Here is a 112,774-nt window from a genome sequence, read left to right as displayed (position 1 = left end):
GGCTCCTACGGCGCCTCCGGCGGTCTCCACGGCGTGGGCGCCTCCGTGGTCAACGCCCTGTCCTCGCGGCTCGACGTCCAGGTCGACCGTGACGGGCGCGTTCACGAGATCAGCTTCCGGCGCGGCGTGGCCGGCGTGTTCGACGGCGAGGAGCCGACGGCCAAGTTCAAGAAGAAGTCGGGCCTGCGGCTCGGCGCCGAGCTCCCCGGCAACCTCACCGGCACCCGCGTCCGCTTCTGGGCCGACAAACAGATCTTCCTCCCTGACGCCGAGGTCTCCCTCGACGAGATCCACGTGCGCCTGCGGCAGACCGCGTTCCTGGTGCCCGGCCTGACCCTGGTGGTCTACGACAGCCGGCACGAGGAGCGCACCGAAGAGGTGTTCCGCTTCGAGGGCGGCATCTCCGAGTTCACCGAGTTCCTGGCCCGCGACGAGCCGCTGTGCGAGGTGCTGCGCCTGCAGGGCGTCGGCCACTTCCACGAGACCGTGCCGGTCCTCGACGACCAGGGCCACATGACCTCCACCGAGGTGCAGCGCGAGCTGAGCGTCGACGTGGCGATCCGCTGGGGCAAGGGTTACGAGTCGACCGTGCGGTCGTTCGTCAACGTCATCGCCACCCCCAAGGGCGGCACCCACCTCACCGGTTTCGAGCGCGGCCTGGTGCGCACCATCAACGAGGTGCTGCGCGAGACCCGCCTGCTGAAGAACGGCGACGACCCCGTCACCAAGGACGACATCTCCGAGGGCCTGACCGGGGTCGTGACGGTGAGGGTGCCGGAGCCGCAGTTCGAGGGCCAGACCAAGGAAGTGCTCGGCACGTCCGCGGCCACCCGCATCGTCTCCCACGTGGTCTCCCGCGAGCTCAAGGAGATCTTCACCAACCCGCCGCGCGGCTACAAGCAGCCGCTGCGGTCCGTGCTGGAGAAGATCGTCGCCGCCGCCAAGGCCCGCATCGCGGCCCGCGAACACCGCGACAACCAGCGGCGCAAGAGCGCCCTGGAAAACTCCGCGCTCCCGGCGAAGCTGGTCGACTGCCGTAGCGACGACGTCGACCGCAGTGAGTTGTTCATCGTCGAGGGTGACTCGGCCCTCGGCACGGCCAAGCTGGCGCGCGACTCGGAGTTCCAGGCGCTGCTGCCGATCCGCGGCAAGATCCTCAACGTCCAGAAGGCGTCCGTGAGCGACATGCTCAAGAACGCCGAGTGCGCGGCCATCATCCAGGTGGTGGGGGCCGGTTCGGGGCGCTCGTTCGACATCGAGGCGGCCCGATACGGCAAGGTCATCCTCATGGCCGACGCCGACGTCGACGGCGCTCACATCCGCTGCCTGCTGCTGACCCTCTTCCACCGCTACATGCGACCCATGGTGGAGGCCGGGCGGGTGTTCGCCGCCGTGCCGCCGCTGCACCGGATCGAGCTGACCAACCCGGGCCGGGGGAAGGAGAAGTACATCTACTGCTACTCCGACGCCGAGCTGCAGAAGGTGCTGCGCGACCTGGAGCGGCGGGGCAAGCGCTGGAAGGACCCGGTGCAGCGTTACAAGGGCCTGGGCGAGATGGACGCCGACCAGCTGGCCGAGACGACGATGGACCCGCGCCACCGCATCCTGCGACGGGTGCGCATCGAGGACGCCGAAGGCGCCGAGCAGATCTTCAGCCTGCTGATGGGCAGCGAGGTGGCGCCTCGACGAGAGTTCATCGTCAACAGCGCGGCCGAGGTCGACCGCGACGCCATCGACGCCTGACGATCTGCGTGATTGGCGCATAGCGGGCTGCGCGGGAGGCACGCCACTGGTCGCGTGATCGGCGCGTAGCGGGCGGTATGCCACTGGTTGGGTGGTTGGCGCGTAGCGGGTGGAGCGGGCGGGATGCCACTGGTTGCGTGATCGGCGCGTAGCGGGCCGAGCGGGCGACACGTCGCGGGTTGCGCATCGGCGCATCGCATACGTGAGTGCACGTTTCATGGCACATGTCTCATGGCGCGGCCATGTGACGGTGGGCGCCTCGAGGGCTCGGATGCACGATGCGGGAGGATCTGGCCACCGTATCCGCGCCGGGGTGAACGCACTCGGCCAGATCGCCCCGGTCTGTGGGCGCGCATCAGCCGGTTCGACAATGCCACCGGCGATCCACGTCACCGGCCCGACCGTCTGAAGCAGGTCGACTGCGCCGACGGCGATCTGGCCGATTGGTCGCGGGCGTGCCGCCGGCGCGCCGTGCTGGGCGGCGCGTCGCCCGGCCGTCAGCGGTCGACCGCTCCGGTTCATCGTGCGGAGCCTTGATGAGCAGGAACTCAAGGAGCTTCTACGACCTCATCGGAGCCTTCGAGACCGGCGTCATGCTCTTCTCCAGCGCCGGCTCCTGCAACATCGAACGCGCTCCGGACACCCTGCTCGCGCGGGAGTTCATCGAGATCGCCGACGTCGAAGCCGGTGGCGGAAGGTGTACCGCGTGACCGGCGCCGGCCGTGCGGAGTTCCGCGCGTGGATGGCAGGCGAGCCGGCCGGGCCCGATCCGGAGACCGCGGCGCTGTCCAGGCTCTCCTTCCTCGGTCTGCCGGCGCCGGCCGAACGCCCACCGGTGCTTCACCGCACAGCGGCGCGCATCGGGACCGGCCTCGCCGCGCTCCCGGCCCTCGGCGAGCACCTCGATGCGCTGGACATCCCCGAGAAGCATCGCGACCTCGCCGCCCATCGGCGCGCGACGCTCCACCACGGCATCGCCTCACAGCGCTTCGTGCTCGACCGGTTCCGCGATCACATCGAGCGGTACGAGCCGCCGGACCACGGACATCGCACGACCCGGTGCCCGGCCGAAACTGTGGCGTGCCGGTCTCGGACAGCGAACAGCGAGCGGTCATGCGCCACAGGTGCTCAGGATCCGCATGGCCTCTGTTTCCCTGCGGGCGAGGTCGTGGAGCAGGCCACTGGCCTGCTCGAGATAGGTGGTCTCGGTGGTCTCGCCGGCTCGGGTGATCAAGGCGGCCACCTCCGTCCACAGGGTGGCGGCCTCGGCGTACAAGTCACGACCGGCGCGCAGGCCGCTGTCGTCGAGCAGCTCGGCGCACTCGCCGAGGAAGTCCCGGTAGAGGTTGCGGAACAGGGCGCCGCCGGTGCCGCCCTTCTCCATGAGCAGGGCGGCCTGGGGCAGCTCTTCGTGCGGCCGGTCCGTGCGGGTCAGCCACGTGCGCACCCGCTCGGCGGCCGTCTCGATGCCTCTGCGGCCCAGGTTCGCGATGGGAGGGGCGAGGAACGCGTCGGCGCAGGCCTTGACCGCCGTGAGGATCGTGTCCCGGGACACGGACGGAGGTTCGGGCGCCGTGATGGTGAAGGACCGGTTCCTGGCCGTCATCGGCCCGCGTTCGGCCCTGGCCAAGGCCAGACTCGTCAGGCTGGTGGACACCGCGCCTCCCTGCTGGGCGGTGTCCACCAGGTAGGCGCGCTGGTCGTCGTAGCCGTACAGGGCCACGACGTGCCCGCCGAAGTGAACCTTGGTGGTGAAGTACTCCAGCTGGTGGCAGTCGAGTTGCAGGCCGACGGGGCGCCCCGCGTCGATGGCGGCGACCACGTTCTGCCACGCCTTGCGCGCGGAGGTGGTCTCCTCGACCTGTAACGTCACACCCAGTCTCGTGGCCAGGTTCCTGGTGAGCTCGAAAGGCTTGACCCGGCCACCGACGAACGGGAAGGTCATGCGCTTGCTGTCCCAGTAGATGAAGGACAGGCCTGAGCCGAGGCCGAACACCATCGGCTCGGACAGATCGAGGCCCTCATGGCGCAGCAGCACCCCCAAGGCCGTTGTCTCGCAGTGCTCCGTACCGCGGGCGTCGACGCCCTTCACCATGGCCATGCCGTTCCCTCCGCTCGTCGGTGACGAGCTTAGAGGCCGATCTTGGCGGAGAGGGACTCCAGGAGGCCGACCTGGTCGTCCGGGTCGACGGGGACCAGGTTGAGGGTGAGGTGCAGCTCGTCGGCCCCGATGGCGGCGGCGCGGTGGAGGTCGTTCAGCACGGTCTCCGTGAAGGCGGCAGGGGTGACGTGGTCGCCGGGGCCGGCCGGGATCGTGTTCACGATGACGGTGCCGGTGCCGCCGGCCTCCCGGTACCAGCGCACCTGCTCCCGTGTGTCGTCCCAGTCGACGGCGGTGGTGATGAAGCCGTCCCCGATGACGGCCGCCCGCTCGATCGTGCGGCGAGTGATCGCGCCGATGTAGAGGGGGATGCGCGCTCCGTACGGCTTGGGCCCGATCTTGGCGAGCGGAATGCGGTAGTGCTCCCCGCGGAACTCCACCGGATCCGGCCCCCAGCAGGCCCGTAGCGCGGCCGTGTGCTCCACGAACCCGGCGCCCCGGCGCCCGGCGGGCACCCCAGCCGCCTCGAACTCCTCCGGGATGTAGTACGGCGCCAGCCGCGTGCCGCCGCCCTGCCCGATGCCGACCTCCAGCCGCCCCTCCGACAGCCGGTCCAGCGTGGCCAGCCGGCGGGCCAGGACAACGGGGGACTCGAAGATCGAGTTCAGGATGCCCGTGGTGATGCGGACCCGGCGGGTGTGCGCGGCCGCCCAGGAGAGGATCTCCAGCGAGCCCCAGACGTGGGACTCGGGCAGCCCCGCGTCGTTGTCCCAGCCCGGTGTGGCGGGGATGAGGAGCCGGTCGGAGGTCGACACGGCGTGGAAGCCGAGCCGTTCGGCCGCCGTGGCCACGGTGACGACGGCGTCGGGCCCTGCGTACGGGCCGAAGTGCGGCAGGCTGACGCCGATGCGCGGGACGTTCATGCGTATCCTCCGGAGAGTCGCTGGGCGGCATGCCCAGGTCACGGTGCTTACGCCAGGTGGTCGGAGCGGCCGGAGGATTCTTGCCGTCTTGATCCCGAGAAGACGTCGAGAACGCCGGGGCGGCTCCGACCCCCTGTCACACGAGACCCGAAGGAGACAGACGTGAAGTTCCTGTTGATCATGCACATGAACCCGCAGGTCTGGGACGCGCTCAGCCAGGAGCAGCGCGAGGAGGTGATGAACGGCCACGGCGCGTTCATGGAGACGATCAAGAAGTCGGGCGAGATGCTCGGCACGACCGCGTTGGCCGACCCGTCGCAGAGCGCCGTGGTTCGCCTCCGGCGCGGCATGCCGGCGGTGACCGACGGGCCGTACCTGGAGGCGAAGGAGTACCTCGGCGGCTACTACCTGGTCGAGTGCGACAGCAGGGAGCGCGCTCTGGAGCTGGCCGCGCTCATCCCCGACGCGTCCGTGCCGGGCCTCGGCATCGAGGTGCGGCCGGTGGTCTTCGCCGGCTGAGCGGCGGTGAAGTTCCTGCTGAGCCTCTACCCGGGCGCGGGAACGGGCCATGAGGAGTTCCTGGCCATGGCGGGGCGGGCGGGCGAGCTGATCGGCGGGCACGAACTCGCCGATCCGTCCCTCGCCGTCGTCGTACGGCTCCGCGACGGCGTGGCGACCGTCACCGAGGGTCCGTACCCGCCGGACGCCGAGCACGTCGCCCGGCAGTACCTCGTCGACTGCGAGAGCCGGGACCGCGCGGTGGAGCTGGCCGGCCTGCTCCGGGGCCGCGTCGAAGTGCGGCCGCTCATGGAGCCGGCCGGGCTGGAGATGTGAGCCGTCAGTGCGGCGACGGCTGCAGGCGTCCCGTGCTGACGTCGTAGATGGCCCCCGCCACCGGCATGCCCTGCGGCAGGAACGGCGTCGTCCTGATCCGGGTGAGGTCGTGGCGGAGGGCCTCGTCCTGGTCCAGGATCGTGTGGAAGTCAAGGCTGCGCGTGTCGACGCCGCGCGCGGCGGCCAGCCCGTGGACGTCGGCGTCGCTCACCTTCGCCATGCCGCAGTCGGTGTGCGGCATGAGGAGCACCCGTTCGACGCCGAGCACGTAGACGGCCAGCACCAGCGTACGGAGCACGTCGTCGGTCACGCGGGCGCCGGCGTTGCGCAGGATCTTGGCGTCGCCCGGCCGCAGGCCGAGCAGCCCGAGCGGGTCGATGCGGGAGTCCATGCAGGTCACGACAGCCAGCCCGCGGGCGGCGCGCCCGGTGAGTCCCGAGCTGCCGAACGACGCGGCGAACTTCTCGTTGGCCTCATACAGGTCGTCGAACGCACTCATGTCGCAAATAATCCCTCATGTCGCAGAGCAGCCGCCCGCCGGGGTGGCGACTGGCGGGATACGGGCTGGACTTGGTAAACGTGCCACGATGGTCCCTCACTATGCGTGATGATGTCGTAGCCGTTTGTACGTGATCGAAGAAGGTTGTCATGAGTAGGTCTGAATCGCTCGCCGCGTATCTCCGTGCTCAAGCCTGGCGCCGCCTCGACCGCGTGGAGGCCGACGACGACGGCCGTAACGCCAGGTGCGCCTTGGCCCTCCTCGACACCGCCGCCTACGCGGCCGACCTCCCCGAGGACGACCCGCTCATCCTCATGCTGGAGGAGGCGGGCTGCTTCGGCCCGCTCGGCCGCGAGGGCTTCGACCCCGGCGAGGCGGGCACCAAGCTGATCCGGCACTGGGAGGGCGGCGAGCCGCACGAGCTGCTGCTCGCGCTGCCGCACGCCATCACCGCCGCCACCTGAGGTCAGCCGGGCGCGTTGCCCGGCTTCCACTTGATGCCGCAGCCGAGCGACGGCCGCTGCTCCTCCGGCACCGGCCGGCCCTGCAGGAGAGCGTCGATCGCCGCCCGCAGCGAGGCGCCGGTCACGGGCACGTCGTTGCCCGGCCGCGCCCGGTCGAACTCACCTCGGTAGGCGAGCCGCAGGTCGGCGTCGTAGAGGAAGAAATCGGGCGTGCAGGCAGCCTTGTACGCCTTGGCGACCTCCTGGGTGTCGTCGAGCAGGTAGGGGAACGTGAACCCGGCCCGCGCGGCCTGTTCCGCGAGGTGTGTGGGGTCGTCGTCCGGGTAGTGGACGCTGTCGTTGCTGCAGATGGCGACGATCGACAGCCTGGCGCCGTAGTCCTCGGCCAGCGCGCCGAGGCCTGCTTCGATGTGCCGTACGTACGGGCAGTGGTTGGACAGGAAGACCACGAGAGTGGCGGGTGAGTCCTTGAGGTCGTCGAGTGACAAGCTCCCGCCGTCGATCGCGGTCAGGTCGAAGGCGGGCGCCGGGGTGCCGATCGGCACCATGGACGAATTGACAGCCATGACACCCATTGTCTCTGAGAAAGGTCGACTTCGATGGGCGGCATCGCCGAGTTCCGGAGCGTCGTGCTGGATTGTCCGGATCCCAGGGGATTGGCGGAGTTCTACTCCCAGCTCCTCGGCTGGCCGATCACCTCGGCCGAGGACGACTGGGTCGTCGTCAGCGACGGAGGGCCGCCCAGGCGGCTGGCCTTCCAGCTCGCTCCCGACCACCGGGCTCCGACGTGGCCGGCGCCGGAACGCCCCCAGCAGATCCACCTCGACCTGAAGGCCGACGACATGGACGAGGCCGAGGCGCGGGCCCTGAAGATCGGCGCGCGCAAGCACGAGCACCAGCCGAGCGAGGACGACAGCTTCCGGGTGTTCCTCGACCCGGCCGGGCATACCTTCTGCCTCTGCCGGGTTTGACCGGCTGAAGGACTCCCGCCTCGGTTCTCCCGGTCCGGGTCATGGGGACTGCTCCCCGGACCGGTCACCGGGTCGGGACGGGGCCGGCCCCCGCGATGGCACGGGGACCGGCCCCGGCACAGCTCAGCCGTCTCCAGGATCGGCGGGTTCCGGCGCGCCCCCGGGCAGCGCCTCAGGGGTCGAGGCCAGCGCCCCGCCGACCGCGCCGATGGTGTGCGTCAGGCGTACGCCCGAGCCGTCGCGCCGCCCGAGCTCCTCCGGCAGCGGCACCGGCTTGCCGACCGCCGAGACCGCCTTCGCGGGCGCCGGGCCCGCCCAGGCCAGCAGCAGCTCGTCCTCGCCCTTCAGGAAACGCTGGGCGCGCACGCCGCCCGTGGCACGGCCCTTGGCCGGGAAGTCGGCGTAGTCGGACACCTTGCCGCCGCCCACCTGCGTGCCGGGCAGCGCCGTGGAGGAGCCGGCGACCGTGACCACCTGGGCCGGGCTCTCAGGATCGACCACGCCGAACCAGATGGCCCTGGCCCCGTCGTCGAGGCGGATGCCCGCCATGCCGCCCGCGGGACGGCCCTGGGGCCGTACGAGTGAGGCCGGGAACCGCAGCAACTGGGCGTTGGACGAGATGAAGACCAGGTCGTGGGACTCCGAGACCAGCTCGACCGCGCCCACCACGGTGTCGCCGTCCTTCAGGGTGATCACTTCGAAGTCGTCGCGGTTGGCCGGATAGTCGGGGACCACCCGTTTGACCACGCCCTGCGCCGTGCCGAGGGCCAGGCCGGGGCCGTCGGGGTCGAGGGAGCCGAGGCCGACCACCTTCTCGTCGGGCTCCAGCTGCACGTATTCGGACACCGGGTGGCCGCCCGACAACGACGGCGGGATGGCCGTGGGCGGCAGCGTCGGCAGGTCGACGACCTGGACCCGGATCAGCCGGCCCAGCGACGTGACGACGCCGACCTCGCCGCGTACGGACGTCTTGACGACCGAGACGAGCACGTCGTGCGCCGAGCGCTCGCCCTCGCCGGGCAGCGGCGAGGCGTCGGACGTGCGGGCCAGCAGGCCGGTCGAGGACAGCAGCGCCAGGCACGGGTCGTCGGCCACCTGCAGCGACACCACCGGCGTGCGGGTCACGCCCGGCGACTCCAGCAGGACGGTGCGGCGTGGCGTGCCGTACTTCTTGGCCACGTCGGCCAGCTCGCCCGAGACGACCTGACGCAGCTTCGTCTCCGACGACAGGATCTCGGTGAGCTGCGCGATCTCGTCGCTCAGCGTCTCCTTCTCGCGGTCGAGCTCCAGCTTGTCGTAGCGGGTCAGGCGGCGCAGCGGCGTGTCGAGGATGTAGGAGGCCTGGATCTCGGTCAGGTCGAACACGTCCATCAACCGCGTGCGCGCCTGCGCCGAGTCGTCGGAGGCACGGATGACCTGGATGACCTCGTCGATGTTGAGCAGCGCGATGATGAGGCCGTCGACCAGGTGGAGCCGCTCCTCGCGCCGGCGCCGCCGGTATTCGGAGCGGCGGCGCACGACCTCGAGCCGGTGGTCGACGTAGACCTGCAGCATCTCGCGCAGCCCCAGCGTGCGGGGCTCGCCGTCGACCAGGGCGACGTTGTTGATGCCGAACGTCTCCTCCATCGGCGTCAGCCGGTAGAGCTCCTCGAGGACCGCCTCGGGGATGAAACCGTTCTTGATCTCGATGACCAGCCGCAGGCCCTTGTGCCGGTCGGTGAGGTCTTTGAGGTCGGCGATGCCCTGCAGCCTCTTGCTGGTCACCAGCTCCTTGATCTTGGTGACCACGCGCTCGGGGCCGACGTTGTAGGGCAGCTCGGTGACGATGATGCCCTTGCGGCGCGGGGTGATCTGCTCGACCGTGCACGTGGCGCGCATGCGGAACGTGCCGCGCCCCGTCTCGTACGCGTCGCGCACGCCCTGCAGCCCGATGACCGAGCCGCCCGTCGGCAGGTCGGGACCCGGCACGAACCTCATCAGCTCGTCGAGCGTCGCGTCGGGCTTCTTGATCAGGTGGCGGGCGGCGGCCACGACCTCGGTGAGGTTGTGCGGCGCCATATTGGTGGCCATGCCGACCGCGATGCCGCTGGCGCCGTTGACCAGCAGGTTGGGGAACGCCGACGGCATGACCGCGGGCTCGGTCTCCTGGCCGTCGTAGTTGGGCTTGAAGTCGACGGTGTCCTCGTCGATCGACTCGACCATGAGCATCGCCGCCGGGGCCAGCCTGGCCTCGGTGTACCGCATCGCGGCGGGCATGTCGTCGGGGGAGCCGAAGTTGCCGTGCCCGTCGACCAGCGGCAACCGCATCGAGAACGGCTGCGCCAGGCGCACGAGGGCGTCGTAGATGGCGCTGTCGCCATGGGGGTGCAGCTTGCCCATGACGTCGCCGACGACGCGGGAGCACTTGACGTGGCCGCGGTCGGGGCGCAGGCCCATCTCGCTCATCGAGTACAGGATGCGCCGCTGCACCGGCTTGAGGCCGTCACGAGCGTCGGGCAACGCCCGCTGGTAGATCACCGAGTAGGCGTACTCGAGAAAGCTCGTGCGCATTTCGGAGGAGACGTCGATGTCGACGATCCGCTCCTCGAAGTCCTCGGGCGGGGGTGCAGTCGTGCGTCGGGCCATGTCGAACATTGTGCCGAAGCATGAGGGTGCCCGCGACACGTTGCCCCCGTCACCGCCGCGGGAATGCGCCGATGGGCGCAAAACGTCGGGGGAAGCTGGTAACAAGGGAGGCATGATTGACGCCCCCGATGCCGCGATGCTGCGGGAAGAGGCCGAAGAGCGGTTGCGCGCCCTGGCCGGCGAGCACGCCGTGCTCCGCGAAGACCAGTGGGCCGCCATCGAGGCCCTCGTGCTCGGCCGCCGCAGGGTCCTCGTCGTGCAGCGCACCGGCTGGGGCAAGTCGGCCGTCTACTTCGTGGCCACCGCGCTCCTGCGCGAGCTCGGCGAGGGGCCCACGGTCATCGTCTCGCCGCTGCTGGCCCTCATGCGCAACCAGATCGCCGCCGCCGAGCGGGCCGGCATCACCGCCGTCACGATCAACTCCGCCAACCCCGAGGCGTGGGAGGAGATCTACGGCCAGGTCGCCGAGGGCATGGTCGACGTGCTGCTGGTCAGCCCCGAGCGGCTCAACAACCCCGACTTCCGCGACAATGTCCTGCCCGAGCTGGCCGAGAGCGCCGGGCTCGTGGTCGTCGACGAGGCCCACTGCATCTCCGACTGGGGCCACGACTTCCGGCCCGACTACCGCAGGCTGTCGACGCTGTTCGCCGACCTGCCGCCGGGCATCCCCGTCCTCGCCACCACGGCGACCGCCAACGCGCGCGTCACCCGCGACGTGGCCGAGCAGCTGCGCCTGCCGCCCGAGCTGCGTCCCGACGGCGACGACACGCTCGTGCTGCGCGGGCCGCTGGAGCGCGAGAGCCTCCACCTGAGCGTCGTCCGCCTGCCCACGGCCGAGCAGCGCCTGGCCTGGCTGGCCCAGACGCTGCGCGAGCTGCCCGGCTCCGGCATCGTCTACACCCTCACCGTCGCCGCCGCCCACGAGATCGCCGGCTACCTGCGCGAGCAGGGCCTGGAGGTGGCCGCCTACTCAGGGCAGACCGACCCGGCCGAGCGGCAGGCCGCCGAGGACGCGCTGCTCGGCAACCGGATCAAGGCGCTGGTGGCCACGAGCGCGCTCGGCATGGGCTTCGACAAGCCCGACCTGGGCTTCGTCGTCCACGTGGGCGCGCCGCAGTCGCCCGTCGCCTACTACCAGCAGGTCGGCCGGGCAGGGCGCGGCGTCGAGCGGGCCGAGGTGATCCTGCTGCCCGGCACCGAAGACCGCGACATCTGGGCCTATTTCGCCTCGCTGGCGTTCCCGCCGGAGCCGGTCGTCCGCTCCACGCTGCAGGCCCTCGAAGAGGGCGGCATCCTGTCCACCCCGGCCCTGGAGACCGCCGTCGACCTGAGTCGCAGCCGGCTGGAGATGATGCTCAAGGTCCTCGACGTCGACGGCGCCGTACGCCGGGTCAAGGGCGGCTGGGAGGCCACGGGCGAGCCGTGGGCGTACGACGCCGAGCGCTACGCTCGCATCGCCGCCGAGCGCCGCGCCGAGCAGGAGGCCATGCTCGCCTACCTGACGACGACCGAGTGCCGCGAGCAGTTCCTGCGCCGCCATCTCGACGACGACACGGCCACGCCGTGCGGGCGCTGCGACAACTGCACCGGCCGCCACCGCTCCACCGAGATCGGCGAGCAGGCCGTCGAGACCGCCCGCGCCCGGCTGAGCCGCCCCGGCGTCGAGATCGAGGCCCGCAGACAGTGGCCGACCGGGCTGTCCGACCTGAGCGGGCGCATCAAGCCGGAGCTGGGCGCCGAGCCCGGCAGGGCGCTGGGGCGGCTGACCGACATCGGCTGGGGCAACCGGCTGCGCGAGCTGTTCGCCGGCGACGACGGGCCGATGGCCGACGACATGTTCGCGGCCGTGGTGAAGGTGCTGTCCGCGTGGGAGTGGCGGGAACGTCCCATCGCCGTGGTCAACGTGCCGTCCGCGTCGAAGCCCAAGCTCGTACGCACCTTCGCCGAGCGGCTGGCGCAGGTCGGTCGGCTGGCGTATCTGGGGGAGCTGGGCTACCGGGCGGGCTCGCCGGGGCAGCAGTTCAACAGCGCCAAGCGGGTGCAGGCGATCAGGGGCACACTCGCCATGCCGAAGGACGTGAGCGCCGCGATCGCGCAGTGCGGCGGGCCGGTGCTGCTGGTGGACGACCGCGTCGACACGGGCTGGACGATGACCCTCGCGGCGGCTTTGGTGCGCCATGCCGGCGCACCGGCCGTGCTGCCCCTGGCCCTGGCCGTCACGAGCTAGCGTTCACGCTGCACACACCGGGCTGAGCTGCAGGTCGGCCGCCCTGGTGCCGCAGCACCGCCTCGCCGGCACTTCTCCGCCCACGGACATGCTCTGGCGGGCGAACTCGCGGCGCAGGTGGACGGCCGAGAACCCGTCCGGCCGCAACTCGCCGGCGCCTGCCGGGCGGCGGAGACGTCGCCGCACGGCGTGCCGCCGGGCACCACGGGCGGCACCAGTGACGTGGGCACCTGATCCGCCGCGGACGGTCGGCCGCCCGCACGGCGTCCAGGGCGATGGCGCGCACCACGGCCGGGCGGCAGTTCACGTCGTCGAACGGCCCTCCTCCGGCGTCCCCGTCAGGCCGGGATCCCCGTTCACGATCCGATGCGTCACCGGCAGCGCCCGGGCGACGCCGAAGCCGATCGCCCGCGGGCCGTGCGGCCCGAGCAGCCCGTTGCCCGGATTGAGGTCGCGGTGGAGCGCGGCCGGCGCGGTGACGGGTCGCCACGGCCGGCCGTACCAGCGCCGATCCGCGCATTCTGGCGTGCAGCAGCGTGACGGCGACCTGTTCGCCCGACGGTGCGAGCCCCAGGTGGACACTGCCCTGACCGCCTTCGCCGAGGAAGCGCGTACGGGCTGATGGAGGACGGATCGCCGGAACGTGACGGGCGCACGCGGGACGTCGGGCTCCGCACCTGGGCGCGGCTCGGGATCTTTCCCGCCATGGCGCCGGAGAGGTGGCTAGAACGGAGGTCGCGCGCCCAGGTGCATGATCGCCTTGGTCGCCAGCCGGCAGCCCGAGGCCAGCGACTCGGCGGGGGGCTTGCCGTCCAGCCACTCCGGCAGGAACCCGGCGCAGAACGCGTCACCCGCGCCCGTGCCGTCGACGATCTTGTCGACCGGGTCGGCCGCCACGTGGACGGGCTCGGGACGGCCGTTGCCGTACCACAGCGCGCCCTCGGCGTTCATCTTGATGACGACCTCGGGGAACCACGCGGTGAGCACCTTCGCGGCGGCCTCGGCGTCGTCGCGGCCGGTCAGCACCCTGGCCTGGTCGGTGTTGGCGAACAGCAGCTTGGCGCCGTTGGTCCACTCGAGGAACGGCTCGGCGCCCGTGCGGTCCAGCGGCGCGGCCGAGGCGCAGTCGACCGAGATCGACATCCCGCTGCGCCGGGCCATGTCGAGCGCCGCGAGGCCGGCGTCGCGCGAGCCCTCGTTGATCAGCGTGTAGCCCGACAGGTGGAGGTGGGTGCCCGAGGTGAACAGGTCACGCGGCAGGTCCTCCGGCGACAGGGCCGCGTTGGCCCCGGGGTCGGAGAGCATCGTGCGCTCGCCCTTGTGGGTGACGAGCACCACGCACGTGCCGGTCGGGCGCTCAGGATCCATGACGAGTCGGGCGTCGACGCCGTAACCCATCAGCTCCATGTCACGGTTACGGCCCGTGATGTCGGCGCCCCTGCGGCCGATGAAGGCCACCTCGGAGCCCTCGACGGCCAGCCACGAGGCGATGTTCGCCCCTGAGCCGCCGCCGTGCATGGTCACGATCGCCGGGGTGTCGCTCGCCCTGGCAAGCGCATAACGGGCGCGAGCGACCGCGTCGGTCATGAGATCGCCCACCACGACGACCCGCGTCATGATGTCACCACCTTGCTGCCTTCAGAACGAGCCTGGCCACGGCTTGACGCCACCGCAAAACTAACAGCTTCCGGCCTGCTCGTGGGGCGGACCACGGAGACCGGGCGTCAGTCGATGCACAAGCGTTGCCCAACCGCACCTTTGGTCTTGGCATGTGGGACGGGGGTTACGCTCGACACTGTGGAGGCACAGTATCCGGCCCACTGGGAGGCCGATGTCGTCCTGGCCGACGGTGGCACCGCACACGTACGGCCGATCAAGCCGGCAGACGCGGACCGCCTCCGTTCCTTCTACTCCCGGCTGTCCGACGAGTCGATCTATTTCCGGTTCTTCGGCCCGCGGCCCCGGCTGTCCGACAAAGAGGTCGAGCGGTTCACCAACGTCGACTACGTCAGCAGGGTCGCCTTGATCGCCACGATCGGCGCCGAGATGGTGGCGGTCATCCGCTACGACCGCACCGACCCCGGCGAGGCCGAGGTAGCCTTCCTCGTCGAGGACGCCCACCAGGGCAGGGGAGTGGCCTCCGTCCTGCTCGAACATCTGGCCGCCACCGCCCGCGAACGCGGCATCGAGCGCTTCGTCGCCGACGTCCTGCCCGCCAACATGCGCATGATGGGCGTGCTGCGCCAGGCCGGCTACACCGCGCAGAGCCAGTTCGCCGACGGAGTCGTCCGCATGACGCTCGACCTCACGCCGACCGAGACCTCCGCCGAGGTCATGGCGGCGCGCGAGCACCGGGCCGAGGCCAGGTCCATCGCCAGGCTGCTCGCCCCCGGCTCGGTCGCCGTCGTCGGCGTCTCGCGCGAGCCCCGCGGCGTGGGCCAGACGGTGCTGCGCAACCTGCTGGCCGCCGACTTCACCGGCCCCGTCTACCCGGTGCACCGCGAGGTGCGCGCGGTGGCGGGCGTGCGGGCGTACCCGAGTGTGGGGGCCATCGAGGACGACGTCGACCTGGCCGTCGTGGCCGTGCCCGCCGAGGGCGTGATCGACGTGGTCAAGGAGTGCGCGGAGAAGGGCGTGCACGGCCTGGTCGTGGTCTCCTCCGGGTTCGGCGAGAAGGGGGAGGAGGGCCGTGCCCGGCAGGACGAGCTCGCCCGCATCGCCCGTTCGTACGGCCTGCGTGTCGTGGGCCCCAACTGCCTCGGCATCGCCAACACCGACCCCGCCGTCAGGCTCAACGCCACGCTCGCCGCCACCGTGCCGGGCCGGGGCGAGGTCGGCTTCTTCAGCCAGTCGGGCGCCCTCGGCACCGCGCTGCTGCAGCGGGTGGCGCAGCGCGGCATGGGCATCTCGTCGTTCGTCTCCGCGGGCAACCGGGCCGACGTCTCGGGCAACGACCTGCTGCAGTACTGGGAGGAGGACGCCTCGACCGAGGTCATCCTGCTCTACCTGGAGTCGCTGGGAAACCCGCGCAAGTTCACCCGGCTGGCCCGGCGCATCGCGCGCAGCAAGCCGATCGTGGTGGTCAAGTCCGGCGGCACCCCGGCCGGTCACTCCGCCGAGGAGCTGGGCCTGCCCGACTCGGCGATCAGTTCGTTGTTCGAGCAGGCGGGCCTGATCAGGGTCGACGACCTCATCCAGCTCTTCGACGTGGGTCAGTTGCTGGCCTACCAGCCGCTGCCCGCCGGGCCGCGGGTCGCGCTCGTGACCAACTCCGACGCGCTCGGCCTGCTCGCCGTACACGCCTGCCGGGCGGCCGGGCTGGAGCCCCGCCCGCCGGTCAACCTCGGGCCGTCGGCGGGCGCGGCCGAATACGGCGCCGCGCTGGCCGGGGAGCTGGCCGCTCCCGACGTCGACGCTGCCGTCGCGATCTACACGCCGCCGATCCCCGGCGACACCGACGCCGTGGCGGCCGAGCTGCTGCGGGTCTCCGAAGGCGCCGGCAAACCGGTGCTGGCCACGTTCGAGGGGCATCTGGGCATGCACCCGGCGCTGCGCGTCGGATCGGGCGCGACGCCCGCGCGCGGCTCCATCCCGTCGTACGCCGCTCCCGAAGAGGCCGTGCGGGCGCTGGCGCACGTGGTGCGGTACGCGAGGTGGCGGGCGCACCCGGCGGTGCCGCCGCCCGAGCTCGAGGGCGTCGACACCCCCCGTGCCAAGGCCCTCGTGCGCGAGACGCTCGGCGCGGCGGGGGAGGTCGCCGACGTCGCGCCCGGCGGGTTCGCCCAGGCCGGGCCGCCGGTCGAGACCGACGCCGCCCAGCTGCTGTCCTGCTACGGGCTGACGGTCTGGCCGGCCGAGGTCGTCCACTCGCCCGACGAGGCTGCCGCCGCGGCCGAGCGCCTCGGCTGGCCCGCCGTGATCAAGGTGGCCGACCCCGGGGCCACGCGCCGGGCCGGCACCGTGCGTCTGGGCCTGACGGGGCCGGAGACCGTACGCCATGCCTACACCGAGTTCGCCGAGCAGTTCGGGCCGGGCGTGGAGCTGGCCGTGCAGCGCATGGCGCCGCAGCCGGCCGTGCCGACGGTGGTGGGGGTCGTCGATGACGCCGCGTTCGGGCCCGTCGTGTCGTTCGGGCTGGGGGAGGTGACCGCGCGGCTCCTGCTCGACCAGGGTTTCCGCCTCGCGCCGCTGACCGGCGAGGACGCCGCCGCCCTGGTGCGGTCCGTACGCGGGGCGCCGCTGCTGTTCGGCGAGTACGGCTATCCTCCCGTCGCCGTCGGCGCCCTGGAGGAGCTCCTCGTACGCGTCGGGCGGCTGGCCAACGACCTGCCGGAGCTGGCCAGGCTCGACCTCGACCAGGTGCTCGTGGGCGAGTCGGACGTCATGATCCTCGGGGCCAGGGCCACGCTGCGCACGCCGGCGGGGCCGCGTCGCGACGGAGGACCGCGCCGCCTGTCCTGATCAGCGCTCGGCGAAATCGGCTGAACCATGTGCCCGGTGATGCCCGGGTAAAAGACGTTATAGAGCGTTATATGGGGCGGGTGAGTGCACTGCCCGGCCCTGGCAGGATGGACCCATGAGGGAAACCCGAGTCTCCGCCGCGGGCCTGCGCGAAGCGATCGAGCGCAGCGGCTACTACCCCGACCTCGTCACCGACGCGGTCGAATCCGCCCTGGGCAAGGAGGCCGTGACCGCGTTCGTGGTCCATCACGAGGCGACGTTCGATCCCGCGATGGAGGTCCGCCGGCACGTCACCGTCCTGGTGCTGTCGACGACGCGGCTGCTGGTCTGCCACACCGACGAGCATCCCGCGGTGGAGGGCGTCTCGGCGTCCCACGCCTCCACCACCACCGAGGCCGTACGCCTGAGCCGCATCCAGTCGGTGGCCGTCACACGCGTGGTGCCCGACCCCGCCTCGTACGTCCCCGGAGTCCCTCCCACGGAGGTGACGCTCACGATCGGCTGGGGCGCCATCTCCCACGTCGACCTCGAGCCGGCCACCTGCGGAGACGAAAACTGCGAGGCCGACCACGGCTACACCGGCGCGATCACCGCCGACGACCTGTCGCTGCGGGTCAGCGAGGCCGCCGACGGGCCGGAGGCGGTCACCCACGTCCTGTCGTTCGCCAAGGCCCTCTCCGAGGCCACCGCCCGCACCGCCTCCTGACCCCGGCCGGGGCATCACACCGCATGACCGGGCCCCGCCACGACGACCCCTGCCCGGCTCCACCCCGAGACGCGCGCTTCCCCTCCACCCCCTGACCACGAGCCTCACCCCGGCCGCGCCCCTACCCGGGCCACCTGCCGGCGTCCCTGGACAGGGCCGACCCCTTGGCCTCGCATCCACTCCCCGCTCCCAGGAGGACGGCGGCCGGCGGTTGAGGTCCTCAGGAAGACGAGCCGTCATCCCCGGCATGTCCGCCGTATGCGCCGGTCTCCCGCCGCGACGGCTCCTGCGCGGCTCTGTCCCAGGACGGGCATTCCCCTCATCCCCGACCGCCGGTTTCACGCCAGCTGCGCGCCTCACCTGCCGTCGAATGACATGGCCTCCCTCTCCACCGCTTCCAGGAGGACGACGGTCGGGAGGTGAGGGCCTTGGGAGCCGGCATTCGCGGGGGACGGCCGGCGTGGGTTCGTCACCGTACCGGTGAGGAGGTCGGGCGGCGTTCTGGCGTGGTGTTCGTCGGTCTCCCTTGGGCCGCGTTCACTCGCTGCCCCTCTTTCGGCGCAGGTGGGGGCGATGGCGCGGGAATCGGGAGAGTTAGACTGTGGGGCATGATCGTGCCGGGATACGGTGGCGGGTCGCTGGCGGATCTGCCCGGCTCGCTGCTCGCCGCACTGGGCCTCCGTGAGCCCAACACGCTCGCCCTGGAGCCCGCCGACCGCGTCTGCCTGTTCCTCGTCGACGGACTCGGCGCCGAGTTGTTGCGTGCCCATCCCGGTCACGCGCCCTTCCTGGCGGAGCTGGCCGGCCGTACGCTCACCGCCGGGTTCCCCTCCACCACCGTCACGAGCCTGTCCTCCCTGGGCACCGGCCTGACCCCCGGCGAACACGGCATGGTCGGCCTGATGCTCGCCGTGCCCGGCACGGGCCACCTGTTCAACTGCCTGCGCTGGACCGCCCCCGACGGTCTCGTGGTGCAGCCCGAGCAGTGGCAGCCCGCCGCGACCGTCTACGAGCGCGCCGCCCAGGCCGGGGTCCAGCCCGTCTACGTCGGCCCCGCCGCGTTCGAGGGCACCGGGCTGACCAGGGCCGTCTACCGTGGCGTCCGCTACGCGGCCGCCGAATCCGCGGACGAGCGGGTCGCCCGCGCGCACGGGGCGCTGCGCGAGAGCCGTCCCGCGCACGTCACCGTCTACTACGGCGACCTCGACGCCGTCGGCCACATGACCGGCTGGGGCAGCGACGAGTGGCTGCAGCAGCTGTCCATCGTCGACGGCATGGCCCGGCGGCTCGCCGAGGGGCTTCCGCCCGGCTCCGCTCTTTACGTCACCGCCGACCACGGCATGGTCAACGCCACCGAGAAGATCGACGCCGAGAGCAGCCCCGAGCTGATGGAAGGGGTGGCGCTGCTCGGCGGCGAGGCGCGGGCGAGACACGTGTACGCCCGCCCGGGAGCCGCCAAGCAGGTGCTGGAGGCCTGGCGCGAGACCCTGCGCGACAAGGCGTGGGTCGTCTCCCGACAGGAGGCAGTCGATTCGGGCTGGTTCGGCCCGCGCGTCCATGACGCGTGGTTGGAGCGCATCGGCGACGTCGTGGCCGTTCCGTACGGCGGCGTGGCCATCACCACTCCCTCCCGGCACCCGATCGAGGCCCGCTTCGTCGGCTACCACGGCTCGCTGACCGCGGCCGAGCAGCACGTCCCACTTCTGGAGGTACGCACGTGACCAGCCCGTTGATCACTCCTGAGCAGCTCGCCGCCCTCGACGGCGCGACCGTGCTGGACGTGCGGTGGCGGCTCGGCGGGCCGCCCGGGCTGGAGTCGTACCGCGAGGGCCACATCCAGGGCGCCGTCTTCTGCGACCTCGACGCCGATCTCGCGGCCCCTCCCGGCGAGGCCGGGCGGCATCCGCTGCCGGAGGCGCAGGCCTTCCAGAGCGCGATGCGCCGCCTGGGCGTGTCGGGCGACCGGCCGGTGGTGGTCTACGACGACGCCGCCTCCACCGCCGCCGCCCGTGCCTGGTGGGTGTTGCGCTACTTCGGCCACCGCGACGTACGCGTGCTCGACGGCGGGCTGCCCGCCTGGATCGCGGCCGGCCTGCCGACCACCAAGGAGGTCCCGCAGCCGGTCGAGGGCGACTTCACCGCCCGGCCGGGCGGCATGCCGGTGCTGACCGCCGACGAGGCGGCGGCGCTGGCGGGCGAGGGCGTGCTGCTCGACGCCCGGGCCGCAGAACGCTACCGGGGCGAGGTGGAGCCGATCGATCCGGTGGCCGGGCACGTGCCCGGGGCCGTCTCCGCTCCCACGACCGACAACGTCGGCCCGGACGGCAGGTTCCTTGCTCCCGAGAGGCTGCGGGCCCGTTTCGCCGACCTGGGCGTCACTGAGGGAGTGCCGGCGGGCGCGTACTGCGGGTCCGGCGTGACGGCCGCCCACGAGGTGCTCGCACTGGAGGTGGCCGGCCGGCCCGCCGCCCTCTACGTCGGCTCCTGGTCCAACTGGGTCGCCGACCCGTCGAGGCCCGTCGCCACCGGCTGACCTGTCCCACCCCCACTCCTCACCGCCTCCAGCGTGACGGTGGTCACGGGCTGAGGTCCTTTGAGGTCTTCGGTGTGGCGGTGGTCACGGGCTGAGGTTCTTTGAGGTCTTCGGCGTGACGGGGGTTGCGGTTGGAGTCCTTCGCGTGAGGGCCTTCGGCGTGACGGGTTGCGGGTTGCGGGTCGGGGGCCGGGAGAGCCTTCAGCTGACGGCGGTCCAGGGCTGAGGTCCTCCAACGAAGGGCCCGGCGAGGAAGTCCGGGGCCTTCGGGGCGGGGCGACGGGTCCGGGGCGAAGGAACACCGCGGAGTGGGGGAGAGAGCGGCTGGGCAGCGGGGTTCGAGGGGGTTGTCAGTAGAGGGGGAGATCGCCGGCGCCGAAGCAGACGAAGCCCACCTCCTCCGTCTTGGCCGCCGCGTACGCCAGTGCCGCGTCCGGCGGCTGACCAGCCGCCACGAGCTCGTGGAAGATGCCCATGAGCGCCCGTGCCGTCTCGTCACGTACCGGCACCATTCCGGCGATCACGCAGGACGACCCCTTGGCGAGGAACGTCCCCGGCAGGCCGAGTGGCGCGCCCTCCATCGGTGTACGCGACATTCCGGAGTTGCACGCCGACAACACCACGAGCCCGGCCGAACGCGGCGCCTCCAGCAGGTCGTACGCCATCAGCGAGCCGTCCTCCAGCGTGATGCCCGACACCAGCGGGCTGCGCGCGTGGAACACCCCGTGGGCCGCCAGGTGCAACACGTCGGCCGTCTCCAGGGCCTCCAGCACCGCCTTGGTGCGCGCGGGCACCCGCCGCCCGCCCCGGTGGCAGGCGAGCACGTGCTCCACCTCCGCTTCGGCGTGCGCCAGCGCGGGCCCGGCCGCCGCCACCACGACCGGCGTCCCATCAGGGCGAGGCAGCTCCCGTGCCCGGACCCAGCCGGCGGCGCTGGCCGCCACGCTCACCGGGCGTTCCCGCAGGCACGGCAGCGCGCCCCAGGGCAGCGTGTGCAGCGCGCCCACCGGCACCACCACCAGCGGCCGGTCACCCAGCAGGTCCGCCAGCGGCCGCAGCAGCAGCCGTTCGACCTCCTCCGCGGCGGCCTCCACGCCGGCCTCGTGCCGGCGGCGCAGCGCGTACCGGAGCCGGACGATCGCCTCCTTGACCTCGCGCACGTCGGCCAGCCGCCGCAGCAGCGTCCGCTCCCCGCTGATCAGCACGGCCAGCAACGTGTCCTGGTCGGCGACGTACTCCACGAGGACGCCTTCCCCCAGCTCCGCCCGCACCCGCTCGGGGTCGGCGAGCGCGCACGCGTGGGCGGGCGCCGCCACGGCCCGCCACCGCTCGGCCCAGGCGAACACCTCCACGACGTCGCCGCTCTGCACCGCCAGCCCCAGCCCGAACGCCGCCAGCCGCTCCCCGGACCTGGCCACGTGGGCGCGTACCGACGGGTCGTCGAACGTCTCCACCTGCCCGCTCACCTCCGCCAGTCCCTCGCGCAGCGCGTGGAAGGCCGCCGGGACGTCCTCCTGCAGCGCCGCCTGCAACGCGAGCGCGTGCTGGCGCACCGGCGCCGGGATCGGAGGAGCGGACGTCGGCACGGCGGACAACGCGGTCAGCCGGGTGCCGGCCGGCACCCACCGCTCGCGCCGCTCGGCGTGCCGGGTGAGCCGGGTCAGCTGCGCCGAGGCCGTCGGGTGGTCGTCCACGGCGAGCGCCGCCACGGCGGCCTCCAGCCGCAGCGCCGCCGCGTCCGCCGGGTGGGCGCCGTCCTCCAGCGCGTCGGCGCACGCGACCAGCTCGGCCACCAGCTCCGGTGTGACCGGTCCGAGGGCCAGCCGGGAGCGCAGCACCACCTCCGTGGCCAGCGGCAGCCACGACGTGCGCTCCTGCGCGGCCAGCTCCGCCGCCGCCTGCTCGGCCACCTGCACGGCCCGGTGCGGGTCGCCGGTGAGCAGCTCGACCTGTGCCAGCTTCAGCCGGGCCTCGGCCAGCGCGACGTGCGCGCCCGCCGCCTCCAGATCGGGTACGGCCAGGTTCAGCATCGCCCTGGCCTCCCCCGGCAGGTGCGCGGCCAGCAACGCGCCGGCGAAGTCGGCCCGCATCGTGGCCAGCCGCTCGGGGAAGCCGAACAGGGTCTCCTCGGCCTCCTGGTAGTGCTTGAACGCCTCCGCGATGTCGCCCCGGCGTACGGACAGGAAGGGCAGGTTGGCCGCGGACAGGCGGGCCAGGTGGCGCAGCCCGGCCTGCTCGGCGATCTGCAGGCAGGCGGACAGGTCGCGCATGGCGGCGTCCCAGTCGCCCCGGTAGGCGTGGATGAGGCCCCGGTTGAGCAGCCCACCGGCCAGGAAACGGCGGTCGTCGAGGGTGCCGGGCGCGTTCGCCAGGGCGCGGAGCGCGCGGTCGCAGGCGGCGGTGGCCTCCTGGTGGCGTCCGAGATGGGCGAGGGCGACCGCGCGCTGGGTGTCGAGCTTGGCGCGGTCGAGCGGCGACAGATAGACCCAGGCCAGCGCCGCCACGCGCAGCGCCTGCAGGGGATGCCCCCGCTCGGTGCGTACGGTGACCAGCGACAGCCGCGCCTGCGCGACCCGCGCGGCCGGTGCTCCCGTGGTGGCGATGGCCCGGCGCAGGTGGTGTTCGGCGCCCTCCAGGTCGCCCAGCTCGCGGGCGGCCAGCGCCATCGCCCGCAACGCCACGACCTCGGCCTCCGTGTGGCCGGCCCGACCGGCGGCATCGAGGATGACGCGCCCCGCCCGCATCGCGTCCTCGGGGTCGACCAGGGAACGCAGCATGGCGGTCTCGGCCGCGGCGACGAGCCGGTCGAGGCCGCCCGGTTCGTCCGCTGGTGTGCTCATGGTCGCGGCGGAGTCAGGGGCGGATGCGCACCCACGTGGTCTGGACGGGCGCCTGGCCCGGCCGGTGGCACACCACGCTGATCCAGCCCGGAGGCAGGCCGGTGGCCGCGAAATGACCGGTGTGCGCGATGCGCCGGGTGAGAGTGAGGTGTGGGGTCCTGACGTCGACCAGGGCGCCCTCGCCCGGATAGGGGGAGATGAGCCCGGCGACGTCGATGAGCCCGTCGCCCTCGCTCACCTCCAGGTCGAAGGTCAGCCCGGCGGCGACGAAGCGCACCAGGTGGGAGCCGTCGTCGTCGCGGACGCCCCGGACGGCTGAGCACTCCGCCGGCCCGGCGGTCACCGAATGGGGGACCCTGAGCCCGAAGGCGTCACGTGCGGCGGCGGACACATGACCGGGGATCGGGTCGTTTCCGGTGGCCAGCCGCAGGGCGGCCAGGAAATACTCGTCGTTGATCATTGCGCCGTCTCCTGTGTCGAGATCAGAGTGCGCAGTTTGTCGAGACAGCGGGCCTTCGTCGGGCCGACGCTGCCGACGGGAAGCCCGAGCCGGAAGGCCACCTGCTGGTTGCCGAGGTCGTTGGCGACGAGCTGGAGCAGGCTGCGGCAGGGCTCCTGCAGGGCGGAGACCGTCTTCCAGAGCAGGCGCCGGTCGTCGGCCTCCAGGACGGCCGCGGCCGGGTCGGCCTCTTCGACCACCTCGACGGAGGAGATCAGCGCGCGCTCCTTGCGCAGGAGCTGCAGGGCCTCCCGGCGTACGGTCGTCATGAGCCAGGCGCCCACCCCCGCCGGCTCTCTGATCGTGTGCAGGTGCTGGAGCAGTCGTAGCCAGGCCCCCTGGACGGCGTCCGCCGCGTCGGCGGGCCCGAGGCCGCAGGCGCGGGCCACGGCCCACATGCGCGGCCCGAAGCGCGACTCCAGCTCCTCCCAGGCCGACCGGTCGCCCCCCGCCGCGGCCGGGAGCAGCTCCGCTGGTTCGCGTGCGTCGCGCATGCGGCCTCCTTCCGTCCGGCACCAAGAGGCGGTCACGCCTCCTCGTGGTTGTCTGGGGACTGAGCGTAAACTCTACAGATTCCCCCGGACGAGAACTCCCAGATCGGGAATTTGCTCGGCCTCCTCCGACTCGAGCAGCCGCGCGGCGACGTCGCGGGCCGGCTCGTCCGCGGCTCCCTCGGCGATGACGCCCGCCACCAGCGCGGTGGCGAACGACGTGCCGCTCCACGTGGCGTAGCCGCTGAACCCCGCGGTGTCGAGATAGCTGCTCGTCAGCCAGTCGCCCGGAGCGCACGCGTCCACCCAGGTGCCGTGACCGGAGTAGGGCGCCCGCCGCCGCAGGGTCGCGTCCACGGCCGCCACGCCGACCACGTACGGCAGCGCGGCGGGCCAGAACGGCCGGTCGGAGGCGGTGTTGCCGGCGCAGGCCACGGTCACCGTGTCGTCGAGCGCGCGGATGGCGTCGGTCAGCAGGGGCGGCGGCCGGTCGTCGAAGGTGTGGCAGCCGAAGGAGAGGTTGAGCACGTGCGGCGGCCGCTCGCGCATGCGGTGCAGGGCGCGGACGACGGTCGCCTCATCGGTGAGGCCGTCGCCGTCGAGCACCCGCTCCACGCACAGCGCGGCGCCCGGGGCCCCGCGCGCCAGCAGGCCCGCGAGGAACGTGCCGTGGCCGGCCTGCGAGCCCTCGGCGGCGTCGGCCTGCTCGGGGGCGAGGCGGGCGTACCAGTCGCTGCCGGACCACCACGGATGCTTGGCCACGCCGGTGTCGAGCAGGCCGATGACGACGCCGGAACGCGAGCGGCGGTGCTTGAAGGGAACGGGCTCGGCGGGGAAGGGACGGGAGGCCGGGCCGCCGAAGAACAGCGGCTGGCCGCGCAGCACGTGGTTGGGCGAGGCCCGCAGGCCACGGTCGCGCAGCTCGGCCGTGACCTCGCACGGGTCGGCGCCGGGCGCCAGGTGCACCACGCAGACGCCGTCGGCCTCCGACACCGCCTGGGTCCAGCGCGCCGCGGCGGACATCGCGCTGCGGTCGATCAGCACCTGACCCGGGCGGATGAGCGCCGCGCCGACAGATTCCAGTTCCATGAGCCGGTATCTTTCCTCGCTCGGCGGCCTGTCACCCGCCACATCAGCACCAACTTGGTATGGCCCCCCTCTGGTGCCGGATGGCGACCGACGGTAGTCTCTCCCTAGTCACTTGTGATCATCCTGGGGCGAGGCCGTTGGGGAAGGCGCACCTCGTACCGAAACGGGAGGTCCGGTGTCTGCTCGTGGCGTCCTTTACGTCCACTCGGCTCAGCCCGCGCTGTGCCCTCACATCGAATGGGCAGTCGCGGGTGTTCTTGGCGTGCCCGTAGACCTGACGTGGACGCCGCAACCCGCCGCGCCCAACGTGGTCCGCGCGCAGGCGGAATGGGAGGGCCGGCCCGGCATCGCGGCGGCCATCGCGTCGTCCCTCATGGGTTGGCAGCGCCTCAGGTTCGAGATCACCGAGGACGCCTCACCCGGTGTGGACGGCTCCCGCCATGCCTATACGCCGACTCTTGGCGCCTTCACGGCGGCCATCGGCGCCTCCGGCGACATCATGATCCCCGAGGACCGGCTCCGCGCCGCGATGATGATGGCCGCGCAGGGGCGGTGCGTGCTGGAGGAGGAGCTGGACAAGCTGCTCGGCAAGCCGTGGGACGAGGAGCTGGAGCCGTTCAGGTACGCCGGCGACGGCGCCCCCGTCCGCTGGCTGCACGCCGCCGTCTGACAGGGAGGGCCGGCCCCGGGCCGTCGCCGCGGCGAGCCCGTCACCCGGCTCCGTCCAGGTGCGCCATGACAGCGGAACGGCGAGGGCCCCGCACGACGTCGTGCGGGGCCCTCGCCGTTGCCGGAAGGGTTACAGCGGGATGTTGCCGTGGGCGCCGCGGGCCGGGGTGGCCTGGGCGAGGACCTTGGCGATGGCGCCGCGGGTCTCCTCGGGCTTGATCACCTCGTCGATGACGCCGACCTCCTGGGCCCTGGACAGGCCGCCGACGAGCTTCTCGTGCTCCTCGGCCAGGCGCTGCTCCAGCTCGGCCCGCTCCTCCTCGGGGGCGGCGGCGATGTCGCGCCGCTTGAGGATGCGCACCGCGGCCACCGAGCCCATGACCGCGACCTCGGCCGTCGGCCAGGCGAAGACCTTGGTGGCGCCCAGCGCGCGGGAGTTCATCGCGATGTACGCCCCGCCGTACGCCTTGCGGGTCATCAGCGTGACGCGCGGCACGGACGCCTCGGCGAAGGCGTGCAGCAGCTTGGCGCCGCGCCGCACGACCCCGTCGTGCTCCTGGCCGACGCCCGGCAGGTAACCGGGCACGTCCACGATGACAACCAACGGCACACCGAAGGCGTCACACATACGTACGAACCTGGCGGCCTTCTCGGCGGACGTGGCGTCGAGGCAGCCGCCGAGCCGCATCGGGTTGTTGGCGATCACACCGACCGTCCGGCCGCCGAGGCGGCCCAGCGACGTGACGATGTTGGGCGCCCACTTGGGGTGCAGCTCGATGCCCGGCTCGTCGAGCAGGCCGTTGACCAGCGGCTTGACGTCGTAGGCACGGCGCGCGGAGTCGGGCAGCAGCGCGGAGAAGTCGACCTCGTCGATCTCGCCGTTGCGCACCCGGCCCTGGTGGCCGAGCAGTGTGGTGAGCTGGCGCGCCTTGACGAACGCGTCGGTCTCGGTCTTGGTCACGACGTGGACGACGCCGCTGCGCTTGCTGTGCGGCTCGGGGCCGCCCAGGGCGGCGCTGTCGACGTTCTCGCCGGTGACGCTGCGCACGACGTCGGGGCCGGTGACGAAGATGCGGCCGGAGTCGGCCAGGATGACCAGGTCGGTGAGGGCGGGCCCGTAGGCGGCGCCGCCGGCGGCCGGTCCGACCACCACGGAGATCTGCGGCACGACGCCGGAGGCCTTCGTCATGGCGGCGAACACCCGGCCCACGCCGTGCAGCGACTCCACGCCCTCGGGGATCCGCGCGCCGCCGGAGTGCCAGATGCCGATGACCGGCACCCGCTCGCGTACGGCCACGTCGTAGGCGTGCACGATGTGCTCGCAACCCTCGCTGCCCATGGCGCCGCCCTGGGAGCGGGCGTCGCTGCAGAAGGCGACGACGGGGACGCCTTCGACGCGGCCCATGGCGGCCAGCACGCCGCTCTTGTCCTCGGGAGTGATCAGTCGTACCGAGCCCTCGTCGAGCAGCGCGGCCAGGCGGACGGCCGGGTCGCGGGGATCGGCGGGCTCCTGATCGGAGCCGTCGGTCACCACCCGGTTGTCGAGCACGGTCATTTAAGCCCCCTTAAAGACGACGGAAACGTTGTGGCCTCCGAAGCCGAACGAGTTGTTGATCGCGGCGATGTCGCCGTCCGGCAGTGTGCGGTTCTTGCCGTGGACGAGGTCGACATCGATGCCGTCGTCGAGGTCGTCGAGGTTGATGGTGGCGGGGACGATCCGCTCCTGCAGGGCCTTGATGGTGAAGACGGACTCGATGCCGCCCGCACCGCCGAGCAGGTGACCCGTCATCGACTTGGTCGAGGTCACCAGCGGGTGGGTACCGACGGCCTTGGCCACCGCCTGCACCTCACCGACGTCGCCCGCGGGCGTCGAGGTGGCGTGCGCGTTGACGTGCTTGATGTCGAGGCCGGTGATGCCGGCGTCGGTGAGCGACTGGGTCATCGCCATGATGATGCCGCGGCCCTCGGGCTCCGGCTGGGTGATGTGGTGGGCGTCGGCGGAGTAGCCCACGCCCGCGCAGTACGCGTAGATGCGCGCGCCGCGGGCCTTGGCGTACTCTTCGGACTCCAGCACCACGATGCCGGCGCCCTCGCCGAGGACGAAGCCGTCGCGGGCGCGGTCCCACGGCCGGGACGCGGCCGCCGGGTCGTCGTTGCGGGTGGACATGGCCCGCGCGGCGGCGAAGGCCGCCATGTTGAGGCCGTGGATCGCGGCCTCGGTGCCGCCGGCGACCACCACGTCGGCGCGGCCGACCCTGATCATGTCCATCGCGTGGCCGATGGCCTCCGCTCCGGAGGCGCAGGCCGACACCGTGGCGTGCACGCCGGCCTGTGCCTTCAGGTCGAGCCCGATCCAGGCGGCCGGGCCGTTGGGCATGAGCATCGGCACGGTGAACGGCGAAAGCCGGTTCCAGCCCTTCTCACGCCACGTGTCGTACGCGCTCAGCGTCGTCGAGATGCCGCCGATGCCGCTGGAGACCACGACGCCGAGCCGCTCGGGCGCCACCTCGGGGGCGCCGGCGTCCTGCCAGGCCTCCCTGGCGGCGACCAGCGCGAACTGCTCGCTGCGGTCGAGGCGGCGGGCCTCGGGCCGCGGCAGCACCTCGGCCGGATCGACCGCCGCCGTGCCCGCGAACTTCACGGGGACGGCGTCGATCCAGTCCGTGGTGAGCGTCTCGACACCCGACTGACCGGCGAGGAGCGCCGTCCAGGACGAGGTGACGTCTCCACCGACGGGCGTCGTCGCGCCTAGCCCGGTAACGACGACACGTACCCGGTTCGCACTCACGTTTCGCGCTCCTTACTGATCAGATGGGTGTGCTTCGGTCAGCCCTGGATGAAGGTGAGGACGTCCTTGACCGTCTTCAGGTTCTTGAGCTGGTCGTCGGGGATCTCGACGCCGAACTCGTCCTGGGCGGCCACGGCGATCTCGACCATGGACAGGGAGTCGATGTCGAGGTCGTCCACGAAGCTCTTCTCGGGGGTCACCTCGGACGCCGGAATGCCGGTGATCTCGTTGATGATCTTGCCGAGGCCCGCGAGGATTTCCTGCTCGGTGGCAGCCATGTCGCTAGTTCTCCTTTGGTTTCCTGGTGTCTGTGCGGGCATGGCCGCACAAGCTCATGAAATGGACCGCGAACCCCGTCAGGGGATCTCGATCACTTGCCCCGCGTACGTCAGGCCCGCGCCGAAGCCGAGCACGAGAGCGAGGCCGCCCGAGCGGACCTCGCCGCGCTCCAGCATGCGCGAGAGCGCGAGCGGGATCGAGGCGGCCGAGGTGTTGCCCGCGTGGACGATGTCACGCGCGACCACGGCCTTCTCTGCGCCCAGCTTGCGGGCGATGGCCTCGACGATGCGCAGGTTTGCCTGGTGGGGTACGAACGCCGACAGCTCGGACGGGTCGACGCCCGCACGGGCGCACGCCTCCAGCGCCACGGGGTGCAGGGCGGTGGTGGCCCACCGGAAGACCGTCTGACCCTCCTGGTGCAGGAAGCCGGCGCGGCCCTTGATCTCGATGGCGTCGAACTTGTCGCCGGAACTGCCCCACACCACGGGGCCGATGCCGGGCGTCTCGGCCGGGCCGACGACCGCGGCGCCGGCGCCGTCGGCGAAGATCACGGCCGTGGACCTGTCGGTCCAGTCGACCCACTGCGACAGCTTCTCGGAGCCGATGACGAGCACGTTCCTGGCCGCCCCGCCGCGCACGGCGGCGCTGGCGGTGGCGAGCGCGTAGCAGAACCCGGCGCAGGCGGCGTTGACGTCGAACGCGCCCGGCGACTTGATGCCGAGGCGGTTGGCCACGATCGCGGAGGCGTTGGGGATCTGCGTCTCCAGCGTGCAGGTGGCCACGATGACGAGGTCGATGTCCTCGGGGGACAGGCCGCCGGCGGCCAGCGCCTTGCCGCCGGCGATGGTCGCCATGTCCTCGACGGACTCCTCCTTGGCGACCCTGCGCTCCTTGATGCCGACCCGCGACTGGATCCACTCGTCGTTGGTCTCCATGGTCTTGGCCAGGTCGTCGTTGGTCACCACGTGGGCCGGCTGGTAGTGGCCCAGGGCCAGCACCTTTGCGCCCGGGGCGATGTCGGGGATCCTCACTTGATCAGCTCCCTGGCCGCGTCGAGGTCGTCTGGGGTCTTGAGCGCCGCCGTCCGCACGCCGCGCAGCCCGCGTTTGGCGAGGCCGGTCAGCGTGCCGCCGGGCAGCAGCTCGATCATCGCGGTGACACCGAGGCCCGCCATGGTCTCCATGCAGGAGCCCCACCGGACGGGGTTGCTCACCTGCTTGACGAGCCGGTCGAGGAACTCGGCGCCGCTCGCGACCGCCTGCCCGTCGGCGTTGGAGAGCAGCGTGACCCGCGGGTCGGCGGGGGTGACCTGCTGGGCGGCCTCGCGCAGGCTCTCCACGGCCGGGGCCATGTGACGGGTGTGGAACGCGCCCGCCACGGACAGCGGGATGAGCCGGGCGCGGGCCGGCGCGTCGTCCTTGAACGCGGCCAGCTGCTCCAGCGTGCCGCCGGCCACGATCTGGCCGGCGCCGTTGATGTTGGCGGCCGTCAGCCCGTGACGGTCGATGGCGGCGAGCATGTCGTCCTCGGCGCCGCCGAGCACGGCCGTCATGCCGGTCTCGGTGACGGCGGCGGCTTTGGCCATGGCCTGGGCACGGTCGCGGACGAGGGAGAGCGCCTGCTCCGGGGTGAGCACCCCGGCCAGGGCCGCGGCGGCGAACTCGCCGACGCTGTGGCCCGCGAGCACGTCGGGTGTCACGCCGAGCGCCTCGGCGGAGGCCAGCGCGGCGGCCACGAGCAGCGGCTGGGCGACGGCGGTGTCGCGGATCTCGTCGGCGCCGGCGGTCGTGCCGTAGGCCACCAGATCGAGCCCGACCACCTCGGACCAGGCGCCGAGCCGGTCGGCGAGTCCGGGCAGCTCGAGCCACGGAGTCAGGAAGCCTGGTGTTTGGGCGCCTTGGCCCGGAGCGACGAGTACAAGCACAAAACCCACCATGCCCTGTAGAACTCCGACACGAGGATGGAGATCCGTACGAACTTTGTCCGGGGTCTTTTGTAGGAAGGCCACAGTGGGGATTTCAGCGGCATTACGTTAGAGCGCGCCAGGTTTCGGCACTCTCCGAGAGCCTGCCGAGGATGAGCCCCACCTGAAGAGTGAAGGCCGACCTGCCCTCGGTCGGCTGGTAGCCGGTCAGCTCGGTGATCTTCTTCAGGCGGTAGCGGACGGTGTTGGGATGGACGAACAGCAGCCGTGCCGTCGCCTCCAGCGAGGTGCCCTGCTCCAGGTACGTCGCCAGCGTGTCGAGCAGCGGCGTGCCGGCGAGCGGCAGGTAGACGTTCTCGATGAGCTGCCGGCGGGCATCGGCGTCGCCGTCGAGCGCGCGCTCGGCCAGCAGGTCCTCGGCGTGCACCGGCCGCGGCGCGTCCGGCCAGCCGCAGGACGCCTTCAGCCCGGCCAGCGCCGCCCTGGCCGAGCGGGCGGCGGCGTGCAGGTCGGGCACCTCGGGGCCGATGACGACGGGCCCGACGCCGAAGCGCGAGACCACCTGCCTGGCCGCGTCGTCCACGCTGCCGGCGCCGCCCACGATGACGATGAGCCGGTCGGCCTGCACCCCGGCCAGCAGGTCCATGCCGATGCGGCGGCCCTTCTCGCGCAGGCCGTCGATGACCGCCCGCGGGTCGTCGTCGGGGGCGTGGCCGGCGATGACCACGACGGGGGAGGACGTCCAGCCGAGTGCGGCGGCCCAGGAGTGCAGCCCGTCGTCCACCTCGCCGCGGACGAGGGCGTCCACGATCAGCGCCTCCAGCCTGGCGTCCCACGAACCCCTGGCCTCGGCCTCCCGGGCGTAGACCTGCGCGGCGGCGAAGGCGACGTCGCGGGTGTAGCGCAGCATGGCCTGCTGGAGCTGGTCCTCCCCGCCGGGGGCGGCCAGCTCGTCGGTCTGGGCCTCGACGACCTCCACCACGACCCGGACGATGTCGACGGTCTGCTGGAGCGAGATCGACCGCTTCAGCTCGCGCGGAGCCGTGCCGAAGAACTCGATGCTGGGCGTGGGACGGTCATTGCCCGCGTGCTGGAACCACTCGACGAACGCGGCGATCCCCGCCTGCGCCACCAGCCCCACCCAGGAACGGTCCTCGGCGCTCAGCGCGCGGAACCACGGCAGCTGCTCGTCCATGCGCGCCATCGCCGCGGTGCCGAGCGCGCCCATGGCGCGCTCGAGCCTGCGTGTGGTGTCCTCCCTGGTCCGGTCTGTCACGCCTCTAGAGTGCCAGGTCCCGCAGGATGTCCGGAACGGGCGTTCGCGCCTGTCTGGATCACCCGCCTAGATGACGGCGACCGCGGTGATCAGGCCGAGTGCCACGTGCGTCACCGCCAGCACGCGTGCGCCGGGCTGCAGCTCGGGCTCCTTGACGAGCTCGCGTACGGAGATGCCGACGACCTTGTCGAACAGCAGCATCGCGACCGTCTGCACCACGATGCCGACCAGGCCGAACACGGCCGTGCCCGCCAGGCCCTCCGCCAGCCGGCCGCCGGAGGCCCAGATGGAGGCGGCCACGATGAGCCCGACGGCGGCCAGGGCGGAGGAGGCGAGCAGGGTGGCGTTCGGGTTGCGCTCGCGGCGGATGATCTCGCTGAGCTTGCCGGGCGTGGCCCAGTCGATCACGTAGAAACCGACGATCATCAGGATCACGCCGACGGCGGCGTATGCGGCGATGGCGCCCGCGCCGCGGGCGAGGGTTTCGAGAAGGGTCACGTCAGTTCCTATCACGTGGTGCGGTGGGAAAGGGGGGTCAGGCAGCGATGCGGTGCGGGACGAACGAGGAGGTGTCGTCGGTGATCAGGCCGGTGGTCTCCCTGATGCCGAGGCCGGCCGCCTCGTCGGCGACCACCCAGGCGCCGAGCACCGGCCGCTGCCCCTCGAAGACGGGCAGGGCCTCGAAGCCCTGGAAGACGTAGCCCTCGCGGCCGTAGACCCCCGTCGTCTCCTGGGTGCCCTCGGGGGTGACGATGCGCATGGAGGCGCCCTCCCGGCCGAGCAGCGGCTTGGCGATGTACGAGGTCAGCTCGCGCGGGCCGTCGAGGTAGGCGGGCAGCAGGTTGGGGTGGCCGGGGTTGAGCTCCCACAGCACGGCCAGCAGCGCCTTGTTCGACAGCAGCGCCTTCCACAGCGGCTCGATCCAGGTGGCGTGGCGTACGGCGTGGCGTCCGAAGTCGTCCGCCAACATCCACTCCCACGGATAGAGCTTGAACGCCGAACGGATCATCCGGTTCTCGACGTCGACGAAGCGGCGGTTGAGCGCGTCCCAGCCGATGTCCTCCATGGCGACGGCGACCGTCTGCAGGCCCGCCTGGTCGGCGGTCTCCTGCAGGTAGGCCACCGTCATGGCCTCCTCGCCGGTCTCGTCGGCGTTGGTGAAGGCGAAGTGGGTGGGGCCGGGCGGCAGCCGCAGCCCGCGCCAGCGGTCGATGAGCCGCTCGTGCACGGAGTTCCACTGGTCGTCGCCGGGGAAGACGTCCTGGAGCCAGAACCACTGCACGACCGACGTCTCGACCAGCGACGTCGGCGTGTCGGCGTTGTACTCCAGCAGCTTGGCCGGGCCGGTGCCGTCGTAGCGCAGGTCGAAGCGGCCGTACAGGTGGCCGTCGCGCCGCTCCCACGAGCGCGCGACCTCCTCCCACGCCCACTCGGGGATGGCGAAGTCGGCGAAGCGGCCGGTGGAGACCACGTGGTCGGCGGTCCGCAGGCACATGGCGTGCAGCTCCTCGACCTGCTCCTCCAGCGCCTCGACCTCCTCCAGCGAGAAGACGTAGTGGACGGACTCGTCCCAGTAGGGCCTGCTCAGGCCCGCCGGGTGGGCGGCCCGGTGGTAGGCCAGGCCGTGGCTCTCGATCTTCTTCTCCCAGTCGTCCCTGGGAGGGTGGTGCTCGCGCCGCACGTCAGCTCCCGCCGCTCCAGCTGCGGCCGAAGCCGCCGCGCTGGATCTCCTTGCCGCCCCGGCTGCTGATGTTCACGTCGGAGGGGCGCAGGGTGGTGCCGCCCTGGACCACGTTGCCGACCCGCCGTCCGCCGTAGTACCACATGTACGCCCCCCGCGATCCGCCGTAGTAGGTGCTGCTGTGGCCGTCGTCGTCCTCGCAGTAGTCGTCGTCCACGACCTGGTACGAGCCCGCGGGCGGGAGCGAGGCGGTGGGGCTCGGCGACGGGGACGCGGCGGCGTCGTCCGACTCGGAGTCGTTGCCCAGCGTGGACCCGTAGTAGTCGCTCATGGCCTGCTCGGCGGCCTGGGAGTCGTCGTCCACGTACATGACGCAGTCGGCGACGACCTCCTCGTCGTCCGATACGGCCGCGCAGTATCCGACCACCATCACGGACAGCACCCCGAGGACGGCCAGTGGGACGACCTTCGAGGACTTGCGCGGCGGATCCGTGGGCGGCTGCGGCGGTTTTGCCATCAAACTCCTGCTTTCCTGGGCCGCTCAGCCTAGTGGCGGCCGGTCTCCCCGTTCAACGTGTTGATTCGCGGTCATGAAGGCCTTGTCATGAATGCCGGGGTATGACGGAACGCATGGAACCGGTTGAGGCGCTGCGCGAGATCGCCTTCCTGCTCGAACGCGCCGGCGAGCCGACGTATCGCGTGCGGGCCTTCCGCCGTGCGGCGTCCGTCGTCGCCGACCTCCCCCGCGACGAGCTCGTACGGCTCTCGGACACCGGCGGGCTCGCCGATCTCCCCGGCATCGGCAAGGTGACCACACTCGTCATCAACGAGAGTCTCGGCGGCCAGGTTCCTACATATCTGCGGAGAATGCGGGCGACCGCCGAGATCGAGCTCGACACGGAGACGGCCGCGCTGCGCACGGCGCTGAAAGGCGACCTGCACAGCCACTCCGACTGGTCCGACGGCGGCTCCCCGATCGAGGAGATGGCCGAGGCCGCCATCGCGCTCGGACACGACTACGTGGCGCTGACCGATCACTCGCCGCGCCTGACCGTGGCCAAGGGCCTGTCGGCCGAGCGGCTGGAGCGGCAGCTCGACGCCGTGGCCGAGCTGAACGGGCGGCTCGCGCCGTTCCGGGTGCTCACCGGGATCGAGGTGGACGTCAACCCCGACGGCTCGCTCGACCAGGACCCGGCCCTGCTGGGACGGCTCGACGTGGTGGTGGCCAGCGTGCACTCCAAGCTGCGGATGGACGGTGAGGAGATGACCCGCCGCATGGTCACCGCGGTGGCCGACCCGCTGGTGGACGTGCTCGGCCACTGCACCGGGCGCGTGGTGCAGGCGGGCGGGAAGCGGGGGGTGAAGCGGCCGGAGTCGGAGTTCGACGCGGAGCTGGTCTTCGAGGCCTGCCGGCGGTTCGGGGTGGCGGTCGAGATCAACTCCCGCCCCGACCGGCTCGACCCGCCGAAGCGGCTGATGCGGCTGGCGTACGAGATGGGGTGCGTGTTCGCGATCGACTCCGACGCGCACGCGCCGGGCCAGCTCGACTGGCAGCGGTTCGGATGCGAGCGGGCCGCCCGGTGCGGCATCGAGGCCGGGCGGATCGTCAACACCTGGCCCCTCGACCGGCTCCTGGACTGGACGCGCGCCGCGTGAGAACTTTACGGAACGTGAAAATGGCGGCCTCTCCGCCCGAGGTCGCCGGAGCGTGAGACCCCTGTATCCACGGGGTTACGCGAGTGTCGAGGGCTCGGCCGGCGCGCCGCGATTGTCGGTCCCGCCGCGTAGCGTCACCGCTGTGAATCGTACGGACCGGCTCTACGCACTCGTCGAAGACCTGCGCGCCATCGCGCCCCGCCGCCGCTCGGCCCGCGAGCTGGCCGAGCGGTTCGAGGTCAGCGTGCGCACGATCGAGCGCGACATCACCGCGCTGCAGGAGTCGGGCGTGCCGATCTACGCCGAGCCGGGGCGCAAGGGCGGCTACGCCATCGACAAGAAGATGTCGCTGCCGCCGCTCAACTTCACCCCCGCCGAGGCCGTGGCCATCGCCGTGGCCCTCAGCCGGGCCGGCGACCAGCCGTTCGGCCGCCAGGCGCGCAGCGCGTTACGCAAGGTCGTGGCCGCCATGCCGGGCTCCGAGGGCGAGCTCGCCCGCGAGCTGGCCCGCCGGGTGCAGCTGATGGAGCCCGAGGCCGGCGGCGACATCCGGCCGCTCGGCGCCGAGGGCGTCTCGCGGGCGATCGAGGAGGCCCTGCTGCGCCGGCGGGTGCTGCGGCTCGACTACGCCGACGCCAAGGGCGCGCTGACCTCGCGCGACGTCGAGCCGGGGGTGTTCCTGGGCGGGCGCGGCGGGTTCTGGTATCTCGTGGCGTGGTGCCGGCTGCGCGACGACGTGCGGGTCTTCCGCCTCGACCGCATCGCCGCCGCCACCGTCACCGCCGAGCGCTGCCCCGACCGGCCGCTCGAAGGCTTCGCGACCGAGGTGCCGGAAATGGTGGTGCACGGCACCGTTCTCGATTAGATGCTCGAAAAGTCGTTCCGAAACACCGACATAGGGTTGTCGCTTACCCGGGTGATCGTTGTCCTGTTCGAGAAGACGATGAGGAGACGGCGATGGACAACACAGTGACCTGGTTCGAGGTCGCGTCCGACGACCCCGAGGGCGCCCAGCGCTTCTACGGCGGGCTGTTCGGCTGGACGTTCGAGCGTGCCGAGGGCCCGATCGACTATCGGCTGGTCGGCCGGCCGGGCGTCGGGCATCCGGTCGGCGGCCTCTACAACACCGAGGGCGCGTTCCCGAGCCATGCGATCTTCCACGTGCAGGTGGCCGACGTCGAGGAGACCTGCGCCCAGAGCGAGGCGCTGGGCGGCAAGGTGCTCACCAAGGTGATCGACGACGGCGCCGGCACCGACTTCGCCTACCTGCGCGACTTGTCCGGCAGCGTCTTCGGCGTCTTCCACCGCAGGTGATCGCCCGGCCCGGGCACCGCCTTCCCCGCGACACCCCGGGCCCGAGCGGTTCACCCTCGCCCTGGACACGCCGCCGATCGCCGAGCGGCGGCGCGTCCAGGGCTTCATCAGAACGCGGTCGTCGACAACCAGCGCTCCAGGAAGTCGCGGTCGCCGAAGACCTCGGCCGCGTCCGGGGAGCGGCGGCCGTAGAGCATGAGCAGCAGGCCGGCGACCGGGCCGCGCACGGCAGCATCGCCCTTGGCGTGCCCGCGTTCCCACGTGATCTTCCCGGCGGGGCCCTGCGTGATGGTCCACTCGCCGTCGACGTCGGTGGCGTGGAGGTGGATCGTGGCCCCCTCCGCGCCCAGCTCGGCCAGCGGCCGGGTGACCCAGGCGGCGTACGGCAGGTTGTGCAGGTATTCCTCGATGCCGTCGGCCGCCGTCGCCGCGTCGATCTCCGGCTCGATGCCGAGCGCGAGCTCGGCGTCGGCCCGGTGCACGACCAGCTCGAAGAGCATCCGGCGCGGCCACCAGGACGCCCGCCGGTCCGGCCCCCACGTCCACACCTGCGTCGCCGGGTCGGTGGCGCGCAGGGTGTCGAGCAGCTCGGCGGCCCCGGCCCTGAGCCAGTCCGCGTCACCGCTCGCGCCCTCGGGCAGCCCGCCGGCCACCTGCTTCGACCAGATGCGCTCCTGCACCCGGTCGCGCAGCACGTGCACGGCCCAGCGGTGGGTCTGCCCGACATGTGTGACCAGCTCGGCGAGCGTCCATCCCGGGCACGTCGGCACCGGGACGGACAGATCACCGGCCAGTGCCGCCAGCCGCGCGGTCTCCCTGTCGATCTGCGATGTGTAGTCCGTCACAGCGCAAGACTAGGCGGCCGGGCAGGTGGCGCCCTTCTGGGGGACCGTGCCGTTGATCAGGTAGCCGTCCACGAGCCCTTGGACGCACTTGCTGCCCGACAGGTACGCCCCGTGGCCCTCGCCCTCGTACGTGACCAGCGTGGCGGTCTTGAGCTGGGCCGTCAGCTTCGGCGCCCACTCGTACGGCGTGGCCGGGTCGCCCTTGCCGCCCACCACCACGATCGGCGCCGAGCCGGTGGCGTCGACGTGCCGCGCCTCGTCGCTGCCCTTGGCCGGCCACACCCGGCACAGCCCGCCCGAGCCCTCGCTGCCGAACAGCGGCGAGATCTTCAGCGCGGCCGTCTCGGTGCGCCGCAGCGTGGCCTGGCTGGGCCGCTCGGCCGTGTCGACGCAGGTGATGGCCGGGAAGCTGGTCATCTGGGTGGAGTAGGCGCCGTCGGGGGAGCGGCCGGTGTAGGTGTCGGCGAGGTACATCAGCGCCTCGCCCCGGCCCTTGAGCGCCTCGCCGAGCGCCTGCTCCAGGAACGGCCAGGTGAGCTCGGAGTAGAGCGCGGCGGCCACGCCGGTCGAGGCCAGGCCCTGCGTCAGCGCCCGCCCGCCGACCTGCAGCGGCCGCTCGGTGAGCTGGGTCAACAGCTTCTCGACGTTGGCGTCGGCGGTGGCCTCGTCACGGCCGACCTCGCACGAGCCGCTCTTCACGCACGAGCGCAGGAAGCTCTCGTACGCCTGCTGGAAGCCGCGCGTCTGGGCCAGCGTGCGCTCCTCGAACGAGACCGTGGGGTCGAGCGGCGCGTCGAGGACCATGCGGCCGACGTTCTTGGGGAACAGGGTGGCGTAGACGCCGCCGAGCTGCGTGCCGTACGACATGCCGACGTAGTTGAGCTTGGGGTCGCCGACGGCGGTGCGGATGCGGTCCATGTCGCGGGCGGCGTTGACGGTGCCGATGTACGGGAGGATCTTGCCGGAGTGCCGCTGGCACAGGGCGGCGAACTCCTTGTTGGCCGCCTCGGCCGCCCGGTGCGTCTCGTCGTCGGGCGGCAGCGTGTTGAGCGAGGTGAACCTGTCCATCTCGGCGGTGCCGCCGCAGCGTACGCCGGAGCTGCGCTCGACGCCGCGCGGGTCGAAACTGACCAGGTCATAACGGGTGCGCAGCGACGTCAGAGCCTTGGCGGCCTGGTCGAGCGTGTCGACGCCCGAGGCCCCAGGCCCGCCGAAGTTGAACACCATCGAGCCCAGCCGCTTGCCCGGACCGGTGGCCGGCAGCTTGATCAGCGCAAGTTCCAGCTTCTCCCCGTCGGGCTTGGCATAGTCAAGGGGCACCGCGAGCCTGCCGCACCGTACAGAGGTGTCCTGGCGGGCCGGTGGCTCGCCGTCGGGGCGCTTGATGTCGGTGCACGGCCCCCAAGCGATCGTGCCAGGGCCGCCGGGAGGCTGGGCGGCCGACTGCGCGGCCGGCTGGGTGGCGGGCTGGGCCGGCACGTTGGAGCAGCCGGCGGTCAGAAGCAGAGCGGCGGCTAGGACGCGACGCATAATGAAACTTCCCCTCACATCTCTCAGGGGGAGGTAGTGCCCACAATACGTGACGATGCACCAAACCTGGGTGAGGCGGCACGTACCCCTCCTGAACGTGCCGCCTCACCCGCGCCGGCGGCGGAACACGACGGCGCTCCCACGAACAGCTCGCGGGAGCGCCGCCTGCAGAGCGGGCTCAGACGCCCATGGACTGGGTGTCGTTGCTCTCGGCGCCGCCGGCCTCGGTGACGCCGTTCTTCAGGTGGTAGCGGGCGATCGCCTCGCGCAGCACCTCGCCGTCGAGCTCGCCCCGCTTGACCAGGCTGGTCAGCACGGCCAGCGTGATCGACGCGGCGTCGACGTGGAAGTGGCGGCGCAGCGCCGAGCGGGTGTCGGACAGGCCGAACCCGTCGGTGCCCAGCGAGGACCAGTCACCCGGCACCCACTGCGCGATCTGGTCCTGGACGGCCTTCATGTAGTCGCTGACGCCCACGAACGGCCCCTGCGCCTGTGACAGCGCCTGGGTGACGTAGGGGACGCGGCGCTCGGCGTCGGGGTTGAGCAGGTTGTGCTCCTCGCACGCCAGCGCCTCGCGCCGCAGCTCGGTCCACGACGTGGCCGACCAGACGTCGGCCGACACGCCCCAGTCCTCGGCCAGCAGCCGCTGCGCCTCCATGGCCCACGGGCCCGCCACGCCCGAGGCCAGGATGTTGGCCTTGGGACCCTGCGTCCGCGGGGCGTCGGCGAACTTGTACAGGCCCTTGAGCAGGCCGTCCACGTCGATCCCGGCCGGCTGGGCCGGCTGCAGGTAGGGCTCGTTGTAGACGGTCAGGTAGTAGAAGACGTCCTCCGGCTGGTCGCCGTACATCCTCCGCAGGCCGTCCTTGACGATGTGGGCCACCTCGAACGCCCACGACGGGTCGTAGGCGACCACGGCCGGGTTGGTCGAGGCGATGAGCGGCGTGTGGCCGTCCTCGTGCTGCAGGCCCTCGCCGTTGAGCGTGGTGCGGCCCGCGGTGGCGCCCAGCAGGAAGCCGCGGGCCATCTGGTCGCCCATCTGCCACATCTGGTCGGCGGTGCGCTGGAACCCGAACATCGAGTAGAAGATGTAGACCGGGATCATGTGCTCGCCGTGCGTGGCGTAGGCGGTGCCGGCCGCGATGGCCGAGGCCATCGAGCCCGACTCGCTGATGCCCTCGTGCAGGATCTGCCCCTGCACGGCCTCCTTGTACGACAGCAGCAGATCCCTGTCGACGGCCTCGTACGTCTGGCCGTGCGGCGAGTAGATCTTGGCCGTCGGGAACATCGCGTCGAGACCGAACGTACGGGCCTCGTCGGGGATGATCGGCACGAACCGGTGGCCGATCTCCTTGTCGCGCATGAGGTCCTTCAGCAGCCGCACGAACGCCATCGTGGTGGCCACCTGCTGCTTGCCCGAGCCCTTGCGGAAGGAGCTGTAGACCTCGTCGCCGGGCAGCTTGACCGGCTTGGCGCGCATGACCCGCTTGGGCAGCACGCCGCCGAGCGCCGCGCGGCGCTCCTTCATGTACTGGATCTCGGGGTCGTTCTCGCCCGGGTGGAAGTAGGGCGGCAGCTCGCCTTCCAGGGCGGAGTCGGGGATCGGCAGGTAGAGCCGGTCGCGGAACTCCTTCAGCTCGGCCTTGGTGAGCTTCTTCATCTGGTGGGTGGCGTTGCGCGCCTCGAAGTCCTTGCCCAGCGTCCAGCCCTTGATGGTCTGGGCGAGGATGACCGTCGGCTGGCCGACGTGCTCGCGGGCCGCCTTGAACGCCGCGTACACCTTGCGGTAGTCGTGGCCGCCGCGCGACAGCTTGCGGATGTCGTCGTCGGTGAGGTGCTCGACCATCTTGCGCAGGCGCGGGTCGGAGCCGAAGAAGTGGTCGCGGATGTAGGAGCCCGACTCGACCGAGTACGTCTGGAACTGGCCGTCGGGCGTGGTGTTCATCTGGTTGACCAGCACGCCGTCGACGTCGGCCGCCAGCAGCGAATCCCAGTCGCGGCCCCAGACGACCTTGATGACGTTCCAGCCGGCGCCGCGGAAGTAGGACTCCAGCTCCTGGATGATCTTGCCGTTGCCGCGTACCGGGCCGTCGAGCCGCTGCAGGTTGCAGTTGATCACGAACGTGAGGTTGTCGAGCTCCTCGCGCGCGGCCAGGCCGATGGCGCCGAGCGACTCGGGCTCGTCCATCTCGCCGTCGCCGAGGAACGCCCACACGTGGCTGCGGCTGGTGTCCTTGAGCTCGCGGTTGAGCAGGTAGCGGTTGAACCGCGCCTGGTAGATCGCGCCGATCGGCCCCAGGCCCATGGAGACCGTGGGGAACTCCCAGAAATCGGGCATGAGCCGCGGGTGCGGGTAGGACGGCAGGCCGCGGAAGCCGTGCGACAGCTCCTGACGGAACGCGTCGAGCTGGGCCTCGTTGAGGCGGCCCTCGAGGAAGGCGCGGGCGTAGATGCCGGGCGCCGCGTGCCCCTGGAAGAAGACCTGGTCGCCCGACTCGCCGTGGTCCTTGCCGCGGAAGAAGTGGTTGAAGCCCACCTCGTAGAGCGAGGCCGCGGAGGCGTACGTGGCGATGTGGCCGCCGACGTTGGTGCGGGCGTTGGCCCGGGACACCATGATGGCCGCGTTCCAGCGGATGTAGGCGCGGATGCGGCGTTCGACGTGCTCATCGCCCGGGAACCAGGGCTCGCGTTCCGGCGGGATCGTGTTGATGTAGTCGGTGCTGCGCAGGCCCGGCACGCCGACCTGGTGTTCGCGCGCCCGCTCGAGCATGCGCAGCATCAGGTAGCGCGCTCTGGTGCGGCCCTCGGTCTTCACGACGTTGTCGAGAGACTCGAGCCACTCGTTGGTCTCGCTGGGGTCGACATCAGGCAGCTGGCTGGGTAGGCCGTCGCTGATGATCGAGAAACGCTGGCGTCCGGAAGCCACTGGGTCTCGCCTTCCGAGATGGACTGATGTCTGGTCTGGGTCGCCCTTCCATCCTGGTAGCTAGCCGTAGAAAACGCATCTCTACTGGCTGGTAACCAGAGTGTCCCTGCTGGCAGGGCCATCTTCGATGGCCTAGACCACCGATGGTAGGACGAATCGCCACCAAAGGTTACATCCCGGGACCAATTTAACAAGACAGGAAAACGGGCGAAATTTCGCTCAGATGCCTGTGCTGGGCCCGGGCCTCAGGGGCGTACTCTGTCCCATCCCCCGATCGGGGGAGGTTCATCCGCGACGGCGCGGATGCGAGCCGCGAGTCTAGCCGCCGCCAACAGCGGGGGACCGGCGAGGGTGACGACGCCTGGCCGGCGGAGACGTTCCGTAGCCGTCCGGTCTCCCGGTGTGGCGAGCCGCCCTGGAAGAGTCGTCACCGGGGCGCGCAACGCGACCTCAGCGCCGCGTAACATTTCCATCAAATTTCCCCCTGCCCCTAGAGAAGGGGCAAAACTTGCGAATCTCGCTTTTCGTCCGGCATTCCGCGTACCAATCTGGAGGTATGAAGGCGACGGTAGGAGACCGGCTCCTGGTACACGGGAATACCGTTGGCGAAAGGGACCGGACAGGAGTAATCACAGAGGTCATGGGGCCTGACGGCGAGCCTCCGTACACCGTGAGGTTCGACGACGGACACACCGTCGTGGTGTTTCCCGGGCCGGATGCCCTCGTCGTACATACGTAAGATTTCCGCGTGAGATCCGAAATCATCAGTGTGGCCACGGGTTCCCGTGAGAGGGTGCACGACATCACGTCCGAATGCGCCGCATTCGTACGTGCGGAAGGAGACGGACTGCTGCACGTTTTCGTGCCGCATGCCACGGCGGGCGTGGCGCTGCTGGAGCTGGGCTCGGGCAGCGACGACGACCTGCTCGCGGCCCTGGGCGACCTGTTGCCGGCCGACGACCGCTGGCGTCACGCCCACGGGTCGCCCGGCCACGGCAGGTCGCACGTGATGCCCGCGATCATCCCGCCGTACGCCACCATCCCCGTGCTGGACGGGCGAATGGCGTTGGGCACGTGGCAGTCGGTCGCACTCGTGGACCTGAACGTCGACAACCCGCAACGTCAGGTTCGCCTGTCGTTTTTGTCTGATTGATTCTGGCCGAGTACGGCCGTACCCGTGGCGACCGTTGACGACTGAGGGTCACAGCGTGTGGACTGTGCCGAAGCGATAAACCGCATAAGCGGGGCCACTCAAGCAGGAGGGATAAACGTGAGCGCGACCGCGGGTCAGGCGCAGGGCGAGCGCGGCCTGGCCGAACGACTCGGCCTCAAGCCGGGTCAGGTGGTGCAGGAGATCGGTTGGGACGAGGATGTCGACGATGAGCTGCGCGACTCCATCGAGGACCTGACCGGCAACGAGCTGCTGGACGAGGACAGTGACGACGTCGTCGACGTGGTGCTGCTGTGGTGGCGCGACGGAGACGGGGACCTGTTCGACGCTCTGACCAACGCCATGCGAGCACTCGCCGACGGCGGCCAGATCTGGCTGCTCACTCCCAAGGCCGGGCGCGAGGGCCACGTGGAGCCGAGCGACATCGGGGAGGATGCGGCGACCGCGGGTCTCTCACAGACCAGCACCATCTCCGCCGCACCCGATTGGTCGGGGACGAGGCTGGTCACACCGAAGGGCCGCCGGTAGGGAGCCCGAGCGCCTGCCGTACGGCAGGATGGTGACCGTGAACGCGCATCCTGCCGAGGTCGGCGCCCCGGCTCCGGATTTCGAGCTGCAGGACCAGCACGGCACCCCGGTGAGACTGTCCCGGTTCCGGGGGCGGAAGGTCGTGCTGGTCTTCTACCCGCTGGCGTTCAGCGGGGTCTGTCATGGTGAGCTGTCCGCGCTGCGCGACCATCCGATCGAGGACGCGCAGGTGCTGACGGTGTCCGTCGACTCCCTGTTCACCCAGCGGGCGTGGGCCGATCGCGAGGGCTTCAGGTTTCCGCTGCTCTCCGATTTCTGGCCGCACGGACAGGTCGCCCGGGCGTACGGTGTCTTCGATGAGACGAAGGGGTTCGCCCTGCGGGGGACCTTCATCATCGACGGCGAAGGCGTGATCCGGTGGTCGGTGGTCAACCCGGTCTCCTCGGCGCGCGACGTCGCCGACTACGTCAAGGCACTCGCCGTCATCTCTTGACCCTCTCGGAGGAAGCGATGCCCTGCTACCGCTGCGGGGCCCGGCAGACGGACCCGGTGCGCGGGGCGAGCCCGTGGCAGCGCGGGGTGCGCCAGGAGTCGCAGGTGCTGATCTGCCCGGGCTGCCAACGGCTGCACGACCTCGACCTCGACTCCTGCGCCACGTGCGGGTCCACGGCGCTCATCTGCCGGCTGGGCGAGGTGGAGTGCCGGTCCTGCGGGGCCGTGCGGATGGCCCGCGCGACGCTCGGCAAGCCCGCCGGCGCGGCGCCGCCCGGCCTGTCGGCTGAGGTGGAGGCGGCTCTCAACCGCGTCCTGGGGCGCGCCTGAGCCCCCGGCGTGCCTCCGGGCCTCACGGGGCCGGGGTACCGCGCCGTGCGTCCCTCCCGGGCGGTCTGAGGGCTTTGTGATGGTGTCGTACGGCGGCCGGCCACGGCTGCGATGGACAACCGACGGCCTTTCCGGACATTTGATGAGCTGCGATATCGTCTCCTTCCGTGTCCGCTAATTCGTTCGTCGTCGCGCTCGACGTCGGTGGCACGTCCATGAAGGGCGGCCTGGTCAGCGATTCCGGTGCGGTGCTGCTGAGCGAGCGGCGGCCCACACCCCGGGCGGACGGCCCGGACGCGGTCGTGGCCGCCATCTCCACCTTCATCAGCGACCTGGCCGGCTCGGGCGACGGCGCCCCGGCCGGCGTCGGCCTGGCCGTGCCCGGGCTGGTGTCGGAGCACTCGGCCATCTACGCGACGAACCTCGGCTGGCGCGACGTCCCCGCCACCGCCTTCACCACCCTCGACGTCCCGGTCATGCTGGGGCACGACGTACGCACCGGGGGCCTGGCGGAGAGCACCCTCGGCGCCGGCCGCGGGCTTTCCGACTTCCTCTTCCTGCCCATCGGCACGGGCATCGCCGGCGCTCTGATCATCCGCGGGGAACCGTACGGCGGCTCCTCCGGCTGGGCCGGCGAGATCGGGCACACCCCCGTGTTCCCGGACGGCGAACAGTGCGCGTGCGGCCAGTTCGGCTGCCTGGAGACGTACGCGTCGGCGGCCTCGGTGGGCCGGCGCTACAGCCAGCGGGCGGGCCTCGAGGGCATCCGGGCCGAGCAGGTGGTCTCCTCCGACGACCCGATCGCCATCGAGGTCTGGGACGAGGCCGTGGAGGCCCTGTCGCTGGCCCTGGCCACGTACACGCTGCTGCTCGACCCCTCGGTGATCGTCCTCGGCGGTGGGCTGGCCGAGGCGGGTCCCGCCCTTTTCGACCCCGTGCGCACGCGGCTCGTCAAGCGCCTGGCCTTCCGCGAGGCGCCCCCGCTGATCCCGGCGGCGCTCGGGGTCGACGCGGGCATGCTGGGAGCGGCCCTCCTGGGCTGGCGCGCGGCCGGCCGCCCCGAGCTGGGGCCGGGCTGGGCCGTGGATGTGCGATCGGAGCCCTTGGTGTCGTAAGGTGTAGTGCCGATCAGGGGCGGTTAGCTCAGCGGTAGAGCACTCGCCTTACAAGCGAGGGGTCACTGGTTCGAACCCAGTACCGCCCACCCAGGTCAGACCACCTTTTTGGGTCGCGGACGAAGATCCGAAACAGGCGCGTGGGAGGCTGCTCCTCCGTCGCCACCGCCGGAATGTCGTCCTCGTCCAGCCACAGCTTGTGACCGTGCCGCAGCCCGTGCACCTTCAACCCCGCCAGGACCGGCAGCCATGACACCACCTGATGCTGGTCGGGGTCGTACGACCAGAACCCTCGCTGCCGCGGAGGGGCCAACTCCTCCCCAGGAATGGCCGACGGCCACGACCGACGGACCCGACCTTGCCACGGAGCTTCCGCCACGTCGGCCAGCAACGGATAACCGGGCCGGTCCTTCGCATCGGGCGTGCCGGCCATCCGCGGCCGGTCGCCACCGCCTGCGCCCGAAGTTGGAACGCCGCTCGTGCGTGCCGTCCTCCGGCGGGAACACGTACTGGCCGCTACCGCACCCGGCCGGCCCCCGGCACGCGCACCGGCCCGTCTCGTGGTTCTGCAACTGCTGAGACAGCAGGTCCGACAGGAACGGCGGCAGATGGATCGTCCGCCTCAACACCGACCCGTCCACCGGCCCCGAGGCGGCCAGCGGCTGGCCGGCATCGTGCAGGGCGTGATGCTGTCCCTCACCGCTGGCTCCGACGCCGACCAGGCCGGCGCCGTCACCGACGAGCTGCTGTCGAAGATGCCCGCCTTGCACGGGCTCGCCGAGGCGATGCGCGAGGCCGAGTACCGGCGCGCCGTGACCACCTGACCTTCCCTGGCCCCGGTTCTCCATCACTGGGCCCTCCCTCTCCCCGTCCTCAGAGACGCGCGACCGAGCCATGAACGGAGAGCCCGACATGCGCGACGACAACCTCCCCACCTTCGAGCAGATGCGCTGCAACGCCCACCACCTGCTCAGCGACGCCGAGGACGAACTCCGCTCCGACTGGAGGCGCGGCGCCGGCCCCACTGACGACCAGGCTGACGCGCTCACGGAGGCGCGCGAGTACATCGCCAAGGCCAATGCTGCGCTCGACAGGGCGGCCCTTTGACCTTCTGCCTGCGTCCCGTTTCCTCGGGCCTGCCGCCCGTGCTCGGGACGCAGGGCGCAACTCCCAAGACCATCAACGAACAGACCGTCTCGCCGCAGCCATAGCCGCGAACCGCGCGGGATGACAGGAGCTCACCGGGGCGAGCGCTGACCTCCTCGCTGCTCTCGATCTCTCCCAGGAGACCGGCCCTGAAGGCTAGCCTGCCCCTGAGGCCGTCAACCCGAGGAGAGGCACATGATCACCGCCGACTGGGAGACCGTCTCCGAGGCCGAACCCCGTGGTGCCGCCCTCGACCGACTCGTTGCGCAGGCTGTCAAGGGCGTCGCAGACGACGACGCCCAATGGTGCGCCAACAGCTTCTTCCACAGATCTATCAAGCCATTCGTCCGCGACTACGTCGGCTGGCTTCGCGGTTATCCGAGAAGCGAAGCCCGGCCGCTGTCTGAGCGGGGATGGGCTCCTGTTTCACTCGACGACTACTTCAACGGCGATGAGAAAAAACTACGCCGCCCCGCCACCAACGAGTTCGAGGAGATGCTGCGAACCTCGGAGGCTTACCACGTCGTCTACCAGCTCATGTATCGGCAGTTGCCCGACTGTCGTGACTGCATGTGCGTGCGCATGTAGCCGGCGCTCGGATGGACGAACTCCCTCTCGACCTCTCGACGGCCCTGACGCCCGCGAGCATGTGTCTCGGTGCGCGGCCTGCAAACACCGGCTGCGCACCCCGGAGTCCCAGCTGCTGGGTTTAGGCCCGGACTGCGCGTCCAAGCTCGGCATCACCGCACGCCGGCCAGTTCGGATCACAGGCGTGGAGAAGTGGCGAGACTGCGAAGGGCAGATCGACCTGTTGGAGGAGACCAATGGATGACCTCGTGGTGTTCGTACGCGCCCGACTTGACGAGGAGGAAGCCATCGCGCTGACGGCGGGCGCCGATCCCGAATGTGGAGTGTGGGCAGCCACCAGGGATGGCGTCGACTTCGACCAGTACGAAGTGGACGGCATCCACCCGGCGACCGCGGCTCACATCGTGCGCCATGACCCTGCCCGCGTCCTGCGCGAAGTCGCAGCTAAGCGCAGCATCCTGGACCGACACAAGAGCTGCGGCACGGGCGTCGGCTACTGCGATGACGGCGGCCACGGGCCGAGCGTTGAAGACAGCGAGGCGTTCACGGGGTGCAGCGACCTTAAGGACCTAGCGACGCCGTACGCCGATCATCGCGACTACCGCCGTGAGTGGGCTCCCGACGAAGCTGACAACTAAGTAGCGCAAAGCGGCGTCCCACATACCGTTCGTGTCCACGCGGAGCCGGAGGGACGCCATGCCCAGCAAATCCACATCAGGTAACCAGGGTGGAGCATGGGGTTGCCTGATCGTCATCGCCCTCGTCATAGGCGGCTGCAACGCCCTCTTCGGAGGCAGCGACGAAGAAACCACAGCCGCGGCCAGCCCGACCCCGATCGCGTCCTACACGCCGTGGACGCCGGCGCCCACAACATCGGAGCCCTGGACGCCCGAACCCGCGCCTGACCTCGACGACGACGGCATGGAAGACCGCTACGACAACGACAAAGACGGCGACGGCGTGACGAAAACCCGCGACCGCGACGACCGGGACCCCGACAAGGGACAACGCCCACCGAAGCGCACCCGCACCCCCAAGCCCAAGCCTGTAGCCGAGCCTGAGCCGGCGCCGCTCGCCAAAGCACATCCGGGCGGCTTCTGTGGCAGCCCCGGAGCGGTTGGCGTCGCATCGAACGGGCGCACCTACGTGTGCCGCGGCGGACACTGGCGGCGCTGAGACGTCTCGTACGACGACCAGCATGATGCTTCAGGAAGGAACCGCCGATGACCCGCTGGACGATCAACCCCGAAACCCTCTCCCTCGACCCTGAGGTAGGGGACGCCTCGATCTCCCGCCTCTTCGCCGGGGAGGAGTGGCGCGCCCAGGAGTGGCCGCCCTGCCCGGCCTGCGGGAGGACGATCCACGTGACCACGATCGATGCCCAGACCTCTCAGGACCCGCACCCCATGTAGGTGATGGGTCGCTGGAAGTGCCCCAACGGGTGCGATCCACGCCCTGCCCTTCGGGCTCCCGATGGGACGACACCATGAGTGAGCACTTCCGGTTGCCACCGTTGACCCCAGCAGGATCATGACTCTCGGATCGCTGCCGCGACTTCCGTGAGGGCAGTCGCTATTGCCAACTGCGCCCGCGTATGGGCTTGTATGGCTCTGATAAGAGCTAGGTTCGTTCCTCCCTCTTTCTGGGCCTCCTCTGTGGCCCAACTCAGCGTATTCTCGGCGGCGAGGATGTGGGCCTGGGTGTGGTCGTCCATGTACGCGACACTACGAAGACCCCTGCGACGCAAGAAGAGGCTTGTATGAACTCAAGCTTCGAGGCCATCACTGTCTGTCGCGAGGGCAGGTGCAGCGCTCGGTGGCATTTGAGATTGAACACCAACTCGATCTCCGTGACGGAACCCCTTCAGGAGATCCGCCAGGTGGTGATCTCTACGGAGCCTTCTCGACACTAGTCTTGAAATGAAAGCGGTCCCCGCTGCCCACGGGAGACCGCCTCGACCCCACTACGGTCATGACCGCTATCGACGAGTTGGATGCGCTGGCCCGTAGGGGAGTTCCACGAAGTCTTGAGACACCTCTGGATCATGGACGCTCGTCCGGCTAATGTCGAACATACGTTCCCCTCCAGAGGTCCGGAGCCCCTTGTGTCCTTATCTCGACGATCAACAAGTAACAGCCCACACCAGCGTGGACTTGCGGGAATTGCCCAGCGGCTCATCGTTTTGTGCGGGGCTATCGCCCTGATGGCCGGCCTGACGGTCTTCCAGGCAAGCACCGCCACCGCAGCCGACTCACTGACCGATCTAGGCGGCGACATCCCCTTCGCGTGGGGGGACACCGCGGTCGCAGCCGGCAAGGTCTTCATCGGCGCGGAAGACCGGATCATCGTCGCAGACACCCAAGGTGCCGTTACCGGCGCCATCACGGGCGTGTCCGACGTAACGTCGCTGGTCGCCACACCTGACGGCAGCCACGTGTACGCGGCTCTCCGATATGAGCACCAGGTGGTCGAAATCAACCCCGCCGACCTGGCCATCGTGCGACGGTTCGACTTGGCCGCATACGCATGCCCAACCCGGCTGGCACTGTCCGAGCAATGGCTCTGGGTCTCCTACAGTTGCGCGCACTATCCGTCAGACGGCGTTATCAGCTTGGACCTAGCGGCACCCATGCCGCAGCCTGTCCGCTTGCCGCTCGACACCTTCGAAGATGTCCGGCTATCCGTGGCCGGGAACACGCTCTTGGTGGGCGGCGACGAAATTCTGCAGATCTACGACGTTCAGGGCGGCATCGGCACCTTACGGGGCACCATCAACGCAGACGATTACAACGTCTCCCAATGGGAGGATGTCGCTCTCACCCCAGACGGGTCGGCAGCTCTCGTTTCCCCTGGTTACTCCGACGATGGGTTTGACGCATGGGATCTGACCACACTGACACGGATCCGTTCCTACGGCTCGGCTGGATATCAGCACATTGCCGTCAGCCCGGACGGGACACGGGTTGCCGCCTCCACGGGATACTCCCCATCTGGTCCCGGGCCGATCGCGGTGTTCGACTTTGCCACGGGAGCGCAGACAGAGACTATCGAGCAGATGTACGACCTGCAGGTGCTCCCGGAGAGCCTTTCCTTCTCGGGGACGGATCTGTTCGCCGTGGCCGAGGGGTATCCCAACGTTCGCCACTACTACCTGTGGCGGCTGCACGGCGCCAAACTCCTGCCATGTGAGATCACCCTCAGCGGGCCCGACACGTCAGGCCGGTTCAAGCCGGCCACCTTCACCGGCCGACTCACCCAACCGGACGGTACCGCTCCTGGCGCACAGACGGTCACAGTCACCCGGCGCCCGTGGGGGGAGAACGATTTCCAGCCGCTGCTGGAGGTCACCACGAACGTCGACGGCACCTTCACGTTCGCCAACGTCCCCGGAGTAGAGACTCAGTGGACCTATAAGGCCTACTACGACAACACGGCAGACAGCCGAAGCTGCAGCGCAACCAAGGTGGTGGAAGTTTCCGGCTGGTGAACAATGGCCGTTGGTTAACCTGAGAAGCGAAAAGCGGCTCTCCGCCGTGAACGGAGAGCCGTCCCCGCCCCCACCATCCCTCGCCAGACCCACCCGCTCGCAATACCTCAGGTCTCCCAAAAGCGTACTTCCACTTCGGGGGACAACACGGCTCTGGACTGCCCGGTCGCCACCTGCGACCGATGCCCGGCTCGGCCCGCATCTGCGGCGCCTGCACTGCCGAACTCGCGTCATGGCAGCGGACCCCGTCCCTGGTCAGCACCAGCCGGCATCGCTCACCTCGGACTGGTTTCGCCAGCCGGGCTTCACCAGATCGTTGAGTATGGCGGGGAGATCGGCGTCGGTCATGGCAGGTCACCCGTCCGAGCCACCGCTCGCACCTCCACCGTGCGATAGGGCCCGCAGCGTTCCCGCGCTGTCGGGCCCGTTTTTGTGGTGCTCAGAGTGGGCCACGTCAAGGTGTCTTAAACCATCACCACGTGTATTACAGGGGCGTCTAGGTGTACCTATGTTTGCCCTGGTACATCCCACAATTCTTGATCGCATGCATCCGAAGCGATCGAGGTGGAGGCAGGCCTACGCCGCCATCTGCGAACGGATCCGTACCGGCGACCTCCAGCCGGGCGATCGGGTGCCCACCGTGTACGAGCTGATGGAAGAGTTCGGCATGTCGAACACCGTCGCGCAGAAGGTGCACAAGGCGCTGAGGGAAGCCGGCCTCGTAGGGACCGAGCCAGGCACCGGAAGCTATGTGTTTGAGGGCGCCGCTGAGGAACTCGGGGGCGAGGGGGAGAACTAGAAGCGGCCCCGCCCCTCTGAGAGAGACAGGGCCGTGCCGCTGTGCAAGAGCTACTAGCGGGCGATGCTCCAACCCCCGTCTGCTTCGATGGTGGCGTAGCGGGTGCCGGCCGGGAGGAGCACGCGCCCCCGGTAGTCGCCGATCTTGTTGGCGAGCAGCTTGCTGTATCGGCCGCGGTTGTCGAGCGCCCAGACGATGAAGTTCGACTCCCCGCTGTGGCGGATGGTGATCCGGCGCGGGGCCTTGGCGGGCGCGGTGAGCCGCAGTACGTCGGCACCGGTTCCCTTGGCGTTGATCGCCCAGTAGCGGGCTTTCGTGATGGGGAGGACCTGAAGTGTCCAGGGGCCGTCGGCGGAAACTTCCAGCGAGCGCACCTTCTGGGCGCGGATGACGTTGAACGCTCTTGTGCCCTTGTAGTCGCCGACCGCGTTGGCGACCAGAGCCGATTGCTTGCCGCTGCTGTTGAGCGCCCACACGATGAAGTTGGACTCGCCTTGGTGGGTGGCTTTGACGATGCTCGGCTGAGACGTGGCCGGGATGCTGATCACGTCGTCGCCTTCGCCGCGGTATGTGGTCGCGGCATGAGCGGAGGCCGGCGCGGAGACGAGGAACGCTCCAACGAGAGCGGTTAGAGCGGCATAGATGCGTAAGCGCATGGTGGGTCTCCAGAGACGGTGGAAAGGGACGGAACGATAGACGCTTCGATGGGCTCGGTGGTGTACCGCCATGACCTGAAGGGTTGCTGTAAGTAGATTGCCGCGCCGGCGTATGCGCGTCGGCGCTGCGGCGTCCGTGGGGTTGGGGGATGGATGGGAGACGCGAACTCCCATCCAGCGGTTCCAGGAGCTCGTGAACGTTGCCCAAAGCCATGCCTGACCAGCACTGTTTCAGATCGCTCCAGGTGGTGATTTTGTTCGGACGGTCCTTCAAGCGAGGGGTCACTGGTTCGAACCCAGTACCGCCCACCAGCAGAAAGAGCCCCGTCTCCGATCAAGGAAACGGGGCTTCGTGCCTTCAGCTGGTCTTGGCGACCTTTTTTGATGATTTTCCGGCGATCTTAGTGATCTTGATGTTCATCGAGTCGAGATCTTTCGGTCGGCTTCCGCTGTGCTGGTGGATCAGCGCAGCGCGTAACCACCCCGGGCAATCTGGCTCCCCGAACGTCAGCTCCTGCCCTTGGTGAACCATGACCGCCGGCGCCGTCGAGATTCTCACCACTGCCATCCCGATAGGCTCATGCCGTGCGCAAACGGGGCAAGAAGCCGAGGAAGAGCAAAGCTGATTGGTACGCGGTGCGGTGTGTCTTCCGCTGGCGGGAGCCGTACGACAGTTATGAGGAGCGCATCACGGTCTGGCGGGCCACTTCCCTGGAGGAAGCGGTCGAGTTGGCCGAGCAGGAGGCCGCCGAGTATGGCGAGGCGGGCCCGTACGAGTACCTGAACCTGGCGCAGGCCTACCACCTGGCGGACGAGGCGATCCAGACCGGAGCGGAGGTCTTCTCCCTGCTACGAGACAGCGACCTCGCGCCGCGGGACTACCTGGACGCATTCTTCGACACCGGCACCGAGCGCCAGGCCCCCTGGGCCGAGGACGAGCCCCACGCACAGCGGAAGTGACGATTCGAGAGACGCCCCATCGTCGGCATGTCGATCGCAAGCGGTCTCGGCCACGGCCGCGGGTGCCGCAGGCCGAGGAGCGTCGGTGACGGCGGTTCGGACAGCGTCCACCAGTTCATGAGCGCGGGGTGGGCAGGCGCTCTGACGATCCCGCCGGCCTGAGGACAAGCCCCGTCTCCGAGTACGGAAAACGGGGCTTCGTGTCGTCAGCCGGTGCGGGTCGCGCGCGCGGTCGGGTCAGACGGCTTCCAGGTTCTGGATCTGGAACTGGAAACCGGTGGGGAGGGGTTCGCCGCTGCGGCGCCAGCCGGAGGCGGCGTAGAGGGCGTCGAACTCCGCGAGGTCGCGTTCCTGGCCGGGGAGCATGGCGAGCATGTGCATGTCGGCGAGCGGTTCGAAGCCGGGTGTCCCGAGGGGGCCGATCACGTTCTCCACCACCAGTGCGCGGGCGCCGGGGCGGGCCGATACGCGGCAGTTGCGGAGGATTGTGACGCAGTCCTCGTCGTTCCAGTCGTGCAGGATCATTTTGAGCAGGTAGAGGTCGGCGGCGGCGACGTTGTCGAAGAAGTCTCCGGTGACGGCGGTGAAGCGGTCGCCGAGCCCGTCGTTGTCGCCCGCTTCCTGAGCGCCCGCTGTGGCGTGCGCCAGGTCGAGGCTGATGCCGCGCAGGTCCGGGTGGGCCGCCAGGAGCCCGCGGACCAGTGCGCCGCTGCCTCCGCCGACGTCCACCACGACCTCGACGCCGGTGGTGTCGATGGCGGTGAGCAGGTCCTGGTTCAACTGCGCCGACATCCCGGCCATGGCGACGGAGAACAGTTGGCCTTCCTCGGGATGCTGCCCCAGGTACGTGAAGAAGTCCGTGCCGAGGGCGCTCTCGATCTGGGTGCCGCCCTTCCTGACGGCCTCCGGCATGCGCTCCCAGGCCCGCCAGTGCGACGGGCCCGTCCAGGTCAGAGCCAGCTCCCGGACCGTGTTCGGCACCCCCTCGCGCAACAGTTCACTCATCGGCGTGCCGGTGAACCGGTGGTCGCCGACATGGGACACAAGCCCGAGCGAGGCGCAGGCGCGCAACAGCCGGTAGGTGGCTCGGGGATCGCTCGACTCCCGCGTCGCGATCTCCTCCGCGGTCAATGAGGCCCCGGCGAGGTGGTCCGGGATCGAGAGGTCCACAGCGGTACGGACGATCTGGCTCACCCAATAACCGCTCAACATGCCCAGCAAGGTCACCGCGGTCGGGGTTGCAGGGGCTGGAGTGCCCGCAGTCTCCGTCATGAGAAAACACCGTTCTATGTGGATCGTTCCTGAAAGTGCGCCCATGTGAGGGCTGTCGATCCTGGCGCCGCTGAACCGCCGCCAGGATCACAGCGTCATCTTCCTCGGGCAAGGTGAGGCCGGATACGGCGGGGGCTCCGATGCCCAGGCGGTGTGAGCTTCAGGCGGCGGTGGGGGCCACAAGAAAGCGGTCGAGCTCCCAGGCCGCTCCCGTGGGTGGGGAACGGCGAACGGCATGGCCTGGGCGAACCCGGGCCATGCCGTTCAGCTGGTGACGGTGGGTCAGGAGGCGGTGGGGCGGTAGGGGGAGTCGATGAAGACGAGGGCGTCGCCGACGGCGCGTTCGGCGGAGCCGCTGGGCTTGTTGACGAGGGCGCCCCGGACCGACATGGCGGTGGAGCCGCCGCCGTCGAGGTTGATGGCGTCGTGCAGGCCGAGCGCGTCCGCCACGGCGGCGGTCTCGTCCATCGTGGTGCCGACGCTGCTGGTCATGCGGCCGTCGATGGTGGCGAGCACGATCTTCTTGTCCTCGGTCGTGCCGGCGATGGTGCGGGGGTTGCGGTCGAAGAAGCTGCCCGAGCCGGGCGGGACGACGACCTGGCCGTCGGCGACGAGGCGGTAGCGGCCGGTCACGCCGTACAGGGCCTTGCGCAGCGGGAGCTTGTCGCCCTGCTCGTCGACCAGGGTGGAGGTCTCCTTGAGGCAGCCGTCCGCGGCCACCTGGAGCAGGGAGGCGGCGTCCTGGCCGGTGGCCTGCAGCGACGTCTGGTCCGGCGCGAGCGTCGTGCCTCGGGTGGTCAGGGTGTCGACCACGCAGCCGCGGGAGTCGAGGACGACCTCCACGCCTGGGCCGGACGGGGTAGCGGCGGCGAACTCGGGGGTGAACGTGGCGACGTCGCCGGGGACCGCGCACTGGGTCTGGTCGGCGAGGGCGGCGCACTCGGCCGGGACCACCGGCGGATGGTTGACGAACTCGAGCGGCAGCGTGGCGTCGGTCTGCTTGTTGCGGACACTGCCGGACCAGCTCAGCTTGCCCATGATGACGCGGTTGCTCCTGGCGTCCACCACGAAGTTCGCCTCGGCGGGGTCGGCGATGGGCTCGCTGAGCAGCTTCCCGCCGAACAGGCCCAGGCCGACCTGCTCGCCCGGGTACTGCTGGCTGGCGGTGAAGGTGAAGAACGAGGCGTTCACCCCGGCCAGCGCGCCGGACAGGCGTACGAGGTCGGTGGTCTTCTCGGTGCGGGCCAGGTCGGGGCCGTAGGTGGCCTCCAGGTGGCCGCGGGTCTTACGGGGGTCGATCGTCAGCACGTTGACCACCCAGGGGCCGCGGGTGGTGGTGTTGATCTGGTCGGCCGGGGCGGGGTCGGTGCCGCGGACGATGCGGGTCAGCGTGACGCCGTCGGCCAGGGTCTGCGTGGTGCGGGTCTCTGCCAGGTCGGCGTCGCCCAGGGGGAGGGCGGTGTCGGCGTGGGCGGTCGGGACGCCGGGCAGCAGGCCCAGCAGAGCCGTTGCGGCCATCGTCGTGGCCGCCGCGGCGCGCTTCACGCCGCCCAGGAAGAGGGTGTCGATCATGCCCCGAGCTTGATCGGCTCGGGCGAACGGCGACTGGTGTGACGATCGTGCTCAGAGTGACATACGGGTGAATTTACTGATCCACCGGACGGCTGTTCAGACGGAGGTCAGGGGCGGGAGTTCACGAAGACGAGGGCGTCGCCGACGGCGCGTTCGCGTGATCCGCAGGGCTTGTTGACCAGCTCGCCCTTGACCGACATGGTGGCCGAGCCGCCCCCGTCGAGGTTGATCGCGTCGTGCATGCCGAGCGCCCGGGCGACGGCGGCCGTCTCGGCCAGCGTGGTGCCGACGCTGGTGGCCATCCGGCCGTCGATGGTGGCCAGCATGATCCGGCCGTCCTCGGCCGCGCCGACGATGGTGCGAGGGTTTCGGCCGTAGAGGCCGCCGGACCCGGGCGGGACCGCGCTCTCGCCGTCCGCCAGGAGCCGGTAGCGGCCGGTCACGCCGAACAGCGCGCCGTCCACGGGCACCTCGTCGCCGTCCTCGTCGACCAGGGCCGAGGTCTCCTCGAGGCAGCCGTCCGCGGCCACCCGCAGCAGGGCCGCCGCGTCGCGGCCGGTGGCCTGCAAGGACGTCTGGTCGTCCGCCAGCTTCCTGCCACGGGTGGTGAACGTGTCCACCACGCAGCCGCGCTTGTCGAGCACGACCTCCACGCCCGGCCCCGACGGCGTGGCGGCGGCGAACTCGGGGTTGAACCGGACCACGTCGCCCGCCGCCGTGCACGCGGTCTGGTCGGTGCACCCGGCCGGGACCACCGGCGGGTGGTTGAGATACTCCAGCGGCAGTGTGGCGCCGGTCCGCTCGTTCCTGACGCTGCCCGACCAGCTCAGCCGGCCCACGAGGACGCGGTTGGTGTCGGCGTCCACGACGAAGTCGGCCTCGTCGGGGTTGGTGGTGGGCTCGCTGAGCAGCTTCCCGTCGTACAGGCCGAGGCCGACCGGCTCGCCGCGGTACTCGGGGTTCGCGGAGAAGGTGAAGAACGAGGCGTTGATCCCGGCCAGCGCGCCGGACGAGCGGACGAGGTCGGTGGTCGTCTCCGTCCCGGCCAGGTCGGGGCCGTAGGTGGCCCTCAGGTGGCCGCGGGTCTCGGCGGGGTCGATCGTCAGTACGTTGATCACCCAGGGGCCGCGGGTGGTGGTGTTGATCTCGTCGGTCGACGCGCGGCCGGCGCCCCGGACGATGCGGGTCAGCGTGACGCCGTCGGCCAGGGCCCGGGTGGTGCGGGTCTCCGCCAGGCCTTCGGCGCCCAAGGGGACGGCGGCCTCGGCGCTCGCGGCCGGGCCGGTCGGGAGGAGGGCGACGGCCAGCAAGGCCGCTGTGGCGCGGGTCAGCGACCTACGCACGGGGGGCGTCCTGTTCCAGCCAGGCGACGATGTGCTCCACGTAGTTGTCCACGTGGATCAGCGGCCTGCCGCCGAGCTCCAGGACGGCGACCAGGTGGTTGACGCCGAACGCGGCGTCCCACACGCGGGCGCGGCGGTAGGTCGCGCCGTCGACGCCGCGGCGGAGGGTGTCCCAGCCGTGCCAGGCCATGAAGGCGGCGTCGATCGCGGGATCGAACAGGTGGGCGCGGTCCCAGTCGAGCACGCCGACCAGCTTGCCGTCCTCGCTCCACCGCACGTTCGCCCCGCAGAGATCGCCGTGGACCAGCGCGTCGGGGACCGGCTCCAGCGCCAGGGCGGCCTCCAGCCGGCGCAGGCCCTCGGCCCGCCATTCGGCGGGGAAGCGGGGGATGACCTCTTCGGCCAGGATCCGCGCCCAGTCGTGCTCGCGGGTAACAGGCAGCACGGCGCGCAGCTCCGGAGTGACGGGCAGCTCGCGCAGAGTCTGGAGCAGCTCGCCGATCCGCGCCGGATCGCCCTGGCCTTCGGGCAGCCCGGCGCCGTCGATCCACGACACGGCGACGGCCGCGCGATCCCCGAACGTCCGCACCGGCGTCAGCGGCTCCGGGACGGCGAACGGCAGCCCGGCCGCCCCGATCACCCGCAGCATCTCCGTACGGCGGGGCAGGGCCTCGGCCCCTGAAGGGCGTCGGCTGACGCGCACGGCCGCCACCCCGGGCAGCAGGACGACGTCGTGCATCCCGCCCTTCGCGAGCCGCGCCGTGCCGAGGGCGGCTCCGGGCACGAGTGCGTCGGCAATCTCCAGCAGGTCGCCGGGGACCTGGTCACTCATACGTCGGGCACTCTCTCTGCGAACGTGAACGCGGCCGGTCGTCACCGGGGCGATGTGAGCCAGGCAGATGATAGACGCATCGGGAACGTACCGTGACCGTCCGTTGGCGCTCTCGTGGCCCGGTCGGCCGGCAGCCGCGTAAGGTCGGGAATGTGGGAGATCACGACATGCCGCAGCTCGCCCGGGCCCGAGCCGCCGCCGGGGCGTTGTTCTTCGACGACGAAGGCCGGGTGATGCTGGTGCAGCCCGTCTACAAACCGGAGCGCGACATCCCCGGCGGCTGTGTCGAGCCCGGTGAGACGCCCTACGAGGCGTGTGTGCGGGAAGTGCGCGAGGAGCTGGGCATCGAACCGTCCATCGGCCGCCTGCTCGTGGCCGACTGGGCGCCCCACCCCGACCACGGCGACAACATCCTCTTCGTGTTCGACGGCGGTGAGCTCGACGGTGAGACACTCGGGCGGATCAGGTTCGCCGACGGCGAGTTGAGCGCGTACGCCTTCCATCCGGCCGACGAGCTGGAGGAACTCCTGATCGAGCGGATGGCCCGCCGGGTCAAGGCCGCCGTGACCGCTCGGGAGCTGGGCGAGACGGTCTACCTGGAGCACGGGCGGGCCATCGCGTCCGGCTAAATGAATTGCGGATCAGCGGGTCGATCACTGTAGCTTTGCCGTGTTCCACTCGAATCCCTCATGAACGGACCTCGCCCGTGGCGAAGCTGAACCAGATCCTCGCCGTGGAGAAGGGCGTCAAGGCCGGCGGCCAGCGCGCGGTCACCGACGCCTACCACGCCATCCAGAAGGCGCCCCTGCTGTCGGGCCTGTCGCGCACCTACCAGCCGATCGACGACGAGGGCGAGCAGCTTCCGCCGGAGTCCACCCGCGTGCAGGTGAAGGCGGAGGACGTCCTCGCCGACGTGGCCAAGGCCCTGACCAGGCTGTTCGACGTGACCGCGGCCAAGGACTGGACGAACACGGTCGCCAGGTCCGACGTGGTGGTGGACGGGCAGACCCTGCTGCGCGACGTGCCGGTGACGTACCTGCTGTTCCTGGAGAAGCAGCTCGTCGACCTGCACACGTTCGTGGCGAAGCTGCCGACGCTGGACCCGGCGGAGACGTGGACGTTCGACGACAACGCGGAGACGTGGCGGACCGAGCCGGTCAAGACCACCCGGACGAAGAAGGTCCCGCGCAACCACGTGCTGGCCGAGGCGACCGACAAGCACCCGGCGCAGGTCCAGGTCTTCACCGAGGACGTCGTCGTCGGCTACTGGACGAAGACGGCGTTCTCCGGAGCGCTGCCGGCCCGGCGCGTCAACGAGCTGCTCGCCCGGGTGCAGAAGCTGCAGGACGCGGTGAAGTACGCCCGCGAGGAGGCCAACGGCACGGAGGCCGAGGAGCGCGAGATCGGCGCGGCGGTATTCCGTTACCTGTTCGCCTGATTTCGCCTAGCATGGGACTCCCCGTTTGAGCGACGGGGTGCGCGAAAGCGCGAAGCTGAAGCTCAGGCTGAAGCTGACGAACGGTGACAGTGGAGGTTCGAATCCTCCCCCGGGCACACGCGCCCGGGTGGCCCAAGGGGTAGAGGCAGCCGATCAGACTCAGATTCTCGCTCTAGCCTCAGCATCGACCGTCGAGCGCCAGATCGACCGAGGGTGGGCTGTGATCGTTGAGATGCCGGTTCGAATCCGGCCCGGGGCTCCACGTGCCCCGGTGGCCCAATGGTAGAGCGCACGTCGTCATGACTGACCTGCCCTCTTAAACGCCGCTGGCGCCGTACATGGCGGCACCATTCAGGCCCCCCGGCTTGGGTAGTCCGGGGGGCCGCTGCCGTCTTTCCGGGGTTACTTGACCTCGTAGGCGCGGATCACCGTCGAGGTGACCTCGTTGCCGGAGGCGTCCACGGCGTGGCCGCGCAGCGAGACGTAGCCCGGGGCGGAGGGGTTCTTGACGCGGGCGGTCCACGTGCCGGCGTGTGCCGTGACCGGAGCCTCGTGCCAGGTGGCGCCGTCGTCGTACGAGAACTCGGCCTCGGCCGCGCGGACGTCTCCGGCGGGGCCCTGACGGGTGAACGTGAGCGGGATGCGCATGCTCCGGTGCGGCTTGGCGGAGTTGCCGAGGCTCAGCTCCGGGGCGAAGCCGACGGCGGTGAGCGGCGGGGTCACGCTCGCGTCGGAGTGCTCCGAGATGAACTCCAGCACCGTCTCGCGCCGCGTGGACAGCCGCAGCGACGGGGCCGTCACGCTGTACTCGACGCGGTACCGGCCCGGCGACGGGTCGACGTCGATGCCGACCAGCGCGTCGTCGCGCTCCTCGACCAGCTTGCCGTCCCGCAGGACCGCCAGGTGCTGGCCGCCGTAGTCGACGTCCGCGGAGCCGACGTGGCCCGCGCCGTCCGCGTACCCGCCGAGCCGGAGCACCAGCTCGTCGCCCCGCCGTTCCACGGTCGGGTACGGGGGCAGCGCCGGCGTCATCGGCAGGCCGAACACGGCGCCGTTCCAGCGCTCGGTGGACTGGCTGCCGGCCGGGTAGGCGGTCGCCTGCTTGGCGAGCCGGGTCAGCGGCGTGGGCCAGCTCTCCGTCTCCACGCCCTCGGTGAAGGACGACTGCCAGGAGACGTCGCCCGCGTAGTACTCCGTGCGTGTCGAGGGGAGCGAGACCGGCGGCAGGTCGTACCCGGTCGGGTACGACATGCCGGGGACGACCGGGGTGTTGTTCCGCCATCCCATGGCGCCGGGGACGTTGGCCGCGTACTCGGTCGTGACCGTCGCCAGGTCCTCGGTCGTCAGGTGGCGGGTGAAGCCGGTGGTGTACGACCCGGCGAGGCGCCAGCCGGACTGGTAGACGGCGCCGGTGGAGCCGCCGTCACCGTCCGGCCGGGCGAACAGCGCGCTCACGACGGTGGACAGCTCCGGCGTCGCCTGCGACGACTGGTCGGCGGTGTAGATCGAGCCGGGCGAGCCGCCGGTGATGGTGGCCAGCATGCTGCGCACGGCGCCGGGCTGCTCGGTCTCCACGGAGACGGCCACGGGGGTCGCGTCCGGGTCGGGCATGGTGATGTCCACCGGGCGGGCCTCGCGGCCGTCCAGCACGAGGTCGGTGTCCTGCTCGACGCTGAGGACGGGGTCGGTGACCACGGTGGCGGTGCCGTCGTCGCCGGTCATCACCGTGCCGACGAAGTACGTGCCGTACGGCAGCCGGAAGGTGCCCTCGGGCTCCATCAGGTAGAACGCGTCGTAGTCGGAGTGGTCGGCGATCATGGTGACCGACTGCGCGGCGGGCGCGCCCGTGCGGTCCAGCGTGGTCACCTTGACTTCCGCGCTCGGCTGCTCGCGGAAGACGCTGAACGGAGTCTGCACGCTGACCCCTTCGGCGCTCGCCACCAGGCGGCCGGAGAAGACGCCGTACGCGCTGCCGGCGGCGCCGACCGCGGTGCGCAGATCGACGGAGACCTCCCCACGGGCCGGCACGGTCACCGACTCCGCGCTCAGGGAGAACAGGCCGGAGGGCGCGGCGGTGTCCAGCGCGAGCTTGAGGGTGACCGGGGTGTCGGAGGCGTTGCGGTACGTCACGGCGCGCACGAGGGTCTCGTCGCTCTGCGGGTACTTCCGGAAGCCGACGTTGACCGCGGCCGGCGCGGCGCTGACCGGCTGCCTCAGCGCGCGGACGATGTCGAGCTCACCGGCGCCCTGGTCGAACACGCCGAAGTCCGGGTTCGGCCGGGCGGCGCCCACGAGCGCCGACTTGCGCTGCTGGGCCGTCCAGTCGGGGTGTGCCTGGGCGAGGATGGCCGCGGCGCCCGCCACGTGCGGGGTGGCCATCGACGTGCCGGTGAACGAGACGTACGGGTCGCCGGGGGACCCGGCTTCGCTGGTGGAGCTGCGGGCGGCGACGATGTCGGTGCCCGGAGCGGTGATCTCCGGCTTGACGCCGTAGTCGTCGAGGCGGGGGCCGCGGCTGGAGTAGCTGTCGACCACGCCGGCCTTGGTGACGGCGCCGACCGCGAGCGCCGCGTCGGCGGAGGCCGGCGAGCCGATCGACTGCTCGGCGCCGACGTTGCCGGCCGCGACCACGAAGAGGGTGCCGTACTCGGCGCTGAGGTCGCCCACCGCGGCCTCCAGCGGGTCGACACCGGGGGTGTCGTCGGCGCCGAGGCTCATGTTGACCACCTGGGCGCCGGACTGGGCCGCCCACTGCATGCCTTCGAGGATCGACGACTCGGGGCAGGCGCCGCGGCCGAGGTAGTTGAAGCAGACCTTGCCGTCCAGCAGGGCAGCGCCGGGCGCGACGCCCTTGTACTTCCCGCCGGAGGCCGCGCCGCTGCCGGCGACCGTCGAGGCGACGTGGGTGCCGTGGCCGTTCAGGTCGTTGTCGCCCTCGTAGTCCTGGACGAAGTTCCGGCGCGCGGTCACCTTGCCGGCGAGGTCGGGGTGGGTGTCGTCGACGCCGCTGTCCAGGACCGCGACCGTCACGCCGGTGCCGTCGAGGCCCTGCGCCCACGCGGTGGGGGCGCCCGTACGCGGCACGCTGACGTCGAGGGAGAGGCTGCGCTGCCCGTCCAGCCAGATCTTCCCGCTGGTGAGTGACGTCTTCAGGGTCGCCCAGCGCTGGGCGAGGTCGTCGGTCGCGACCTTGGCGGAGAAACCGTCGACCGCGGGGAGCCTGCGGTCGGCGGACAGGCCGCGGGTGACGGAGGAGTCCGACACGATGAGCGGGAGCCGGGGGAGCCGGTCGTAGTCGCCGGCGAACAGCTCCGCCACGTCGAACAGCCGCCGGTCGAGCCGGTCGGCGCGCAACAGGGGGATCGCGTCGGTGGGCATGACGTACTGGTGCTCGCCGTCACCGAAGCGGACGAACTGCACGCCCTTGCGGGGCTGGACGGTGATCCGGCCGCCGGCGGAGGTGACCCGGTCTCCGGTGATGAGGGTGAGCGTCCTGGGTTGCGCCTCGGCGGCCTGGTCCGCCCGCGCGGGCGGCGGTCCCGGTTCGGCGGTGGCGATGCCCGGGGTGGCGGCGACGAGTGAGGCGGCGACCAGTGAGGCGGTGACGAGGACGAGCGCGCCGTGAAGAGTACGGCGTTGTCGCATGGGGGCTCCGTGGGGGATACAGGACGGGACGGCACACCGCCCCGGATCCCCGGACGGCAGCTGGACCCGTCTGAGGGGGCTGCACAGAGGACCTCTTCGCAGCTTTGGCGCTAATGGGTCTTTCTGTCGCTTTGGGAAGCAAGTGAAATTTACTGTGATATGTGACAGTTGATGTATCGATCACACCAAGATCAGATAACAGTCACCCCTGGCTCCTGGCGAGGAGCAGATGCGCCCGAAGCGAGCGCGGGATCCCCGGAAGGGCCGGGCGCACGGCGTGGGGAAGATGGGCGGCCATGAAGGGAGCCCCGGTGCTGGGATCGCACTCGATCGGTTCGCCGACGCGACTCACGGGCGTTGTGTCGGCGGGCGCTGCCCACAAGCGGGCGCGGCACGGAATCGTGACGGGGAGTGTGGCGGCCATCGGCGGGCGAGCGGGCGGACGGCGACAGCGCTACGAAGGGGGTCGGGTGCGGGCCGCGCCCGAAGGGAGGGGCGGCCCGCGTCGCGCCCGAGGGGTTACCAGCGGTGGTGGACCTGGGGGCGGATCAGGTCGTCGTAGATCGTACGGATGGCGGCGTGGGTGGCCGGGTCCAGGGGCGCGAGGGCGGCGGCGGTGGCGTTGGCGGTGGCCTGGGCCGGGTTGCGGGCGCCGGGGATCACCACCGAGACGCCCTCCTGGTCGAGGATCCAGCGGAGGGCGAACTGGGCCATGGTCGCGCCCTCGGGCACGTGGGGGGCCAGGCGGCGGACCGCTTCCAGGCCGGTGGCGAAGTCGACGCCCGAGAACGTCTCACCGACGTCGAACGCCTCCCCGTGCCGGTTGAACGCCCGGTGGTCGTCGGCGGCGAACGTCGTGTGCTCGTCGTACCTGCCGGACAGCAGGCCGCTGGCCAGCGGGACGCGCGCGATGATGCCGACCCCGGCGGCGCGGGCGGCCGGCAGCACCTGCTCCAGCGGCTTGAGGCGGAACGCGTTCAGGATGATCTGCACGGTCGCCACCCCCGGCCGGGCGATCGCGGTCAGGGCCTCCTCGCACGTCTCCACGCTGACGCCGTACGCGGCGATCTTCTTCTCCGACACCAGGGTGTCGAGCGCGTCGTACACGGCGTCGGTCGAGTAGACCGGCGTCGGCGGGCAGTGCAGCTGGACCAGGTCGATGGTGTCGACGCCGAGGTTGCGGCGGGAGCGCTCGTTCCAGGCGCGGAAGTTGGACATCACGTAGTTGGCCGGGATCTGCTCCAGCCTGCGGCCCATCTTGCTGGCCACGGTCAGCTCGGGGCGGCTCTTGGCGAAGCGGCCGACGATCTGCTCGCTGCGCCCGTCGCCGTACACGTCGGCGGTGTCGATGAAGGTGACGCCCGCGTCCACCGCCGCCTGAAGCGTGGCGAACGCGTCGTCCTCGGAAACCTGGCCCCAGTCGGCGCCCAGCTGCCAGGCGCCGAGCCCGACCACGCCCACCTCACGCCCGGTGCGTCCCAACACGCGGTGTTCCATGGCAGTCAACCTTTCTCACATGCGAAGACGGCAAGCAGCACCAGTGTCCCGGAAGAGGGGAGAGGAGTCGCGCCGGGGTGTCAGGGTCGCCGGACGTACGGCGTGGTCGTGGTGACGGCGTGGAAGCCGAGACGCTGCAGGATCGGCCGGCTGTCCTCCGAGGCGTCCACCTGGAGATGCACCACCCCCGCCGCCACGGCGAGGCGGGCGCGGCGGGCGACGAGGGCGCGGTAGAGGCCGCGGCCCCGCCATTCCTCCAGCGTCGAGCCGCCCCACAGGCCGGCGAAGCCGGTGCCGGGCTTGTGCACGAGCCAGGCGGCCGACACCACCCGGTCCCCGGCCTCGGCCACCAGGACGGCGATCGCGTCCGGGCCCTCGCCGACGCGCCGGATCAGGTCGTCGGCCAGCCACCCGTGGTCGTCGCCCCAGACGGCCGACTCCATCGCGGCGATCGCCCGCAGGTCGGCGGGCGCGGTGACCCGGCGGATCGTCACGCCGTCCGGCAGCGGCGGCTCCCCGGTCATCTCCTTCGCCGCGCCGATCAGCACCGTCTCCGGCGGCTCGGGGACGAAGCCGGCGCGCGTGAGCCGCTCCGGCAGGTCGGCGGGCAGGTCGTGGCCGCGGGTCTTCCACTCGAAGCTCTCGCCGCGCGCCGCGAAGTACGCGCACTGCCGGGCGATCAGCTCGTCGAGCCCCTCCTTCTCCAGCACCGGCGGCCCCTCCACGAAGCCCCTGGCCATGCCGGTGACCCGCAGCAGCGGCCCGTCCAGCTCGTACGCCAGCCCGTCCGGGATCGTGCCGGGGATCCACCGGCGGGTCCGGTCGTACGCCTGGAGGAGGGATTCATGCACGAACGCGTACTTTAACGGACAGTACGCTGATGGTCATGATTCGCACCGCCAAGCCCGCCGACGTGCCCGAAATCCTGAGCATGATCCACGAGCTCGCCGACTACGAGAAGGCCGCCCACGAGGTGCGCGTGACCGAGGAGCAACTGCGCGACACGCTCTTCCGCGACCACCCGGCGGCCTTCGCGCACATCGCCGAGCAGGACGGCGAGGTGGTCGGGTTCGCGCTGTGGTTCCTGACGTTCTCGACCTGGCGCGGCGTGCACGGCGTCTACTTGGAGGACCTGTACGTACGCCCGCAGCACCGCGGCGGCGGTCACGGTGTCGCGCTGATGAGGCGGTTGGCGGAGATCTGCGCCGAACGCGGCTACCAGCGGCTGGAATGGTCGGTCCTCGACTGGAACGAGCCGTCGATCCGGTTCTACGAGAAACTCGGTGCGGTCGACCAGGACGACTGGCGCCGGTACCGGCTGACCGACGAGCCCCTGCTGCGCCTGGCGGGCCGGCGCGACTGACGCCGTCGGGACGACCGGCCCCGGACAAGCGTCACGCAGGTCACGTACGGTGACGTGGCCTGCGTGACCTGGACGTTAGATGCCGGCGCGGGTCGTGGCGCGGCCCGCTTCGGCCTGCTCGAACACGCCCATGCCGGGCTCTTCGAGGTCGCGGTGGGTCTCCTCCATGCGCAGCGCGAGGCCCATCGCCATGAACGTGGGCGCCCACTCGCCGATGAAGATCCCCCACCGGTCGGCGCGGTCCAGGCCCGCCTGCTCGGTGTTCTTGGACATGAGCCAGGTCGCGAACGACAGTCCGATCGACGCGACGCCGGCCATATACATGTGGGTGGACTTCACACCCATCTGGTGCAGCTTCTTGATCATGTTCCCCCCCTTGCTCTGACACCTGTTACCCGAGGGGGCATGGGCTAACCGATCATTTCCGGCATGTTTCCTGCGTGACGGTTGTGCGCGGCTTGTTACCGCGGTGAATCACCCGTAACCAACGCACGGCCACGCACGGTCGGAGTGCGTAACGAGCGCTTCCTAGCTTGGGGATTCCGGACGCCGAGCGTAGGAGAGGTCGATGGCGCGCTGGATCGCCGACTGGCACCCCGATGACCCAGCCTTCTGGGAGAGTTCAGGCAAGTGCGTGGCCCGCCGCAACCTGATCTTCTCGATCGTGGCCGAGCACCTCGGCTTCACCGTGTGGACGCTGTGGAGCATCGTGGCGACCAGGCTGGGATCGTACGAGTTCGCCACCGACCAGCTCTTCTGGCTCGTCGCGCTGCCGAACCTGATCGGGTCGGTGCTGCGGGTGCCGTACACGTTCGGGCCGGCGCGGTTCGGCGGGCGCAACTTCACCGTGGTGAGCGCGCTGTTGCTGCTGATCCCGGCGGTATTGCTCGGGGTGGCGGTGAACCAGCCGGGGACGCCGTACTGGATGTTCCTGGTGATCGCGGCGCTGGCCGGGGTCGGCGGCGGGAACTTCGCCTCCAGCATGGCGAACATCACCTACTTCTACCCCCGCCACAAGCAGGGCGTCGCGCTGGGGCTGAACGCGGCGGGCGGCAACATCGGCGTCAGCTCCGTCCAGCTCGTCATGCCGCTGGTGATCGGCTCGCTCGGACTGGCCGCCGCCGGGTGGTTCTGGATCCCGTTCATCGTCGTGGCGGCCGGGTGCGCCTGGTTGTTCATGGACAATCTCACCAGCGCCAAGGCCGACCCGCGTGAACAGCTCGCGGTGGCGGGCAAGGCCCAGACCTGGATCATGTCGTTCCTCTACATCGGCACGTTCGGGTCGTTCATCGGCTACTCCACCGCGTTCCCGCTGCTCAGCCAGAGCCTCTTCCCCGGTGCGCCGTACGCCGCGGTGGCCTTCGCCGGGCCGCTGATCGGGTCGCTGATCAGGCCGGTCGGCGGCTGGCTGGCCGACCGGCTCGGCGGAGCTCCCGTCACGCTGTGGAACTTCGCCGCGATGGGCGGCGGCGTGCTGCTCGTCTGGACGGCGGCCGGCTCCGGGAGCTTCTGGCTGTTCTTCCTGGCCTTCCAGATCCTCTTCCTCACCTCCGGTATCGGCAACGGCTCGACGTACCGGATGATCCCGGCCATTTTCCAGGCCAAGGCCGTCGCCGAGCGCGGCGAGGGCGAGGAGGCCCTGTTGTACGGCAAGCGCCAGGCGTCGGCCGCGATCGGCATCATCTCGGCGGTCGGGGCGCTCGGCGGGTTCCTCATCAACCGGGCGTTCGGCATGTCGTTCGCCGCGGCCGGCACCCCCGGCCCCGCCCTGCTGGCCTTCTGCGCCTTCTACGCCTGCTGCTTCGCCCTGACCTGGTGGTGCTACACCCGCAAGGTCGGCGTCAGGGTCGTGGCCAGCCTCGCGCATGCCAGGGTCTGATCGGATGAGCGAGCCGGTGAAGACGCACTGCCCGTACTGCGCCCTGCAGTGCGGCATGGAGATCGGCCCGGAAATGGGCACCGGTCTGACGATCGCTGCCCGGACCGACATCCCGGCCAACGCCTCGGGCGCGCTGTGCCAGAAGGGGTGGACGGCGGGCGAGCTGCTCACCAACGGCGCGCGCCTGACCACGCCCCTCCTGCACGGTGAGCCCGTCGCCTGGGACGTCGCGCTGGACTACGTGGCCGACCGGGTGTCCGCGCTCCGCGCCGAACACGGCCCCGACGCCGTGGCCGTGTTCGGCGGCGGCGGGCTGACCAACGAGAAGGCGTACGCGCTGGGCAAGTTCGCCAGGGTCGCGCTCGGCACCAGCCAGATCGACTACAACGGCCGCTTCTGCATGTCCTCGGCCGCCGCCGCCTCGCTCAGGGCGTTCGGCATGGACCGCGGCATGCCGTTCCCCATCACGGACCTGGCCGAGGCCGACGTCGTGCTGCTGGCCGGCGGGAACGTCGCCGAGACCATGCCGCCGTTCGTCCGCCACCTGTCCGGGCCGCGGCTGATCGTCATCGACCCGCGGCGCACCCAGACGGCCAGGCTGGCCTGGCTGCACCTGCAGCCCGCGCCGGGCACCGACCTGGCCCTGGCCCTCGGCCTGCTGCACCTCGCCGTCGCCGAGGACCTGGTGGACGAGGCGTACGTCGCCGCCAGGACCACCGGGTTCGAGGAGGTGCGCACGTCGCTGGCCTCCTGGTGGCCCGAGCGGGTCGAGCGGATCACCGGCGTGCCCGTCTACCGGATGCGGCAGGCGGTCAGGGCCCTGGCCGCCGCGGGCAACGCGTACGTCCTGACCGGGCGCGGCGCCGAGCAGCACGCCAAGGGCACCGACACGGTGACCGCGTTCATCAACCTGGCCCTCGCGCTCGGCCTGCCCGGCACCCACGGCTCCGGGTACGGCTGCGTGACGGGGCAGGGCAACGGGCAGGGCGGCCGGGAGCACGGCCAGAAGGCCGACCAGCTCCCCGGCTACCGCAAGATCGACGATCCGGCGGCCCGCGAGCACGTGGCGGGCGTCTGGGGGATCCCGGCCGAGGACCTCCCAGGGCCGGGGCGGTCGGCGTACGAGCTGCTCGACGCCCTCGGCACCCCGGACGGGCCGAAGGCGCTGCTGCTGTTCGGGTCGAACCCGATCGTCTCGGCCCCCGACTCCGAGCGCGTGGCCGCCCGCATCGGCGCCCTCGACCTGCTGGTGGTCTGCGACGTCGTCATGTCGGAGACCGCCGTGCTGGCCGACGTCGTCTTCCCCGTCACCCAGTGGGCCGAGGAGACGGGCACCATGACGAACCTCGAAGGCCGCGTCCTGCTGCGCCGCCGCGCCGTCCCGCCGCCCCCGGGCGTGCGCAGCGACCTGGACGTCATCGCCGGGCTCGCCGAACGGCTCGGCCACCGCTTCGCGACCGATCCCGGCGAGGTCTTCGACGAGCTGCGCCGCGCCAGCGCGGGCGGCCCGGCCGACTACTCCGGCATCACCTACGAGCGGATCGCGGACGAGACCGGCGTCTTCTGGCCGTGCCCGTCGCCGGAGCACCCCGGAACGCCCCGCCCGTTCCTGGACTCCTTCGCCACCCTGGACGGCCGCGCGCGGTTCCTGCCGGTGCAGCACCGGCCGGCGGCCGAGGAGCCCGACGACGACTACCCCGTCCACCTCAGCACCGGCCGGGTGCTCGCCCACTACCAGAGCGGCGCCCAGACGCGCAGGATCGCGCCGCTCGTCCAGGCCGCGCCCGAGCCGTACGTCGAGCTCCACCCGGACCTCGCCGAACAACTCGACATCGCCGCCGGCGACGTCGTGCGCGTCAGCAGCAGGAGGGGTGAGACCAAGGCCGTGGCCAGGATCAGCGACGCCATCAGGCGCGACACCGTGTTCATGCCCTTCCACTGGGAGGGCGCCAACCGGCTCACCAACCCGGCACTCGACCCCACGTCGCGGATGCCGGAGTTCAAGGTGTGCGCGGTCAGGGTGGAGAGGTTGTCATGAGACTCGTCGTCGTGGGCAACGGGATGGCCGGATCGCGGCTGGTCAGCGAGGTACGCGCCCGGGACCCGCACATCAGGATCACCGTGTTCGGCGCGGAGTCGTGCCGGCCGTACAACCGGGTGCTGCTGTCGAACGTGCTGGCCGGCGGCTCCAGGCCGGAGCAGGTGCGCCTCCTCGACGCCTCCTGGTACGACGCCAACCGCGTCACCGCCGTCTTCGGCAGCGCGGTCGCGCACATCGACCGGGAGACCCGGCACGTCGTCACCGAGGACGGCCGGCGCGAGCCGTACGACCTGCTGGTGCTGGCCACCGGCAGCGACGCGATCGTGCCGCCGATCCCGGGCGTGCAGCGGGCCATCCCGTTCCGCACGCTCGACGACTGCGAACGCATCCTGCAGGCCGCCGAGAAGACCCGCCGGGCCGTGGTCGTCGGCGGCGGGCTGCTCGGCGTCGAAGCGGCCCGCGGCCTGGCCGGGCGCGGCCTGCCTGTCACGCTGCTGCACCTGGCGGGGCACCTCATGGAACGCCAGCTCGACGTCGAGGCGGGCGAGGTGCTCGGTGAGACGCTGGCCGGGCTCGGCATCCGGACGCGCACCGGCGTCACCGCCGCCGGCGTGGACGAGGACGGCGTCCGGCTCGACTCCGGCGAGCTGGTCGAGGCCGACCTGGTCGTGCTGGCCTGCGGCGTGCGACCCGTCACGAACCTGGCCGCCGAGGCCGGGCTGGAGGTGCGCCGCGGCGTCGTCGTGGACGACGAGCTGCGTACCGACGACCCGTCGATCTTCGCGATCGGCGAGTGCGCCGAGCACGACGGCACCGTCTACGGCCTGGTCGCGCCCGCCTGGGAGCAGGCCGCCGTGGCCGCCGACGTCATCACCGGCGGCAAGGCCCTCTACCGCGGCTCCCGCCTGGTCACCCGCCTGAAGGCCAAGAGCGTCGAGCTGGCGGCGATGGGCGAGACCCAGCTCGGCGAGGAGCACGCCGAGGTGGTGCGCTTCAGCCACCGGGCCCGCGGCACCTACAGGAAGCTCGTCATCCGCGACGGCCGCCTGGTCGGCGCGATCCTGCTGGGCGAGAGCGACGCCGTCGGCACGCTCACCCAGCTCTTCGACCGTGGCGGGCCGGTGCCGGGCGATCGCGCCGGGCTGCTGTTCCCCGGGCTGGCGTCGGCGCCCGTCACCGACAGCCCGACGCTGATGCCCGACGCGGCCAAGGTCTGCCACTGCAACAACGTGACGAAGGGCCAGATCAGGGCGTGCTGGGAGGCCGGCGCGCGCGACGTGGCCGGGGTGGCCGCCGCCACCAGGGCCACGACCGGCTGCGGCACCTGCCGCGACGCGGTGGAGGGGATCGTCGGATGGTTGTGCGAGCAGGAGGGAATCTCGGTATGAGGATCGTCGTCGTGGGGTACGGGCCGGCGGCTCACCGGTTCGTCGAGACGCTCGCCGGCAAGGGGTTCGACGGGCGGGTCACCGTGATCGGGGAGGAGCCGCGCCCGGCGTACGACCGGGTGCACCTGACGTCCTACCTGTCGGGCACGAGCGCCGACGAGCTCACGTACGCGGTGCCCGACGGGATCGTGACCCGGCTGGCCACCCGGGTCACCGCAGTCGACCGGGCGGCCAAGCGGGTCGTCACCGCCGACGGCGGGGCCGAGCCGTACGACGTGCTCGTGCTGGCCACCGGGTCGGCGCCGTTCGTGCCGCCGGTGCCGGGGGCCGAGCACGCGTTCGTCTACCGCACCATCGAGGACCTCGACGCGATCAGGGTGGCCGCGAAGGACGCCGTGGAGGGCGTCGTGGTCGGCGGCGGGCTGCTCGGCCTGGAGGCCGCCGACGCGCTGCGGGCGCTCGGGCTCAAGGCGCACATCGTCGAGATGAGCCCCTGGCTGATGCCCCGCCAGGTCGACGAGGGCGGCGGCTCGGTGCTCAAGGGGCACATCGAGTCCCTCGGGCTGGGCGTGCACGCCGGCTCCGGCGTCCAGGAGGTCGTCACCGGCCCGGACGGCGAGGTCGCCGGGCTGCGCAAGCCGGACGGCACGCTGCTGGAGGCGCAGGTCGTGGTCTTCTCCGCGGGCATCAGGCCGCGCGACGAGCTGGCCAGGGCGTGCGGGCTCGACGTGGGCGAGCGGGGCGGGATCGTGGTCGACTCCGCGATGCGCACCTCCGACCCGTCCGTCTACGCCGTCGGCGAGTGCGCGCTGGCCGGCGGCATGGTCTACGGGCTCGTCGGGCCGTGCAACACGATGGCCGAGGTCGCCGCCGACCGGATCACGGGCGGCACGGCGGCCTTCGAGGGCGCCGACATGTCCACGAAGCTCAAGCTGCTCGGCGTCGAGGTGGCGCAGTTCGGGGCGATGGACGGGGCGCTCGACGTCACCTACATGGACCCGGTGGGCGGGGTCTACAAGAAGTTGTTCATCAGCGACGACGCGCGCACGCTGCTCGGCGGCATCTGCGTGGGCGACGCCTCGCCGTACACGGCGCTGCGTCCGTTCGTGGGCAAGGAGCTCCCCGCCGCGCCGTCGGACCTGCTGTTCAGCGGGGCGGGCGCCGCCCTCGACCTGCCCGACGAGGCGCAGGTCTGCTCCTGCAACAACGTGTGCGCCGGCGACATCCGCACCGCCATCGCCGACCAGGGCGTCACCGACGTGCCCGGCGTCAAGGGCTGCACCCGCGCCGGCACGACCTGCGGCAGCTGCGTGCCGATGCTCAAGCAGCTGCTGGAGAAGTCGGGCGTCGAGGTCAGCAAGGCGTTGTGCGAGCACTTCGCGTACTCGCGGGCCGAGCTGTTCGACATCGTACGGGTGCGCGGCATCACGACGTTCTCCGAGCTCATCGCCGGGCACGGGCACGGGCGCGGCTGCGACATCTGCAAGCCGGCCGTCGCCTCGATCCTGGCCTCGCTGCACAACGGGCACGTGCTCGAAGGAGAGCGCGCCGCCCTCCAGGACACCAACGACGCCTTCCTGGCCAACATCCAGAAGAACGGCACGTACTCGGTCGTGCCGCGCATTCCCGGCGGCGAGATCACGCCCGAGAAGCTCATCGTGATCGGCGAGGTCGCCCGCGACTTCGGCCTCTACACGAAGATCACCGGCGGGCAGCGCATCGACCTGTTCGGCGCCCGGATCGAGCAGCTGCCGGAGATCTGGCGGCGGCTGGTCGAGGCCGGGTTCGAGTCGGGGCACGCGTACGGCAAGGCGCTGCGCACGGTGAAGTCGTGCGTCGGCTCCACCTGGTGCCGCTACGGCGTGCAGGACTCGGTGGGCCTGGCCATCGACCTGGAGCTGCGCTACCGGGGGCTGCGCTCGCCGCACAAGCTCAAGTCGGCCGTCTCCGGCTGCGCCCGCGAGTGCGCCGAGGCCCGCTCGAAGGACTTCGGCATCATCGCCACCGAGCAGGGCTGGAACCTGTACGTCGGCGGCAACGGCGGCTTCAAGCCCCGCCACGCCGACCTGCTGGCCAAGGACCTGAGCACCGAGGAGCTGATCCGGACCATCGACCGGTTCCTGATGTTCTACGTCCGCACCGCCGATCGGCTGCAGCGCACCGCCGCGTGGCTGGAGTCGCTGGACGGCGGCCTCGACTACCTGCGGGAGGTCATCATGGAGGACTCGCTCGGCATCTGCGCCGACCTCGACGTGCAGATGGAGCAACACGTCGCCACGTACGCCGACGAGTGGCGGGCCACGCTGGACGACCCCGAGAAGCTGGGCAGGTTCGTCAGCTTCGTCAACGCCCCCGGCGTGCCGGACCCGTCGATCGTCTTCGCCAGCGAGCGCGGCCAGATCAAGCCGGTGATGGCCCGATGAGCTGGACCCGGATCTGCGCCTACGACGCGCTGCTGCCCGAGCGGGGGGTCTGCGCCCTCGTGGACGGCGTGCAGGTCGCCGTCTTCCGCACCTACGACGGCGACCTGCACGCGCTGGACAACCTCGACCCGTTCAGCGGCGCGTACGTGCTCTCGCGCGGCATCGTCGGCACCAGGAAGGGCGAGCCGACGGTCGCCTCGCCGCTGCACAAACAGGTGTTCTCCCTGGTCACCGGGCGGTGCCTGGACGAGGAGGGCGCGTCGGTGCCCGTCTACGCCGCGCGGGTGACCGACGGGAACGTGGAGGTGAGCGTGCGCGGAGTGGCGGGTTTTCCGGAAGTGCTGCGTACGGCGGTGGCGGCAGGTTAGGCTCGGTGCGCGTCCCTACACCGGGTCCATCTCCAGCGGGGGATAGACGTGCGGGTTGCGATGGGCCGCGGGAAGCACGCAACGCCGTCCGGAGTCCACGCTTTCGCAGCGTGCGGCGTCTTCGCGGTTGGGGAGTGGTTCGGTGTTCGGCTCGATTCGCGGCACTGGATGGACGGTATCCCCGCGACCATGATCGCCGGTCTCGATTGCGCAACGATCGAAGCTCTGAACGGTCTCGCCAATTTCAGTAAGCCGTGATGGTGAGTACTGGCGAGTAAAGGCGTTGTGCGAAGTGCCTAAACCGGGCATTCGGCGCGGACTAGTGCGGGCATCAAGCGGCCATGAGCAAGAACTCTCAACGCAGGGCACTCCTGCTGGCCGCGATAGTCCCCGCCCTCCTCGTCGCGGGTTGCTCCGCGGGTACCACGCAGGCCATGCAAGGGGCGGCGAGCCCCGCCCCGCCCACCGAGATGGAATCGCCCGGCATGTCGCCGGACATGTCGCCGACGGACCAGGCTCCGGCTACGGATCCCCGTACGGCCGTCCAGAACTACTTCAGCGCCCTGAAGTCGGGCAACGTCGACCAGGTCGTCGACTCCTTCGCCGACGACGCGGTCGTCGCCTGGGACGGCGAGCCGACGGCCGAGGGCACCCAGGCCATCCGCAGGCTGTACCAGCAGCAGGCGGAGGGCCAGAAGGAAGCCACGCACACCATCGACGAGGCGCGTACCGCCGGCAACGAGAGCGGCGTCGTCCGCGCGACGAGCAAGCAGGACGACGAGACCCACCGGCAGCTGTTCGTGCTCACTCGGGACGGCGGAGAGTGGAAGATCTCGGAGCTCATGACCAACCAGCAGTCCTGATTGCTCTCTTCAGGACGGTCCGCCTCGGGCGGCCAGTGGCCGGGGCCGGCCAGGGCGGCAGAAAGGCGGGAGGGTGTTTTCCGCTCTCCCGCTTTTCTTTGTCGCGTTATCCGGTGTGACGGTTTTCGTCTGGATATATCGGGTTAATTTCGTCCGGCTGAACGGAACCTCGGGAGGGCTTGCGGTGTATCACCACCGGAGGTGGTCCCATGAGGGCGATCGTGGTCGCGCTGGCCATGTTGACGGGGATGGTGTCAGGGGTGTTCGCCGGTCCGGGTTCCGCGGCGGCGTCGGGCGGGTGGGCGGTGACGTACCTGGACCCGCCGCCGTCCCGGTTCGACAGCGGCACGTCGTACGCGCTGGGATTCTGGGTGCTGCAGCACGGCACCCACCCGCCGAGGGGCGAGCTGGGGCCCATCGCGCTGCGGTTCGTCCGGCAGGACGGCACGAGCAGGCGCTTCGCCGGCACGGTCCTGCCCGAGGCGGGGCACTACGCCACGTCCGTGGTGCTGCCGCAGGGCGTGTGGCGGGTGGTCGCCGAGCAGGGCCTGTTCGAGCCGTACGAGGTCGGCACGCTCACCGTCCCCGGCTCCCTGACGATCGATCCGGTCCCACCGGAGCTCGTCCGTGACATCGGCAGGTCTGACTCGTGGGGAGCCATCCGCCCGCCCGCCGCACCGTCGTCCGAGGGTGCCGAGGCGGCCGGGGCCCCGGCGGCTCTTCCGCCGGCGCGGCCGGTCGATGCCGGGGGCTCGGCGGCGGGTGCGGAGGGAGCCGGCGGGGTGCCCGCGTACACGCTGGTGTTCGCCGCCGCCGGTGGCGCGGCGCTCGCGGTGGCCGCGCTGCGCCTGCCGCTCCTCTCACGGCGCCGCGAGCCGGCGGACGGCGTCGCGGTCTCCGGGTAGGCGCCGCGCGACGCCCTCCGTCCCGAGTCGCCCGGTGAGAAGGCGGTGAGCGGCATGGGCGCGGTGCTGGGGCTGGTGGCGCTGCTCGCGGTGGGGATCGCGGGGGTGTACGCGGTGGCGGCTCATCTCGCGCCCCGGGCCGTCGCGGAGACCGGGCCGTTCCTGTCGGGGGCGCGGCCCCGTGAGCACGCCCTGTCCCGGTTCCACGTGCGGTGGTACACCGTGACGCTGGTCTTCCTGGCCTTCGACATGGAGATGATCTTCATGTACCCGTGGGCCGTCGTCGTGGCCGAGCTCGGGCCCATGGCCGTGGTGGAGATGTTCGTGTTCCTGGGGCTGCTGCTCGTGGGGGTCCTCTACGCCTGGCGGGAGGGGGCGTTCCGGTGGGCGTGAGGGGGTGGCTGCTGCGGTGCGCCGCCCGGCGGCCCCGGGTGCTCGTCGTGGCCTGTCCGTACGGGACGCGGGCCCGGCTGTCGGTGGAGGCGGAGCTCGATCGCCGGGGATGGGAGGTCGCGCTGTCCCCGGCCGAGGCGGGGGTGCTGGTGGTGTGCGGGAGGCCCGGGGAGGAACTGGCCGAGGCGATCGGGACCGTCCGGGAGTCCGTCCCCGTGCCCCGTGCGCTGGTGGAACTGCCGTCCGCGGCGACCCCCGACGACGTGAGCGCCGCCCTCGACGCCGCCACCGCCACCCTGGCCGACGAACGCGCCCGATACGCCACCCCGCCTGCCCGCCCCCGGCATCCGCGTCAGGCGAACGACCCCGGCGGTGCCGGGATCGCCATGGCGGAGCGTGGGGCGGACCGGGACGGGCTGAAGCTGGATCAGCTGCACGTGCCGCTCGGCCCGGTGCTGCCCGACTGGCCCGCCGGCCTCGTCGTCGAGACCGTGCTGCAGGGCGACGTGATCCAGGAGGCCACGGTGCGGGTCCTCCCGCCCGGCGAGACCGGGACGGCCTTCTGGAGTGAACCGTGGCGAAACGCGGGCGGCAGGCCGGGCGGGGAAGGCGAGCGGCGGAGGGCGGCGGCGCGCCTGGACGGTCTTGGCCGGCTGCTCGGGGTCGCGGGCTGGGCGGGGGCGGCTCTGGAGGCGCGTGGGATACGGGATCGCCTGCTCGCGGAGATGTCAGGGGCCGAGCTCCGTCCCCGGCAGGAGCGTTTCGCGCGCCGGGTTCGCCGGTCGGTGGTGCTGCGGTGGATGCTGCGCGGGCTCGGGATGATCGAGGGCGGGTCCGGCGTGCCGGCGTGGATGTGCGGGGACGTGCTGGACCGGGCGTACCGGTGGGTGCACGAGGCCGGCGAGGCCGTCCGGCGGCTGGAGGACGGCACTCCACGGGAGACGGGCCCGGAGACGGCGGGACAGGCGGCGGTGGCGTTGCTGCCCGGGTTGCTGGAAGGCGCGGAGTTCGCGACCGCGCGGTTGATCGTGGCCAGTCTCGATCCCGACCTCGACCAGGTGCCCGTGCGGGCCGGCCATGGGTGAGGCGTTGGGGCTCGTGGTCGCGCTGGCGCTGCTCACGTGGGGTGCCGCGGCGTTCGACGCCGCGCTCGCGGGAAGGCGGGTCCGGCCGGCACTGGTGTGGTCGCCGGGGTGGGAGGCGGCGCGGCTGCTCACGCAGGGGAGGAGGCGGACGTTCTCGGCTGACATCCTGCTCGTTCGCACGGGGGTCGTCGCTCTGCTGATGGCCGCTCTGCTGGGTGCCGTGGTGTTGCCGGTCGGCGAGGCGGCCGTGCTGGACAGCGGTGTGGGGATCGTCTGGTTCAACGCCATGGAGGTGTGCGTCTGGGGGGCCGTGTGGCTGGTCGGATGGGGGGTGAACTCCGTGTACCCGCTGATCGGCGGGTACCGGTACCTCGTGCAGGGCCTGAGTTACGAGCTGCCCTTCATGTTCGTCCTGATCACGGTGGCGCTGGGGGCGGGATCGTTGCGGTTCGGCGACGTGGTGGCGGCGCAACGCGAGCTGTGGTTCGCGGTCCGGATGCCGGTCGCGTTCGTCGTCTATCTGGTGTCGGCGGCGGCGGTCGCGTTCTGGGGCCCGTTCGGGCAGCCGGTCGGCCGGGACACTGCAGGTGGGGTGCGGGCGGAGCTGGCGGGGGCCGACCGGTTGCTGTTCGGCACCGGGCGGTACGCGCTGCTCGTCGTCGTGGCCGCCGGTGCGGTGCCGCTGTTCCTGGGCGGTGGGGCCGGGCCGCTGCTGCCCGGCTGGGCGTGGACCGCGATCAAGACCGTGGCCGTGCTGGGCCTGCTGGTGCTGGTCGGGCACCGGGTGCCGGCCGTACGGATGGATCGGTTCACGCGGTTCGCATGGGTCGCGCTGATCCCCCTCACGCTGCTGCAGACGCTGGTCGTCGGGATCGCGGTGCTGCCGTGAGCGCGGCCTTCTGGGTGCTGGCGGTGCTCGCCGTGGCGGGCGGCGTGACCGTGTTCGTGGTCGACTCGATGGCGCGGGCGACGTTCGCGCTCCTGGCGTCGCTGCTCGCCGGGGCCGGGACTCTGCTGCTCGTCGGCCTCCAGTACGTCGGCGTGCTGGTGATCCTCATGATGGTCATGGAGATGCTCGTCATGGCCGTATTCATGATCATGTACATGATGAACCCGGCCGGGCTGATGCCGATGACGATGGTGCACAACAGGCGGGGCGCCGCGGTCATCGCGTCGGGCGTGTTCGCGCTGCTGGCCGCAGGGGTGTTCGCGGCGCCGTGGCCCGAGCGCGGGGGACGCCCGCCCGTCGACCCCACCCGCGCGCTCGGCCTGGCCGTCATGGGGCAGAAGACGCTCGTCATGATGGTGGTCGGGGTCGCCATCCTGGCCACGATGGTCGCCGCCGTGGTCCTCGCCACCCACCGGGGGCGGTACGACCGATGAGCCTCCAGGCGTACCTGCTGCTGGCCGCCGCGCTGTTCGCCGTCGGCCTGTACGGCGCGCTGTCCCAGCAGGCCGTCGTCATGGTCATGATGGGGCTCGAACTCATGATCAACGGGTTGATCGTGGCCGGCGGCGCGTTCTGGCACTTCGTCGCCCCCCACACCGCCGACGGCCAGGTTCTCGTGCTCGTCGCGGTCACCGTCATGGCGCTGGAGATGGCCATGGGGTTCGCGGTCACCACGGCGATCTTCCGCGCCCGCGACGTGGACATGACCGACGACGCGGGGGACCTCAAGGGGTGAACGCGCTCCTGTGGCTCCTGCCCGCCCTGCCCGCCGGGGCGGGCGGTCTCCTGCTGCTGGTCCGCCGCGCCGCCCGGACCGTCTCGCTCGCGGTCGCGGCGCTCACGCTGGCCCTGGCGGTGTACGCGGCCGTCGCCCGCCCGTCGGTGGACACCAGGCTGCTCTTCCGCGCGGGGCTGGCGGTGGACGGGCTGTCGGCGGTGATGGTGGTCACGGTGGCGGCGGTCGCGCTGGCCGTGCTGGTGTTCGCGGCCGGGGAATGGCGGGAGGCCAGATTCCACGGGCTCATGCTGATCTTCACCGGGGCCATGCTGGTCACGGTGACGGCGACCGATCTCGTGCTGCTGCTGATGGCGTGGGAGGTCATGGGGGCCATGTCGTACGCGCTCATCGGGTATCGGTGGCGCGACCCCGTACGGGTGCGGTCCGGTGCCGTCGCCTTCCTCACCACCCGGGCAGGAGACCTCGGCCTGTACGTCGCGGCCGGTGCGGTCGTCGCCGCGGGGTCCCCGCCGGTCCTCGACGCGCTGGCCGGGGTCTCCGGCGGGTGGCGGGATCTCGTGGCGGCCGGGATCGTGCTCGCCGCCCTGGGGAAGGCGGCGCAGCTGCCGTTCTCGTTCTGGTTGTCGCGGGCGATGGACGGGCCGAGCCCGGTGTCCGCGCTGCTGCACTCGGCGACCATGGTGGCGGCGGGGGCGTACCTGCTGCTGCGGGTCCAGCCGCTGCTCGCCGCCACCGGCTGGGCGGCCGATCTGGTGGCGTGGGCCGGGGCCGTCACGGCGCTGCTGCTCGGTGGTGTCGCGCTCGCGCAGCGGGACCTCAAGCGGCTCCTCGCCGCGTCCACGTGCGCGCAGCTCGGGTTCATGGTGGCGGGGGCGGGCGTCGCGGCGATCGCGGGCGGGGCCGCGCACCTGGTCGCGCACGCCGCCGTCAAGAGCCTGCTGTTCCTCGTGGCCGGGGTGTGGCTGTCGGCGCTCGGGACGCGGGACCTGTCGGGGCTGGGTGGGGCGGGACGCCGGTGTCCGGTCGTCGGGGGCGCGTTCGCGGTGGGGGCGGTGGCGCTGGCGGGGGTGCCGCCGCTGGCGTTGTGGGCGACCAAGGAGGCGATCGTCGTCGCGGTGCGGGAGCCGGCGCTGCACGTCACCCTGCTCGCCGCCGCCCTGACGGCCGCCGCGTACTCGGCCAAGGCCCTGGTCGCGGTCTGGCGCCCCGGCAGATCAGGCGGGACCGCGTCCCGTCCTGCCGGCGGGGTGACGGGGTGGGAGAAGGCGCCGATCGTGGTGCTGGCGGTGGCGGCCGCCGGCTTCGGTGTGGTCGCGGTGCCTGGCGTGTTCGCCGTGTGGGCTCGGGTGACCGGGGACGCGGACGCTTCCGCGCCCTCGCCCGGTGGGCTGGTCCTGTCCGGTCTGCCGGCCCTCGCGGTGGTGGCGGCCGTCCTCCTGGTACGGCCCCGCGCCGCGCCGCGGGGCCGGGCGCAGGGCTTCTTCGCGGACTGGCTGCATCTGGAACGGGCGGCGCTCTGGCTGGTGGCGCGGCCTGTCATGGCGGTGGCCGGGGCGCTGGCGCGGTTCGACGACCACGTGCTCGACGCGGCCGTGCACCGCGTGGCCCGCGCGGGACGGGCGGTGGCCGGAGTGGCGGGCAGGTTCGACGACGGGACGGTCGACGCCGCGGTGGAGGCCGTCCCTCGCGCGGGCACGGGAGCCGCCCGTATCGTGCGGGCCCCGTTCGAGACCGGCGTGGACGGCGTCGTGCGGGCCGTCGCGGCGGCCGCCGGCCGTCTCGGCGCGCTGGCCCGGCGACCCCAGACCGGACAGGTGCACGTCTACTTCGCCCAGGCCGCCGTCGCCCTGACCGTGCTGACGGTGCTCGCCGTCGCCCTCGCCGCGCTGAGGTGACCGTGCTCTCTGTCGTGATCTTCCTGCCGGTGGTCGCGGCCGCGCTGCTGGTGTCGCCCGGGGTCGGGGCGCGGGCGGCGCGGGGGATCTGGATCGGCGCCGCCGTGGCCGACCTGGCGCTCGTCTGCGGCCTGTGGGCCGGGTACGGCGGTGGGGTCGCGTACGAGACGAGGCTGCGCTGGATGCCGTCCGTCGGCGCCGGTTACCACGTCGGCGTGGACGGCCTGTCGCTGCCGCTGATCGCGATGACCGCGCTGCTCTTCCTCCTCTGCGCCGTCTACTCGGTACGCGAGACCCGCAGGCCCAGGGCGTACGCCGCGCTGTTCCTGTTCCTGCAGACCGTCTGCCTGGGCCTGTTCGCCGCGCTCGACCTGCTGCTCTTCTTCGTCTTCTTCGACCTCGCCATCGTCGGCATGTACTTCGTGATCGTCGGCTGGGGGCACGGCCGCCCGGCCCGCTCGGCGCTGAAGTTCTTCCTCTACACGTTCCTCGGGTCGCTGGCGCTGCTGCTCGGCTTCATCGGCCTGTATCTGGGCGCCGAGCCGCACACGTTCGACATGTCGGACCTGACCGCGAACCCGCCGCCCGCGGGCCCGCTCGTGCTGCTGGCCGTCGGGGTGGGGCTCGCGGTCAAGACGCCGGTCGTCCCCGTGCACACCTGGCTGCCGCCCGCCCACACCGACGCCCCCGCCGCCGGGTCGGCGATCCTCGCGGGCGTGCTGCTCAAGATGGGCACGTACGGGCTCGTCCGCATCGCCGTCCCCATGCTGCCGGAGCAGTGGCGTGCGTACGCCTGGGTCGTCATCGTGATCGGCCTGGTCAGCGTCCTGTACGGCGCGCTGGTGGCACTGGCGCAGGAGAACCTGAAACGCCTGGTCGCCTACACCTCGGTCAACCACATGGGCTACGTCGTCCTCGCCGCCGGGGCCGCCGGGCTGACCGGGCACACGCAGGCCAGGGAGCTCGCGGTCAGCGGCGCCGTCACCCAGATGGTCAGCCACGGCCTCATCACCGGAGCCCTGTTCCTGATCATCGGCGTGCTGTGGGACCGGGCCGGATCGTACGAGACCGGACGATACGGCGGTCTGGCGGGCACGGCCCCGGTCCTGACGGGGCTGACGGCGGTGGCGGTGTTCGCGTCATTGGGATTGCCCGGGTTGTCGGGCTTCATAGCCGAGTTCCAGATCTTCACCGGCGTCATCGGGGCCGGCGCGGTCGTCGCCGGCGCGTCGGCGGTCGTCGGCGTGCTCGTCACGGCGGCCCTGCTGCTGCGGATGCTGCATCGGGCCTTCCTCGGAGGTCCAGGCGAGCTGACCGGCCGGGTCGGCGACGTACGCCCCCATGAGCTGGCCGCGATCGCGCCGCTGCTGGTCCTCTCCCTGGTCATCGGCGTCGCGCCGCGCTGGCTGCTCGATGTGATCGAGCCGGCCGCCCGCGCCGTCGTGACGCTGGTCGGCCGATGAACCCCCTCGCCCTCCTCCCCGAACTGCTGGTCCTGACGGGCGGGGTGGCCGGGCTGGTCACCGGGCTGTTCGTGCCGCGCGACCGGCAGCGGGTGGTGGCCTGGATCAACGGGATCGCCCTGGTGGGGGCGGTGGCCGCCGTCGTGGCGGGTCCGGGCGGGGACTTCCCCGCGTACGCCACGGATCTCGTCACGGACGCCGCCCGCGTCACCGTCTGCGTCGCCACGCTGCTCCTCCTCTGGCTCGCCGCCCGCCACACCGGAGGGAACGCGCGCGAGACCGAGCTCTACACGCTGATCTCCCTCGCCGCCCTCGGCGCGATCCTCATGGCGGGGACGGCGGACCTGCTCGTGCTCGTGGCGGCGTACCTGCTGGCGAGCATCCCCGCGTACGCGCTGGCCGGGTTCGCCAAGGACGCTCCCGGCACCGAGGCGGCGCTGAAGTACTACCTGATGGGCGCGTTCCTCGGCATCTGCCTGCTGGCGGGCGTCACCCTCGCGTACGGCTCCTCGGGCGCCACCGCGTACGGACAGGCGCGCGCCCCGGCCGTGGCCGCGGTGCTGCTGCTCGGCGGGCTGCTGTTCAAGGCGGGGGGAGTGCCCGCGCACTTCTGGGTGCCCGACGTGGCGGAGGGGGCGTCGCGGCCGGTGGCGGCGTTCGTGACCACGGTGCCGAAGGTCGGGGCGTTCGCGGCGCTGTACCGGCTGGCGTCGGAGGTGTTCGACGAGCCCGCGCTGCTCGCGGTGATCGCGGCGGCCACGATGACGCTGGGCAACCTGGCCGCCTTCCACCAGGACAACGTCCGCCGCCTGCTGGCGTACTCGACCGTCAGCCAGGCCGGCTACCTGCTCGTGCCGGTGGCCGTGGCCGGGCGGACCGGGCTGGCCGAGCCGGCGCTGCTGTTCTATCTGGCGGCGTACGCGGTCACGAACGCCGGTGCGTTCGCCGTCGTCGCCGCGGCGGGCACCGACCGGCTGCGCGACTACGCGGGGCTGGGCAGGCGGGCTCCGTGGACGGCGGCGGCGCTGGTCGTGTGCCTGCTCGGGTTCGTCGGGACGCCGCCGACGGCGGTGTTCGCGGCCAAGGTGCTGATGTTCGCGGCGGCCTGGGACGGCGGGCTGGCGTGGCTGGCGGTGGTGGCCGCGGTCAACACCGTGGCCAGCGTCTTCTACTACCTGCGCTGGATCCGGCCGGTGTTCGCCGGCGCCGCGGACGGGCCGCCGCCGGTGGGGCGGGGCGCGGTCGCGCTGGTCGCCGCCGCCGTGTCGCTCGTGCTCGGCGTGGCGGCGGGCGCGGCCCTTCTCGCGGCCTGACAGGTCAGCGCATTCTCACGATCAGACGGCGGATCTTGCGCAGGTCGCGCAGGCGGTGCTCGTACGTCGCGCCCGTGAACAGCAGGAACGCGCCCGCCACCGCGATCGGCAGCCAGCGCGGGCCCTGGCCCACGAACGCGGCCAGCGCGGGCGCGAACTCCTGCGCCGCCGTCACCACCAGCACGATCCCGCCGAGGATCAGCGGCGCCTGCAACCGGGCCCGCGCGCCGGCCAGGGTGGCGGCGAACGCGGCCACGCCGAGCAGCAGCGGGCGGGCCAAACCGGGGTCGTGCCAGGTGGCGTACAGGCTGGGCAGGAACGTCAGCGCCAGCGCGGTGCCGTACCCGATCCAGGAAGAGACGCCCGGGTCGCGCCGCCTGACCAGCCACGCCGCGATCAGCCCGGCCACCGACAGCGGCACCGTGTACGCCTCGGGAGCGGTCACGCCGGAGAGCGCCAGCCGCAGCCAGAGGGCGAGCTGCAGCAGTGCCAGCCCCGGCCATCCGGCCCGCCGCCGGTCCCGGCGCAGAGCGACGGCGAGCGCCAGCACACCGCAGCACGCCAGCGCCACGCACAGGAACGCCGGATCCGCGGCGACCATGACCACCGACACCCCGGCCAGCCCCCACCCGGCCACCTCGACCCCCACCCCGGCCCGCACCACCCGCCGCGCACCTCGGTCGAGAGCCGCTCCCGGTTCCCGGAGCCCGGACGGCGTGTCCTGATCGCGGGAGGCTTCCGGCCGCCGGACCGGGAAGCGGCTGCCCGCAGGCGGTGGGAGGGCCGCGGGTCGCGGGAGGGCGGGCAGGCGGGTCAGGAGGGCGGCGGCGAGGGCTGCCAGGGCGGCGATGGCGAGGACCGGGAAGGCGGCTACCTCGACGCGCAGGCCCGCCGCGAGCCCCGAGGCCGCCGCCAGGCCGCCCGCGGCGACGGTGGCCACGACGGCGGCACCCGTCCGTGCGGGCTCCGTGCGCGCGCCCGCTCCGGCCGCCGCCCCGAGCGCGGCGATCGCGCCCAGCACCGCCTGCGTGTACGCGGGATCGTCCAGCGACCACACCGCCAGATGCAGGGCGCAGGCCACGGCCATCACCCCCGCCACGCCGGGACGCGAACCGGCGACCGCCTGCACGGTCAGCGCGACCAGCACCACCCCGTAGAACGCCAGCGTCCCCGCGTACGGCAGATCCGCCACGACCGGTACGAGCACCAGGCACCCCGGCACGGCGACGGTGGCCACGGCACGCCCGGCCGCCGCTCCACGCACCCCGCGCGCCAGCAGCACCCAGGTCACCACCGCGAACGCCCCGACCCCGAGCGCCGTCACCACCCTCGACGGCCCGAACCCGGCGGGCTCCGCCACGAACCAGACCCAGCCGGGGGACTCCCACCCGTCGAACAGCCGGGCCCACGGACGTTCGAGCGCGTCGTACGGGTGTTCCAGCACGCGCCGCCACAACCCGAGATGCGGCAGCAGCGCGAGCGCCGAGGCCAGCCCGGCCAGCGCGTACGCCCGGTCCCGAGCCGGACGGCGCAGCCGCCCGGCCGCCGAGGCCAGCGCCGGCGCGCCCACCGCGAGCACCAGCGACAGCCGGGCCAGGTCCTGCGCCAGCACCATGGCCACCGGCCACAACGCCAACGCGGCCCCGCCGAGCGGCAGCGCGACGGCCCCCGGCAGGACCGGCAGGGCGGCGGCCCGTGACAACAGCACCGCCACGAGCAGCAGCACCAGCGCCGCGTCGCTCTCGCCGAGCCCGCCGCCGAGCGCCGCCGCCACACTCTCCGCCCCGACCGCCAGCCCGGTCACCGACGCGGCCACGCTCGTGACCGGCGACCCCTTGCCCCGGACCGCGCACAGCGCCGCCGTCACCGCGATCGCCGCCAGCACGGCGAGCGTCGCCGTCTGGTCGGCCAGGGACCAGGACACCGCCAGCGTCGCCGTCCACAGGCTCGCGCCGCCCGCCGCCGACCGGGTCACCGCCGACCACAGCGCCAGCGCCGCCGTCAACACGATGAGGAAGGCGAGCGCCGCCCAGTACGGCAGGTCGGCCACCACCGGCAGCGTCGTGGCCGCCAGCGGGAACACGATCATCGCCACGCCCGTCGCGCCCTGACGCCCCCACCGCGCCCACACCGCGAACGTGGCCGCCGACCCGGCCAGCACCAGCACCGGCAGCAGCGCCGGTTGCGCCGGCCAGGGTCCCGCCGGGCTGAGCGCCTCCCGCGCCCCTTCCGCGGCGCCCGCCCAGGCGTTCGTCAGCCATCCGTACGGGCCGACGAGCGCGGGCACGACGGCCCTGCTCAGCGGCAGCGGCGCGAGCGCGGCCAGCAGGCACGCCTCGACCGCCGCGACCGTGCGCCACGTCCCGCGCGGACGCCGCCACGCCGAGGCCGCGGCGAGCAGGGCGGCGGCCGCCAGGACGAGCGCCCGCTGCTCCTCGTCCAGGTGCTGCCCCAGCGCGAACAGCCCCACGACGACGGCGGCCGCCTCGGCCGCCGTCCGCCCGCCCCGGCGTACCAGGTGGGTCAGCCGGTCGAGGGTGCCGAGGGCGAGGGTGGCGTACGTACGGCGGGCGTGCAGGACGGCTGCGGCCAGCCGGCGCGACGGCCGGGTGACGACGAGCGTGGCCGCGCGTACGCCGAGCAGCGCCAGGGCCGCCGCCATCCCGCCGCCGCACAGCGCCCACACGAGCAGCCCCGCCGCCAGCGTCGCCCCCGCACCGCCCACCGCCCGTACCGCCGTCCGGCGCCCGGCGACCGCGCCGACCGCCGTGACCAGCAGCAGCCCGGCGGCGACCGCCCCGGTGGCCTGCCGGTCGGCCAGCGCCCAGCACGCGGCCAGCACGCCCGCGTACCCGCCCAGCCACAGCGCGGCCCCGGAGCGGCGGTCGGCCGCCCACAGCAGCGCGCCGCACAGGGCCACCAGCACCGCCGGCGACGCCGGGTACGGCAGCCCCGCCGCCACCGGTGCGGTCAGCACGGCCAGGGAGCCGGCGACCAGGCAGACGGCCTGCCGCAACCCGGGCGTCCACAGGTCTCCGCGTGAGGGCACGAGCGCGGAGCCCAGCGCCGCGGCCGCCATGACCACGGGGGTCGCGACGGAGTCGTCCCACCGGATGCCGGACGGGCTCAGCAGGCCGAGGTCCGGGGGGTCCGGCCAGGCGGAAATGACCCAGCCCAGCGGGGCGAACGCGACCGTGGCGACCGCGGCCGCCTTCGACGCGGCGGCCGTGCCCAGCACGAGCAGCCCGCCCGTACGGACGCCGTCGCGCAGGCGCGCGGGCAGCCCGATCGCGGCGGCCAGCACAAGACAGGCCGCGCCCGCGACCACGGCCGCCACCCACGAGCCGGGCACGACGTGGACGGGCACCCCGAACAGCGCCCCCGCCGCGGCAAGCGCCGCGCAGGCGCCGATCACCCCGCGCGCGACCGCCCCCCGCGTCGCACCGGCCCACGACAACGCGACCAGGGACGCCACTCCCAGCACGCCCGCCAGCGCCGGCAACCCGAACGCCCCACCCCAAGCCACCGCGGCAGGCCCGGAGCCGGCCAGCCCGGAGTCGGTGAGGCCCGTGCCGGCGGGGCCTGTTCCGGGCAGTGCCGTGCTCGTCAGGCCCATGCCTGCCAGTCCCACGCCGGCGAGCCACGTGATGGAGCCGGCGGCGGCGGAGGTGACGTACTCGGCGGCGGCTCGCGCGCGCCGGGCCGCCCGCCACAGCAGCAGGTCCAGGGCGGCGGTGGCGACCAGCGCCCCCGCCGGCCACGCCCCGCCCGCCGGCAGGTCCGCCTCCATGGCCAGCCCGGCCAGCGGCAGCGGCGTCTGGGCGAGGACGATCGCGACCGGCGCGGGCAGCCGCAGCGGGGCCCGCCACGCGTACAGGGCCCACACGGCGGTCAGGGCGGCGGCGCCCACGGCCACACCCCACAGCGGATCCAGCCAGGGCCCGGCGGAAGGGCCGCCGTCGTCGCCGGAGATCCGCAGCACGGCGACGGTGTCCAGCGGGATCAGCACGAGCCCGATCAGCGCCACCGTCTCGGCGGTGGCGACCAGGCGGCGGCGCACGAGCAGCCAGGGGGCGGCCAGCACCGCCAGCGTGAACACCGTCAGGATGAGCGCCCGCAGGGCCGGCACCTGCCAGCTCACCAGCGTGAACACCACCGCCGCGATCGACAGCAGCACCCCGCCGAGCAGCAGGAGCAGGTTCTGCACGGCCCGATGCGACAGGTCCCGCCGCGGCCCGGCCTGCTCCTTCGCCGCAGGCTCGGACGCGGCCGGTGGTGCCGCGGAGCCCGGCTCGGGAGCCGCCTCCAGGGACACCACCCCGGTGCTGTCCGCACGCTTCTGGGCGAGCACCCCGGCGCTGTCCGCACGCTTCTGGGCGAGCGCCTCGGCGCTGTCCGCGCGCGTCCGCGTGAGCGCCTCTGTGGTGGCGGCGCGCATCCCTGTGAGCGCCTCCGCGCGGCGCTTCGCCAGCGCCTTGCGTCGTTCCTCCAGCTCGGCGAGCTCGGCCGAGAGGGCCAGGTACGCCTCGGCGGCGGACCCGCTCAACAGCAGGCCGCAGCCGGGGCACGACGCTGCGCGGCCCTTCAAGGCGGCACCGCAGTCGGGACAGCGCGGCAAGTCCATGCGGGGAACCTCCCGAAGATCGGGTTCGCTCCCGACCATGCCGCACGATTTCCTGCTTTGTCTGGTAATCCCGAAAATCTAAGCGAGTGAAAAGCGCGTTCTGCGTGAATGCCGAAGTGCGGGCACGAAGCGAACACCGAAGCCGGCGCCGCTTCCCGGCCGCGACCGTCCGGCGGCGGGCGCGGAGTGGGCGGCGGTTTTACCGAAACATGACAAAAGCCCTATCTCGCTACGTCCACCAGGGGCATGGGAGATGTGTGAGCCGGTACCCATCTCTCGCCCCCTATGAGAGCACCGCCGCCACGGCGAAGCTCCGCTCCCAGCTGGAACGCGTGCGCGGCCGGATGCGCGACAAGGCCGTCCTGGACCAGGCGGTCGCCAAGCTGGCGACCAGGGAGAACATCCGGCCCTGCGAGGCCGCCGAGCGACTCGCCGGAATGGCCCAGTACAGCGGGCTGGAGCCGGACGAGGTGGCCAGGCGCGTGCAGGCCCCGCCCGTCCCGGACCTCCCCCTGCCCGACGTCGGCGACTGGGTCAAGCCCATGCTGGAGACCTTCCACGACTCGGCCTCCTACTCCTGCCCGGTCAAGGATTCCTTCGGCCGGGTGGTCGACTTCTTCGTCGTGGCGGTCAACAGCCACTGCAAGACCCCGGACGGGCGCATCGGCGAGGAGCTGAAAGGGCAGCGCCTGCTGACCATCAGCCCGGGCGTGGCGGCCTCCGGGCTGCTCGACGAGTACATCACGGCATTCGAGACGGGCGTTCCCTTCCACCGCGCGCTGATGGAGCACGTCGAGATCATGGGCGAGCGGCTCTGGCCCTCCACGATGAGCGTCCGCGCCGCCCGGGTGGCGGACGGCCTCCTGCTGAGCTGGTGCGTGCTGGACGACAAGGACATGCTCGTCTCGGGCTGGAGACGCGCGCAGGACGCGGCCGGGCTCGGCTGGGGCGAGTGGAACCTGGCCACCCGCCAGGCGATCTGGACCCATCAGATGTACGAGGTGTTCGGCCGCGACCCCGGCGCGGGGCCCGTCGCGCTGGAGGACATCCCGGCCATGGTGCTCCCCGAGGACCTGCCCGTGCTCGACGACGTGATCGACTCGCTGCTGGAGGCCAGGGAGTCGATCGAGACCGAGTTCAGGATCCAGCATCGCTACGGCGTGCGGCACGTGAGCGTGGTCGCCGAGCCGCTGCTGGACACCGTCGGCGTCCCGGTCAAGCTCCGGTTCCTCGTCCAGGACGTGACGAGGGTCCGCCGCAGGGAACGCGCCGAGGCCAGGGCGCAGGAGCGGGCGGTCCGGCAGCGGGAGCGCGCCGAGGAGGAGCACCGGGTCGCCGACCACCTGCAGAACACCATCCTGCCGGTCGGCCGGGGCGTCAGGCGGCTGCCCGGACTGGCCGTCGCCGTCCGCTATCTGCCCGCGGAGGATCTGGCCCGGCTCGGCGGCGACTGGTACAAGGCCCGTGCCGTCCCGGACGGCAGAGCACTGCTCGTCATCGGCGACGCGATGGGCCATGGCCTGACAGCGGCCGGCATCATGCTCCAGATGCGTGCCGGCCTGGCCGGTCTCGCCCACACCGGCGCGCCCGCGCACCAGCTCGCCCTCTGGCTGAACACCCTGCTGACCAGCACCAACGAGGGCGTGACGGTGACCGGCACGGCGATCATCGGTCACTTCGACGCCAAGGACCGCACCTTCGCCTGGACGAACGCCGGCCACCCGAACCCCCTGCTCGTCAGGGACGGCCGCGCCGAGCTGCTGGAGGGCAGCCGGGGCCCCTTGCTCGGCGTCTTCGACGCCGAGTACGAGCTGACGACCACCCGGCTCGAACCCGGCGACGTCCTGCTGTTCTACACCGACGGAGTCGTCGAACGGCGCGGAGCGGACCTCGACACGGGCGTGCGCACGCTGATCCAGGCCGTGCAGGCGTGCGTCGCGGAAGACCCCGACGAACTGATCGACTGCGTGCTGGAGCGGCTCGGCGGAGACCACATGGAGGACGACGTCTGCCTGCTCGCCGCGCGGGTGCTCTAGCTAGAGCCCGCGTTCCTGCCGGTCGAGGATGGCGATGGAGACGGCGACCGCCCGGGCCGGGTCACCGTCCTCGATGGCCTTCAGCAGCTCCCCGTGGGAGTCGTCGGGCTCGAGGGCGGCCTCCTCGCGATCTCTGACGCTGTCGCGCAGGGCCTCGATCATGGTGCGGTAGAAGTCGCCGAGGAGGGCGTTGTGCGCGGCCTCCGCCACCCGCAGGTGGAACTCCGCGTCGGCGTCGGCGAACCCGTCGAGGTCGCCCGCCCCGCCGGCCGCGTCCCTGCGGGCCAGGGAGGCACGCATCGCCGTCAGATCCTCCTCCGTGCGCCGGCCCGCCGCCAGCCGGGCGGCGACGAGGTCGAGGCCGCGGCGCACGTCGATGATGTCCATGGCCGCGGCCGTGTCGAGGCGGCGGCGCAGGGCGACCTGTGACTCGTCCGTCGCCGTGACGTACGTGCCGTCGCCCTGCCGGGTGTGCAGCAGACCGGCATGGGCCAGCACCCGCACCGCCTCGCGTACGGACAACCTGCTCATGCCGAGGCTCTCGGCCAGCTGGTGCTCGGACGGGATCTTGGTCCCGACCGGCCACACCCCTTCGGCGATCTCCCGGCGGAGCTCCGCGATGGCGGCGTCCACGAGTGACGTCCGGGCGACGTTCCGCATGCACCCACTCCTCATCGGCTGGAGGACTTCCACCCTAGATTCCGTACGCCGCCCCGTGGTGGCGGCGGCGTTCAGGACAGTTCCGCGGCGAGGCGCTCGATCGTCTCGCGGCCCTCCAGCGAGCGCAACCAGGCGGCGGGCAGGACGGCGGCGCCGTGCCGGGCGCCCAGGAGGTTCCCGCAGACGGAGCCGGTCGAGTCGCTGTCGCCGGAATGGTTGACCGACAGCAGCAGTGCACTCTCCACGGAGGGTTCGGCCAGCGCGCAGTACACCCCGATGGCGAGGGCCTCCTCGGCGATCCAGGCGCCGCCCAGCGACTCCACCCGTTCGGGCGACGGCGCGCCCTGGTCGGCCAGCGCCACGGCCGCGCGCAGGGCCGCCGTCGTCTCCTCGTGGCCGGGGTGGCGGGCCAGCAGGCCCATCGCGTGGCGGACGGCGGGCTCCAGCTCCTCGCCGGTCATCAGGTACGCGACGATGGCCGCGAACGCGCCGGCGGCCAGGTAACCGGTCACGTGCCCATGGGTGATCTGGGCGCAGGCGGCCGACCACTCGAACGCCTCCCGGGGCGAGGGCGCCACCAGCCCGAACGGCGCCGAGCGCATCACCGTGCCGCAGCCCTTGGACCCGGGGTTGACGGGACCGGGCCGGCCCATCGGCGACGGGCCGGGGAAGGACTGGTGCAGGCCCGACAGGCACGCGTTGCCGGGGGCCCGCCGTGAGTACAGCCAGCCCTCCTCACGCAGGCGTCCGGTGTGGTGGGGGAGATCCGGCGGCGGAGGCGCCGGATGGTTCTGCGTGTCGAGCCAGCGCAGATACGCCTCCCGAACCTCCCGCACGACCTCAGCATGCGCGTCGCGGGCTCCGGCCAGGGCCTCGGCCGTGAAGAGCGTCATCTGGGTGTCGTCGGTGATGAGCCCCGTCCGACCCCGCCATGTCGTGACATATCCGGTGATGCCGTCGGCCCCATGATCCTTGCGGATCTGCCGTAACGAGTGGAACTCGATCGGCGCCCCGAGCGCGTCGCCGATCGCTCCGCCCAGAAGGCAGCCGCGGACCCGTTCCTGAACATCCATGCTGGGATCTTGCCAGCTTCCTGCGCGTCTGGAAGATTTGCCACTAATTTTGATCACCTGTCCCGGAGGTCACGAGTGTCACAATTACGCCCAGCCCTCCTCACCGTCGCCGCCCTGGCCCTCTCCCTGGCCGTCGCGACCCCGGCCCAGGCCGCGGCGGCTCCCGCGATCACCGTCGAGGACGGACGCACCCAGCCGGTCTTCTCCTACGCCGACGCCGTCCGCGAGCACGTGTACGTGGAGGCGCCGGTCGACAGCGACTCCGACGGAAACCTGGACAAGGTCCGGGTGGACATCATCCGTCCGAAGGAGTCCGGCCCCGGTCTCAAGGTTCCGGTCATCATCGACGAGAGCCCGTACTACGACAACTCGGGCCGCGGTAACGAGTCGGAGCGCAAGGCCTACGACGCCGCCGGAAATGTCACGAAATTTCCGCTCTTCTACGACAACTACTTCGTCCCCCGCGGCTACGCCGTCCTCCACGTCGACATGATCGGCACCACCCGCTCCGACGGCTGCCCCGACATGGGCGGCCCGGCCGACGTGCTCGGCGGCAAGGCCGTCATCGACTGGCTGAACGGCCGCGCCAAGGGCTTCAAGGCCGACGGCAGCCCGGCCCTCGCCGACTGGACCACCGGCAAGGCCTCGATGATCGGCAAGTCGTACGACGGCACCCTGGCCAACGCCGTCGCCGCCACCGGCGTCGAAGGCCTGGAGACGATCGTGCCGATCTCGGCGATCAGCTCCTGGTACAAGTACCAGCGCTCCAACGGCGTGATCTACAACTACGACTACATCTCCTACCTGACCAACGCCGTCGACACCGACCCCGACGCCAAGTGCCAGGCCGTCCGCGACGCGCTGGACGCCGCCGACGGCGACGACACGGGGAACTACAACCCGCTGTGGGCCGAGCGCGACTACATCGACGGCACGCTGGCCGACGCCTCGAAGATCAAGGCGAGCGTCTTCGTCGTCCACACGGTCAACGACCTCAACGTCAAGCCGGACAACTTCTCCACCTGGTGGCAGGCGCTGGCCGACCGGGACGTGCCGCGCAAGATCTGGGTCGGCCAGACGCAGCACGTGGACCCGTTCGACTTCGAGGGCCGGCGCGGACTGTGGGTGGACACCCTGCACCGCTGGTTCGACTACTGGCTGCACGGCGTCCAGAACGGCATCATGAGTGAGCCCCGCGCCGACGTGGAGGTCGGCCCGGCGCAGTGGATCACCCAGCGCGACTGGCCGGCGCCGTTCGCGGTCAAGGCCCCGCTGCGCCCGTCCCCCGACGGCTCGCTCGGCCTGTCCCGCGCCGCCAAGGGCAGCACGGCGACGTTCACCGACACCCGGATGAACGAGAACGCCATGGTCGCCGACATCGGCACGCCCAACCCGGGCCGGGTGGCGTTCACCACGGGTGAGCTGCCGGTGGACCTGCGCCTGTCCGGCACGCCGACCGTGGACCTGCGCGTCAAGCTGGACAAGCCGACGTCCAACCTGACCGCGCTGCTCGTCGACTTCGGCGAGGACACCCGCGTCGACTGGCGCCGCGGCCAGGGCATCACCACCCTCACCGAAGAGGACTGCTGGGGCGAGAGCACCGCGGCCGACGACGGCTGCTACCGCAAGGTCGTCACCAACGTCGCCACCCGCCCGCTGGAGATCATCGCCCGCGGCTGGATCGACGTGCAGAACCGCGAGTCGCTGAGCGAGTCCGCGCCGCTGCCCGTCGGCGAGTACGGCAAGGTCAAGTGGCAGACGCTGCCGCAGGACTACATCTTCAAGAAGGGCCACCGGCTCGGGCTGGTGATCGCCGGCACCGACTCCAACTACAGCGACGAGGCGGGGACCGGCGCGCGGGTGACCGTCGACCTGACGAAGAGCAGCGTCGTCGTGCCGTTCGCGTCGCCGCTGTCCGGCCTGCCGAAGGACAAGGTCAAGTTCCACGGGCCTGACCGGGTCGAGCTGCCGCAGCCCGACTCCGAGTTCCGCTTCTTCTAGCAGACCCAGGGGTAGGGCCTCGGGCTCCGCGGAGCCCGAGGCCCTACCCGCACCGGCTCCACGCCACGTCGAGGGTGAGCGTGCCGCCGCCGGTGGCGGTGCCGCCCGTGCGGCGGCCGTCGCCGGTGGTGCGGCCCTCCCACCGCAGGGTGATCTCCCCGCGCTCCACGCCGGGGACGCACACCATGGGCTCCTGGACCCGGAACCGGGTGCCCGACACCTCGATGCCGTCCGTGGCGGAGACCGAGGTGATCTCACATGAGCCGGTGCACGACAGCCGGAACGACCCCGTACGCTCCGGGCCCAGCCACAGCGACGACGGCGACAGCCGCGCCACCGGCGGGTCCGGCCTGGGCAGGTCGGCCTTCCTCGGCACCGGCGTCATCGCGGACCCGGCCGCCTGCGGGGCGGTGACCTCGGCCACCCACCGCGAGGGCCGCTCCAGCAGCACGCTCGTCTGCGCGGCGGCCTTGGTGATCGTGACCGGGTGCTCGCGCGCGTTCATCACGGCCCACACCAGACCGGCCGCCAGCAGCGCCACGCCCATGACCAGGCCGAGCCTGGCCACCACCCGGAGCGGCGCGCCGGTCTCGGGATCGTCGTCGTCCTGCGGCGGGTCCCGCCAGATCTCCTGCCATCGGTCGCCGTCGCCGCCCGCCGTCAGGTCCATCCCGCCGTAGCGGATGAGGGCGCCGTCGCGGTGCTCGCCGTTGCTCTCACCCTTGGTGGACACGGTGTAGACGAGCTTGTCGCCGTACGCGCCGCCGCGGAAGGCCCGGGTACGGCTCGGCGGCGTGAACGGATGCCGCCCCCGCACCGCCGGCACGGCCGGAAGGTCCCGAGCCGGGGCGTCCGGCAGGTTCCGGTCGCCCCGGGGCGGGATGTCCGGCACGTTCCGGCCGGCGTCCCGAGACGGAACGTCCGGAACGTTCCGGTCGGCGTCCCGGGGCGGTGGGCCGGGCAGCTCCTGGTCGGCGGCGGCCGCGCCCGCCGCCGACCAGGGCTTTCCCGCGGTCGCCGTCGTGGGGTCGGCGACCGGGGCGGACAGCATGACGCCGGCACCCGGCTGGACCGGCGCCGAGGGGCCGGTCTCCAGCAGCAGGCGCGCCTGCACGGGGAAGCCGTCCGCCCGCCAGAGAAGTCCCTCTCCGGGCAGAGGCTGCGCCGACGTCAGCCGGTTGGGAAGCGTTCCGGGCGGTGCCGTGATCGGCAGGCGGCGCAGCAGCGCCCCGGCCGTCATCGTCCTGGGCGCGGCCCGGCAGGTCGCACAGGAGTGGATGTGGCGGCCGATCCGCGCCCTGGCCCGCCGGCCGGGTGCGCTGACCCACTCCGACACGCGCGCCGCCAGGTCGGCGCACCCGTCGCGGGAGCGCGCGGCGATGATCGCGGCGAACCACTCCTCCAGGGCGGCCCCGGCCCGGGTGACGACCGAGCGCACCTCGTCCGGGGGCAGCTCGAAGATCACGGCGATCTCGGCGTCGCCCAGGCCGTGCCGTACGGACAGGTCGAGCAGCTCGCGCTGCGGCCGGTCGAGGGAGAGCAGGGCCTCGGGCAGCAGCTCCGACATCCGGCCGGGCCGCGACCACGAGCCGATGCTCGCGGGCTTGGCGACGACCGCGCGGTGCGCCCGCGCCACCGAGTACAGCCACGCCCGGCGCAGCGCCGGATCGACCACGCGGTCCGCGTACAGGTGGGCGGTCAGCGCGGCCCCGGCCACCGCCAGCTCGGCGTCGGCCGCGGCCAGCTCGGTGCGGCAGTAGTCGTAGAGACGGGCGCCGTGCTTGTCGCACAGGTCACGGATCGCCTGACGCGCGTCGTCGGACAGGGTCCGCCACATCGGTGTCACCTCCTCCAGTCGCTACGCGGACGCGGATGGCTCAGGACCTCCCGGCCGGATCAGGGACCGTCTTCGGGACGCCTCTCGGGACGGTGTCGAGCAGCGACGCCTGCGCCAGGTACGCCCGGGTCGCGTCGGGGTCGCCGGCGATCGCCCGCAGCCCCGCCATGGCCGCCTCCAGCCGGGCGCTGTCGTGCTCGCGCACGCCCGCCAGCCGAGTCCCGCGCGGCGGCAGCACCCGTTGCAGCACCACCGAGCGCCGCCGCCAGGCCCACGCCTCCAGTGCGGCCGCCGGGGCGTGCCCGCCGACCACGGCGGCGATCACCTTGGCGACCTCGGCGGCGTCGTGGATGCCGGCGTTCATGTTGAGCCCGCCGACCGTGGAGGTCAGGTGCGCGGCGTCACCCACGAACAGCACCCGCCCGCACCGGTACGAGCTCAGCACCCCCCGCGACAGCCCGAACCTGTCGGCCCCGGTGATCCGGATCGGCCCGCCGAGCCCCGGCAGCGCCCGGCGCACCAGCAGCGACAGGTTCGACGGCGACAGCGGCTCGTGCGCGTCGCAGGGGATCTTGAAGATGATCCGCCAGTGGTCCGGCAGCCCGAGCAGCGTGCACGACTGCTGCACGTCGCGTACGTACGTCAGCGGCGCCAGGCTCGGCAGCATCCGGTCCAGCGGCGAGTCGATGAACACCCGCAGCGCCTGCGTCGGGTACGCCGAGCGCGGGAACGGCAGCCCGAGCGAGCCGCGCACGGTGCTGTGGGCGCCGTCGGCGGCGATCAGGTACCGGGCCCGCGTCCAGGTGTGGCCGACGCGGACCCGGATTCCCGTGCCGCCCTCGGCCACGCCGTCCACCTGGGCGCCGAAGCGCACGTCCGCGTCCGGGCAGGCCTGCAGGGCCTCCAGCAGTAGCGCGGTCAGCGACCCCTGGTCGGCGTGGACCCGGAACGGATGCCGGGTCAGCCCGTCGAGCCGGTCCATGCCCATCTCGGCCAGCACGAGCCCGGATCGGTCGCGCCACTGCACCCGGTCCACCACCCGCCCGGCGGCGACCAGCCGGACGGCCACGCCGAGGCCGTCCAGCAGGTCGAGGGTGGCCGGGTGAAACGTGCAGGCGCGCGGCCGGCGGGGCAGCTCGCTCTCGCGCTCCAGGACGGTGACCTTGATGCCCGCCCTGGCCAGCGAGAGCGCCGCGGTCAGCCCCGTCGGGCCGGCTCCGGCGACGATGACGCCGTTCATGCGGTGTGCCTCCTCGCGACGCCGGCCGGGGCCTCCATGTGGCGGCGGTACGGCACCCGGCTGAGCGTCACGTGCCGGCCGGTGGCCCGGGACAGGGCCCACCAGGCCGTGCAGAGGTTGGAGGTGAGCAACATCCGGTCGTTGCCGGTGGTGAGCCGGGAGAGCACGGGCAGCGTGGCCATGCCGGTGCCGGTGAACAGCAGCACCGCGTCCCCGGGCGGCTCGGCCAGCTCCACCTGGCTGATCAGCTCGGCGGGGGTGACCGCGTAGGAGGAGTAGCCGTGCTCGGCGCGTACCTGGACGACCTGGGTGACGTTGATCCCGGCCGACTTCCAGAACCGCTCGGCCAGCTCCGTCACCCACGGCTGGTACGGCGACACCAGCACGATGTCGCCCACCCGCACGTGGTCCAGCGCCTCGCGGGTGGCCAGCGTCGACGAGGCGAACGGCACCCCGGTGGCCTCCGACAGCTCGGCGCACTGCTCGCGGTCCTCGTCGGGGCCGAGCAGGTAACGCGGCTCGCTGCAGGCCATGACCATCGCGGCCAGCCGCAGCCCGCCGAAAGCGCCCGTCATGGCGCGCAGCGCGGTGTTGTAGCCCTCCAGCCGGTCGGCGTGGGACAGCCCTGACCGTACGGGGAAGCGGGCGACGTGCATGTCGGCGCGTGACCCGAGTAAGCGGGTCAGCTCCGGCTCGGCCGACGGGTTCGGGGGCGCCACGATCACGCCGACCCTGCCGCGGCTCACGGTGTGCCCCGTCGTGCGGGGGCGAGGATGCGCATGGGTCTCCTCCTGTGCGGGAAGGCGGGACGGTCAGGAGGCGCGGTGGCTCAGCGCCTGGTCGATCTCGGTGATGGCCTGGACGGACACCTGCCGGATGCGGCGCAGCCGGTGCACGGTGCGCGCCGGTTCCGCCGGCGCCGACGGGGCCGGCTCCTCGTCCCTGGACGCCGGCGCGCCGGGCCGTACGCCCCGCGGATGGACTTCGTGCGGCCGCGCCCTGCGCAGCTCCTCTGAGATGGGCCCCGTGGTGAGCATGCTCGCTCCTGTCTATAGCGGGTCGATGATTCGAGTCGGAGGAAGATCCAAGGTTCGGTGAGGCGGCCCGGCGAGGAGCCGGCATGGCGTGACCGGCTCCTCTTCCGCCGCGCGATGAGGCCGGTGACCGGCCTCACGTCCCGACGCCACGGCGACCCGCACCCGCGCCGTGGCGGCGAGCAGAACGGCGGCCGGCGGAACCGCCACCGGCCAGGAGGGTCTCCCGCACCCGACCCTCCGCGGGAACCATCCGCCGGACGGCCCGCGGGCCTGCCCGGCGACCGGCATTCTGGCGCCCACCACGCCGATCACTCCGGTTCCCGTCCGGCGGCGCCGCCCGTAGGGCGAGCCGCTGTCCACCCCGCCGGCCCGGCCGGGGCGCGGCGCGCCCCGCGCTCGGCCGGGCCGGCGGGGAGTGAGCCGACCCCAGGCGCAACCCCTTGACTTGGCCAGCACGCCAGCCGCTACCGCGCTGGCCAACAACACCGCGCCGATTGCATCGGGCACGTGCCGCACGGTGCTGGGGGGAGGCGCCGGGGCCAGCGCTGAGAGCGCTGCCACCGTTCCCGCATGTGTGGCGGACGGGCGTCGCCGGCCGTTCCCGGCCGGGGACCCGCCGCCTGGTGGCAACGCCGCGATTCCGGCGCGCTCACGCGCACTCAGGTGTGTGTCGTCCTCCATGGCTGTCATGAAGGACATGAAGGTTCTGTCGTCCGTGGTGTTGGAGGGGGTCATGGCGCCGTCACCGCGCTCACGCCGCCCAGGCCGTCCTCGCTCGTGTCCACGTTCGGCACGCTGACGCAGACCAGCCGCTCGGTCAGCCCCGCGCGCGGCGCCGAGACGCCCCGTGGCGGGACGCCGGGAGCCCGGCCGCCGAACGGAATGTCACGCGGCGGGACGGCCTCGGTCCAGAGGTCCCGTCCCGGAGCGCCCTGCGGCGTGAAGGCCGGGCGGGACGGCGGCACGCCGCCCGCCACCAGCCGGGCGACCTTCCCCGCGAGCGCGAGATGCTCGCCGCAGCGGCGGCCCACCTTGGTCTCCAGACCGGCCACCTGGGCCAGCCGGAGCCGCAGCGACTCCAGCGACGAACGCCGCTGCAGGCCCCGCAGATCGGCCAGCCGGGCCGGCCAGCGCAGCGACTCGCGGCAGTGCGCCTCCACCTCGGCGGGCAGGTCACCGGCGGGGAACCCCCGGTGCCGCAGCCGGGTGGCGAGCATGACGGCCGTGAACGCCGTACGGTCGAAGTCGGCCAGCCGCCCGGCCAGGGCCGCGCCCAGCATCCGGGCGCGGTGGCTCAGGCAGGCCGCGCTCCACCCGAGCAGCAGCAGCCGATCGGGGCCGGTCTCCGTGTGCCAGCCGGCCAGCCGCAGCTCCCGCGCCATCCGGTGGTAGAAGCGCCAGCGGTGGCCGGAACCGTCCAGCCAGACCTGCACCCCGCCCAGTGGCAGGCTCGCCACGTGCACGTCCGCGCCGGCCACCGGTCCCGCCACCCGGGCGCAGATGCGCCGGACGACCTGCTCCTGTCCTGGGGAGGCCGCCGCTTCCAGGTGCGGCGCGCCGCCCGGGGTGTCCATGGTCACCTTCGGCCACCTCCTCGCGGGAACTCTCGGAACCTGACTGTTAAGCCTCAGTTACCACACACGCTGATAGTCTCCGTACGAACCGGGATGTGTCAACTGACAGTTTGCGCATACGTTGATACCCGTCCGCGTGGCAGAGCTGGCCCGCATGGCAGGGGACACCGCGCCCGGATTCCCTTACGCTGGAGACGTTCACGGGCGGTAGGAGGTGTGCCGTGGCGAACTTCGCCGAACGGCTCGATCTCGCGCTGACCAAGCGCGGCTACACCGGTGCTCAGGTCGCCTCCGCCCTGACGGAGGCCGGCATCCCGATCACGCGCGCCTATGTCAGCCAGCTGCGCACCGGCAAGCAGACCAACCCGACCCTCCAGGTGCTGCGGGCGCTGGCCACCTGCCTGCAGGTGAGCGTCGGCTGGCTGGTCGGCGACGACTACGTCGAGTCCGGCGCGGTCGACGACCTCCAGCTGCGCGCGGCCACCCTGGGCCTGGCCGCCTCGGGCCTGTCCGAGAGCTCCCTCGTCGTCCTGCGCGGCGTGGTCGAGCTGGCCCGCAAGGCCGAGGGGCTGCCCGAGGAGCCCGAGGCCGCCGTCCCCGACATCCCCGAGGCGGCCACGCCGCTGAGCGACCCGCAGCGCCGGGCGCTCGGCAAGCGCCTGCACGGCCTGCGCCTGGCCGCCCGGCTCTCCGTCGAGCAGGTCGAGACCGCCCTCGGCAAGGGCGCCGCCGCGATCCCGGCGGTCGAGGAGGGCCGCCTCGCGCCCGCGCCCATCACCGTCGAGCGCCTGCTGGCCCTCTACGGCGTCACCGCCCCGCCGATCCGCGAATACGTGCTGTCACTGGCCAGGGGCGAGCGCGAGGCCGCATGGCACGACGCGCAGTCGGTGCCCGTCTGGCTCGCCGCCGCGTACGCGCTGGAGCAGCGGGCGACGGTGATCCGCACCTACCATCCGCAGTTCGTCCCGCCGCTGCTGCAGACCGAGGACTACGCGCGCGCCGCGATCACCGTGACGGGGCCGGCGACGCTCGGCCAGCAGACGGTGGACGAGGCGCTCGCCCTCGTGCTGGCCCGCCAGGAGGCCATGACCCGCGACGGAAGCGCGGTGTTGTGGGCGGTGATCGACGAGAGCGTGCTGGCGCGCTCGATCGTCGGCCCCCACGTGCAACTCCGCCAGCTCGACGTGCTCATCGAGTCCGCCAAGCGGCCCAACGTCTCGCTGCACGTCGTGCCGATGGACGATCCGGTCTACGTGCCGCGTACGGGGCCGTTCACGTTGTGGCGCTTCGCCGAGGCGTTCGAGCCCGACATCGCGTGCGCGCACGGCGTCGAGTCCGACGAGCTGATCACCGACACGGCCGCGGTCGAGGCCTACCACCAGGCCTTCACCAAGCTGTCGGTGACCACGACGACGCGCGAGGAGACCGTCGAGGTGTTGAACGCGCATCGCGAAAGGCTTTCGCGTTCATTCGGGAAATGATCTCTTTTCCCCTTTCTGAGATCGTTATGCGGGTCATTGGTTGCCCACATATACCCAAATCCAATGGCTTTTCCGGTTGTCTTCTCGCCCGTGGCGAGGATCATATGGTCTGGGTCATCGAGTGGGGTCCGAAAGGACAACTTTTCCCGAGATAGTGGGCGAGGGGAAAGGGGCAACACTCAATGCGTCAGCGTGCCATCCGAAACCTGGCGAAGCTGGAGCTGACCCAAGCGAGGATCACCCGTATTCTCGACGCCGCCGCGGGCGGAAAGAACAATTTCGTGGCGGATCGTGAGGCCGTGCGCCGTTATGACGCGGCCGCACCCGTCACGACGGCGGCCGCCCGAGCCGTGCTCGCTTTTCTGTGCCGCGTGGTCCGCCATCTGGCGGCCGGCGGCGTGGACCAGTTCGTGATCGTCGGCAGCGGCGTGCCCAGCGGCCTGCCACCGGGCCGGCAACTGCACGACGTCGCCCGCGACGCCCTGGACGGCGCCGCCGCCCGTGTCGTCTACGTGGACAACGACCCCATGGTGCTCGCCGCGGCCAGGGCCACCATCGAGCCCGTCACCGACCTCGTACGCGTCGTCGAAGGCGACATACGCGAGATCGACGACGTGCTCGACGACCGGGTGATGCAGACGTTCCTGGACTGGGAGCGGCCGATGGCCGTCCTGCTGGTGTCGACCCACAGCCTCAACGACGACGAGTACGTCCACTACGTGATCAAACGCATCCGCCAGGAGGTCCCGGAGGGGAGCTACCTGTCGCTGGCGCAGACCACGTTCGACGCCGTCCCGCCGGAGCTGCTGCCCGCCATCCACGACCTGCTGGCGATGACGCTGCCCGGCCACGCGATCCGCACCCGGGAGGAGGTGGCGGCGTTGCTCGACGACCTGGAGCTGGTGGATCCGGGGCTGGTGTGGGCCCCGGAATGGCGGCCCGGCCCGTACGACATCGCCTGCTCGGAACAGCCCGGCACGTCCGGGACGTACGGCGCGGTGGCCCGCATCCCATGACGTGCGGGCCTCACGCCAACCGGCATCAGTCCCACCAGAACGACCAGGCGTGGCCGCCGATGAGCTGCTCGGCGTACGCCTGCAGGTGGCCGGGGCCCTGCACCACGTTGTCCGGGCAGAACGTCCAGTGCTCGGCGGCCACGTGCAGGGCGTGCTCCAGGTCGACCGGCGGCGCCGCCACGCTGAGGTCGAGCGTGTTGAACCCGACGCTCACCACCCGCGCCCCGAACCGGTCCTCCCAGCTGCGCACCACCGAGGCCATCGGCACCATCCACTCGTTGTGGTGCAGCGCCCCCTGCCAGCCCATGACCGCGAGGGCGTCCGCGCCCCGCCCGGCGGCCACCAGGCCGAGCGGCATGCCCCTGGCCGCCAGCTCGCCCGCGAGCCAGTCGGCCACCGCGTCGGGATCGGCCCGCAGCACGCCCGGCGGGGCCGGCCCGGGGCAGATCGCCCCGTACGGCTCCAGCTCCTCCAGCGCGTCCGGCGGCATCTGCGCCACCCACTCCTGCCACACCTCGGCCATGAACCCCTCGGCGGTGAAGTGGTCGATCTGGCGGGGATCGTCCGGCACCACCTGTCCGATCGCCCACGGCTGCGCCGACTCGTCCAGCAGCAGCGGCCACAGGCCGCTGTGCGGGTGCCACGCGCGCATCCGAGCCCAGTCGGCGCCGCTCACCGGGTCGTCGCTCATCCAGAACGCCGGCCGCTGCGCGCGGCCGTGCCCGGTGTAGCCGGGATCCGGCCAGACCACGTCACCGGGGGGCAGCTCTCCGGGCAGCCTCCGGCCCCTGCCGCCGTCGGGTAACAGCTGGCACAGCTCACGTGGCAGCCGGTGATCGCTCATTACCTACCGTTCCGCTACCGAATCCTGTCTCGGAGATGGTAGTGCCGACGGTCCCTCCGGCACCGTCGGCGAGACCTGCCAAAAACGTCCGTCCGCGCCAGTGGCCGGCGCACCCGGCAGAATGGTGACCGTGCTTCCTTTCGACGCGGTCCTGTCCGACTTCGACGGCGTGCTGCGCCACTTCGACCACGCCGCCCAGGCCGCCATCGAGGCCCGCTACGGCCTGCCCCTGATGAAGACCGCCTTCGGCCCCGAGCTGATCACGCCGCCCACGCTCGGCCAGGCCACGGAGGCGCAGTGGGCCGAGTCGATCGCCCTGGCGCTCGGCGGCGACGAGCGCGCCCGCCAGGCGGTCGCCGAGTTCATGGAGATCCGCTTCTGGGTGGACGAGGAGGTCAGGGCGCTGCTGGCCAGGGCGCAGCAGTACGTGCCGCTGATCCTCGTGACCAACGCCATGGACACCCTGGAGGGTCACCTCGACCTGCTGGGGCTGACGTACTTCGCCGACGACGTGGTCAGCAGCCACCGGGTCGGCGTGGCCAAGCCGGATCCGCGCATCTACCGGATCGCCGCGGAGCGGGCGGGTGTGGCGGCCGAGCGCTGCCTGTTCGTCGACGACCGGCCGGCGAACGTCGAGGCCGCGCGTGCCCTCGGCATGACCGCCGTCCACTACCGCACCTTCGACGACCTGGCGTCCGTGCTCCGCCTGCCGTCCTAGCCGGCCCGGCCGCCCTGCGCCATGTCGAAGAACGCCCGCTCCAGCTCCACCGCCCGCCGGAACACGCCGAGCACCTCCTGCCGCCGCTCCTCGCCCAGATCGGCGCCCAGCCGGTCGAGCTCGCCGCACAGGAACGCCACCCAGGCGCGGAACTGCGCGCCCTCGTGCAGCTCGATCCACTCCCGGTGCACGAAGCTCTCCGGCGGCGACTCCCCGGCCCGTGAGGCCCAGCCGAGGTAACACCACTCGGCCACGCAGAGCACGGCGGCGATCAGCAGGTAGTCCTGCGAGGTGCGGACCTCGTCCATCAGCTCCTTGAACGCCGCCGTCACCGGCTCCGGCGGCGCGTCCGTGCGCCCGCCCAGCTCCGCCAGCGCCCGGTGGAAGTACGTCTTCTCCTCGGTCGTCGCCGTCTGACCGAGGAACTTCCCGTACGGCACCCGCGCCTCGAACGTGTCGGCGCTCGCCACGGCTGCGCCCAGCAGCGCCGTGAAGGAGTCCACGAACTGGAAGTCCTGCTCCAGGTAGCGCCGCATGTCGTCGCCGGCGACCGTGCCCGTCGTGATCGCCATGGCGAACGGATGGGTGACCACGGCCGTCCAGTCGGGCTCGCACCGGCTCCTGAGCCACTCGCTGAAAGATCGTTCGCTCACGCCCCGACTGTAACCCGGACGACGTGCCGCCGTCCCGGCCGGGTAGCGCCCCTTGCATGCGCATCGCCACACTGAACCTCTGGGCCCGGCACGGCGACTGGCAGCGGCGCAGGGAGGTGCTGAAAGCGGGGTTCCGCGAGCTGCGCCCGGACCTCGTTGCCCTCCAGGAGTCCGTGGTGACGGACGGCTACGACCAGGTGGCCGACCTGCTGGGCCCCGCCTACCACGTCGTCCACCAGGAGACCGGGGAGGCCGACGGCACCCGTGCCTCCATCGCGAGCCGCCTGCCGCCGGGCGAGGTCCGGCAGGAGCGGCTGGCCGTCACCGAGCGCGTGGACCTGTCGGAGTTCGCCGGCTGGGCCTGCGCCGCCGAGATCCCCGGGCCCGAGCCCCTGCTGTTCGTCAACCACAAGCCCTCCTTCCGCCTGGGCCACGAGCGGGAGCGCGAGCTGCAGGCCGTACGGACCGCGAGGCTGATCGAGGAGATGCTCGGCGGGCGGGACCTGCACGTGGTCGTGGCGGGGGACTTCGACGCGACTCCCGACTCGGCCGGGGTGCGGTTCTGGAGCGGGCTGCAGTCGCTGGAGGGGATGAGCGTCGCCTACCGCGATCTGTGGCACTGGGCCTGCCCGCACGACCCCGGCCACACCTTCACCCCCGTCAACCCTCTCGTGCGCGCCGGGAACTGGCCGCTGGAGAGCGGCCGGCGCATCGACTACCTCTTCGTCCGCTGCCGGGGCAACGGCCCGACCCTGCGCCTGCGGGACTGCCGCAGGATCTTCGACGAGCCCGTGGCCGGCGTCTGGGCGAGCGACCACTTCGGCCTGGTGGCCGATCTGGAACATGTTTCCGGCGCGGCTCGCGCCAACCGCGCCGGAAACGTCCTGTGACCGCCGCCCCCGGCCGTCGTACGCGGCGGTCTGCGCTTCCGCCGGGGCCGGGGGCGACGGCGCCGGTCAGTACCCTCCGTACGGTTTCCGGGAGGGACTGGCGCTCGGTGGTGCGGGGGTTCCCGCGCCGCTGGAGGTCACCTTGGTGCCCTTCGGGGCGATCACGCCGATCAGGCCGTGCTTGGCGCCGTCGATGCCGGCGGAGAACCACAGCGCGCCCTCGCCGCCCGTGGCCGCGGTGCCGGGCTGCAGGTCCCACAGGCCCGGCAGCACGACCGGTTTGCCGTTCGCCAGGCGCAGCGCGCCGAGGTGCCGTCCCCGCTGGTAGGCGTGCACGGTGCCGTCGCCGAAGTTGCCGACCAGCAGCGCGCCGGCGAACTGACGCCAGCCCTTCGGCGCGGCGCTCAGCCCCCACGGCGCGTTGAGCCCGGTCCTGGCGATGCGGCCGGTCAGCCGCCCGTCCATGTCGAACCGGCTCACGAAGCCCTTGCCGGCGCCGAAGACCGGCTTGCCGGTGGCCTTGTCGCGCACGGCGTAGGCGACCCACACGTTGCCGTTGACCACGGCCACGTTGTACGCCTTGTACGTCGAGGGGATCTCGGTGTCCCTGAACTGCCAGCGCCGCAGCTGGATGCGCCGGAACTCCTCGTCGAAGGCGTGCACGCGCCCGCTCGCGAAGTCGGCGGCGAGCAGGAACGCCCCGTCGTCGGTCTGCACGAGTTCGAGGCCCTTGTAGTCGGCGCCGCGGGAGAACGCCGCGATGACCGCGTTGGCGGGGTCGACCTCGGCGTTCCAGCCGGTGATGGCGCCGCTCGGGCTGGAGAAGATGAACGTGGCCGGCTTGCCCTTCACGGTGAAGCCGTCACCGGGATTGAAGACCTGCCCGGTCGGCGACCCGCCCGGGATCGCGACCTCCGTCTTCTCCTTCTTGCCGGTGCCGGAGTAGACGGTCGCGGTGCCGGTCCCGGTGTTCGAGACCCAGAGGGTCTTGCCCATGGCCAGGCCCCACGGGTTGACGACCTTGGGGTCGGTGACACGGGCTTTGCCCTTGACGTCCGACACAAGGTTGATGACGTCGAATCGAGTCCTGGGGGTGGTGGCGTGCGCGGGAGTGGTGAGAGTCGCTCCCAGCACGACCGCGACAGCGCAGAGTGTGATGATGCGTGACCGCATCCGGTGCCTCCTAATGAGCGCTTGTGACGCGAGATACGCGCCGGGCGGGGAACGGGTTCAGCCGGGACCGGAATCACCGCGTCCTGCGGGACGGGAGAATGGAGCACCATGAACGTTCTGGGCATCGACATCGGCGGCTCCGGCGTCAAGGGGGCGCCGGTCGACACGGAGGCCGGCACGCTGGCGGCCGAGCGGCTGCGCATCCCGACGCCGGAGCCGTCCACGCCGGACGCGGTGGCCGGCGTGGTGGCCGAGATCGTGCGTCACTTCAGCTGGGACGGCCCGGTCGGGGTCACCTTCCCCGGCGTCGTGGTCGACGGCGTCGTGAGAACGGCCGCCAACGTCGACCCGGCGTGGATCGGCGCCGACGCCTCCGGGCTGTTCGGCGGGGCCACCGTGCTCAACGACGCCGACGCGGCGGGCCTGGCCGAGATGCGCTTCGGCCACGGCAGGGGGCGGCGCGGCACCGTGCTGATGCTGACGTTCGGCACCGGGATCGGCAGCGCGCTGTTCACCGACGGCGTGCTCGTCCCCAACACCGAGCTCGGCCACCTCCACCTGCACGGCAAGGACGCCGAGCACCGTGCCTCCGCCCGCGCCCGCGAGGAGCACGACCTCAGCTGGGAGAAATGGGCCGACCGGGTCGAGGAATACCTGAGGCACGTCGAGATGCTGTTCTCACCGTCGCTCATCGTCATCGGCGGGGGAGTCAGCAAGAAGGCCGAGAAGTTCCTGCCCCACGTCCACCTCGACACCCCCGTCGTGCCCGCGGCGCTGCAGAACGAAGCGGGCATCATCGGCGCCGCGATCGCCTGATATTGGGATGCGGGCGGCCGGCCTGATCGGGCACGATGGGCCGTTGGCTCCCGGACCAAATATCCTTGAAGCAGTATGGGAACATCTTCCTTGTCCTCTCCGCTCGCTGATCTCCAGTCCCGCCTGCCCGAGTTGATGCCGCGTGACCAGCGGCGGCTGCGGCGCAGGCTCGACGGCATGCGCCGGGTGCGGTCCCGCGACGCGCGCGACAAGATCGTCACCGAGATCCTCGCCGACGTGGAGCGGGCCGAGCAGCGCCTGGCGCGCCGCCGCGAAGCCATCCCGGCGGTGAGATATCCGGAGAACCTGCCGGTCTCCCAGCGGAAAGACGACATCCTCGCGGCCATCCGCGACCACCAGGTCGTGATCATCGCCGGCGAGACGGGCTCCGGCAAGACCACCCAGATCCCCAAGATCTGCCTTGAGCTCGGCCGCGGCGTCCGCGGCGTGATCGGCCACACCCAGCCCCGCCGCATCGCCGCCCGCACGGTCGCCGAACGCATCGCCGACGAGCTCGGCACCGGCCTCGGCGACGTGGTCGGCTACAAGGTCCGCTTCACCGACCAGGCGAGCGACCGCACCCTCGTCAAGCTGATGACCGACGGCATCCTGCTGGCCGAGCTGCAACACGACCGCATGCTCGACCAGTACGACACCCTCATCATCGACGAGGCCCACGAGCGCAGCCTCAACATCGACTTCATCCTCGGCTACGTCAAGCAGCTGCTGCCCCAGCGCCCCGACCTCAAGGTGATCATCACCAGCGCCACGATCGACCCCGAGCGGTTCTCCCGCCACTTCGACGACGCGCCGATCATCGAGGTCTCGGGCCGCACCTACCCGGTCGAGGTGCGCTACCGGCCGCTGGAGGAGGACGACGACCAGACGCAGGGCATCGTCGACGCCTGCCGCGAGCTGGTCGGCGAGGGCCCGGGCGACGTCCTCGTGTTCCTGTCGGGCGAGCGGGAGATCCGCGACGCCGCCGACGCCCTGGCCAAGGCCGAGTTCCGCAACACCGACATCCTGCCGCTCTACGCCCGGCTCAGCGCCGCCGAGCAGCACCGCGTCTTCCAGAGCCACACCGGCCGCCGCATCGTGCTGGCCACCAACGTCGCCGAGACCTCGCTCACCGTCCCCGGCATCAAATACGTGGTCGATCCCGGCTATGCGCGCATCTCCCGCTACAGCCACCGCACGAAGGTGCAGCGGCTGCCGATCGAGGCCATCTCGCAGGCCAGCGCCAACCAGCGCAAGGGCCGCTCGGGCCGCACCTCCGACGGCATCTGCATCCGGCTGTACGAAGAGGAGGACTTCCTCAACCGGCCGGAGTTCACCGACCCCGAGATCCTGCGCACCAACCTGGCCTCCGTCATCCTCCAGATGACCTCGATCGGGCTCGGCGACATCGAGGCGTTCCCGTTCGTCGAGCCGCCCGACCGCCGCCAGGTGAAAGACGGCGTCAACCTGCTGCACGAGCTGGGCGCGTTCGACGCGCAGGGCCGGCTCACCCCGATCGGCCGCAAGCTGGCCACGCTGCCCGTCGACCCGCGCCTCGGCCGCATGGTCCTGGAGGCCGAGAAGAACGGCTGCCTGCGCGAGGTCATGGTGATCGCCGCCGCCCTGTCCATCCAGGACCCGCGCGAGCGTCCCGCCGACAAGCAGCAGCAGGCCGACGAGAAACACCGGCGCTTCGCCGACCCCGAGTCCGACTTCATGGCCTACCTCAACCTGTGGAACTACCTGCGCGAGAAGCAGCAGGAGCTGTCCTCCAGCGCGTTCCGCCGGCTCTGCAAGGCCGAGTTCCTCAACTACCTGCGCGTACGCGAGTGGCAGGACATCTACAGTCAGCTGCGCCAGGCGCTCGGCGCCCAGCCCAACAGCCGCCCGGCCGAGCCCCACCAGGTGCACATGTCGCTGCTGGTCGGCCTGCTGTCCCACATCGGCGTCAAAGACGTCATGGAGAAACGCGGCGCCGAAGGCCGCCGCCCGATCCAGGAGTACATCGGCGCCCGCAACGCCCGCTTCGCCATCTTCCCCGGCTCCGCGCTGGCCAAGAAGCAGCCGCAGTGGGTCATGTCGGCCGAGCTGGTCGAGACCTCGCGGCTGTGGGCCCGGGTCAACGCCAAGATCGAGCCCGACTGGGTCGAGCCGCTCGCCCAGCACCTCGTCAAGCGCTCCTACTCCGAGCCCCACTGGGAGAAGAACCAGGGCGCCGTCATCGCCCTGGAGAAGGTCACCCTGTACGGCGTGCCGCTCGTCGTCGGCCGCAAGGTCAACTACGGCCGCATCGACCCCGACCTGTCGCGTGAGCTGTTCATCCGGCACGCGCTCGTCGAGGGCGACTGGGACACCCACCACCGCTTCCTGAAGGACAACCGCAAGCTCCTCGAAGAGGTCGAGGAGCTGGAGAACCGCGCCCGCCGCCGCGACATCATGGTCGACGACGAGGCCCTGTTCGACTTCTACGACCAGCGCGTCCCGGCCGACGTGGTCTCGGCCCGCCACTTCGACTCGTGGTGGAAGAAGGCCAGGCACGAGCAGCCCGACCTGCTCGCGTTCTCGCCGGAGATGCTGGTCAACGAGGGCGCCGACGTCAGCACGCGCGACTACCCCGACACCTGGAAGCAGCTCGGTCAGCGCATGAAGCTGACCTACCAGTTCGAGCCGGGGGCCGACGCCGACGGCGTGACCGTGCACGTGCCGCTCCAGGTGCTCAACCAGGTCTCCTCCGACGGCTTCGACTGGCAGATCCCCGGCCTGCGCGAAGAGCTCATCACGGCGCTGATCCGGTCGCTGCCGAAGAACCTGCGGCGCAACTTCGTGCCGGCTCCCAACTACGCCAAGCAGGTGCTGGCCGGGGTCGAGCAGGGCGGCGAGCCGCTGCTCGCGGCCGTGGAGCGCGAGCTGCTGCGGCTGACCGGTGTGCGCGTGCCGCGTGAGGCCTGGCAGCTCGACCAGGTGCCCGACCACCTGCGGATCACCTACCGGGTGATCGACGAGCGCAAACGCACGGTCGCCGAGGACAAAGACCTCGACGCGCTCAAGCGCCGCCTCGCGCCGCGCCTGCGCCAGACGCTCTCGCAGGCGGGCGACGACCTGGAGCAGAGCGGCCTGCACAAGTGGAGCTTCGGCAGCCTGCCCAAGGTCTTCGAGCAGGGCCGCATGAAGGGCTACCCGGCGCTGGTCGACGCGGGCGACTCGGTCTCGATCAAGATTTTCGAGACGGAGGCGGAGCAGCGTCGCTCCCACTGGCCCGGGGTGCGCCGGTTGCTTCTGCTCAACGTCACCAACCCGGCCAAGTCGCTGCTCGGCGGGCTGTCCAACCAGGCCAAGCTGGCGCTGTCACGCAGCCCGCACGGCGGGGCGGTGGCGTTGTTCGACGACGTGGTCGACGCGGCCGTCGACAAGCTCATGCTGGACACCGGCGGCGCCGTCTGGGACGCGGTCGCCTTCGACCGCCTCCACCAGCACGTACGCGCCCACCTCTATGACACGGCGGCTGACGTGCTGGCCAAGGTGGAGCAGATCCTGTCCGTCTGGCACGAGGCCGGCGCCCGCCTCGACGCGCTGCGCCCGAGCGCGGCCACCGACGACGTACGCGACCAGCTCGGCAGGCTCATCTACCGGGGCTTCGTGACCGCCACGGGCCACCGCCGCCTGCCCGACCTGCTGCGCTACATCCGTGCGGTCGACCGCCGCCTCGCCAAGCTGCCCGAGGACCCGTGGCGCGACGAGGAGTGGATGGCCCGCGTGCACAAGGTCGAGGACGACTACCACGACCTGCTGGACAAGCTCCACCCGGCGCGACGCGGCGACCCCGACGTGACGGAGATCCGCTGGATGATCGAGGAACTGCGGGTCAGCTTCTTCGCCCAGACCCTCGGCACCCCGACCCCGGTCTCGGAGAAACGCATCGCCAAGGCCATGGAGCGGCTCAGCTCTTGAAGATCGAGGTGTCCAGCTCGAAGTCGACCGGGGGCGGAAGCATGATCGGCGTGCCCATGGCGACCGTGGTGGTCGTCTGGTACGCGTCGTCCTTGATGTCGCTGAACACGGTGACGCCGGGTGTGTCGCCGATCGGGTCGATCAACAAGTAGACCGGCACCCGGCCGATGGCGTAGAGGCGCGGCTTCTCCTCGCGGTCGGCGCGGATGCTGCCGGGCGAGACGATCTCCGCAACCATGATCAGCCCAGATGACAGCAACTCGCCTTCTTCCCAGCGGGGACAGGCGGGGGGCGTCAAGGAGTAGTCGGGCACGAGCGAGTCGCGGGGGCCGGCGATGCAGATGTTCAGCAGTCCGGGGGCTCCTCGCCATCCGCGCTGCTGGACCAACGAGCGCAGCGCGTCGTGCAGCGCTACGGACATCCAGGCGTGCTCAGGGGTGCCCATGGGGCTCACGATCAACTTCCCTTCGATGACTTCACACCGAAATCCGGGGAGGGGGGGTAGGACATCGAACAACTCGCGGGCGGTGAGGGGGGACCGCGCGACGCTCGCGTGCGTGGATTCCGTCTGGTGCTCTTCCTCGACCATGGTGATCACGGAATCTTTCCCTTCGTATTCGAACGGACACGCTAAGTATTCCAGAGCTCGGATTCGCGCGCCAGACGATCGGCCGCCTCCGCTCACGGCGGAGACGGCCGATCGTCACGAGGGTCAGGCGGGGACGGCGAAGATGTCGCGGTCGTAGAAGCGGTGGCCGGCCACGCCGTCGGCGAAGGCGTCGGCGATGTCGTCGCCGACGAAGACGCCCACGTCGTTGGGCAGGCGCGCGGCCTCCACGAGCTGCCGGCCGGTGCCGACGGCCCCGATGGCCTTCTGGTGCTTGAACGCCTCCTGGACGAAGAAGACCGCCCGCCCCACGGAGGCCAGCGCGGCTCCGTCCGCGGCGACCACCGCGTCGTAGAGGACGGAGGAGGCGGCGCTGAGCTGGCGGTCCACCGGGAGGCCGCCGGCCTGGCCCTCGGCCGGGGCCACGACCTCGCAGATCGCCCCCTGGCCTTCCAGCGCCCGGCGCAGGGCGGTCACGGCGGCGGCGTCGGCCCCGTCGGCCATGAGGATGGCGATCTTGCGGGTGGCGATGCCGCGCGGCTGGTTGGTCATGCTGAGCGCGGGAGAGGCGTTGGCGTGCACCGGGCCGCCCTCGGGCACGGGCAGGCCGAGTCCCTCGGCCACCTGCGCGCCCAGATCCGGGTGGATCTTGACGAGGTGGGCGACCACGCCCTCCTTGATGTCCTTGCGCTCGACATGCCCGAGCTCGAACAGGTA

General features: G+C 71.8%; 105 protein-coding genes and 1 tRNA gene (2 of these 106 only partly in view). 58 read left to right on the top strand and 48 right to left on the bottom strand.

Translation table 11 applies throughout. The features are described from left to right. Positions 1-1,743: the 3' portion of a type IIA DNA topoisomerase subunit B gene (locus ACIBP6_RS28355; protein WP_397056928.1), read on the top strand. 324 nt of this gene lie to the left of the window's left edge; the window shows 1,743 of its 2,067 coding nt (coding positions 325-2,067); the start codon falls outside the window, past its left edge; it ends in the stop codon at positions 1,741-1,743. Between the two features lie 536 nt (positions 1,744-2,279). Then, positions 2,280-2,453, top strand: a complete 174-nt coding sequence (locus tag ACIBP6_RS28350) for a hypothetical protein (RefSeq protein ID WP_397056926.1) — start codon at positions 2,280-2,282, stop codon at positions 2,451-2,453. Between the two features lie 401 nt (positions 2,454-2,854). Here the strand turns inward: ACIBP6_RS28350 and ACIBP6_RS28345 are convergent, their stop codons facing one another. Together ACIBP6_RS28345 and ACIBP6_RS28340 are read right to left on the bottom strand one after the other, a co-directional pair. After that, positions 2,855-3,844: a BtrH N-terminal domain-containing protein gene (locus ACIBP6_RS28345; protein ID WP_397056924.1), complete on the bottom strand. Its 990-nt coding sequence runs from the start codon at positions 3,842-3,844 to the stop codon at positions 2,855-2,857. Positions 3,845-3,873: 29 nt separating this feature from the next. Then, positions 3,874-4,767, bottom strand: coding sequence for an LLM class flavin-dependent oxidoreductase (locus tag ACIBP6_RS28340; protein ID WP_397056922.1), 894 nt, complete (start codon positions 4,765-4,767; stop codon positions 3,874-3,876). Positions 4,768-4,929: 162 nt separating this feature from the next. On the opposite strand from ACIBP6_RS28340, the gene ACIBP6_RS28335 reads away from it, so the two are divergent. Next, positions 4,930-5,286 (top strand): YciI family protein, encoded by a 357-nt coding sequence (locus ACIBP6_RS28335; protein ID WP_397056920.1) that lies wholly within the window; start codon positions 4,930-4,932, stop codon positions 5,284-5,286. 6 nt (positions 5,287-5,292) lie between these two features. Beyond that, positions 5,293-5,601: a YciI family protein gene (locus ACIBP6_RS28330; RefSeq protein ID WP_397056918.1), complete on the top strand. Its 309-nt coding sequence runs from the start codon at positions 5,293-5,295 to the stop codon at positions 5,599-5,601. A 4-nt stretch (positions 5,602-5,605) separates the two neighbouring features. Here the strand turns inward: ACIBP6_RS28330 and ACIBP6_RS28325 are convergent, their stop codons facing one another. Then, positions 5,606-6,100 carry a beta-class carbonic anhydrase gene (locus ACIBP6_RS28325; protein WP_397056917.1) on the bottom strand — a complete coding sequence of 165 codons (495 nt, stop codon included), beginning with the start codon at positions 6,098-6,100 and terminating at the stop codon, positions 5,606-5,608. Between the two features lie 149 nt (positions 6,101-6,249). Here ACIBP6_RS28325 and ACIBP6_RS28320 point away from each other — a divergent pair, with 149 nt between their 5' ends. Beyond that, positions 6,250-6,564 carry a hypothetical protein gene (locus tag ACIBP6_RS28320; RefSeq protein ID WP_397056915.1) on the top strand — a complete coding sequence of 105 codons (315 nt, stop codon included), beginning with the start codon at positions 6,250-6,252 and terminating at the stop codon, positions 6,562-6,564. A 2-nt stretch (positions 6,565-6,566) separates the two neighbouring features. Here ACIBP6_RS28320 and ACIBP6_RS28315 read toward each other — a convergent pair whose 3' ends face one another. Next, the gene (locus ACIBP6_RS28315; protein ID WP_397056913.1) at positions 6,567-7,130 is read right to left on the bottom strand and encodes a thioredoxin family protein; all 564 of its coding nucleotides are present in this window, start codon (positions 7,128-7,130) and stop codon (positions 6,567-6,569) included. A gap of 33 nt (positions 7,131-7,163) precedes the next feature. Here ACIBP6_RS28315 and ACIBP6_RS28310 point away from each other — a divergent pair, with 33 nt between their 5' ends. Then, the gene (locus tag ACIBP6_RS28310) at positions 7,164-7,535 is read left to right on the top strand and encodes a VOC family protein (protein WP_397056911.1); all 372 of its coding nucleotides are present in this window, start codon (positions 7,164-7,166) and stop codon (positions 7,533-7,535) included. A gap of 123 nt (positions 7,536-7,658) precedes the next feature. On the opposite strand, the gene ACIBP6_RS28305 is transcribed toward ACIBP6_RS28310, so the two are convergent. Further along, entirely contained in the window at positions 7,659-10,169 is a 2,511-nt protein-coding gene (locus ACIBP6_RS28305; protein WP_397056909.1) for a DNA topoisomerase (ATP-hydrolyzing) subunit A, read from the bottom strand. 103 nt (positions 10,170-10,272) lie between these two features. Between ACIBP6_RS28305 and ACIBP6_RS28300 the strand changes: the two genes are divergently transcribed. Next, positions 10,273-12,387, top strand: a complete 2,115-nt coding sequence (locus tag ACIBP6_RS28300; protein ID WP_397056907.1) for a RecQ family ATP-dependent DNA helicase — start codon at positions 10,273-10,275, stop codon at positions 12,385-12,387. A gap of 3 nt (positions 12,388-12,390) precedes the next feature. Here ACIBP6_RS28300 and ACIBP6_RS28295 read toward each other — a convergent pair whose 3' ends face one another. The 3 genes from ACIBP6_RS28295 to ACIBP6_RS28285 form a co-directional block, all read right to left on the bottom strand. Beyond that, positions 12,391-12,573 carry a hypothetical protein gene (locus ACIBP6_RS28295; RefSeq protein WP_397056905.1) on the bottom strand — a complete coding sequence of 61 codons (183 nt, stop codon included), beginning with the start codon at positions 12,571-12,573 and terminating at the stop codon, positions 12,391-12,393. A gap of 117 nt (positions 12,574-12,690) precedes the next feature. Next, positions 12,691-12,969: a hypothetical protein gene (locus tag ACIBP6_RS28290; RefSeq protein WP_397056903.1), complete on the bottom strand. Its 279-nt coding sequence runs from the start codon at positions 12,967-12,969 to the stop codon at positions 12,691-12,693. Positions 12,970-13,110: 141 nt separating this feature from the next. Continuing rightward, the gene (locus ACIBP6_RS28285) at positions 13,111-14,004 is read right to left on the bottom strand and encodes a carbohydrate kinase family protein (protein WP_397056901.1); all 894 of its coding nucleotides are present in this window, start codon (positions 14,002-14,004) and stop codon (positions 13,111-13,113) included. 180 nt (positions 14,005-14,184) lie between these two features. Here ACIBP6_RS28285 and ACIBP6_RS28280 point away from each other — a divergent pair, with 180 nt between their 5' ends. The 4 genes from ACIBP6_RS28280 to ACIBP6_RS28265 all read left to right on the top strand — a co-directional run bounded on the left by ACIBP6_RS28280 (position 14,185) and on the right by ACIBP6_RS28265 (position 20,087). Beyond that, entirely contained in the window at positions 14,185-16,848 is a 2,664-nt protein-coding gene (locus ACIBP6_RS28280) for a bifunctional acetate--CoA ligase family protein/GNAT family N-acetyltransferase (RefSeq protein ID WP_397056899.1), read from the top strand. Between the two features lie 115 nt (positions 16,849-16,963). Next, positions 16,964-17,554 carry a DUF5998 family protein gene (locus ACIBP6_RS28275; RefSeq protein ID WP_132620131.1) on the top strand — a complete coding sequence of 197 codons (591 nt, stop codon included), beginning with the start codon at positions 16,964-16,966 and terminating at the stop codon, positions 17,552-17,554. Positions 17,555-18,162: 608 nt separating this feature from the next. Next, positions 18,163-19,275, top strand: a complete 1,113-nt coding sequence (locus tag ACIBP6_RS28270; protein ID WP_397056897.1) for an alkaline phosphatase family protein — start codon at positions 18,163-18,165, stop codon at positions 19,273-19,275. Then, entirely contained in the window at positions 19,272-20,087 is an 816-nt protein-coding gene (locus tag ACIBP6_RS28265; RefSeq protein ID WP_397056895.1) for a sulfurtransferase, read from the top strand. The genes ACIBP6_RS28270 and ACIBP6_RS28265 overlap by 4 nt, the downstream gene beginning before the upstream one ends. A 350-nt stretch (positions 20,088-20,437) precedes the next feature. Here the strand turns inward: ACIBP6_RS28265 and ACIBP6_RS28260 are convergent, their stop codons facing one another. The 4 genes from ACIBP6_RS28260 to ACIBP6_RS28245 form a co-directional block, all read right to left on the bottom strand. After that, on the bottom strand, positions 20,438-22,927 hold the full coding sequence (locus ACIBP6_RS28260) for a CHAT domain-containing protein (protein ID WP_397056893.1): 2,490 nt from the start codon (positions 22,925-22,927) through the stop codon (positions 20,438-20,440). Between the two features lie 13 nt (positions 22,928-22,940). Continuing rightward, entirely contained in the window at positions 22,941-23,387 is a 447-nt protein-coding gene (locus tag ACIBP6_RS28255) for a hypothetical protein (protein ID WP_397056891.1), read from the bottom strand. After that, positions 23,384-23,920: an RNA polymerase sigma factor gene (locus tag ACIBP6_RS28250; RefSeq protein ID WP_132617588.1), complete on the bottom strand. Its 537-nt coding sequence runs from the start codon at positions 23,918-23,920 to the stop codon at positions 23,384-23,386. Before ACIBP6_RS28250 ends, ACIBP6_RS28255 begins: the two co-directional genes overlap by 4 nt. A 72-nt stretch (positions 23,921-23,992) precedes the next feature. Beyond that, positions 23,993-25,006: a S8 family peptidase gene (locus ACIBP6_RS28245; RefSeq protein WP_397056889.1), complete on the bottom strand. Its 1,014-nt coding sequence runs from the start codon at positions 25,004-25,006 to the stop codon at positions 23,993-23,995. A 175-nt stretch (positions 25,007-25,181) separates the two neighbouring features. Here ACIBP6_RS28245 and ACIBP6_RS28240 point away from each other — a divergent pair, with 175 nt between their 5' ends. Further along, complete coding sequence (locus ACIBP6_RS28240) at positions 25,182-25,676, top strand: DUF3145 domain-containing protein (RefSeq protein ID WP_397056887.1); 495 nt, start codon at positions 25,182-25,184, stop codon at positions 25,674-25,676. 129 nt (positions 25,677-25,805) lie between these two features. Here the strand turns inward: ACIBP6_RS28240 and ACIBP6_RS28235 are convergent, their stop codons facing one another. The 9 genes from ACIBP6_RS28235 to ACIBP6_RS28195 all read right to left on the bottom strand — a co-directional run bounded on the left by ACIBP6_RS28235 (position 25,806) and on the right by ACIBP6_RS28195 (position 34,140). After that, positions 25,806-27,230 carry an acyl-CoA carboxylase subunit beta gene (locus ACIBP6_RS28235; protein WP_397056885.1) on the bottom strand — a complete coding sequence of 475 codons (1,425 nt, stop codon included), beginning with the start codon at positions 27,228-27,230 and terminating at the stop codon, positions 25,806-25,808. After that, positions 27,231-28,463, bottom strand: a complete 1,233-nt coding sequence (gene fabF, locus ACIBP6_RS28230; protein WP_132617596.1) for a beta-ketoacyl-ACP synthase II — start codon at positions 28,461-28,463, stop codon at positions 27,231-27,233. Between the two features lie 38 nt (positions 28,464-28,501). Beyond that, positions 28,502-28,741 carry an acyl carrier protein gene (locus ACIBP6_RS28225; protein WP_055506111.1) on the bottom strand — a complete coding sequence of 80 codons (240 nt, stop codon included), beginning with the start codon at positions 28,739-28,741 and terminating at the stop codon, positions 28,502-28,504. Positions 28,742-28,819: 78 nt separating this feature from the next. Further along, on the bottom strand, positions 28,820-29,773 hold the full coding sequence (locus ACIBP6_RS28220) for a beta-ketoacyl-ACP synthase III (RefSeq protein WP_397056882.1): 954 nt from the start codon (positions 29,771-29,773) through the stop codon (positions 28,820-28,822). Continuing rightward, on the bottom strand, positions 29,770-30,666 hold the full coding sequence (locus ACIBP6_RS28215; protein WP_397056880.1) for an ACP S-malonyltransferase: 897 nt from the start codon (positions 30,664-30,666) through the stop codon (positions 29,770-29,772). The genes ACIBP6_RS28220 and ACIBP6_RS28215 overlap by 4 nt, the downstream gene beginning before the upstream one ends. Before the next feature lie 103 nt (positions 30,667-30,769). Continuing rightward, positions 30,770-31,894 (bottom strand): PucR family transcriptional regulator, encoded by a 1,125-nt coding sequence (locus ACIBP6_RS28210; protein WP_132617634.1) that lies wholly within the window; start codon positions 31,892-31,894, stop codon positions 30,770-30,772. A 114-nt stretch (positions 31,895-32,008) separates the two neighbouring features. Then, complete coding sequence (locus ACIBP6_RS28205; protein ID WP_132617602.1) at positions 32,009-32,440, bottom strand: DUF350 domain-containing protein; 432 nt, start codon at positions 32,438-32,440, stop codon at positions 32,009-32,011. A 37-nt stretch (positions 32,441-32,477) separates the two neighbouring features. Next, positions 32,478-33,623, bottom strand: a complete 1,146-nt coding sequence (locus ACIBP6_RS28200; protein WP_397056877.1) for a glutathionylspermidine synthase family protein — start codon at positions 33,621-33,623, stop codon at positions 32,478-32,480. 1 nt (position 33,624) lies between these two features. After that, a complete protein-coding gene (locus ACIBP6_RS28195) occupies positions 33,625-34,140 on the bottom strand; it encodes a hypothetical protein (protein WP_397056876.1) in 516 nt (171 codons plus the stop codon). Positions 34,141-34,253: 113 nt separating this feature from the next. On the opposite strand from ACIBP6_RS28195, the gene ACIBP6_RS28190 reads away from it, so the two are divergent. The 3 genes from ACIBP6_RS28190 (at position 34,254) to ACIBP6_RS28180 (ending at position 36,593) form a co-directional block, all read left to right on the top strand. Beyond that, positions 34,254-35,279 (top strand): PHP domain-containing protein, encoded by a 1,026-nt coding sequence (locus ACIBP6_RS28190; protein ID WP_397056874.1) that lies wholly within the window; start codon positions 34,254-34,256, stop codon positions 35,277-35,279. A 142-nt stretch (positions 35,280-35,421) separates the two neighbouring features. Then, positions 35,422-36,144 (top strand): helix-turn-helix transcriptional regulator, encoded by a 723-nt coding sequence (locus ACIBP6_RS28185; protein WP_397056872.1) that lies wholly within the window; start codon positions 35,422-35,424, stop codon positions 36,142-36,144. 92 nt (positions 36,145-36,236) lie between these two features. Further along, a complete protein-coding gene (locus tag ACIBP6_RS28180) occupies positions 36,237-36,593 on the top strand; it encodes a VOC family protein (RefSeq protein ID WP_397056870.1) in 357 nt (118 codons plus the stop codon). Between the two features lie 107 nt (positions 36,594-36,700). Here the strand turns inward: ACIBP6_RS28180 and ACIBP6_RS28175 are convergent, their stop codons facing one another. The 3 genes from ACIBP6_RS28175 to aceE form a co-directional block, all read right to left on the bottom strand. Further along, positions 36,701-37,438 carry a maleylpyruvate isomerase family mycothiol-dependent enzyme gene (locus ACIBP6_RS28175; protein ID WP_397056869.1) on the bottom strand — a complete coding sequence of 246 codons (738 nt, stop codon included), beginning with the start codon at positions 37,436-37,438 and terminating at the stop codon, positions 36,701-36,703. Between the two features lie 9 nt (positions 37,439-37,447). Beyond that, on the bottom strand, positions 37,448-38,968 hold the full coding sequence (locus ACIBP6_RS28170; RefSeq protein ID WP_397056867.1) for an alpha/beta hydrolase: 1,521 nt from the start codon (positions 38,966-38,968) through the stop codon (positions 37,448-37,450). A gap of 178 nt (positions 38,969-39,146) precedes the next feature. Beyond that, positions 39,147-41,894, bottom strand: coding sequence for a pyruvate dehydrogenase (acetyl-transferring), homodimeric type (gene aceE / locus ACIBP6_RS28165; protein ID WP_397056865.1), 2,748 nt, complete (start codon positions 41,892-41,894; stop codon positions 39,147-39,149). A 556-nt stretch (positions 41,895-42,450) separates the two neighbouring features. On the opposite strand from aceE, the gene ACIBP6_RS28160 reads away from it, so the two are divergent. The 14 genes from ACIBP6_RS28160 to ACIBP6_RS28095 all read left to right on the top strand — a co-directional run bounded on the left by ACIBP6_RS28160 (position 42,451) and on the right by ACIBP6_RS28095 (position 48,676). Then, entirely contained in the window at positions 42,451-42,633 is a 183-nt protein-coding gene (locus tag ACIBP6_RS28160; protein ID WP_132617618.1) for a DUF1918 domain-containing protein, read from the top strand. Positions 42,634-42,642: 9 nt separating this feature from the next. After that, positions 42,643-43,047, top strand: coding sequence for a secondary thiamine-phosphate synthase enzyme YjbQ (locus ACIBP6_RS28155; RefSeq protein ID WP_397056862.1), 405 nt, complete (start codon positions 42,643-42,645; stop codon positions 43,045-43,047). Positions 43,048-43,164: 117 nt separating this feature from the next. Then, positions 43,165-43,593: a DUF3052 domain-containing protein gene (locus ACIBP6_RS28150; protein WP_132617622.1), complete on the top strand. Its 429-nt coding sequence runs from the start codon at positions 43,165-43,167 to the stop codon at positions 43,591-43,593. A 28-nt stretch (positions 43,594-43,621) separates the two neighbouring features. Next, on the top strand, positions 43,622-44,086 hold the full coding sequence (locus ACIBP6_RS28145; protein WP_397056860.1) for a peroxiredoxin: 465 nt from the start codon (positions 43,622-43,624) through the stop codon (positions 44,084-44,086). 17 nt (positions 44,087-44,103) lie between these two features. Continuing rightward, entirely contained in the window at positions 44,104-44,415 is a 312-nt protein-coding gene (locus ACIBP6_RS28140; protein ID WP_132617626.1) for a hypothetical protein, read from the top strand. Positions 44,416-44,582: 167 nt separating this feature from the next. Then, entirely contained in the window at positions 44,583-45,530 is a 948-nt protein-coding gene (locus ACIBP6_RS28135) for an ROK family protein (RefSeq protein WP_397056858.1), read from the top strand. A gap of 17 nt (positions 45,531-45,547) precedes the next feature. After that, positions 45,548-45,619: transfer RNA gene (locus ACIBP6_RS28130), tRNA-Val, on the top strand. A 519-nt stretch (positions 45,620-46,138) separates the two neighbouring features. Further along, the gene (locus tag ACIBP6_RS28125) at positions 46,139-46,354 is read left to right on the top strand and encodes a hypothetical protein (RefSeq protein WP_397056856.1); all 216 of its coding nucleotides are present in this window, start codon (positions 46,139-46,141) and stop codon (positions 46,352-46,354) included. Between the two features lie 88 nt (positions 46,355-46,442). Then, the gene (locus ACIBP6_RS28120) at positions 46,443-46,637 is read left to right on the top strand and encodes a hypothetical protein (protein ID WP_397056854.1); all 195 of its coding nucleotides are present in this window, start codon (positions 46,443-46,445) and stop codon (positions 46,635-46,637) included. Between the two features lie 234 nt (positions 46,638-46,871). Continuing rightward, a complete protein-coding gene (locus tag ACIBP6_RS28115; protein ID WP_397056852.1) occupies positions 46,872-47,264 on the top strand; it encodes a hypothetical protein in 393 nt (130 codons plus the stop codon). Then, positions 47,239-47,508: a DUF6011 domain-containing protein gene (locus ACIBP6_RS28110; protein WP_397056850.1), complete on the top strand. Its 270-nt coding sequence runs from the start codon at positions 47,239-47,241 to the stop codon at positions 47,506-47,508. The genes ACIBP6_RS28115 and ACIBP6_RS28110 overlap by 26 nt, the downstream gene beginning before the upstream one ends. Next, entirely contained in the window at positions 47,501-47,902 is a 402-nt protein-coding gene (locus ACIBP6_RS28105) for a DUF6221 family protein (RefSeq protein ID WP_397056848.1), read from the top strand. Before ACIBP6_RS28110 ends, ACIBP6_RS28105 begins: the two co-directional genes overlap by 8 nt. A 58-nt stretch (positions 47,903-47,960) precedes the next feature. Further along, on the top strand, positions 47,961-48,440 hold the full coding sequence (locus ACIBP6_RS28100; RefSeq protein WP_397056847.1) for a hypothetical protein: 480 nt from the start codon (positions 47,961-47,963) through the stop codon (positions 48,438-48,440). A gap of 47 nt (positions 48,441-48,487) precedes the next feature. Continuing rightward, positions 48,488-48,676 carry a hypothetical protein gene (locus tag ACIBP6_RS28095; RefSeq protein WP_397056845.1) on the top strand — a complete coding sequence of 63 codons (189 nt, stop codon included), beginning with the start codon at positions 48,488-48,490 and terminating at the stop codon, positions 48,674-48,676. Positions 48,677-48,792: 116 nt separating this feature from the next. Here ACIBP6_RS28095 and ACIBP6_RS28090 read toward each other — a convergent pair whose 3' ends face one another. Beyond that, entirely contained in the window at positions 48,793-48,978 is a 186-nt protein-coding gene (locus ACIBP6_RS28090; protein WP_397056843.1) for a hypothetical protein, read from the bottom strand. 489 nt (positions 48,979-49,467) lie between these two features. Between ACIBP6_RS28090 and ACIBP6_RS28085 the strand changes: the two genes are divergently transcribed. Both ACIBP6_RS28085 and ACIBP6_RS28080 read left to right on the top strand, forming a co-directional pair. After that, positions 49,468-50,751, top strand: a complete 1,284-nt coding sequence (locus ACIBP6_RS28085; protein WP_397056841.1) for a hypothetical protein — start codon at positions 49,468-49,470, stop codon at positions 50,749-50,751. Between the two features lie 508 nt (positions 50,752-51,259). Further along, positions 51,260-51,550 carry a winged helix-turn-helix domain-containing protein gene (locus tag ACIBP6_RS28080; protein WP_397056839.1) on the top strand — a complete coding sequence of 97 codons (291 nt, stop codon included), beginning with the start codon at positions 51,260-51,262 and terminating at the stop codon, positions 51,548-51,550. Positions 51,551-51,603: 53 nt separating this feature from the next. On the opposite strand, the gene ACIBP6_RS28075 is transcribed toward ACIBP6_RS28080, so the two are convergent. Both ACIBP6_RS28075 and ACIBP6_RS28070 read right to left on the bottom strand, forming a co-directional pair. Further along, on the bottom strand, positions 51,604-52,098 hold the full coding sequence (locus ACIBP6_RS28075; protein ID WP_397056837.1) for a hypothetical protein: 495 nt from the start codon (positions 52,096-52,098) through the stop codon (positions 51,604-51,606). A gap of 466 nt (positions 52,099-52,564) precedes the next feature. Continuing rightward, positions 52,565-52,774, bottom strand: coding sequence for a hypothetical protein (locus ACIBP6_RS28070; protein WP_397056835.1), 210 nt, complete (start codon positions 52,772-52,774; stop codon positions 52,565-52,567). A 17-nt stretch (positions 52,775-52,791) separates the two neighbouring features. On the opposite strand from ACIBP6_RS28070, the gene ACIBP6_RS28065 reads away from it, so the two are divergent. Continuing rightward, a complete protein-coding gene (locus ACIBP6_RS28065; protein WP_397056833.1) occupies positions 52,792-53,166 on the top strand; it encodes a hypothetical protein in 375 nt (124 codons plus the stop codon). A gap of 237 nt (positions 53,167-53,403) precedes the next feature. Here the strand turns inward: ACIBP6_RS28065 and ACIBP6_RS28060 are convergent, their stop codons facing one another. The 4 genes from ACIBP6_RS28060 to ACIBP6_RS28045 all read right to left on the bottom strand — a co-directional run bounded on the left by ACIBP6_RS28060 (position 53,404) and on the right by ACIBP6_RS28045 (position 58,185). Beyond that, the gene (locus tag ACIBP6_RS28060; RefSeq protein WP_397056831.1) at positions 53,404-54,438 is read right to left on the bottom strand and encodes a methyltransferase; all 1,035 of its coding nucleotides are present in this window, start codon (positions 54,436-54,438) and stop codon (positions 53,404-53,406) included. 282 nt (positions 54,439-54,720) lie between these two features. Continuing rightward, complete coding sequence (locus ACIBP6_RS28055; protein ID WP_397056829.1) at positions 54,721-56,010, bottom strand: phosphodiester glycosidase family protein; 1,290 nt, start codon at positions 56,008-56,010, stop codon at positions 54,721-54,723. A gap of 107 nt (positions 56,011-56,117) precedes the next feature. Further along, on the bottom strand, positions 56,118-57,353 hold the full coding sequence (locus tag ACIBP6_RS28050; RefSeq protein ID WP_397056827.1) for a phosphodiester glycosidase family protein: 1,236 nt from the start codon (positions 57,351-57,353) through the stop codon (positions 56,118-56,120). Next, entirely contained in the window at positions 57,346-58,185 is an 840-nt protein-coding gene (locus ACIBP6_RS28045) for a phosphotransferase (protein ID WP_397056825.1), read from the bottom strand. Before ACIBP6_RS28045 ends, ACIBP6_RS28050 begins: the two co-directional genes overlap by 8 nt. A gap of 152 nt (positions 58,186-58,337) precedes the next feature. Between ACIBP6_RS28045 and ACIBP6_RS28040 the strand changes: the two genes are divergently transcribed. Together ACIBP6_RS28040 and ACIBP6_RS28035 are read left to right on the top strand one after the other, a co-directional pair. Then, the gene (locus ACIBP6_RS28040) at positions 58,338-58,814 is read left to right on the top strand and encodes an NUDIX domain-containing protein (RefSeq protein WP_397056823.1); all 477 of its coding nucleotides are present in this window, start codon (positions 58,338-58,340) and stop codon (positions 58,812-58,814) included. Positions 58,815-58,891: 77 nt separating this feature from the next. Then, a complete protein-coding gene (locus ACIBP6_RS28035; RefSeq protein ID WP_397056821.1) occupies positions 58,892-59,623 on the top strand; it encodes a DUF7873 family protein in 732 nt (243 codons plus the stop codon). 402 nt (positions 59,624-60,025) lie between these two features. Here ACIBP6_RS28035 and ACIBP6_RS28030 read toward each other — a convergent pair whose 3' ends face one another. The 3 genes from ACIBP6_RS28030 to ACIBP6_RS28020 form a co-directional block, all read right to left on the bottom strand. Beyond that, a complete protein-coding gene (locus ACIBP6_RS28030) occupies positions 60,026-63,268 on the bottom strand; it encodes a S8 family serine peptidase (RefSeq protein WP_397056819.1) in 3,243 nt (1,080 codons plus the stop codon). Positions 63,269-63,787: 519 nt separating this feature from the next. Then, positions 63,788-64,765 carry an aldo/keto reductase gene (locus ACIBP6_RS28025; protein WP_397056817.1) on the bottom strand — a complete coding sequence of 326 codons (978 nt, stop codon included), beginning with the start codon at positions 64,763-64,765 and terminating at the stop codon, positions 63,788-63,790. 80 nt (positions 64,766-64,845) lie between these two features. Next, positions 64,846-65,616: a GNAT family N-acetyltransferase gene (locus tag ACIBP6_RS28020; RefSeq protein ID WP_397056815.1), complete on the bottom strand. Its 771-nt coding sequence runs from the start codon at positions 65,614-65,616 to the stop codon at positions 64,846-64,848. 35 nt (positions 65,617-65,651) lie between these two features. Between ACIBP6_RS28020 and ACIBP6_RS28015 the strand changes: the two genes are divergently transcribed. Beyond that, positions 65,652-66,128, top strand: coding sequence for a GNAT family N-acetyltransferase (locus ACIBP6_RS28015; RefSeq protein WP_397056813.1), 477 nt, complete (start codon positions 65,652-65,654; stop codon positions 66,126-66,128). Between the two features lie 75 nt (positions 66,129-66,203). Here ACIBP6_RS28015 and ACIBP6_RS28010 read toward each other — a convergent pair whose 3' ends face one another. Beyond that, on the bottom strand, positions 66,204-66,494 hold the full coding sequence (locus ACIBP6_RS28010; protein ID WP_397056811.1) for a hypothetical protein: 291 nt from the start codon (positions 66,492-66,494) through the stop codon (positions 66,204-66,206). 202 nt (positions 66,495-66,696) lie between these two features. On the opposite strand from ACIBP6_RS28010, the gene ACIBP6_RS28005 reads away from it, so the two are divergent. The 15 genes from ACIBP6_RS28005 to ACIBP6_RS27935 all read left to right on the top strand — a co-directional run bounded on the left by ACIBP6_RS28005 (position 66,697) and on the right by ACIBP6_RS27935 (position 83,832). Next, the gene (locus ACIBP6_RS28005) at positions 66,697-68,007 is read left to right on the top strand and encodes an MFS transporter (RefSeq protein WP_397056809.1); all 1,311 of its coding nucleotides are present in this window, start codon (positions 66,697-66,699) and stop codon (positions 68,005-68,007) included. A gap of 4 nt (positions 68,008-68,011) precedes the next feature. After that, entirely contained in the window at positions 68,012-70,045 is a 2,034-nt protein-coding gene (locus ACIBP6_RS28000; protein ID WP_397056807.1) for a molybdopterin oxidoreductase family protein, read from the top strand. Beyond that, positions 70,042-71,436, top strand: coding sequence for an FAD-dependent oxidoreductase (locus ACIBP6_RS27995; RefSeq protein ID WP_397056805.1), 1,395 nt, complete (start codon positions 70,042-70,044; stop codon positions 71,434-71,436). The genes ACIBP6_RS28000 and ACIBP6_RS27995 overlap by 4 nt, the downstream gene beginning before the upstream one ends. After that, entirely contained in the window at positions 71,433-73,859 is a 2,427-nt protein-coding gene (gene nirB, locus ACIBP6_RS27990) for a nitrite reductase large subunit NirB (RefSeq protein WP_397056803.1), read from the top strand. The genes ACIBP6_RS27995 and nirB overlap by 4 nt, the downstream gene beginning before the upstream one ends. Then, positions 73,856-74,227 carry a nitrite reductase small subunit NirD gene (gene nirD, locus ACIBP6_RS27985; RefSeq protein WP_397056801.1) on the top strand — a complete coding sequence of 124 codons (372 nt, stop codon included), beginning with the start codon at positions 73,856-73,858 and terminating at the stop codon, positions 74,225-74,227. Before nirB ends, nirD begins: the two co-directional genes overlap by 4 nt. A gap of 341 nt (positions 74,228-74,568) precedes the next feature. Further along, the gene (locus ACIBP6_RS27980) at positions 74,569-75,090 is read left to right on the top strand and encodes a nuclear transport factor 2 family protein (RefSeq protein WP_397056799.1); all 522 of its coding nucleotides are present in this window, start codon (positions 74,569-74,571) and stop codon (positions 75,088-75,090) included. Between the two features lie 209 nt (positions 75,091-75,299). Next, positions 75,300-75,995: a hypothetical protein gene (locus ACIBP6_RS27975; RefSeq protein WP_397056797.1), complete on the top strand. Its 696-nt coding sequence runs from the start codon at positions 75,300-75,302 to the stop codon at positions 75,993-75,995. Between the two features lie 54 nt (positions 75,996-76,049). Next, positions 76,050-76,388 carry an NADH-quinone oxidoreductase subunit A gene (locus ACIBP6_RS27970; RefSeq protein ID WP_397057089.1) on the top strand — a complete coding sequence of 113 codons (339 nt, stop codon included), beginning with the start codon at positions 76,050-76,052 and terminating at the stop codon, positions 76,386-76,388. Further along, a complete protein-coding gene (locus ACIBP6_RS27965) occupies positions 76,379-77,473 on the top strand; it encodes a hypothetical protein (RefSeq protein WP_397056795.1) in 1,095 nt (364 codons plus the stop codon). Before ACIBP6_RS27970 ends, ACIBP6_RS27965 begins: the two co-directional genes overlap by 10 nt. Next, positions 77,466-78,362 (top strand): NADH-quinone oxidoreductase subunit H, encoded by an 897-nt coding sequence (locus tag ACIBP6_RS27960; RefSeq protein ID WP_397056793.1) that lies wholly within the window; start codon positions 77,466-77,468, stop codon positions 78,360-78,362. The genes ACIBP6_RS27965 and ACIBP6_RS27960 overlap by 8 nt, the downstream gene beginning before the upstream one ends. Beyond that, on the top strand, positions 78,359-78,856 hold the full coding sequence (locus ACIBP6_RS27955) for an NADH-quinone oxidoreductase subunit J (protein ID WP_397056791.1): 498 nt from the start codon (positions 78,359-78,361) through the stop codon (positions 78,854-78,856). The genes ACIBP6_RS27960 and ACIBP6_RS27955 overlap by 4 nt, the downstream gene beginning before the upstream one ends. Beyond that, entirely contained in the window at positions 78,853-79,158 is a 306-nt protein-coding gene (nuoK, locus tag ACIBP6_RS27950; protein WP_397056789.1) for an NADH-quinone oxidoreductase subunit NuoK, read from the top strand. The genes ACIBP6_RS27955 and nuoK overlap by 4 nt, the downstream gene beginning before the upstream one ends. After that, on the top strand, positions 79,155-81,056 hold the full coding sequence (locus tag ACIBP6_RS27945; RefSeq protein ID WP_397056787.1) for an NADH-quinone oxidoreductase subunit L: 1,902 nt from the start codon (positions 79,155-79,157) through the stop codon (positions 81,054-81,056). Before nuoK ends, ACIBP6_RS27945 begins: the two co-directional genes overlap by 4 nt. A gap of 2 nt (positions 81,057-81,058) precedes the next feature. Further along, on the top strand, positions 81,059-82,519 hold the full coding sequence (locus ACIBP6_RS27940) for a NuoM family protein (protein WP_397056785.1): 1,461 nt from the start codon (positions 81,059-81,061) through the stop codon (positions 82,517-82,519). Then, on the top strand, positions 82,516-83,832 hold the full coding sequence (locus ACIBP6_RS27935; protein ID WP_397056783.1) for an NADH-quinone oxidoreductase subunit N: 1,317 nt from the start codon (positions 82,516-82,518) through the stop codon (positions 83,830-83,832). Before ACIBP6_RS27940 ends, ACIBP6_RS27935 begins: the two co-directional genes overlap by 4 nt. A 4-nt stretch (positions 83,833-83,836) precedes the next feature. Here ACIBP6_RS27935 and ACIBP6_RS27930 read toward each other — a convergent pair whose 3' ends face one another. After that, positions 83,837-88,420, bottom strand: a complete 4,584-nt coding sequence (locus tag ACIBP6_RS27930) for an SCO7613 C-terminal domain-containing membrane protein (protein WP_397056781.1) — start codon at positions 88,418-88,420, stop codon at positions 83,837-83,839. 293 nt (positions 88,421-88,713) lie between these two features. On the opposite strand from ACIBP6_RS27930, the gene ACIBP6_RS27925 reads away from it, so the two are divergent. Then, positions 88,714-90,492, top strand: coding sequence for a SpoIIE family protein phosphatase (locus ACIBP6_RS27925; protein ID WP_397056779.1), 1,779 nt, complete (start codon positions 88,714-88,716; stop codon positions 90,490-90,492). Here the strand turns inward: ACIBP6_RS27925 and ACIBP6_RS27920 are convergent, their stop codons facing one another. Both ACIBP6_RS27920 and ACIBP6_RS27915 read right to left on the bottom strand, forming a co-directional pair. Further along, the gene (locus ACIBP6_RS27920; RefSeq protein WP_132622723.1) at positions 90,493-91,152 is read right to left on the bottom strand and encodes a FadR/GntR family transcriptional regulator; all 660 of its coding nucleotides are present in this window, start codon (positions 91,150-91,152) and stop codon (positions 90,493-90,495) included. 71 nt (positions 91,153-91,223) lie between these two features. Continuing rightward, positions 91,224-92,225 carry an ADP-ribosylglycohydrolase family protein gene (locus ACIBP6_RS27915; RefSeq protein ID WP_397056777.1) on the bottom strand — a complete coding sequence of 334 codons (1,002 nt, stop codon included), beginning with the start codon at positions 92,223-92,225 and terminating at the stop codon, positions 91,224-91,226. A 75-nt stretch (positions 92,226-92,300) separates the two neighbouring features. Here ACIBP6_RS27915 and ACIBP6_RS27910 point away from each other — a divergent pair, with 75 nt between their 5' ends. After that, positions 92,301-94,226, top strand: a complete 1,926-nt coding sequence (locus ACIBP6_RS27910) for a Xaa-Pro dipeptidyl-peptidase (protein ID WP_397056775.1) — start codon at positions 92,301-92,303, stop codon at positions 94,224-94,226. A 43-nt stretch (positions 94,227-94,269) separates the two neighbouring features. On the opposite strand, the gene ACIBP6_RS27905 is transcribed toward ACIBP6_RS27910, so the two are convergent. The 5 genes from ACIBP6_RS27905 to ACIBP6_RS27885 all read right to left on the bottom strand — a co-directional run bounded on the left by ACIBP6_RS27905 (position 94,270) and on the right by ACIBP6_RS27885 (position 99,920). Next, positions 94,270-96,063, bottom strand: coding sequence for an RNA polymerase sigma factor (locus ACIBP6_RS27905; RefSeq protein ID WP_397056773.1), 1,794 nt, complete (start codon positions 96,061-96,063; stop codon positions 94,270-94,272). Between the two features lie 40 nt (positions 96,064-96,103). Next, positions 96,104-97,303 carry an FAD-dependent oxidoreductase gene (locus tag ACIBP6_RS27900; RefSeq protein WP_397056771.1) on the bottom strand — a complete coding sequence of 400 codons (1,200 nt, stop codon included), beginning with the start codon at positions 97,301-97,303 and terminating at the stop codon, positions 96,104-96,106. Next, positions 97,300-98,049, bottom strand: a complete 750-nt coding sequence (locus tag ACIBP6_RS27895) for a maleate cis-trans isomerase family protein (RefSeq protein WP_132619459.1) — start codon at positions 98,047-98,049, stop codon at positions 97,300-97,302. Before ACIBP6_RS27895 ends, ACIBP6_RS27900 begins: the two co-directional genes overlap by 4 nt. Positions 98,050-98,115: 66 nt before the next feature. Then, positions 98,116-98,340, bottom strand: coding sequence for a hypothetical protein (locus ACIBP6_RS27890; RefSeq protein ID WP_397056769.1), 225 nt, complete (start codon positions 98,338-98,340; stop codon positions 98,116-98,118). Positions 98,341-99,071: 731 nt separating this feature from the next. After that, complete coding sequence (locus ACIBP6_RS27885) at positions 99,072-99,920, bottom strand: hypothetical protein (RefSeq protein WP_397056767.1); 849 nt, start codon at positions 99,918-99,920, stop codon at positions 99,072-99,074. A 215-nt stretch (positions 99,921-100,135) separates the two neighbouring features. Here ACIBP6_RS27885 and ACIBP6_RS27880 point away from each other — a divergent pair, with 215 nt between their 5' ends. Together ACIBP6_RS27880 and ACIBP6_RS27875 are read left to right on the top strand one after the other, a co-directional pair. Continuing rightward, a complete protein-coding gene (locus tag ACIBP6_RS27880) occupies positions 100,136-101,395 on the top strand; it encodes a helix-turn-helix domain-containing protein (protein ID WP_397056765.1) in 1,260 nt (419 codons plus the stop codon). A gap of 182 nt (positions 101,396-101,577) precedes the next feature. Next, positions 101,578-102,411: an SAM-dependent methyltransferase gene (locus ACIBP6_RS27875; protein ID WP_397056763.1), complete on the top strand. Its 834-nt coding sequence runs from the start codon at positions 101,578-101,580 to the stop codon at positions 102,409-102,411. A gap of 25 nt (positions 102,412-102,436) precedes the next feature. On the opposite strand, the gene ACIBP6_RS27870 is transcribed toward ACIBP6_RS27875, so the two are convergent. Continuing rightward, on the bottom strand, positions 102,437-103,255 hold the full coding sequence (locus ACIBP6_RS27870; RefSeq protein ID WP_397056761.1) for a DUF4253 domain-containing protein: 819 nt from the start codon (positions 103,253-103,255) through the stop codon (positions 102,437-102,439). A gap of 130 nt (positions 103,256-103,385) precedes the next feature. Between ACIBP6_RS27870 and ACIBP6_RS27865 the strand changes: the two genes are divergently transcribed. Beyond that, the gene (locus ACIBP6_RS27865) at positions 103,386-103,973 is read left to right on the top strand and encodes an HAD family hydrolase (RefSeq protein WP_397056759.1); all 588 of its coding nucleotides are present in this window, start codon (positions 103,386-103,388) and stop codon (positions 103,971-103,973) included. Here the strand turns inward: ACIBP6_RS27865 and ACIBP6_RS27860 are convergent. Beyond that, the gene (locus ACIBP6_RS27860) at positions 103,970-104,626 is read right to left on the bottom strand and encodes a TenA family protein (RefSeq protein ID WP_397056757.1); all 657 of its coding nucleotides are present in this window, start codon (positions 104,624-104,626) and stop codon (positions 103,970-103,972) included. The two genes, ACIBP6_RS27865 and ACIBP6_RS27860, sit on opposite strands and share 4 nt — an antisense overlap. Before the next feature lie 56 nt (positions 104,627-104,682). On the opposite strand from ACIBP6_RS27860, the gene ACIBP6_RS27855 reads away from it, so the two are divergent. Further along, positions 104,683-105,516, top strand: a complete 834-nt coding sequence (locus tag ACIBP6_RS27855) for an endonuclease/exonuclease/phosphatase family protein (RefSeq protein WP_397056755.1) — start codon at positions 104,683-104,685, stop codon at positions 105,514-105,516. A 66-nt stretch (positions 105,517-105,582) separates the two neighbouring features. Here the strand turns inward: ACIBP6_RS27855 and ACIBP6_RS27850 are convergent, their stop codons facing one another. Beyond that, positions 105,583-106,689 (bottom strand): TIGR03118 family protein, encoded by a 1,107-nt coding sequence (locus tag ACIBP6_RS27850; RefSeq protein WP_397056753.1) that lies wholly within the window; start codon positions 106,687-106,689, stop codon positions 105,583-105,585. A 108-nt stretch (positions 106,690-106,797) separates the two neighbouring features. On the opposite strand from ACIBP6_RS27850, the gene ppgK reads away from it, so the two are divergent. Beyond that, complete coding sequence (gene ppgK / locus ACIBP6_RS27845) at positions 106,798-107,505, top strand: polyphosphate--glucose phosphotransferase (protein WP_397056751.1); 708 nt, start codon at positions 106,798-106,800, stop codon at positions 107,503-107,505. Between the two features lie 75 nt (positions 107,506-107,580). Continuing rightward, positions 107,581-111,450: an ATP-dependent RNA helicase HrpA gene (hrpA, locus tag ACIBP6_RS27840; protein WP_397056749.1), complete on the top strand. Its 3,870-nt coding sequence runs from the start codon at positions 107,581-107,583 to the stop codon at positions 111,448-111,450. On the opposite strand, the gene ACIBP6_RS27835 is transcribed toward hrpA, so the two are convergent. Both ACIBP6_RS27835 and ACIBP6_RS27830 read right to left on the bottom strand, forming a co-directional pair. Further along, positions 111,440-112,039 (bottom strand): Uma2 family endonuclease, encoded by a 600-nt coding sequence (locus ACIBP6_RS27835; RefSeq protein WP_397057088.1) that lies wholly within the window; start codon positions 112,037-112,039, stop codon positions 111,440-111,442. The genes hrpA and ACIBP6_RS27835 overlap by 11 nt on opposite strands. Positions 112,040-112,162: 123 nt before the next feature. After that, positions 112,163-112,774, bottom strand: partial view of a catalase gene (locus tag ACIBP6_RS27830; protein WP_397056747.1) — the 3' end only. Its footprint extends 1,392 nt past the window's final position; the window shows 612 of its 2,004 coding nt (coding positions 1,393-2,004); its start codon lies off the right edge, out of view; its stop codon occupies positions 112,163-112,165.

This window comes from Nonomuraea terrae (genome assembly GCF_044465245.1).
GTDB classification, from domain to species: domain Bacteria; phylum Actinomycetota; class Actinomycetes; order Streptosporangiales; family Streptosporangiaceae; genus Nonomuraea; species Nonomuraea terrae.
This window is presented reverse-complemented; position numbering and strand designations above follow the sequence as displayed.

Coding starts and splice junctions, on each gene's coding strand:
- ACIBP6_RS28015 (WP_397056813.1), top strand. CDS start 65,652: ATGATTCGCACCGCCAAGCCCGCCGACGTGCCCGAAATCCTGAGCATG.
- ACIBP6_RS28140 (WP_132617626.1), top strand. CDS start 44,104: ATGCCCTGCTACCGCTGCGGGGCCCGGCAGACGGACCCGGTGCGCGGG.
- ACIBP6_RS28305 (WP_397056909.1), bottom strand. CDS start 10,169: ATGTTCGACATGGCCCGACGCACGACTGCACCCCCGCCCGAGGACTTC.
- ACIBP6_RS28070 (WP_397056835.1), bottom strand. CDS start 52,774: ATGGCAGTGGTGAGAATCTCGACGGCGCCGGCGGTCATGGTTCACCAA.
- ACIBP6_RS28005 (WP_397056809.1), top strand. CDS start 66,697: ATGGCGCGCTGGATCGCCGACTGGCACCCCGATGACCCAGCCTTCTGG.
- ACIBP6_RS28060 (WP_397056831.1), bottom strand. CDS start 54,438: ATGACGGAGACTGCGGGCACTCCAGCCCCTGCAACCCCGACCGCGGTG.
- ACIBP6_RS28045 (WP_397056825.1), bottom strand. CDS start 58,185: ATGAGTGACCAGGTCCCCGGCGACCTGCTGGAGATTGCCGACGCACTC.
- ACIBP6_RS27890 (WP_397056769.1), bottom strand. CDS start 98,340: ATGCTCACCACGGGGCCCATCTCAGAGGAGCTGCGCAGGGCGCGGCCG.
- ACIBP6_RS27935 (WP_397056783.1), top strand. CDS start 82,516: ATGAACCCCCTCGCCCTCCTCCCCGAACTGCTGGTCCTGACGGGCGGG.
- nirB (WP_397056803.1), top strand. CDS start 71,433: ATGAGGATCGTCGTCGTGGGGTACGGGCCGGCGGCTCACCGGTTCGTC.
- ACIBP6_RS28315 (WP_397056913.1), bottom strand. CDS start 7,130: ATGGCTGTCAATTCGTCCATGGTGCCGATCGGCACCCCGGCGCCCGCC.
- ACIBP6_RS28120 (WP_397056854.1), top strand. CDS start 46,443: ATGCGCGACGACAACCTCCCCACCTTCGAGCAGATGCGCTGCAACGCC.
- ACIBP6_RS27905 (WP_397056773.1), bottom strand. CDS start 96,063: ATGTGGCGGACCCTGTCCGACGACGCGCGTCAGGCGATCCGTGACCTG.
- nuoK (WP_397056789.1), top strand. CDS start 78,853: ATGAGCCTCCAGGCGTACCTGCTGCTGGCCGCCGCGCTGTTCGCCGTC.
- ACIBP6_RS28190 (WP_397056874.1), top strand. CDS start 34,254: ATGGAACCGGTTGAGGCGCTGCGCGAGATCGCCTTCCTGCTCGAACGC.
- ACIBP6_RS27995 (WP_397056805.1), top strand. CDS start 70,042: ATGAGACTCGTCGTCGTGGGCAACGGGATGGCCGGATCGCGGCTGGTC.
- ACIBP6_RS28225 (WP_055506111.1), bottom strand. CDS start 28,741: ATGGCTGCCACCGAGCAGGAAATCCTCGCGGGCCTCGGCAAGATCATC.
- ACIBP6_RS28145 (WP_397056860.1), top strand. CDS start 43,622: ATGGTGACCGTGAACGCGCATCCTGCCGAGGTCGGCGCCCCGGCTCCG.
- ACIBP6_RS28080 (WP_397056839.1), top strand. CDS start 51,260: ATGTTTGCCCTGGTACATCCCACAATTCTTGATCGCATGCATCCGAAG.
- ACIBP6_RS28235 (WP_397056885.1), bottom strand. CDS start 27,230: ATGACCGTGCTCGACAACCGGGTGGTGACCGACGGCTCCGATCAGGAG.
- ACIBP6_RS28170 (WP_397056867.1), bottom strand. CDS start 38,968: ATGCGTCGCGTCCTAGCCGCCGCTCTGCTTCTGACCGCCGGCTGCTCC.
- ACIBP6_RS28115 (WP_397056852.1), top strand. CDS start 46,872: ATGATCACCGCCGACTGGGAGACCGTCTCCGAGGCCGAACCCCGTGGT.
- ACIBP6_RS27850 (WP_397056753.1), bottom strand. CDS start 106,689: ATGCGGTCACGCATCATCACACTCTGCGCTGTCGCGGTCGTGCTGGGA.
- ACIBP6_RS27870 (WP_397056761.1), bottom strand. CDS start 103,255: ATGAGCGATCACCGGCTGCCACGTGAGCTGTGCCAGCTGTTACCCGAC.
- ACIBP6_RS28270 (WP_397056897.1), top strand. CDS start 18,163: ATGATCGTGCCGGGATACGGTGGCGGGTCGCTGGCGGATCTGCCCGGC.
- ACIBP6_RS28000 (WP_397056807.1), top strand. CDS start 68,012: ATGAGCGAGCCGGTGAAGACGCACTGCCCGTACTGCGCCCTGCAGTGC.
- ACIBP6_RS28310 (WP_397056911.1), top strand. CDS start 7,164: ATGGGCGGCATCGCCGAGTTCCGGAGCGTCGTGCTGGATTGTCCGGAT.
- ACIBP6_RS27855 (WP_397056755.1), top strand. CDS start 104,683: ATGCGCATCGCCACACTGAACCTCTGGGCCCGGCACGGCGACTGGCAG.
- ACIBP6_RS28210 (WP_132617634.1), bottom strand. CDS start 31,894: ATGGGCGCGCTCGGCACCGCGGCGATGGCGCGCATGGACGAGCAGCTG.
- ACIBP6_RS27900 (WP_397056771.1), bottom strand. CDS start 97,303: ATGAACGGCGTCATCGTCGCCGGAGCCGGCCCGACGGGGCTGACCGCG.
- ACIBP6_RS28160 (WP_132617618.1), top strand. CDS start 42,451: ATGAAGGCGACGGTAGGAGACCGGCTCCTGGTACACGGGAATACCGTT.
- ACIBP6_RS28345 (WP_397056924.1), bottom strand. CDS start 3,844: ATGGCCATGGTGAAGGGCGTCGACGCCCGCGGTACGGAGCACTGCGAG.
- ACIBP6_RS28095 (WP_397056845.1), top strand. CDS start 48,488: ATGACCCGCTGGACGATCAACCCCGAAACCCTCTCCCTCGACCCTGAG.
- ACIBP6_RS28105 (WP_397056848.1), top strand. CDS start 47,501: ATGGATGACCTCGTGGTGTTCGTACGCGCCCGACTTGACGAGGAGGAA.
- ACIBP6_RS28090 (WP_397056843.1), bottom strand. CDS start 48,978: ATGGACGACCACACCCAGGCCCACATCCTCGCCGCCGAGAATACGCTG.
- ACIBP6_RS27970 (WP_397057089.1), top strand. CDS start 76,050: ATGGGCGCGGTGCTGGGGCTGGTGGCGCTGCTCGCGGTGGGGATCGCG.
- ACIBP6_RS28350 (WP_397056926.1), top strand. CDS start 2,280: ATGAGCAGGAACTCAAGGAGCTTCTACGACCTCATCGGAGCCTTCGAG.
- ACIBP6_RS27875 (WP_397056763.1), top strand. CDS start 101,578: ATGCGTCAGCGTGCCATCCGAAACCTGGCGAAGCTGGAGCTGACCCAA.
- ACIBP6_RS28260 (WP_397056893.1), bottom strand. CDS start 22,927: ATGAGCACACCAGCGGACGAACCGGGCGGCCTCGACCGGCTCGTCGCC.
- hrpA (WP_397056749.1), top strand. CDS start 107,581: ATGGGAACATCTTCCTTGTCCTCTCCGCTCGCTGATCTCCAGTCCCGC.
- ACIBP6_RS28275 (WP_132620131.1), top strand. CDS start 16,964: ATGAGGGAAACCCGAGTCTCCGCCGCGGGCCTGCGCGAAGCGATCGAG.
- ACIBP6_RS28025 (WP_397056817.1), bottom strand. CDS start 64,765: ATGGAACACCGCGTGTTGGGACGCACCGGGCGTGAGGTGGGCGTGGTC.
- ACIBP6_RS27975 (WP_397056797.1), top strand. CDS start 75,300: ATGAGGGCGATCGTGGTCGCGCTGGCCATGTTGACGGGGATGGTGTCA.
- ACIBP6_RS27920 (WP_132622723.1), bottom strand. CDS start 91,152: ATGCGGAACGTCGCCCGGACGTCACTCGTGGACGCCGCCATCGCGGAG.
- ACIBP6_RS28250 (WP_132617588.1), bottom strand. CDS start 23,920: ATGCGCGACGCACGCGAACCAGCGGAGCTGCTCCCGGCCGCGGCGGGG.
- ACIBP6_RS28245 (WP_397056889.1), bottom strand. CDS start 25,006: ATGGAACTGGAATCTGTCGGCGCGGCGCTCATCCGCCCGGGTCAGGTG.
- ACIBP6_RS28195 (WP_397056876.1), bottom strand. CDS start 34,140: ATGGCAAAACCGCCGCAGCCGCCCACGGATCCGCCGCGCAAGTCCTCG.
- ACIBP6_RS28285 (WP_397056901.1), bottom strand. CDS start 14,004: ATGACGCGGGTCGTCGTGGTGGGCGATCTCATGACCGACGCGGTCGCT.
- nirD (WP_397056801.1), top strand. CDS start 73,856: ATGAGCTGGACCCGGATCTGCGCCTACGACGCGCTGCTGCCCGAGCGG.
- ppgK (WP_397056751.1), top strand. CDS start 106,798: ATGAACGTTCTGGGCATCGACATCGGCGGCTCCGGCGTCAAGGGGGCG.
- ACIBP6_RS27915 (WP_397056777.1), bottom strand. CDS start 92,225: ATGGATGTTCAGGAACGGGTCCGCGGCTGCCTTCTGGGCGGAGCGATC.
- ACIBP6_RS28325 (WP_397056917.1), bottom strand. CDS start 6,100: ATGAGTGCGTTCGACGACCTGTATGAGGCCAACGAGAAGTTCGCCGCG.
- ACIBP6_RS28100 (WP_397056847.1), top strand. CDS start 47,961: ATGCCCAGCAAATCCACATCAGGTAACCAGGGTGGAGCATGGGGTTGC.
- ACIBP6_RS28180 (WP_397056870.1), top strand. CDS start 36,237: ATGGACAACACAGTGACCTGGTTCGAGGTCGCGTCCGACGACCCCGAG.
- ACIBP6_RS28255 (WP_397056891.1), bottom strand. CDS start 23,387: ATGATCAACGACGAGTATTTCCTGGCCGCCCTGCGGCTGGCCACCGGA.
- ACIBP6_RS27980 (WP_397056799.1), top strand. CDS start 74,569: ATGAGCAAGAACTCTCAACGCAGGGCACTCCTGCTGGCCGCGATAGTC.
- ACIBP6_RS27960 (WP_397056793.1), top strand. CDS start 77,466: ATGGGTGAGGCGTTGGGGCTCGTGGTCGCGCTGGCGCTGCTCACGTGG.
- ACIBP6_RS28010 (WP_397056811.1), bottom strand. CDS start 66,494: ATGATCAAGAAGCTGCACCAGATGGGTGTGAAGTCCACCCACATGTAT.
- ACIBP6_RS28055 (WP_397056829.1), bottom strand. CDS start 56,010: ATGATCGACACCCTCTTCCTGGGCGGCGTGAAGCGCGCCGCGGCGGCC.
- ACIBP6_RS28085 (WP_397056841.1), top strand. CDS start 49,468: ATGGCCGGCCTGACGGTCTTCCAGGCAAGCACCGCCACCGCAGCCGAC.
- ACIBP6_RS28030 (WP_397056819.1), bottom strand. CDS start 63,268: ATGCGACAACGCCGTACTCTTCACGGCGCGCTCGTCCTCGTCACCGCC.
- ACIBP6_RS27835 (WP_397057088.1), bottom strand. CDS start 112,039: ATGGTCGAGGAAGAGCACCAGACGGAATCCACGCACGCGAGCGTCGCG.
- ACIBP6_RS28300 (WP_397056907.1), top strand. CDS start 10,273: ATGATTGACGCCCCCGATGCCGCGATGCTGCGGGAAGAGGCCGAAGAG.
- ACIBP6_RS28320 (WP_397056915.1), top strand. CDS start 6,250: ATGAGTAGGTCTGAATCGCTCGCCGCGTATCTCCGTGCTCAAGCCTGG.
- ACIBP6_RS28340 (WP_397056922.1), bottom strand. CDS start 4,767: ATGAACGTCCCGCGCATCGGCGTCAGCCTGCCGCACTTCGGCCCGTAC.
- ACIBP6_RS28125 (WP_397056856.1), top strand. CDS start 46,139: ATGGATCGTCCGCCTCAACACCGACCCGTCCACCGGCCCCGAGGCGGC.